The organism is Massilia niabensis, from assembly GCF_042655085.1.
Classification (GTDB): Bacteria; Pseudomonadota; Gammaproteobacteria; order Burkholderiales; family Burkholderiaceae_D; genus Telluria; species Telluria niabensis.
On the sequence record NZ_JBHSMU010000014.1, the window covers coordinates 112240 to 227582 of the forward strand.

The window sequence follows — 115343 nt, forward strand, 5'->3', positions numbered from 1 at the left end:
TCGATCTCGTCGCGTTCCTTCTTCGAGATGCCGCTCCTCAAAGCCGCCAGCACCAGCGCCTTGGCCGAACCGGCAAACGCCTTCTGCATCAGGTCTTTCAGCAGATTGGTCTGCAGCGAATCCTGGGCCTGGGCCGGCGCGTAGACGTGCGAGCGTTCGCTCTCGTCGCGCGTCAGGAGGCCCTTGGTATGCATGATCTGCATCAGGCGCAGCACGGTGGCGTAGGTCACGTCGGGACGCGTTTTCTGCATCGCCTCATGCACCTGGCGCGCGGTGGCCGAGCCGAGCGGCCACAGGGTCTGCAGGAGGTCGAGTTCGGCCGCTGTCGGCTTCGGGAGTTCGGGCTGGCTGGGCATGGCATTTCCTTCGGGTTGCAAGTTCGTTAAATCTAGAATACCTTGTCTAGAAAAGATTGTCTAGGTTATTTTCCTTGGGTGCGGGCTGGTATGAAAATGCATAGACAAAAATGTCTAGATGCGCCTATGCTTGCGCTTTCCAAGACACCAACAGGAGACTTCATGCTCAAACCGCTCGCCCTCGTGACCGCCCTCGTGGCCGCCGCCGCCCTGGCGCTGCCTGCCGCGGCCCAGTCCTCGCCCTTGCCGGGCTATCCCTTCGTCCACGTAGGGGCCGAGGCCTCGCGCTACACGACGCCGAACATCGGTGCGCTCGATTTCCTGATCGTGGCCCGTGATCCGGACCCGGCGCTGGCGCGCAGCACGATCGAAACACGCATCGCCGAAGTGCGTGCCTTGCTGCAGGAGCAGGGGATACCGCTGGAAGACCTGGAGACGCGCGACGTGCGGCGCGAACCGGGCAGGAACGAGGCGGCCGAGCCGACAGCGCAGGAACTGCGCGTGAGCGTGCACCTGATCATGCGCGACCTGTCGAAGTGGCGGGCCGTGGTGGCGCCTTTGCTGGACAAGCCGAACCTGGCCGATTTTGCCACCTCGTTCGATATCGTCGAGCGCGACCAGGTCGAAGCGGAGCTGATGGCCGACGCCCTGCGCGACGCCCGCCGCCGCGCCGACATCATCGCCAAGGGAGCGAAGCGCAAGCTCGGCGCCGTCACGGCGGTGACACCGGGCGGCGTCAAGAATGTCGGGGCCGCGATCGGGCTGGTGCGGGCGGACTACAGCTACACGCGCGTGAAGGCATCGAACGTCGATGCGCGCAACTTCCTCTCGGTCGACGCACTGAAGCTGGTGCAGCCGGTGGATGTGGTTTTCAGGCTGGAGTGAGTACTACTTCTTCTCGATCTTGGCGTGCACGTCGTTTACCATCATCAGCGCTGCCGAGCCATAGAACTTCTGGTATTCGGCCACCATCTCGCCGTTGATGATGACCGGGTCGGTGGCGACCCAGGCTTTCGCAGCTTCGAGATCGGGGGTGTTGAGGACGAAGATGCCGCGCCGGCCGTCTGTGCCGTCGAGCGGGCCTGCGAGGACCAGTTTCTTCTCGCCGGCAAGCTTGTTCATGTTGGCGAAGTGGCCCGCGAACATTTTCGTGCGCGCTTCGCCGGCCGCCATCTTGTTCGGACCGGTCTTCAGGATCACGAGCACGTACTGGCGCATGCCGCGTTCGTCGGCGCCGAGCGATGCGGCCAGGGCGGCGTCATACCGCGCCGGCGCTGCCGATGCGGCCGGTGTGGCCGGTGCGACCGGTGCGTCGGCGCGGGCCGGGGCATGCAGCGTCAGGGCCAGGGCGGCGCAGGTGGCAAGGACATGCTTGAGCATCGGTGTCTCCTCGAATCGGTTGTCAGCCGGGGAGGGTAGCATGGGCCTGTTCGACTGGCAATGCGCGGCGCAAGGCCTGCCGGTACCGGTACGGCGCAATGAAAAAACCGCGCCGAAGCGCGGTTTTCTGGGCTGAAGCGAAGGGGTCAGGCCGCTTCGCGCACCGGCTTCAGGGTCTTGGTGTCGGCTTCCACGTGGGTACCCGACAGGACCGCGTTCATGCGCTCCGTGTCCAGTTCCTTCTCCCACTTCGACACCACCACCGAGGCCACGCCGTTGCCGACGAAATTGGTCAGCGCGCGGCATTCGCTCATGAAGCGGTCGATACCGAGGATCAGCGCCATGCCGGCCACCGGAATGCTCGGCACCACGGCCAGGGTTGCGGCCAGGGTGATGAAACCGGCGCCGGTGATGCCCGAGGCGCCCTTCGAGGTCAGCATCGCCACTGCGAGGATGGTCAGCTGCTGGGTCATGGTCAGGTCGGTATTGGTTGCCTGGGCCACGAACAGGGCGGCCATCGTCATGTAGATGTTGGTGCCGTCCAGGTTGAACGAGTAGCCGGTCGGCACGACCAGGCCCACCACCGACTTCGAGCAGCCGAGGTTTTCCAGCTTGCGCATCAGGGCCGGCAGGGCGCTTTCCGACGAGCTGGTGCCGAGCACGATCAGGAGTTCTTCCTTGATGTAGGCGATGAACTTGAAGATCGAGAAGCCGGTCATTTTCGCGATGAAGCCGAGCACGACGAACACGAACAGGGCGCAGGTCAGGTAGAACGAACCCATCAGTTTCGCCAGCGGCACCAGGGATTCCAGGCCGTATTTGCCGATGGTGAAGGCCATCGCACCGAAGGCGCCGATCGGAGCGACCTTCATGATGATGTTCACGACGCCGAAGATCGCGTGCGAGAAGTCGTCGATAATTTTCGTCGTTGCGCGGCCGCGCTCGCCCAGCATCGACAGCGCCACCCCGAACAGGATCGCGATCAGGAGCACCTGCAGGATGTCGCCCTTGGCGAAGGCATCGACGAAGGTATTCGGGATGATGTTCATCAGGAAGTCGGTCGTCGACTGCGACTTCGCCTTGTCGGTGTACTGGGCGATCGCGCTGGCATCGAGGGTGGAGGCGTCGACGTTGAAGCCGGCACCCGGCTTGGCGATGTTGGCCACGGCCAGGCCGATCACGAGCGCGAAGGTCGACACGACCTCGAAGTACAGCAGCGCCTTGCCGCCGACGCGGCCAACCTTCTTCATGTCCTGCATGCCGGCGATACCGGCGACCACGGTGCAGAAAATGACCGGGGCGATGATCATCTTGATCAGCTTGATGAAGCCGTCACCGAGGGGCTTCATCGCGGTGCCAAGCTCGGGGTAGAACACGCCGAGCAGCACGCCCATCACGATGGCGAACAGCACCTGGACGTACAGGATTTTGTAGAAAGGCTTTTTCATGGCGACTCTTCACGAGAGGGGAAAGTGACGCCATGATCACAATTCGCCGGATTTGACGCTATTGTGGATATCCCCAACCCTGTGAATGACCGTCATTCCGCCGGCTGATTGCCGGGGGAAACAGTATGCGGCGTGAATGACCGTCATGGCGGTGGCGAATAGGGGAGCTTCTCCTGCCGAAATGGATGCACAGACCCGTAGGGTGTGCGGCTCCACCCGGACGCCGGCAAGCACGCAGCGTCAACGCCGCCCACGCGTTCAACGCACGGTTGAAACGTCGCGACACATCACCGGCCGGTTAACCGCGTGGACGGCGTCGAAGTCACGGGCATGCACACACCGCGGTGGAGCCGACCACCCTACCTGCGATACACCTTCCCGCCCTTCATCACGAAGCCCACGCGGCGCAGGGCCGTGATGTCGGCCGTCGGATCGCCCTCGACCGCGACCACGTCGGCCAGCAGCCCGGGCGCCAGGCGGCCCAGCTCCTTGTCCTTGCCGAGGATGCCGGCCGCCACGCTGGTGGCCGCACGCAGCGCTTCGCTTGGCGTCATGCCGAGGCGGACCATCCATTCCAGCTCGCGCGCATTGGTCCCGTGCGTGAACACGCCGACATCGCTGCCATTGCCGATGGTGACGCCGACCTTGCGTGCCAGCGCAAAAGCGCGCGCCGCTTCCCGCATGCCAGGGGTCGGGGCGCCGCCGCGCACGTGCTTCTGGAAGTATTCGCCGATCGCCTCGGGCGCGGTCAGGGTCGGGATGAAGGCGGTGCCGCGCTCCTTCATCAGGCGGAAGGTCGCCTCGCTGGCGCCATAACCGTGTTCGATGGTGTCGGCGCCGGCCAGCACCGCCATGCGGATCGCGTCGTCGCTGCTGGCGTGCGCTGCCACCTTGCGCCCCGTGACGTGGGCGGCGGCCACCATCGCCTTCATTTCCTCGAGCGTGAAGGTGGGGCGGCTGCTGCCGTCGATCCCGGTGCGGTAATCGGCATAGAACTTGATCCAGTCGGCGCCGCGCGCGGCCTGCTCGCGCACGGCTTTCGTCACTTCGTCGACGCCGGTTGCCGGCTGGGCACCGTAGGGAATCTCCATGTCCGGGCGATAGCTGCGCTCGGCCGGACCGTAGCTGAAACTGGCCACGATCGCGCGCGTGGCGATCAGGAGGCGCGAGCCGTCCACGATGCCGCCTTCGATGGCGCGCTTGATGCCGACGTCGGCATAGTGGGCGCCCTCGGTGCCGAGGTCGCGCAGGGTCGTGAAACCGGCCTGCAGGTTGTCGACCGCGTGCTTCCCGGCGAGGAGGGTGCGGTATTCGACCTGCTCCTTGATCACCTGGTTGTCCCAGGTGGTTTCGTTATACGGGTGCAGCAGCACATGCGAGTGCAGGTCGATCAGGCCTGGGATCAGGGTCTTGCCGGGGAGGGAAATACGCTCGGCGTCCGGCGGCGCAGTGATGCGATCGACAGGACCGACCTCCTTCACGCGTCCGTCCACCACCAGCACCGCCCAGCCGGTGTGCGGCTTGCCCTCGCCGGTCCAGACGCGGTCGGCAGTCAGCAGTGCGCTGCGCGGCCCCGCAGCATGGGCGGCCGCGGCGAGCAGGGTGAGGGTGAAGGTGAAGATGAAACGCGCAAGTTTCCTGGTCCAGCGGCGCATGGCAGTTTCCAAAAAGTTGTGATGATGCAATCATAGCGGACTACGCGATCGGCACGGGTTATGCTGGCCCAGTACCAAGAAAAACCGGCAAGGAAAACCGAAAGATGAGTCAGGAAAATTCGAAGGTGGCGGCGCTGTTGAAAGAGGCGGTCGCGCTGCACCAGGCCGGCAGGCTTGGCGAGGCGGGGGCAGCGTATCGCCAGGTGCTGGCGCTCGCGCCCGGCCAGTTCGATGCGCTGCACCTGCTCGGCGTGCTGGCGCGCCAGCAGGGCGACCCGGGTACGGCGGTCGACCTGATCGCGCAGGCGCTGCGCGTCAACCCGGCGCAGGCCACGGCGCACTGCAACCTCGGCGCGGCGCTGCAGGACCTCGGGCGCTCCAGGGAAGCGCTGGCCAGCTACGACAGGGCGCTGCAGCTCAATCCCGGCTACGCGATGGCCCACTACAACCGCGGCAACGCCCTGCGCAAACTGGGCCGGCCCGAGGAGGCGGTTACGAGCTACGAGCGCGCGCTGGCGCTGCGCCCGGCCTACCCGGAAGCCTGGTGCAACCGCGCGATCGCGCTGCTCGACCTGCGCGACGCGGGAGGGGCGCTGGCCAGCAGCGAGCAGGCCCTGGCAGGACGCCGCCCCTACCCGGAAGCGTCCTGCGTGCGCGCGAATGCGCTGTTCGCCTTGCGCGAGTTCGAGCTGGCACTGGAAGGCTATGGGGACGCGCTGGCGCATGAAGCCGGCATGCCGGAAGCCCACACCGGGCGCGGCCTGGCCCTGCTGAAACTGGATCGTCCGTTCGATGCGCTCGCCTGTTTCGACACGGCGCTGGCCCTGCGCCCCGGCGACGCGCGCGCCCACCAGCAGCGCGCCGATTGCCTGCTGGCGCTCGGCCGGCGCGAGGAGGCCATCGCCGCCTTCGAGACAGCACGCGAGCTCGCGCACCAGGCCGGAGAAGATGCCGGCCAGGTCGAATTCGTACTGGCTTCCCTGGGCGTCGGGGCGCCGCCGCCGCGCGCGCCCGCCAGCTACGTCACCGCCTTGTTCGACCAGTACGCGGGCCACTTCGATCGCCACCTGACCGGGGTGCTGGCCTACCGCACCCCCGGCCTGGTGGAGGCCGCGCTGGCGCGCCACGTCGCCGCCACCATGCTCGACACCGTGGACCTCGGCTGCGGCACCGGGCTGTGCGCGCCAACTCTGCGCCCGCGCTCGCGCAGCCTGGCGGGCGTCGACTTGTCAAGCAGGATGCTGGAGCAGGCCAGCGCGACCGGCCTGTACGACGAGCTGGCCTGCGCCGACATCGAGGCTTTTCTCACCGGGCGCCCGGAAGCCTTCGACCTGGTCGTGGCGGCCGACGTGCTGGTGTATTTCGGCGACCTGGCGCCCTTGTTCGCGCAGGTCCGCGCCGCGCTGCGGCCAGGCGGCTGGTTCTGCTTCTCGACCGAGGCGCTCGATTCGACCGGGGCGGGCGATTTCGTGCTGCTGCCGTCGAACCGCTATGCGCATTCGCTGGCCTACCTGCAGCGGCTCGCCCGTGACCACGGCTTTGCGCTCGCCGAGGCCGAACGGGCGGCGGTGCGCAGCGAACACGGCGCCGCCATTACAGGAAACCTGCTGGTGCTGCGCGCGGCCCTGACCTAAGTGCTGAAAACCTGGGTGCTGAAAAACGGCAGCACACGCTCGAGCAGGGCGTCGGGCGCTTCTTCCGCGATGTAGTGGCCGCAGGGCAGCGCCTCGCCCCGGACGTCGTCCGCGACCGCCTTCCACTCCTTGAGCGGATCGAAACAGCGATGCACCACGCCCAGCTCTCCCCACAGCGCCAGCAGCGGCATCGGCAGGCGCAAGCCCCGGTCGCGGTCCGCGCGGTCGTGCTCGAGGTCGATGCCGGCCGCGGCCCGATAGTCCTCGCACAGGCCGTGCGCGGCACCGGGCAGCGCCAGGCAGCGCCGGTATTCGGCCAGCGCGCGCGGGTCGAAGATGCCGAGTCCACCGCTACGCCGGCCCATCACATCGGCGATGTAGGCAGCGGGATCGGCTTCGAGCAGGCGCTCCGGCAGGGGCGCCGGCTGGATCAGGAAGAACCAGTGCCAGTAGGCGCGCGCAAAGGCTTCGCCCGTCTGCGTATACATCGCCAGCGTCGGTGCGATGTCGAGCAGCGCCATCCTGCGCACCGCCTGCGGATGGTCGGCCGCCAGGCGGTGTGCGACGCGGGCGCCGCGGTCGTGGGCGAGCACGCTGAAGCTGTCGAAACCGAAGGCGCGCATGACGGCCAGCACGTCGGCGGCCATGGTGCGCTTGCTGTAGTTGCCGTGGTTCGGGTCGCCGGGCGGCTTGGACGAGTCGCCGTAGCCGCGCAGGTCGCAGGCCACGACCGTGAAGTGCTGCGCCAGCCTCGGCGCCACCCGGTGCCAGATGGCGTGGGTCTGGGGATGGCCATGCAGGAGCAGCAGCGGCTCGCCACTGCCGGCGGCGATCGCATGGATGACAATGCCGGGCGCTACGGTGACGGCTTGCGTGCGAAAGCCGGGGAAAAGCGGTGTGGTCGTCATGGGTTCGATAAGATATTGAACGTTGATGTACATCCCACGGTCGGGAAATCATGTAAATTTCGTTTTTACCATGGGGCGGGCTGCGGAATCGGCACACACTTCGCGCGCGCACTTCCTCAGCAACAGTAACCGGAACAGGATACTCCTTTGCAGCAGATGCCTTCGCCACCTCACGATCTCCCGTCCGACCCGGAACAGCCTGTATGCCGGTGATGACTCCACTCACGCTGATCCGCTCCGCAGCTGCCTTGATGTGTTCCTGCCTGTTCCCCAGCGCCGCCTGGGCGGCCGAGGCCCCGAGGGCCCCTGCACCGTTGCGCGCCGCCGTCGATGCCGCGATCCGCCCGCTCATGGCCGAACACGACGTGCCCGGCATGGCCGTCGCGGTGACGGCCAACGGCCAGTCCTGGTTCTTCAACTATGGCCTGGCCTCGCGCGAGCAGGCTACCGCGGTAAGCGAAAACACGCTCTTCGAACTGGGCTCGATCAGCAAGACCTTCACCGCCACGCTGGCCGGCTACGCGCAGGAACAGGGGCAGCTGTCGCTGGCCGACCATCCCGGCAAATACCTGCCCCAGCTCAGGGGCAGTGCGCTCGACAAGGCCAGCCTGCTGCACCTGGCGACCTATTCGGCCGGCGGCCTGCCGCTCCAGCTACCCGAGGGCGTGTCCGACCTCGACGGGGCGATGCGGTACTTGCGCGACTGGAAACCCGACGCCGCGCCCGGCACGGTGCGCCGCTACTCCAACCCGAGCATCGGCCTGTTCGGCCATATCGCCGCGCGCTCCATGAAGAGCGATTTTGCCGGTGCCGCAGAGGAGGTCCTTTTCCCGCAGCTGGGCTTGCAGCACACCTGGGTCCACGTTCCCCAGGCTGCCGAGGCCGACTATGCCTGGGGTTACAACCGGGCGAACCAGCCGGTCCGGGTCAATCCGGGCGTCTTCGATGCCGAGGCCTACGGCGTCAAGTCGAGCGCCGCCGACATGATCCGCTACGTACAGGCCAACATCGACCCACGCCGCCTGGCAGGGCCGATGCGGCGCGCGGTCGAGGCGACCCATGCCGGTCATTTCGAGGTGGGGGCGATGACGCAGGGACTGGGATGGGAACAGTATCCTTACCCGGTGACGCTCGAACGCCTGCTCGCCGGTAATGCGCAGGGCATCATCATGGACGCCAACCCGGCCAGGCAGCTCGCTTCCCGGCAGGCGCCGACAGGGCCGCTGCTGTTCAACAAGACCGGCTCCACGGGCGGCTTCGGCGGCTATGTGCTGTTCGTGCCTTCAAAGAAGATCGGCATCGTCCTGCTGGCCAACCGCAATTACCCGATTCCGGCGCGCGTGAAGGCAGCGTACGCGATCCTGGCGCAGCTGGCCCCGGCGCGAAGCAGATGAATGTCGCGCGCTCGCCGCGGCGCCAGTTCAGCGCCGGTTCAGTATAGTGAAGCCATGCCAAGCCCCCAACCCTATCCAGGCACGCCGGACGGACGTTACTTCGTGGTGGCGGGCCGCCTCTGGCGCACGAGTAATCCGAACCTGGCGCCGGATGAGCGGCAGGAACTGGTCAACGGGCTCATGACGGCGCGCCGGCAGGTCGGTGCCGCCAAAAAGGCGGGCGACGCCGCGGCGGAACGCAGCGCCCGCGCGGCGGTCGATGCGGCCAAGCGCGCTCTGGGAGAGCGCGGGCCCGTGTGGTGGACGGACGGGGCGCCGGACCTTAACCGGCGGCTGGTCGCGAATACACCCTATGCCGGCTGGTATGCGGCACTCCTGGCGAGCGGTAAGACCTGACGCCACTGGCTGCGTGCCGCAGCTAGCCGCCATGCCGGAAGCAGTAGTAAAGTAAGCGCAGACCAAGGTGGAGGTGCGCCATGCGATCCCTGTCGTTCGCGCTGCTCGTCAGCGCCGTCCTTGTTGCAAACCCGGGTGCCTACGCGGCCCCCGGGCCGACCCGTCACGTCAACCTCGACATGCCCGGCGCCCTCGAGCGCGTACGGCAGGACAACCCGGCCCATTTTGCGGCCATCACCCAGATCCTGCGCGAAGCGCCAGTGCAGCGGCCGCAGGCGCTGGCCGGCTGGGTGCGCACCGCCTTCGATGCGAAGATGGCCTCGGCCATGCTGATCAAGACGAGCTATCCGCCGCAGGCCCGGCTCGAGTTCACGCTGGACGACACCGGATACCGCGCCATGGTCACCTTGCGCAACACCGAGCCTTCGATCAGCCCGGCCACACGGCAGCGATAGGCCTGCCCGGCGGCCGGCAAACGCCGTCGTCCAGCCGAACCCCCGATGCGCCTCACGGTCCAACCCCGAAAAGTGAAACCGCATGCGACGAACACCTCGTATGCGTGATGCTTTGTTGCGACTACTTTTTCAACACAGCACTGCCCGGCTCTCCATCCGCGGCAGATAGGGGGATCACCATGTCAACAACATGCGCTGAAACAATCCTGGTGACGACGCGGCGGGTGAGGGCGCGCTCGGTACTTGCCGCGTCCGTACTGCTGGGAACGGCCACGTCCTTTGCCGCCGCCGACACGATTCCGGTGCAAATCCTCGACCCGAACCTGCAGGTGAGTACCTGGATCGGCGCCGGGCTCAACCAGCCGATCGGGATCGCGTTCACCGGCAGCGACGACGCCTTCATCCTGGAAAAAGCGACCGGCCAGGTCAAACGGGTGGTCGATGGTGTGCTCCAGGCCGCGCCGGTGCTCGACCTGGCCGTCAATTCCGCCTCGGAGCGGGGCTTGCTCGGCATCGCACTGCATCCGCATTTCCCGGCCGTGCCTTTTGTCTACATTCGCTGGACCGAAAGCGCGACGGGGGCCGACACCACCGTCGTGAGCGAGGTGCCGCTGCTGGGCAACCGTCTCGACCGTTTTACCTGGGACGGCACCAGCTTGAGGCTGGACCCGAATTTTCGGACCGTGCGTTTGCGCGCCAGGCAGACCGATAATCTCCCCGTTCCCGGCCATGAGGACGAGGTCAACCCGGTCGAGCGGGGCAACCATAACGGCGGGCCGATCCGCTTCGGCCCCGACGGCAAGCTGTATGTCGTCACGGGCGACCTCGGGCGGCGCGGCCATATGCAGAACCTGGTCCTTGGCCCGTTCGAGTCCCGCCCCTTCCGCGACGACACCTACGGCGGGCCGCAGCCCGACAGCGAGCACCTGTCCGGCGTCATCCAGCGCTTCAATGACGACGGCAGCACGCCGGCCAGCAATCCGTTCTACTTCGTCGGCGCCATCATCGGCGGGGATACCGGCAGGACGCTCCAGACCGTTTTTTCCTATGGTCACCGCAACAGCTTCGGCATGGCCTTCGATCCCTACAGCCGCAACCTGTGGCTGACCGAAAATGGGGACGATGCCTTCAGCGAACTGAACCGGGTGGTGCCCGGCATGAACGGGGGGTGGATCCAGGCCATGGGGCCCTTGAGCCGCATCGCCGAGTTCAAGCAGATCGAGACGACGATGCTCGGCGGGTCCCTGCAGCAGGTGCGCTATCTGCCCACCCGCATCGCCGACACTCCCGGCAGTGCGCGCTCCCGCATGGTCATGCTGCCCGGCGCAAGCTATGTCGATCCGCAGTTCAGCTGGCGCTACGAGGTCGCGCCGGCCGGCGCGGGGTTCGTACGGGGGGATGTGCTGGGCAGCGGCTACGATGGCAGCCTGTGGATCGGTTCTGCCCGTGCCTTCTCGCAGGTGGGCGGGACCGGCGGCAGCCTGTACCGGCTGCGCCTGGCGCCCGACCGGCTCGCGGTCGACGTCGGTGCCGACGCGCGCCTGGCCGACAGGGTCGCCGACAACCTGGGCAAGTTCGACCTGACGGAAAGCGAAACCCTGCTCATCGGCAGCGGCTTCGGCATCACGCCCGCCATCGAGCAGGGGCCGGACGGCAACCTGTATGTCGTGTCGCTCAGCGACAATGCCGTCTACCGCATCAGTCGCGCCACCGCTCCCTAGCCCATGAACCCCGCCAGCTCGGCCGCGATCTGCCGGGCGAGCTGGTGGATGTGGTAACCGTCCACAAAACCGTGGTGCGCCTGCACCGAAAACGGCAGCAGCAGGCGGCCAGGCGGACCATCCCTGAACTTGCCCCAGGCCAGCGAGGGAATGTCGGGGGAGCCAAGCGTGGCGGCCGGATGCTGGATCGAGGTGAAGTCGAGCCAGGGGATGCAGGTGATGAAGACCTGGTCCTTCACCGCGCGTGGCGACAGGGCGGCGTAGCGGTTGTTCAGGGCGGTCATCGCCGATGCCTCTTCGCGCGCCGCAATGCCGCGCGCGACGAATTCGCGCAGGTCGTCGGACCAGGCGAAGAGCGCGAAATTCAAATCATTGTGCTGGTTGACGACCGTGAAGGAGGGCATCAAACGGTCGATCCGGATCACTTCGCCCTCGAACACGCGGTAGCGGAAGTTGTCGATCTTCAGGATCGCGCGCAGCACGGCGCACAGCAGCACGTGGAAGGGCGCCAGGCCCTGCTCCTTGCACCAGGGACGGTAATCGGGCAGGTCGAGCGGGAAGCAGAGGTTGACCGCGGGGCTGTCCATGCGGTCGAAGAGGTCGAAGCGGTCGCGCCGCCGTTCAAAGTAGTGCATGTGTGATGGTAATGAAGCAAAGGGCGGGATTGTCGCATACCCGCCCGGCCGTTTTATTGCGCAGCCCAGCCGCCATCCATGTTCCAGGCCACCCCGCGCACCTGCGAGCCTGCCGGCGAGCAGAAGAACACCGCCAGCGCCCCCAGTTCGTCCGGCGTCACGAATTCGCCCGACGGCTGCTTCTCGGCCAGCAGCGCGCGGCGCGCTTCGTCGTTCGACAGGTTCTCGCGTGCGGCGCGGTCGTCGACCTGTTTCTGCACCAGCGGGGTCAGGACCCAGCCCGGGCAGATGGCGTTGCAGGTGACCCCGGTCTGGGCGGTTTCCAGCGCCGTCACCTTGGTAAAACCGACCAGGCCGTGCTTGGCCGCGACATAGGCCGACTTCTGCGCCGAGCCTACCAGGCCGTGCACCGAGGCCAGGTTGATGATGCGGCCCCAATTCTTTTGCTTCATGCCAGGCAGCGCCAGGCGCGTGGTGTGGAAGGCCGAGGTGAGGTTGATCGCAATGATGGCGTCCCACTTCTCGACGGGAAATTCCTCGATGGCCGCGACATGCTGGATGCCGGCGTTGTTGACGAGGATATCGACGCCGCCGAACTTGTCGAAGGCAAAGCGCATCATCGCCTCGATCTGCTCGGGCCTGGACATGTCGGCGTTATGGTAGGCGGTCTGCACCCCGAATTCCTGGCCGATGTCGGTGTAGAGCTTCTCGATCTGCTGGGCGTCGCCGAAGCCGTTGAAGACGATGTTGGCGCCCTGTTCGGCCAGCGCGCGGGCGATGCCCAGGCCAATGCCCGAGGTCGAACCGGTGACGAGTGCTGTCTTACCGCTTAACATACTGGATTTCATTGTTTCCTCTGTAAGTAGGGGTGTTCGGGGGACTTCCTCGGAATTGGTAGAATTCTAATCGCTCGGCCAGTTAAAATGTGGGGCTGGCGTAGGCTGAGCGACAATATTGTCATGGACAGGGCCGGTGAGGAGCAGGGATGATGAGCGAAGCGAGATGGAAAAGCGTGCAGTGCAGCTCGCCCGCCGGCCTGCATCGCATCGCCTACAAGGAGTGGGGCGACCCGGGCAATGCCCGCGTGCTCGTCTGCGTGCATGGGGTGACCCGCGTCGCCGACGATTTCGACGCGCTGGCGCAAGCGCTGTCCGGCGAGTACCGCGTGGTCTGCCCGGACGTGGCCGGCCGCGGCCGCTCGGAGCGCCTGCGCGACCCGCGGCTGTACGCGCTGCCGCAGTACGCGGCCGATATGGTGACGCTGATCGCGCGCGTCACCGCCGGCGGCCCGGACAAGGTGGACTGGTTCGGCACCTCGATGGGTGGCCTGGTCGGCATGGTGCTGGCGTCCTTGCCCGGCACGCCGGTCACGAAGCTGGTACTGAACGATATCGGCCCCACATTGGACGGTGCGGCGATGGCGCGCATCGCCGACTACATCGGCCAGGACCTGCGCTTCCCGGACTACGAGACGGGAGCGCGGTTCATCCGCGAGGTGTCCAGTTCGTTCGGCCCGCACTCGGACGAGGAATGGAACAAGCTGGCCGGCGACGTGCTGCGCCAGGAGCCGGACGGCGCCTGGGTGCGCCATTACGACCTGGCGCTGGCCGAGCCGTTCAGGGCGACCAGCGAGGAGAGCGCGCAACATGACCAGGCCGCGCTGTGGCGCGCCTATGATGCGATCGCCTGCCCGACGCTGCTGGTGCGCGGCGAGCTGTCCGATTTGCTCTCGCCCGAGACGGCGCAAGAGATGACGCGGCGCGGGCCGCGTCCGCAACTGGTCGAGATACCGGGCGTCGGCCATGCGCCGACTTTCGTGCATGCCGACCAGATTGCGATCGCCCGCAAGTTTTTACTGAGCTGAACTGAGCTGAACTTAGCTGTCATTTGAACTGATTGGGCCATGCCCTGTTTTTGAAAGAGATTATGCAAATCCAACGTCACCATGTAGGCAAACGCCTGTCCGAAATCGCCGTCTACAACGGCACCATTTACCTGGCCGGCCAGATTGCCGAGGACACGACGCAGGACGTCGAAGGCCAGACGCGCGAAGTGCTGGCCCATGTCGATCGCCTGCTCAACGAAGCCGGCAGCGACAAGACCTGCATTTTGATGTGCCAGATCTACATTGCCGACATGGCGCATTTCGCCGGCATGAACACGGTCTACGATGAATGGGTCGCCCAGGGCCACACGCCGCCGCGCGCCACCGTCGAAGCGAAGCTTGCCAATCCTGCCTGCCTGGTGGAGATCGTCGTTACCGCGGCACTGCGTTAACGCACTGGCGCACCGATGGTTTCCACCGCCGCGCTCGGCGACGCCACCACCCAGCTGATCCAGGGTCTATCGCCCGAGGAATGCGCGCGCGTGCAGCACGCGCTCGATTATGCCGCCGTGGCCTATGGCGAGCGTACCAGCGCCTCCGGCCAGAACGCGTTCGAGTTCTCGCTTGGCGTTGCCGGCACGCTGTCCTATTTGCGCAGCGATGTCGAGACGCGCATTGCCGGCCTGCTGTTCGAGCTGGTGACGCTGGACCCGCCGGTTGTCGAAACGCTCGAGCAGCTGTTCGGGACCGACGTGGCCAGCCTGGTGCGCGGCGTGCAGCAGCTGATCCGCCTGCGCGACCTGACCGTCGGGCACCAGGTGGTCGGGCGCGGCAAGAACGCTGCCCAGGAAGCGGCGGCCCATGTCGAGACCCTGCGCAAGATGCTTCTCGCCATGGCCACCGACATGCGCGTGGTGCTGATGCGCCTTGCGTCCTGCGTGACCACGCTGCGCTGGTTCGCGGACCAGAAGCGCTTCGACGACCTGACGCGCGACTACGGCCGCGAAGTCATGGATTTGTATGCGCCGCTGGCGAACCGCCTCGGGATCTGGCAGCTGAAGTGGGAGCTGGAAGACCTGGCCTTCCGCTTCCTGCAGCCCGAGACCTACAAGCGTATCGCCAGGATGCTGGAAGAAAAACGCATGGCGCGCGAAGGCTTCGTCGCGCATGCGATCGGGCGCCTGCAGGGCGAGCTGGCGCAAGCCGGCATCAAGGCCGAGGTGACCGGGCGGCCGAAGCACATCTACAGCATCTGGAACAAGATGCGCGGCAAGGATCTCGACTTTTCGTCGCTGTACGACGTGCGGGCCTTCCGCGTGATCGTCGCCGACATCAAGACCTGCTACACGGTGCTGGGCCTGGTGCACAACATCTGGACCCCGATTCCGAGCGAGTTCGACGACTACATCTCGCGTCCGAAACCGAACGGCTACCAGTCGCTGCACACGGTCGTCACAGCCGAAGACGGGCGGCCGCTGGAAGTGCAGGTGCGCACCCAGGAGATGCACAACTTCGCCGAATACGGTATCGCCGCGCACTGGCGCTACAAGGAAGAAGGCGGCTCGAACTTCAAGAGCCAGAAGTACGATGAAAAGATCGCCTGGCTGCGCCAGCTGCTGGCCTGGAAGAGCGACGTGGCCGATGCCGTGGCCGGCGAAGAAGACCAGAAGGAGTGGGTCGAAAAGCTGAAGGCCGCCACGCTCGACGACCGCATCTTCGTGCTCACGCCGCAGGCGCGTGTGCTCGAGCTGCCGGTGGGCGCGACGCCGATCGACTTCGCCTACCACCTGCACAGCGAAGTGGGCCACCGCTGCCGCGGCGCCAAGATCGACGGCGTGATGGTGCCCCTGAACACGCCACTGAAAAACGGGCAGACCTGCGAGATCATCACCGCCAAGGGCCCGGCCGGCAGCGCCGGCCCGTCGCGCGACTGGCTCAGCCCCGGCTATACGCTCAGTAGCCGCACGCGGTCAAAAATCCGCGCGTGGTTCCATGCCCTGGAACTGGCCGAGACGCTGGCGCAGGGCAGGGTGCTGGTCGAAAAGTCCCTGCAGCGCGAGGGCAAGACGGCCGTCAACCTGGAAGCGCTGGCGCACAAGCTGGGCTTCGCGAAAGTCGACGACCTGTTCATCGCGGTCGGCAAGGAGAAGTTCAGCCTGCGCCACGTGGAAGCGGCGCTGCACGAAGCGGTGGAAGCGCCGCCGGCGGACGACGCGGCGGTCGTCAACAAGAGCCGGGCGTCCAGCGTCGAGAAGGGCGCGAAATCGGGCGTGCTGGTGGTCGGCACCGAGGGCCTGATGACGATGCTGGCCAAGTGCTGCAAGCCGGCCCCGCCGGACCCGATCGTCGGTTTCGTTACGCGCGGCAAGGGCGTCTCGATCCACCGCCTCTCGTGCAAGAACTTTGCCGAGATGCGCAGCAAGGCGCCCGAGCGCGTGATCCAGACCGCCTGGGGCAATGGCGTGATCGAGACCGTCTACCCGGTCGACATCTTCATCCTCGCCAGCGACCGCCAGGGCCTGCTGCGCGACATTTCCGACGCCTTCCTGCGCGAGAAGATCAACGTCACCGGGGTGAACACGCAAACGACGAAAGGGCAGGCGCGCATGGTCTTCACCGCCGAAATCGACTCGACGGCCCAGCTGCAGAAGGCGCTCAGCGGGATCGCCGAGGTGCCGGGGGTGCAGGAAGCCCGGCGGTCGTGATCGCGCCCGGCGCGGGCATAACATGATACGGAAACTCATGCATACTTCCCGAAACCGTATCATCTGACCATGCCCCAACGCCTCCGCCTCCTCATCCGCCCCAGCCTGTGGGGCCTCGCGTTCCTGCGCTACCTGCGCAGCTGGTGGTACATGTTCCATCTCGGTGCGATTGCGCTCGTCACCGCGCTGTCGCCGTCGACCTACAACCGCGTCAACCGCCTCACCACCGCGCGCTACATCCACGCCAGCACCTGGCAGGTGCTGCCCTGGTTCACGGTGCTGTCGGCCCTGATCAGCCTCGTCATCATCCGCATCGTGATGGTGACGGCGTCGAGTTACGGCCTGTCGCGCTACGCGCTGGAGATGGTGGTGCGGGTGCTGGTGCTCGAACTCATTCCGCTGTCGGCCGCGCTGTTCGCCGCGCTGCGCTCCGGCATGGCCTTCGACGCCACCGCGCTGGGCCTGGCGCGGCGCGGCCTGCCGACCGCGGAAGTGAACGCCGAAGCCCTGCGCCGCCTGCGCCGCGACCTGGTGCCGCAACTGTTCGCCAACGCCTTTTCGGTCCTCTCGCTGGCCATGGTGAGCAGCACCGTGGTGCTGCTGCTGGCCTACCTGAACGTGTATGGGGTGTCGCCGTTCGGGCTGCAGGACTATACGCGCACGGTCGGGCGCGTATTCGACCCGGTGGTCACGTTCGGCTTCGTGCTCAAGACCGTCCTGTTCGGCCTGGCGGTCGCGGTGATCCCGACCGCTGCTATCCTTGAGCTGCAACGCTATCCGCGCCGGCTGGCTTCGAGTGTGCAGCCCGGCGCGCTGCGCCTGCTGTTCGTGCTGCTGCTGATCGAAGGTTCCTCGCTCGCCTTGAAGTACATCTGACATACACCTGACCTATGACCGACACCACTTCTGCTAATTCGCCCGATGAGCCGGCCCATGTGGAAACCAAGGCGATGATCCTGCTGGCGGTCGTCGCCACCCTGATCATCGCTTTCGTCCTGTACGTGATGTACGCGCGCGGCGTGTTCGAGCCCACCCAGAAGCTGGTGCTGGTGACCGAGAATTCCGAGGGCGTCATTCCCGGCATGGACATGACCTTTGCCGGCTTTCCGATCGGGCGCGTGCGGCTGGTCGACCTGGCCAAGGACGGCAAGGTGCAGATCGTGGTGGACGTCTCGAGCAGCGACGCCAAGTGGCTGCGCGCGTCGAGCGTGTTCACGCTGGAGAGGAGCGTGGTCGGCGAGACGCGCCTGCGTGCCTTCACCGGCGTGCTGGACGACGCGCCGCTGCCCGATGGCGCCATGCGCCCCGTCCTGCGCGGCGACGTGACGGCCGAGATCCCCGGCCTGGTGGCGACCGCGCGCTCGCTGCTGAACAACCTGGAAAGCCTGACGGCCGAAGGCTCGGCGGTGCAGGGCAGCCTGGAAAACGTGCAGACGCTGACCGGCCGGCTGTCCGGCAACTTCTCCGGCAAGTACGGTCTGCTGAGCGGCGCGCTCGGCGACGACGAGGCGCGCAAGTTCATCGGCACGCTGCAGCGCCTCGACGCGCTGCTGGCCAAGACCGACCAGCGCCTGTACGGCAAGAAGGGCGTGGTCGACGACGCCCAGCTGGCGATCGTCGAGCTGCAGGGCGTGCTGCAGGACGCGCGCGGCACCCTCAAGCGCGTGGACGCGGTGCTGCTCGAGGCGCAGGCGGTGGGCGCCAACGCGCGCGTCGCCACCGAAGACCTGGGCGCGCTGCGCGGCGAGGTGGACGCCAGCCTGCGCAAGGTGAACCGGCTGGTCGACCAGCTCAACCGCAAATGGCCGTTCGCCGGCAAGAACGAGGAGATCAAGCTGCCATGAGGATTCCTGCTTTTTTGGGCGCTGCTTTGATAGCCGTATCGCTGCTGGCCGCCTGCGCCAGCAAGGCGCCCGTGCCCGCCTGGCAGCCGGACGCGAAAGATGCGCTCGACGGCTTTACGGACGATTACCTGCGCGGGAACACGGGCGCGGCGAATGCCCAGTTCGCAAAAGCGCGGCGCGAGACCACGAGCACCGGCCGTACGGACCTGGTCGCGCAGGTGGAGCTGGTGCGTTGCGCGACGCTGGCGGCGGGGCTGGAGTTCGACGAGTGCCCTGGATTCGCGGCGCTCGCAGGCGACGCGACGCCGCAGCAGCGGGCGTATGCGGCCTATATCGGCGGGCGCTGGGAAGGGCTGGATGCAGGCCTGCTGCCGGAGCAGCACCGGCCGGTAGTGTCCACCGGTTCGATGGCGGCGGTGGGCGATCCACTGGCACGGCTGGTGGCGGCGGGGGCGCTGTTCAAGGCCGGGCGCCTGCGGCCGCAGGAAATTGGCCTGGCAAGCGAAACCGCGTCCGGGCAGGGCTGGCGCCGCCCTCTGCTGACGTGGCTTGGCGTGGCCGCGCAGCGGGCGGAAGCGGCGGGCGACACGGCGGCGCTCGAGGGGCTGCGGCGCAGAATCGCACTGGCGTCCGGCACGCGCTAGGCAGGGGTGCGCGCGCGGCCGGTCTGCTAGACTGCCTGCATGGTGACGCGACCATCCAGCTTCTTGCGTGCACGTATGCTTCCCGCCGCCACGGTGGCGACACTGTTGGCCGGGCTGCTGGTCAGCCTGTTGCTGTTCAGTGTGCTGCATGAGTTCGAGCGAACCCGCAGCGCCTACGACTTCACGCGTCGCGTCGAAGCGCACGTGGCCGTGGTCACGCGCAGTTTCGAGGACGCCGCCGTCTCGATGCGCGCGACCAACCTGCTGTTCCGCTCATCTGCCGCGGTTGATGATGCGCAGTTCGCCCGGTTCACGGCGCCCTTGCTGGATTTCTATCCCTATATACGAGGTCTTGCCTATTTTCGTTTCGTGCGCGATGACCAGCGGGCGGCGTACGAGGCCGAGCGCAACCGTGCCTGGCCGGGCTTCCACATCCGCGAGCGCAGCGGCGCCGGTTTTGTCCCGGCCCCCCGGCGGCCCCTGTATCTCGTCCTCGACAAGGTAGCGCCGCGCGGCCGTAACACGCACCTGCGTGGCTATGACGCCTGGGCCCATCCGCCGCACCGCGCGGTCGTCCAGCGCATTATCGACACCGGCCAGCCGCTGGCGAGCGAGCTGATCCCGCTGATCGAGCCGCGCGGTCGGCTCGGCAATGTCCTTTTCCTGCCGGTTTATGGCACGGACAAGACACCCGATACGGTGACGGCGCGGCGCGCGGCAACCACCGGCGTCACCGAGGTCATCATCGACGTTGGGGCCTTGGTCCACGAAAAATTGCTCAGTGTGAGCTTGCTGGCGCGTAAGGACATCGGCCTCACGCTGTCCGGCCCGGCGCCCGACGGGCGGTCGCTGCTGGAGGTCGTGCGTTACGCCAGCGTGCCGCCGGACGAGCCGGCCTGGCTGGGAAGGCTGCTCGGCGCCGCCGAATTCCGGCGCACACAGCGTTTCACCGTCGCCGGCCAGCCCTGGGAGCTGGCGGCGCACATGCGCGAGCCCGCTTCCGCACACGTCGGCTCGGTTGCAATGCTGGTGATCGGCATTGCCTTCAGTGTTGCCGCCGCTGCTTATGTGCATGCGGGTGTGACCCGTGCGCGCCAGGTCGAGACGCTGGTCGGCGTGCGCACGGCCGACCTGTGGCGCGCGTCGGAAGCCTTGCGCCTGTACCACCGCGCCATCGAATCGAGCGCGAACGCCGTGATCCTGGTCGATGCGCGCACCGAGGGCTACCCGGTCATCTATGTCAATCCCGCCTTCGAGCGCATGCGGCGCAGAAAGGCCGAGGACGTGATCGGGCACCCCATGGCGCGCCTGACCGAGGACGCTCCCGACCAGCCCGGGCTGCACGAACTGCGCAACGCCATGCGCGAGCGTCGCGAAGGCCACTCGCTGCTCTTCCTGCGCCGCGGCGACGGTACCGGCTTTTACTGTGACGTGTACCTGGCGCCGATCATGGACGCGAACGGCAACACCGACCACTTCGTGATCGCCGAGTACGACGTCACGACCGCCAAGCAGTATGAAGCCGAGCTCGAACGGCGCGCGCGCCACGACACGCTCACCGGGCTGCCCAACCGCGTGCTGCTGGCCGACCGTATCGAGCGCGCGATGGCGGCAGCAGCCGGGTATCCGGGCTGCGTCTGGGTGGTGGCGCTCGACCTGGACCACTTCAAGGACGTCAACGATAGCCTGGGTCACGCCGCGGGGGACCGCCTGCTGCGCCAGGCAAGCGCGCGCATTGCGGCCGCGATCCGGCCCACCGACACGGTTGCCCGCACCGGGGACGACGAATTCGTGCTGCTGCTGGTCGAGCGCGGCGACGAATGCCAGGTGTTGGCGACGGTCGACGAGGTCCTGGCGGCGGTGGCCGCGCCTTATACCGAATGCGGGCAGCGCATCCACATCACCTGCAGCGCGGGCGTGGCGGGCTATCCAGCCGATGGCGAAGACGCCGATACGCTCGTCAAACACGCCGAGATCGCCATGGTGCGCGCCAAAGAGGGCGGGCGTAACCTGGCCCGCTTCTACCTGCCCGGGATGAACGAACGCGCCAGGGAGCGGCTGGCGCTGGTCGATGCGATGCGCGTCGCGCTGGCCTCGAACCAGTTCGAGCTGCACTACCAGCCGCAAATCGACCTGGCGGCCGGCCGCGCGATCGGGATGGAGGCGCTGATCCGCTGGCGCCATCCGCAACACGGCCTCATGCGGCCGGACCGCTTCATCACCCTCGCCGAGGAAACCGGGCTGATCGTGCCGATGGGCGCGTGGGCGCTGCGCAGCGCGTGCGCCCAGGCCGTGACTTGGCAAGCTGCGGGCTTCGGACCGCTGCGCGTCGCCGTTAACCTGTCGGCTCGTCAGTTCCAGGACCCGGCGTTGCCGGCCATGATCGGCGCGGTGCTGCGCGAAACGGGGCTGTCCCCCCGCTGCCTGGAGCTGGAAGTGACCGAAAGCCTGATGATGGACGATGTCGAGGTGGCGATCGTCATGATGAAGGAACTCAAGGCGATGGGCGTGCGCCTGTCGATCGACGATTTCGGCACCGGCTACTCGAGCCTGGCCTACCTGAAGTGCTTCCCGGTCGACGTCCTGAAGATCGACCAGTCCTTTGTGCGCGACATCGAGCACGATCCCGACAATGCGGCCATGGTGGCCGCGATTATCTCGCTGTCGCACGACCTGGGCATGCGCGTCATCGCCGAGGGCGTGGAAACGCCCGCGCAGCGCGATTTCCTGGCGCGCCGCGATTGCGACGAGGTGCAGGGCTACCTGTACAGCCGGCCGGTGCCCGCCGCCGAGTTCGAGTGCCTGCTTCAGGCCGCGCGGGTGGCGTCTCCATTGCCGCGCGCCTGATCCGGCGCGCGCGGCGGGCGCAGGGCCCACGGCAAGGCATTGTGGATGGTGGTGGCCGCAATCGCCGCCTGTCCCGCCGCCACCGCAATCTGGTTCAGTCCCAGCACCACGTCCCCGATCGCATACAGCCCCGGCACATTGGTACGCTGGTGGTCGTCGACAATCAGCTTGTCGCAGTCGCCGGTTTCGGCGCCCAGCTCGCAGGCCAGCTTCGAGCGCGCCGATTCGCCCAGCATCGGGTAGAATACATCGAATTCGCGGCTCTCGCCATCGGCCGTATTCAGGATCGGCTTCTTGTCCGGGCTCATCGTGACGCCGAGCAGCGGCGACTCGATGTAGCGCACGCCGGCCACCTCGATCTGGCGCCGCTCGTCGTCGCTCAGCATCGACTCCTTGCCGCGGTCGAACAGGGTCACGTCGGCGCTGAACGAGCGCATGAACAGGGCATGGCCGACGGGGTTGGTTTCGTTGGTGACGACGGCGATGCGCCGGTCCATCACGTCATAGCCGTCGCACACCGGGCACAGGCGCACCGCGCCGGCCTGCACGGCCTCGTACCAGTTTTCGATCGGCAGCCCGGCGTCGGCAACGCCCGTGGCCAGCAGCACGGTCAGCGCGCGGATCTGGCAGGTGTTGCCGTCCTCGCCGAGATAGTCGCCGACGAAGGTGCCGTCTTCCAGGCGCAGGCCCGTGATCTCGCCGGACAGCACGCTGCCGCCATACTTCTTCAGCTGGGCGCTGAGGTTGCCCAGCAGCTGGGAGCCCGGCACGCCTTCCGGGAAGCCGGGATAGTTGTGCGAGACCGGAATCAGGCCCAGCCGGCTGTTGCCCTTGTCGACCACGGCGATGTTGCGCGTGAAGCGGCGCAAGTAGATCGCCGCCGTCAGGCCGCCCGGACCGCCGCCGATGACCAGGGTGTCGAAGACGTGGGAACTGAGGTGATCCGTGATGTCGTTCGTATTTTCGTCCATGCTCCGATTGTGAGCCGTTGCCAGGAAATGTCCTATCGGCGTGCGTGCCCAGGCCGGGTAAGCGCAGGCTTACAAAGGCTCGCATCGAGCGGCTGGCCGTCCGGGCCTTCGGGCTGCAGGGTCACGTGGTCGATGCCGTGCCTGGCCAGCAGCATCTCCTTTACCGCGCGCAGCACCGTCGGCCACTCGGCCAGGCTGCGGATCTCGAGGTGGCCGATGAGGGCAGGGTGGCCGGGCGACATGTCCCACACGTGCAGGTCGTGCACCGACAGCACGCCGTCGACCTCGGCCACGTCGGCGCCGACCTGCAGGTAATCGATCCCGTGCGGCACGCCTTCCATCAGGAAGTGGTAGGACTCGCGCAGGATGCCCCAGGTCGAGCGCAGGATCAACAGGGCGACAAAAATCGACAGAATCGGGTCGATCCGGACCCAGTTAGTAAGATAAATGATGCCGCCGGCGGCGATCGCGGCAACCGACCCGAGCAGGTCGCCCAGCACGTTGACCAGCGCGGCGCGCGTATTGATGCTTTGGGTGCCGCGCGACAGTATCCAGGCTACGAGGATGTTGATGCCGGCCCCGATGGCCGCGACCACCAGCACCACACCGCCCTGCACCGGCTCGGGATGCAACAGGCGCTGCGCCGCTTCCCAGCCGATCCAGGCCACGAGCGCGAGCATGGCGAGGCAGTTCACGAAGGCGGCCAGCGCCTCGGCACGCACGAAGCCGAATGAGTGGCGCGCGGAGGGCGGGCGCTTGGCGATCAGTTGCGCCAGCAGGGCGAGACCCAGGGCGGCGGCATCGGTCACCATGTGACCGGCGTCGGAAATCAGGGCCAGCGAATTGGACATGAAGCCGGTGACGACCTCGATAACGGCAAACAGGAGCGTCAGCGCAAGCGCGGCGGCGAGCGCCTTCTGGCTGCGCGCTTCGATGAAGTGCCCGTGCTGGGCGTCGCCGTCGAGGTGGGCGTGCAGGTGCTCGGAGGTAGGGGCGGCGTGATCGGACATTGGTATTTTGGTAAGCGTGCAGAACCCGAAGTGTAATGGATTACTGGCGCGGCCGAGGAGGCTCGCCCACCTGCAACTTTACCAGCTCGTCACTTAATTCTGATCAACCCTTGCGCGCTTTCGACGCACCCCCTATAATGCACGTCATTGGGCGGTTAGTTCAGCTGGTTAGAATACTTGGTCGACATCCAAGGGGTCGCAGATTCGAATTCTGCACCGCCCACCAGAACATTAGAGTAAGAGCGAGAAAGGCACCTTCGGTTATGACACCGCGAACTACAACCTGGTTGTGGGGGAATCGCTAGACGCGGTATGGTGTTCTTTTGCTCAACACACTGAAATCAACGCGCCTGGTGCGCGTTTTTTTTCGTCTCAAGATTTTAGCTTTCAATTCAATCAATATTTCGGCGCGGCGCGCCAATTGGAGATCACTATGCTTAACGTGCGACTTCCCGATGGCTCCAGCCGTCAGTTCGACGGCCCCGTGACGGTCGCCCAGGTGGCGACAAGTATTGCCCCGAGCCTTGCCAAGGCGGCGCTCGCCGGCAAGGTGAACGGCAAGGTGGTCGATACCTCCTTCCTGATCGAATCCGACGCAGACCTCGCCATCGTCACCGACCGCGACCCCGAAGGCCTGGACGTGATCCGCCACTCGACCGCCCACCTGCTGGCGCACGCGGTGAAGGAGCTGTTTCCGGATGCCCAGGTCACGATCGGCCCGGTCATTGAAAACGGCTTCTACTACGACTTCTCGTACAAGCGCCCGTTCACGCCCGAAGACCTGGCGAAAATCGAAAAGAAGATGGCCGAGCTGGCCAAGAAGGATGAGCCGGTCACGCGCAAGGTGCTGCCGCGCGATGAGGCCGTTGCCTACTTCAAGTCGATCGGCGAAGAATACAAGGCCGAGATTATCGCCTCGATTCCGGCGCACGAGGACGTGTCGCTGTACTCGGAAGGCAGCTTCACCGACCTGTGCCGCGGCCCGCACGTGCCGTCGTCGGGCAAGCTGAAGGTCTTCAAGCTGATGAAGCTGGCCGGCGCCTACTGGCGCGGCGACTCGAAGAACGAGATGCTGCAGCGCGTGTATGGCACCGCCTGGGCCAAGAAGGAAGACCAGGAGCAATACCTGCACATGCTGGAAGAGGCGGAAAAGCGCGATCATCGGAAATTAGGCAAAGCATTGGACTTGTTCCACTTCCAGGAAGAAGCACCGGGCCTGATCTTCTGGCACCCGAAGGGCTGGACCATCTGGCAGCAGGTGGAGCAATACATGCGCCACAAGTACCAGGTCAACGGCTACGACGAAGTCAAGGCGCCGCAGATTCTCGATGTCACGCTGTGGCAGAAGACCGGTCACTGGGACAACTATCGCGAAAACATGTTCACGACCGAGTCGGAGAACCGCTCGTACGCGCTGAAACCAATGAACTGCCCGGGCCACGTGCAGATCTATAACTCGGGCATGAAGAGCTACCGCGATCTTCCGCTGCGTTATGGCGAGTTCGGCCAGTGCCACCGCAACGAGTCCTCGGGCGCGCTGCACGGCATCATGCGCGTGCGCGGCTTTACCCAGGACGACGGCCACGTGTTCTGTACGGAAGAGCAGATCGAGGCGGAAGTCACGGCCTTCCACGCCCAGGCGATGGAAGTGTATGACGACTTCGGTTTCACGAATATCGACGTCAAGCTGGCGCTGCGTCCGGACAGCCGCATCGGCACCGACGAAGTCTGGGACGAAGCGGAAGAAGCGCTGCGTTCGGCCCTGCGCGCCTGTGGTGTCGAGTGGACGGAATTGCCGGGCGAGGGCGCCTTCTACGGCCCGAAGATCGAATACCACCTGAAGGACAGCCTGGGCCGCCCATGGCAGGTCGGCACGATGCAGGTCGACTTCTCGATGCCGGGCCGCCTCGGCGCCGAATATGTCGCGGAAGACAACACCCGCAAGGTGCCGGTCATGCTGCACCGCGCGATCGTCGGCTCGATGGAACGCTTCATCGGCATCCTGATCGAGAACTATGCCGGTGCGCTGCCGCTGTGGTTGGCGCCGGTGCAGGTGGCTGTGCTCAACATTTCTGACGCGCAGGCAAGCTATGTGAAAGAGGTGCAAGATCGCCTGAAGAAGGCCGGACTGCGCGTTCACGCTGATTTGCGGAACGAGAAGATTACCTATAAAATACGCGAACATTCCGTCCAAAAGTTGCCATATATTCTAGTTGTTGGCGACAAGGAACGTGAAGCAAACACCGTGGCCGTGCGCGCACGGGGCAATGTCGACCTGGGCGTGATGTCCGTCGATGCCCTGATCGAGCGCCTGCTGGGCGAAGTAAGTTCCAAAGCCAAGTAAGCCGGCCGGTTATTCAGACATTAAAAGGAAACAACATAGCTACTGACAAGTCGTCGCATCGCATCAATGGCGAAATCAATCACCCGGAAATGCGTTTGTCGGGTGTGGACAACGAGCCGCTGGGCATTGTGAGCCTGGCCGAGGCCTTCCGTCTCGCCGAGGAAAAGAACGTCGACCTCGTGGAAATCGCACCGAACGCGGTTCCACCGGTCTGCCGCCTCATGGATTACGGCAAGTTCAAGTACTCCGAGCAGAAGAAGGCCCACGAGGCCAAGCTGAAGCAGAAGATCATCCAGGTCAAGGAAGTCAAGTTCCGTCCAGGTACGGATGAAGGCGACTACAGCATCAAGCTGCGTAACCTCATCAAGTTCCTGGAAGAGGGCGACAAGACGAAGATCACGCTGCGCTTCCGCGGCCGCGAAATGGCGCACCAGGATATCGGCTTCCGCATGCTGGAACGCCTGAAGGGAGACCTCGAGCCGTACGGCCAGGTCGAGCAGTTCCCGAAGATGGAAGGCCGCCAGATGATCATGATTATCGCGCCGAAGAAGAAGAAGTAATTCTTCGCTTTGGGTTGATGATGGAAGGGCCGGACCGGTGCTGCAGCGAGTGCTGCAGCACCGGTCCGGCTTTTTGTCGTTTAGGGTGGGCGGGTTTCCCGCCCACCCTACGAATTCGCGGCACCGCAACATCACTTTTCCTCCAGCACTTGTGTTAGAATCTGCGGTTCCTGTTTTTCGAAGCAGGTTGTAGCGTGTCGGCACGACGTGTAACGGTGCGCTGCAAAACAAGTGAAAGCAGGCATCTAAGCGCGACACAAGTTGCCACCTGCAATCCTGTTAGATATGAGGCTGTCCGTGAAAAGGACAGAAGACTATGCCAAAAATGAAAACCAAGAGCTCCGCGAAGAAACGTTTTCGCGTGCGTCCGGGCGGTACTGTGAAATCGGGTATGGCGTTCAAGCGTCACATCCTGACCAAGAAGACCACCAAGAACAAGCGTCAACTGCGCGGTACCCGTAACATCAATGCGTCGGACGTGACCAGCGTTCTCCGCATGATGCCATCTGCTTAATCTCACACTAAGGAGCTAATATGCCTAGAGTTAAACGTGGGGTTACCGCACGGGCCCGTCATAAAAAAGTTCTTGAGCTTGCAAAAGGCTACCGTGGCCGTCGCTCAAAAGTATATCGTGTTGCCAAGCAAGCAGTCATGCGCGCTGGCCAGTACGCATACCGCGACCGCCGCAACAAGAAGCGCGTCTTCCGCGCACTGTGGATCACCCGTATCAACGCAGCATCGCGTTCGCACGGCATGACCTACAGCGTGTTCATGAACGGCCTGAAAAAAGCCGCGATTGAACTGGACCGTAAAGTCCTGGCCGACATGGCTGTGCATGACAAGCCGGCCTTCGCCGCGATTGTCAGCGCCGTCCAGGCCAAGCTGGCTGCTTGATAGCAGTTCGCTAGCAATACCAGCGCCGCGGCAACGCGGCGCAAAAAGAGCGGGGCAGAGGTTCAAACCTGTGCCCCGTTTTTGTTCCAGGAATTGGTTTTTTTATCATGATTCCTTGTGGCTCCTGCCACCCAAACACAGGAAAAGAATAAAGCATGAACTCGCTCGAAGAACTCGTCGTCTCGGCACAGGCTGACTTTGGCGCCGCGCCTGATGCGGCCGCGCTGGAAAACGCAAAAGCGAAATACCTCGGCAAAACCGGCCAGGTTACCGAACTGATGAAGGGACTCGGCAAGCTCGACCCCGACGCGCGCAAGGCGCAGGGCGCCCTGATCAATGCCACCAAAGAAAAAATCGAAGGGGCATTGACCGGCCGCCGCGAAGCGCTGGCGAATGCCCAGATGGAAAGCCGCCTGAATGCGGAGTCGATCGACGTCACCCTGCCGGGCCGCGGCCGCTCGCCCGGCGGCATCCACCCGGTGATGCGCAGCTGGGAGCGCGTCGAACAGATCTTCCGCTCGATCGGTTTCGACGTGGCCGACGGCCCGGAAATCGAAAACGACTGGACCAATTTCACCGCCCTGAACAGCCCGGAGAACCACCCGGCGCGTTCCATGCAGGACACCTTCTACATCGAGGGTAACGACACCACGGGCAAGCCGCTGCTGCTGCGCACCCACACCAGCCCGATGCAGGTGCGTTATGCGCGCACCCACACGCCGCCGATCAAGGTGATCGCCCCGGGCCGTACCTACCGCGTCGACAGCGACGCCACCCACTCGCCGATGTTCCACCAGGTCGAAGGCCTGTGGATCGGCGAGGACATCAGCTTCGCCGACCTCAAGGGCGTGTACCTGAATTTCGTGAAGGCCTTCTTCGAGACCGACGACCTGCAGGTGCGCTTCCGCCCGTCCTACTTCCCGTTCACCGAACCGTCGGCCGAGATCGACATCGCCTTCGGTTCCGGTCCGCTGAAGGGCCGCTGGCTGGAAGTGTCGGGGGCCGGCCAGGTGCACCCGACGGTGGTGCGCAACTTCGGCCTCGACCCGGAAAAATTCATCGGCTTCGCGTTCGGCTCCGGCCTCGAGCGCCTGACGATGCTGCGTTATGGGATCAACGACCTGCGCCTGTTCTACGAAGGCGACTTGCGTTTCCTGAAGCAGTTCAACTAATAACAAACCCTGCAGCGACAAGGCAAAGATTATGCAATTCTCCGAAAACTGGCTCCGCTCCATGGTCAATCCGAACATGAGTTCGGATGAACTGTCCCACCTGCTGACGATGTCCGGCCTCGAAGTCGAGGAAGTGGAACCGGTCGCACCGCCGTTCTCGAACGTGGTCGTGGCCGAAGTGGTCGAAGTCGCCAAGCACCCGAACGCGGACCGCCTGAACGTGTGCCAGGTGAACGTCGGCACGGGAACGCTCCTGAACATCGTTTGCGGCGCGCCGAACGTGCGCGCGGGCATGAAGGCGATCTGCGCCCAGGCCGGCGCCGTGCTGCCGCCGGGCGCGGATGGCAAGCCCTTCGAGATCAAGGTCGGACAACTGCGCGGTGTCGAATCGCAGGGCATGATGTGCTCGGCGAAGGAACTGAAGATTTCGGAAGAGAGCAGCGGCCTGATGGAATTGCCGGCCGATGCACCGGTCGGCACCAGCATCCGCGACTACCTCGGCCTGGACGACCTGAAGTTCACCATCAAGCTGACCCCGAACAAGGCGGACTGCCTGTCGGTGCTGGGCGTGGCGCGTGAAGTGTCGGCCCTGACCGGCACGCCCCTGCACCTGCCGACCACGGTGCCGGTGCCGGTCACCACGGACGAGATCCTGTCTGCCAGGATTTCGGCGCCGGACCTGTGTGGCCGCTTCACCGGCCGCGTCATCCGCGGCCTGGACGCGAAAGCCGCGACGCCTGACTGGATGAAGCAGCGCCTGGAACGCTCGGGCCAGCGCTCGGTCTCGGCCCTGGTCGACATCTCGAACTACGTCATGCTCGAAGTCGGCCGTCCATCGCACGTGTTTGACCTGGACAAGATCCATGGCAGCATTGACGTGCGCTGGGGCCGGAAGGGCGAGTCGCTCAAGCTCCTCAACGGCAGCACCGTCGAGGTCGACGAGTGGGTTGGCGTGATCGCCGATGACAAGGAAATCGAATCGCTAGCCGGCATCATGGGCGGCGACTCCACCGCTGTCACCCTGGACACGACCGACATCTACCTGGAAGCGGCCTTCTGGTGGCCGAACGCAATCCAGGGCCGTGCCCGCAAGTACAATTTCTCGACCGATGCGGCGCACCGGTTCGAGCGCGGCGTCGATTACGCTACCACCGTCGAACACATCGAGCGCATCACGGCCTTGATCGTCCAGATCTGCGGTACCGAAGCGACGAAAGTCGGCCCGATCGACGACCAGGTCGCCAACCTGCCGGAGCGCAAGCCAGTCGTGCTGCGCACGGCGCGCGCGCAAAAGGTGATTGGCGTGCCGATCACCGACGCGATGGTGGCCGACATCTTCACCCGCCTGCACCTGCCGTTCACCCATGAAGCGGGCCAGTTCGCCGTCACCGCGCCGTCCTACCGCTTCGACATCGAGATCGAGGAAGACCTGATCGAGGAAGTGGCGCGCGTGTATGGCTTCGAGAACATTCCGGCCAACCCGCCGGTGGCGCCGAGCGCGATGCTGATCGAACCGGAAAACACGCGCTCGCTGTTCGCGATCCGCCACCTGCTGGCCGACCTCGGCTACCAGGAGGTCGTCAACATGAGCTTCGTGGAAACGACGTGGGAGCAGGATTTCGCCGGCAACAATGACCCGATCAAGCTGCAGAACCCGATCGCCAGCCAGATGAGCGTGATGCGCTCCTCGCTGATCGGCGGCCTGCTTGCCAACGTGCGCTACAACCTGAACCGCAAGGCGGGCAGGGTGCGCGTGTTCGAAGTCGGCGCCGTTTTCCATCGCGCCGACACGACCACGGACGGCCCGCTGTCGGTCGCCGGCTACGACCAGCCCAAGCGCGTCGGCGCGATGGCCTACGGCCCGGCCTTCGACGAGCAGTGGGATATGCCGTCGCGCGCGGTCGATTACTTCGACGTGAAAGCCGACCTGGAAGTGCTGTTCTCGCCGCGTGTGGTACGCTTCGTCAAGGCCGAGCACCCGGCGCTGCACCCGGGCCGCTGCGCCACCGTCGAACTCGATGGCCGCACTGTCGGCTTCATCGGGGAACTGCATCCACGCTGGCTGCAGAAGTACGACCTGCCGCAGGCACCGGTGCTGTTCGAAGTCGACGCCCTTGCGCTCTCGGCCCGCGTGGTCCCGAGCTATGCCGAGATTTCCAAGTTCCCGGGCGCTACACGCGACCTCGCGCTGGTGGTCAAGGCCGAGGTTCCGGCCCAGTCCGTCATCGATGCGTTCCAGGCTGCCGTGGCTGCTCACCCGCTGGGCAAGATCGTGCAAGCCATTGTTTTGTTTGATGAATACCGCGGCAAGGGCCTGGAGGCCGACGAAAAATCGCTTGCTTTCCGCTTTGGGTTGCAAGATACTCAATCGACCTTGCAGGACGATGCCGTGGAAGCCGTGATGGCTGCCGTAGCTGAGGCCGCAAGAGAAAAACACAGCGCAAAATTGCGCGGCTAAGTTTGTAATACGTCCAAAACGTGTCCATTGAATGAAGGCAGGGCTTCAAAATTAATAACAACGACGTTGATTCGGCCGTATTCCAGGAAGCCCTGGCGGCCGACCTGCATCGCGCGATGCAGGTAGCGCGGGTTCGGCAGGAAGCCGAGCGAGACCTGCCGACCCTCACCAAGGCCGAGCTGGCCGAGCTGCTGTTCGAGCAGGTCGGTCTGAACAAGCGCGAAGCCAAGGACATGGTCGAAACTTTCTTCGACGAGATCCGCAACGCGCTCGAGCGCGGCGAGGCCGTCAAGCTGTCGGGCTTCGGCAACTTCCAGTTGCGCGACAAGCCCCAGCGACCGGGCCGCAATCCGAAAACCGGGGAAGAGATCCCGATCACGGCGCGTCGCGTCGTGACTTTCCACGCGAGCCAGAAGCTGAAGGGCATGGTTGAAGAAACCAGCCCTCCGCCGTCGTCGCTGGCGCGCGCTGCCTGAGTGCAGATGAAAGTGAGTTATGAACGATCGCCCCAACAAGATTGAATTGACCGCGCTGCCGCCGATCCCGGCCAAGCGCTACTTCACGATCGGCGAAGTCAGCGAATTGTGCGGCGTCAAGCCGCACGTGCTGCGCTACTGGGAGCAGGAATTTACTCAGCTAAAACCGGTCAAACGCCGTGGTAACCGTCGCTATTACCAGCACCACGAAGTGCTGCTGATCCGCCGGATCCGCGAACTGCTCTACGAGCAGGGATTCACGATCAGCGGCGCCCGCAACCGGCTCGGCAATCATGCGAGCGACCTCGCCGGCGGCATCGAGCCCGTGCAGGTCGAGGAGGCGCCAACGGTCGACACCGGCCGGCTGCGTGAAGAACTGCTCGATATCCTCGCGCTGCTGAAGCGGGATGTCCGGCCCGCATAAGGGGCAGCGGGCTCAGCATTCGCGCACGACTGTTGTAGATGGGTGTCGAAGTGCTAAAATGTTACATGCGATTTAGGTAAATCAACGCATGACAGCCGGGCGAATAATCCCGGCTCTTTCCTGTGCCAGGAAAATTTAAGGGAAGATAATGATACGCGTTGCCATTTGTGACGATCACCAGATAGTTCGAGCAGGCTTCAAACAGATTTTCTCGTCGTCCGGCGACTTCGAAGTCGTGGCAGAAGGCGCCACCGGCCGCGAGGCGCTCGATATTGCCCGCCGCGAGATTTGCGACGTGCTGCTGCTCGACATCGCCATGCCCGACCAGAGCGGGATCGACATTCTGCGTACCATTCGCCAGGGTCAGCCGAACCTGCCGGTACTGATTCTGTCCGGCTATCCGGCGCAACAGTACGCACTGAACCTGTTCAAGATGGGCGCCAACGGCTACCTGAACAAGGAATGCGATGCCGACGAGCTCAAGACCGCCGTGCGCACCGTGTTCCAGGGCCGGCGCTACGTCAGCTCGACCGTCGGCGAATTGCTGGCGCAGAGTTTTGACCGCGATCCGAACACGGCGCTGCACACCGAGCTGTCGGACCGCGAGTTCCAGGTGTTCCTGCGCCTGGCAAAAGGCGCCACGGTGTCGGATATCGGTAACGCCCTGTCGCTGTCGATCAAGACCGTGTCCACCTACCGTACCCGCATCATGGAAAAGATGGGCCTGCAGTCGAACAGCGACCTGACCTATTACGCCATGAAAAACAACCTGCTCGACTAAGTTCCCGAACGCCACCCGGCGTTCGTCTTCCATGCATGCACCCCGAGCCCGCCGCCTGGGTGCGGCCCCTGGATCTGCTGTGCACTATCTGTGTCATCCCGGCTGCTCGATCGGCCGGCTCGCTGCATTTCCGTCCGGAATCGGACTATAATCAGCGGTCCGGCAAAGTTGCGTGAAAGGAACCCGACACATGTATTTCGCCAGCGATCCAGGCCCGGCCCGGACTTCGGGCCTACTGAGCGGGTCACCCCGCAGTTCAGCCCGCAGCCTACCCCTCTACAAGACTCTGCTCTGCCTCGTTTGCGTGCTGATCCTGCTCGTCAACGGCATGAGTGTGCTGCGCAACCTCGATGGGCTGAAGGCGGCCAACGGCCTGCAGGACCGGACCACCCGGGTGACCAATGAGTTGCAGCACCTGAACCTGCTCGTTACCGATGCCGAGAGCAATATGCGTGGCTATTTCCTTTCGGGGAATCCGACTTATCTTGGCGCGGTGCAGGGCGCCCCGGCCCAGATCGACCGCCAGCTGCGCACGCTCGGCACGCTGCTGGCCGACAATCCCTCACAGCAAAAGAACCTGGCGCAACTCCGCACGCTCGTCGAAGGCCAGCTCGACATGATGAACCAGGCGCTCGCCATCTACCGCGATGGCGGGCTGAAGGAAATCCTGACCATCACCGCCGCCCCGACCGACGGTGACAGCGACGAAATCCGCTTGCAGGTCGTGATCATGCTGAGCGAGCAGAACGAATTGCTGGCCACCCACAGCGCCACTTTCTATGAGCAATACCGCCATGCGGTGCTGCTGGGCCTGGGCATCAACGCCGCGGCCATTGCCGTGCTGCTCCTGTTTTACCGGTTGGTGCAGCGCAGCTTCGCGGCCCGCGCGGATGCCGAATACGCCTTGCAGGCCGCCAACGAACAGCTCGAGTCGACCGTGGCCAAGCGTACCGAGCAGCTATCGGTCCTGTCGCGCCACCTGATCCATGTTTCGGAAGAAGAAAAGGCGCGCCTGGCGCGCGAACTGCACGACGAAATGGGCGCCAACCTGACGGCGATCGGCATGGACCTGAACGGCGTGGCCGAACATCTCAAGGGGAGTCACCCGGAGCTGGCGGCCATGCTGGCACGGGCGCGGGCCACGCTCGTGGATACGGTGCAATTGAAGCGCCGCATCGTCGAAGACCTGCGTCCGAGCCTGCTCGACAATCTCGGCCTGTCCGCCGCGCTGCAGAGTTATTGCGCCGATTATGCGCGGGTGACGGGCCTGGATTGCGACGTGCTCGTCGAGGGCGACATCGACAGCGCCGGCCCCATGCATGACATTGCCCTGTTCCGCATCGTGCAGGAATCCCTGAACAATATTGCCAAGTACGCGCAGGCGCGCAACGTGATCGTCCACCTGGAGCGCGACGCCAACGCGCTGGCGCTGGAAGTGACCGACGACGGCATTGGCATCGCTCCGGACGCGTTCACGCGTGCGAAGTCCCATGGTTTGCTGGGCATGCGGGAAAGGGCCTTGCTGCTGGGAGGGAAACTCGAGGTGGGGCGTGGCGTGAATGAGGTCGGCACCTGTATCCGGGCGCGCATTCCGCTGACAAACGCGGTCGCCGGGACCGCAACGGCGCTCGCATTGCGGGGGGCAAATGACTCGTCGCCGGTCTTGCCGGCGACGGGGTGCAACGATCAGGATCTACAACAGCTGGCTTAGCGCGCGACGTCCATCAGCAGACGGTCGTATTCGGTCTTCGCGACCTTGTAGCATTCGCCTGCATACTCTTCCAGGCCGGCGCGGTCGAGCACCGTGATGTTGCCGCGGCGGTACTGGATCAGGCCTTCATCCTGCAGCTTGCCGGCGGCGGCGGTGATGCTTTCGCGACGCACACCCAGCATGATCGAAATCAGTTCCTGGGTCACTTTCAGTTCGTTGCCTGGCGAGCGGTCCAGGCGGTCGAGCAGCCAGCGGCACAGCTTCTGTTCGATCGAGCTGTGGCGGCCGCCGACGGCGTTCTGAGCCATCTGGGCGAACAGGGCATTGGTGTAGCGCATCAGCAGCTGGGGCAGGGCGCCGCCCTTCATGAAGGCGTCACGCAGATATTGGGTCTTGAGGCGGTAACCGTAGCCGGCGCTCTGGACAACCGCGCTGCACATGGCACGTTCACCCATGAACAGCGACACGCCGACCACGCCTTCGTGTCCGACAACGGCGATCTCGGTGGTGGCGCCGTCTTCCATCACATACAGCAGCGACACGATTGCGGTCGTTGGAAAATACACATATTCCAATTTGCTGCCATACTCGAACAATTCCTTGCCGAATGGCATTGGAACCAGTTCCAGGTGCTCGAACAGGGTTTCCAGGTCCTGGCGGGGAAGGGCGGCCAGCAGTTCGTTTTGCTGGGTACCGCTGACACTGACAACTGGACGGGACGCTGGCTTGATATCCTCTTTGCTTGCAGGAATCCGGGTTACCGACTGCGATTTTTGCGTAACACCACCAAGTTGAGCGTTGTTCATTTTATGTCCTTTTATCTTTACTTATTGCATCAAGGGCGACTTCTGGAGACTGTTGACACTGTCTCATCGCGATGTGTGTACAGTAAAGCTATAGTCTGTTGGCGAACATAAGATTAGGGGTTGCCCCCGTGTAGGCAGTATGCATGGTGTCTTGTCAGTCCAGTCCTACTGGGAAAGATGCCCCAAATCAGGCTTTTTATTTAGCCTGCGCAAGGTTTTGTCGCATAATGGCCCCTTTCGCTCTCGTCAATTTCCCATAATCGACCCGTCAGTCATTCCCGCGCGCATGCTTGTCCTACTTGTGGAAGATGATACCGTCCTTGCTGACGGCCTGATCCGTACCTTGCAGGGCCACGGCATGCAGGTCGAACTGGCCCGCGACGGGCTCCAGGCAGACTCGCTCCTGCAGCGCAATCCCTCGCTGGCGCCCTCATTCACCCCCGCGGTCGCGGTCCTCGACATCGGCCTGCCCGGCATCGACGGCTTTGAAGTCGTGCGCCGCCTGCGCGCCCGCGGCGACACCACCCCGGTGCTGCTGCTGACCGCGCGCGACGCCGTCGAAGACCGCGTGCGCGGCCTCGAAACCGGCGCCGACGATTACCTGGTCAAACCCTTTGCCACGGCCGAACTGGTCGCGCGCATCCGCGCGCTGGCACGCCGCCATGCGCCGAAGACGACGGTGCTCGCGCTGGGCAACCTGGTGTTCGACTCCGGTGCGCGCCGCGCCCGCATAGGAGAACGTGCCCTCGAACTGTCGGCGCGCGAGTGGGCCGTGCTCGAATACCTGCTGCAGCAAGCGGGCAGGGTGGTGTCGAAACAGCAAATTATCGACACCATCGCCCCGTGGGGCGAAGACCTGACCCTGAATGCCGTCGAAGTCTATGTATCGCGCCTGCGCCTGAAGCTCGACGGCGCCGGCCTGTCCCTGCGCACTATCCGCGGTTTCGGCTACCTGCTGGAAGCCGCAGCGGCGCCATGAGGAACCTGAGCAGCATCCGGGTGCGCCTGCTCAAGTGGCTGGTCGGCCCGATCCTGGTCGTCAACCTGGGCGCCGCGGGCCTGACTTACCTGCTGGCCTGGACTCCCGCCCAGCTCGCATTCGATGATGGCCTGCGCACGGCCGCGAGCAGCCTGGCCGCGCGCATGCGCGGCAGCGGCCCGGCCGCGCTCGGCGCCGGCGCGATCGAGGACACTACCGGTGAAGCCACCTGGACTGCCCTGCACGGGCCGGACGGCCGCCTGCTGGCGGGAACCGGCGCGCTGCCGGCGTTCGCCCGCGCCGGCATGCACGACGCCATCCTGCACGGCGAGCCGGTACGGGTCGCCGTGGCTGAGGTAGCCGGCGCGGACGATATGCGGTACGTGAGCGTGGCGCGCACGGTGCGGGCGCGCCAGCAGGTGCGCGCCGCCATCGTGCGTTCGCTGGTGCTGCTCGAGGTCGTGTTCAGCCTGGCGCTGGTCGGACTGGTCTGGTTTTCGGTCGGCAATGGACTGGCGCCGCTGGCCCGGCTGCGCGCGAGGCTCGACGCGCGCGGCAGTGGCGACCTGGCCCCGCTCGACGACGCCGGCATGCCCCGCGAACTGGCGCCGGTGGTCGACGCCTTCAATGCGCTGCTGGGACGGATCGCCGCCGGCGCCCGCGCCCAGGACGAATTCCGCGCCAACGTGGCGCACCAGCTGCGCACCCCGCTGGCCGGCCTGCGCCTGCAGCTCGAATGGCTGGCGGCGCGCCACGCCGGCGACTTGGAGACGCGGCGCTCGGTCGAACTGATGCTGGGCGCCAACGAGCGCATGATCCGCCAGACCAATCAATTGCTCTCGCTCGAACGCGCCGAGCCGAACCGTTTCGACCGCCTGCGCCTGGCGCCCCTCGACCTGGCCAGCCTGGTGGCCGACACCATCCAGTCCTTCGTCGAGCAGGCAGCGGCCAGGGACATCGACCTCGGTTTCGAGCTGGAGCCGGCGCCGCTCCAGGGCGACCGCTTCCTGCTGCGCGACCTGGTCGACAACCTGGTCGACAATGCGCTGCGCTACACGCCGCCCGGCGGGCGCGTGACGGTCAGTTGCGGTACGAATGGGGGAGGGACTGTGCTGCGCGTCGAGGATAACGGGCCGGGCGTGCCGGCCGCGATGCGCGAGGGGGTGTTCGAGCGCTTCGTGCGCCTGGATGAAAGCTCGGTCGGCAGCGGCCTGGGCCTGGCGATCGTGCGCGACATCGCCAACCTGCACGGCGCCGGGGTCAGGATCACCGACGCCACACAGGGCGGCGCCGTGTTCACGGTCGCGTTTCCATAGCCCGGCCTGTGCGGGCGGCGCTGCGCCGCCTTGCTCCTCAGTCCGCGCCCGACGTGTACGAGTAGGTACGCTTGCGTTTCGAGGTGATGGCGGGCCGGACGCGTTGCGGGGCAATCGCCACGCTGGCACCGGTGGCGCCGACGAAGCCCTTCTGCACGGCGCCGATGACGACCGTGGTCGCCTTGCCGCCGACCATCACGCCATTGGCAAGCACCGGGGATGGTGGCAGGCCGCCGCCAACGAATACCGATGAGCGCCGGCCGCCACAGGTGCCTGCGCTGTTGATGGCGCCGGCGGCGTTGAGCAGGTTGACCCAGTAGCCGCGCGCTTCGCCGAGCGTGGTCGAGCAGCTGCCGACCCGTGGCTCGAACGGGCGGTTGGTGCTGAAGGTCACCATGCCGCCGGCGATCAGCGCCGACGTGACCACTTGCTCGCCCTGGCCGTTCTGGCCCAGGTCCATGAACCAGCCTTTCAGCTCGTTTGTCGGCAGCACCGCCGCCGTGTCGCAGGCGTTGGCATTGGTATAGTCGGCCAGCGCGTCCAGGTCAGCCGAGGGCGCCGTTTCCGTGTCGGTGCTCAGCGGCAGCTTGTCCTTGAACACGTAGAAGCGGTTGACGACGTTTGCATACGGATAGTGGGCGTACAGTGGGTGCTCGCGGTCGCCGCTGCCGAGCGCCGCATAGACGTGGCCCTGGGCCGCGAACAAGGCCGGTGCGAACAGGAACTTGCGCCCGTCGCCGTCGGTGCCGGCGACCTTGCGGCTTTTCCATGCGCTGCTGGCAAGCGCGGTACGGGTGTCACTGGCGGCGATGAAGTCGATCCGGTACAGGTTGCCGCGGGTGTCGGCCGCATAGGCGTAGTCCGGCTTGGCGTCGTTGTCGATGTCGACCATGGAGATGTCGGCCGCGACCGAGCCTTCGGTCTCGAAGGAGCGGATGATGTGCCCCTCTGCCGCATCGAGGATATAGACTGCGCCGCCCTTGCGGCCCGTGCAGGTGGGGTTGGCGAGATTCGCATCTTCGCAGCGGTCGTAGCCGCCGCCGACCACCAGCACCGGACCGGCCGTGTAGCCCTTGATGAAGGCCACGCTCGGGGTTGACCAGGTCTGGCCGATGCCGCTCATGCCCGTATCGCAGCCGACGTCGTCGTGCAGGTTCGGGCAGCCTTTTTTCCAAATGAACTCGGGCGCGTTGAGCTTGTTCTTGCTGACGTCGAGCGCGTAAATCATGCGCCCGCCGCGGCGCATGGTCGGGAAGATCCAGACCTTCGAACTGTCGGCGTTCTGGTAGACGCCGGTCGAACCGTCGAAGAAATAGTCCTTGGCGGTCGGTGCCGGGCTGATGCCGTCAGGCAGGTTGGGGTAGGCCACCAGCGGCGAATTGCTTTTCAGGCGGGACAGGCGCGGAAAAAATTCCGGTGCCACGAAGGACCAGCGCTCGACACCGGTTTCCGCGTTCAGGGCACGCAGGGTGCCGTCGTTAGCGCCGTAGAACACGGTGACGCCATTCGTCGCTGCTTCGCCATCCTTGACGCCGTAGTTGATCGGCAGCGGGCGGGAATGGATGACATCGCCATGGATCGACGGACGGGTCTGGGTGTTGGCGCCACCGGGCTTTTCGTTATTCACGTCCTCGCCGCGGATGTAACGCACCAGGTTGCTGTCCAGGGAGGTGTTGGCGGCCGAAAAATCGACGAGGCCGGCAGACGTATGGGTCAGCATCTTGCGGTTGACGGCAAAGCTGGTCGTCCCGCCGGCTGGCACATTGCCCTGGCGCAGAATCTGGGCCGCCGCACCTTTTTCAACGAAGGGGCCGTCCGGGGCGTCCGAATAGGGATCGAAGCCGGCCACGGTGCACGTCCCTGCCGGGTCGGGTTTGATCCCGAGACCTTTCCAGTAAGTGCCGCTGTCGCGCGTCCAGTAGCTCCGGGCGCAGGGGGTGACGAAACCGGTGTTCGAGTTGATGGCGCCGGCGTCGTCGCCGTCGCCGTCGCCGTCACCCTCGCCGTCGCCGTCGCCGCCTGCGTCGCCCAAGTCGAGGCCGTTTTTTGTATTGATCAGCTGGTAACGCTTGAGGTTGCCGAACCAGCGCGGCTTGGCGTCCTCGTCCGGACGGAACATGCCGATGAAGACCTGGTTTTCATTCTGCGAGCGGTTCGTCGCGTTCACCGGAAGGCTGGTGGACGCAAAAGTCGCGTTGACCGCCGAGATTTCGATCAGGATATTCTTGAGTGCCGCGACGATCGCTTCCTCGTTGCGCGCCGCATAGTATTTGCCGCCGCCGGCCTTGGCCATGCTCAGCATCAGCGCGGTGTGCTCGGCGCTCTGCTGGGCGTTGTAGACGTCGATCGTGTAGGTCGAGACGGAAGGACGGATCGAGCTGCCCGGGACCGGCACGCCGCGCTCGAACAGCAGGCGCGCCCACTCGTCGGCATTGCGCGGGCTGGTATCGGTGCTGTAGGTGCCGGTCTCCGTGCTGGTGATGATGGTGTCGGTGCCGATGACCTCATATTGCCGGTCGGTGCCGGTGCAGACGCCCGCCGCACCGGCCGCGACCGGGCCGATCTTGCAGCCGTCGGTGTAGCCGCTGCATTCGGTAGCGTACTGGGTCAGGCCGGCCATCGCCTCGGCCGGGCTGGCGTAGCAGCCTTGCGTAAGACCCAGCGTCGTCGGCGTGCTTACTTTTCCAGTCGTAAAATTCGGCAGGCCGAGCTGGGTGACCGGTATCAGGGCGCCGCCGGCACTGCGGTTGTTGGTGAGGGCGGTCAGGAGGGCGCTGTTGGCCGGCGTGTCGGCCGCCGGGCCGCTCGAGCCCGGGTTGCCGATGAAGATGACGTAACTCTTGCCGCAGGTATTGTCGTTGGTGAGCGGTGAAGCGAATTTCGACCAGGCGGTGGTATAGCCGCCCGCATCGGCCTTGCTGGCGATGACCCCGGCTGGCGAATAGGCGTTTTCGCCGGCGAAGTAGTTGTACACGTCATACATCAGGTTGCCGTACGGCGTGTTCGCGTTGCGCTTCTCGTCCGGGCTGTTGATCCCCGCCGCGATCTCCGTCAGCTCAGCCGAAAAATTGGCCTTGTTGGTGGCGCCTGTTCCCGTGGCGCCCATTTCCCGCACGGCGTAGCGAATGAAGCCGCCATTGTCGCCGGCACTGCCGCCGGTGACGAATTCCATCATGCCCACGTTGACGCTGTCTTTGAGCTCGGCAACTACCCGCTTGATGGCGTTGACTTCCGACTGGCCCTGGGACGCGCCTGGCCATTTCTGGCTTTGCCGCGACCAGTTCGACGTGTTGTCGAGCACGATCAGGATGCGCGGATTGATCTTGGCGCCGGCCGAAGCGCCGGTGAAGATGTCGATGTCGTCGGCGCCGGCCTGGAGCGGGGCGCAGGCCAGGGAGCAGGCAAGCGCACCCGCGAGGGTTTTGTTGACGGTGCTGCGGATCATGGCGTTCTCTTTCACGTGGTAGGGCAGTTATTTGTCACGTCGTCGCGCGCAACGCGCACCGCAACGCCCTGGGTGACCTGGACTTTGGCCTCGGTCTCGATATCGGTGGCAACAGCGCTGATTTCCCAGATGCTGTCGGCGCAGGACGAGTTGCCGTCCACGGCGCCGTCGATGCCGAAGCTTTGTGCCGCACCCATACTGCAGCCGGCGTCTTCGGTATCGGCCAGATTGAGCGCCGTGTTTTTGATCACTGGCGCCTTGACGCAGGTCGGCCGCGGCGCCATCACCACCTTGACGTCGTCCTTGCCGTCGCCGTTGGTGTCGACGCAGCGCTGGTTGTCGGGGCCGCAAGGGTTGGCCAGGATAGCGGCCGGGTGCGTGAAGAAACGTGTATTGCTGATGGTTTCCTCGATCACCTCGCGCGCGGCGGCGGTGGCTTCGTCGCGCTGTTGCATATTCGAGACGACTTGCAGGTTCGATTTGCCGAGATTGAAGCTGGTCAGGGCGACCAGGGTCAGGAGCACCAGCATGATCAGTGCGGTGATCAGGGTGATGCCGCTTTCAAAGCGCTGGTATTTCACGGGAGTCTCCTTCCGGCCGGGTTGGGCAGTGCCACCAGCGACTGGAACACATGGCGCTTGAAGCCGTCGTTGGCGGCAGCGACGTCGTTGCTGTTGCCGTTGACGTTCCGACCGAGCGTATAAGTCTTGCGGTCGATGTGGCCTTGCGTGGCAGTCGTATTTCGTGCCAGCACGTGCAGCCTGACTGCGACCGCGCCGCGCCAATTGGCGACCGCGCAGGCCGCTGCCGTGCAGCTGCCTGCTACGGCCGGATCGGGGGTGCTGAGGTCGGCTACGCCGTTGCCGCCGCTTGGCGCCAGGTCGAGGCCGTATTCGAGCTGCAGGTTCTCGATGCCCTCGGCCATCGGAACGACGCTCCAGGTAGGCGCCGTGCCATCCGTGCCCAGCTCGGCCCGCTTGAGGGTCGGGACGCCGTCCGTGCCCACGTTGTGGTTGGCGACGTAATAGATGTGGGTGCGGTAGCGGCGCACGGCGGCAAGCGTCGTGCAATTGCGCCTGCGCCGTGTCAGTCCGGTCTCGCCCAGCGTGAGGGCATAGAAATCGGCAGTGCTGGCCGAGTCGAGCTCGCTGGAATTGTTGCACAGCGAAGCCTGGAAGAACGGGCCGGCGGCCGCTTCGCAGCCCGGCTGCCCGGCAACGCAAGTCGAGGTACGCCGCACCACCAGCACATCGGTGCCCTCGCGCAGGCCGGTGAGGCAGGACAGGCCGGCGCCCGTGGCAGTGGCACCGTCGATGCCCTGCACCGGAAGCGCGAGGCCTGCGGTCAGGTCGTCCAGGGTGCCGGCGCAGGCCGGCGGGAGTGCCGCCGGGTTGGCCAGCACGGTCGGGTCGAATTCGGCAAAATAGCCGGCATTACGCAGGTCGACGGCCAGCAGGTCGATCGCATAACGGCCGTTCTCGACCTGGCGGTGGGCCTTTTCGATTTCGGCCTGGGCGCCCGTGTTCTTCACGAACATGGCCGACAGCCCGGCCAGGAGGCCAAGGCCAAGGGTCACCGCGATCAGGAGTTCAACCAGGGAGAAGCCGTGCGCGGCGCGTGGGAAGGTGGTGGGTCGGATCATGGGGGGCCTCAGACGCAGGTAGGCAGGCCGACCGCGACCCGCGCCGAAATGACGCGGCGGTGGGTTTCGGTGCCATATGCGCCGATGGCGCAGGCTTGCCCCGCGGCCGGGGGGCGCGTCGCATGCATTCCCTGCCATGCCACGCTGACCTGGTAGATGGCCGGCGTGCACACGCCGGCCGCTTCGTTCTTGACCTGGACCCGGGTGACGCAGCCGCGCGCACCCTGCATGGCGCCGCCCAGCACGTTGCCGCGCTTTTCGGCCGCGCCTTTCAGGGCGGCGCTCCACTCGCACTTGTCGCGCGTCGCGCCGGCCGCGCCGTTGCCGCAGTCAAGGCCCAGGGTGTCGCTCGTGCCGAGCGGGGTGGTGGTGACGTAACTGTCGGCGTCGGCGAGGTTGCCGGACAGGCGGGATTGCATGTCCTGCAGCAGGACGGCGGCCTGGGCGCGCTGGTAAGACTCGATGGAGCCGACCTGGGCTTTCGTCTGGAAGGCGGCCAGCCCGAGCAGGCCGAATGCCAGCACGACCATGGTGACCAGGACTTCGACCAGGCTGACGCCGCGCTGGCGGCGCGATGGGGATGAGGGACAGGCGTTCATGGCGCGCAGGTGGTGTTGGTCTGGTTCGGGCGGCCCGACAGGTCGACGCGGATGCAGCGGGGCGTGTCGTTGCCGGCCAACGCAATGCCAAAGGCCGGCACTGCGCCGTTTTTCACGCGCCCGTTGGGCAGGTAGATGACGCTGGCAGGTCCCGTCACGGTTGCACCAGGCACTGCCGGGTGGTCGTCGAGCTTGCGGGCGGCGTTGCCGGGGTCGCGGATGCTCCAGCCGTGCTGCCAGGCCTGGGCGGTGACGGGCGCCAGGGTCACCTCGGCGTTGCGCTTGATCGCTTCGCTGCGGGTGCGCGACAGCGCGGCGTAGAGGTCGCTGCTGACGCTGCGCGAACGCATGTTGGCGATCATCGTCGTCAGGGACGGCGCGGCCACCGCGGCCAGCACGGCAACGACGGCCAGCGTTGTCAAGAGCTCGGTGAGGGTGAAGCCGCGCGCACGGCGGCTGGCGGTGCTTACCATTTGGCCGCCGGGGTGCGGGTGCCGGCGCTGTTGATTGTCAGGTCGCCATCACGCCTCTGCGGACCGGTGAGGATGGGCGCGGCGGTGATGGTGAAGCTGGACGGCGGTCCTTCCGCGACGGCGATGGCGATCGTGTATCTGGAGGAAACGGCTGCAGGCGGCGTCAGGCCGAGGTCGGCCACCGTGGTGGCGTAGCTGCGGGAGTCGGCCATGATCTGCGACTGCTTCTGGGCCGCTTCCATCAGATAGACCTGGGCGGCGGCGCGGTTGCTGCGCACCAGGTAGGCTGTGTAGGATGGATAGGCGACCGAGGCCAGGATGACGATGATCGCGACCGTGATCATCAGTTCGATCAGGGTGAAGCCGGCGGCGCCTGGACGGCGCATCGTCAGGGATCGTGGCATGGCATTTCCTCGGATGTATGAATGTTGCCCAGTATAAACACCTTAGCTGTCATTTCGCTGAAAGTTTCCTGACGGAATGCTGACAAGCCGACGCGACAGCGCAGCCGGCCGCCGAATCACTTCACACAAGCCTGGTGAGACCCGGTAAAATCGAGGGTTTTGCAAGGACCCACCGCTTTGGCCGAGACTATGGACACCGACACCGCAGTACCAATTCTTGAGTCGACCGACAGCGCCCCGGCAGGCAAGTCGTCGGCAGTGATCGCGAACGAGGTGGCGCGCCGCCGCACCTTTGGCATCATTTCCCACCCGGACGCCGGTAAAACCACGCTGACCGAGAAGCTGCTGCTGTTCTCGGGCGCGATCCAGCTCGCCGGTACCGTCAAGGGCCGCAAGAGCGGGCGCCATGCCACCTCCGACTGGATGGACATCGAGAAGCAGCGCGGCATTTCGGTCGCCTCCTCGGTGATGCAGTTCGAGTTCCGCGACCACGTCATCAACCTGCTCGACACGCCCGGCCACCAGGACTTCTCGGAAGACACCTACCGCGTGCTGACGGCGGTCGACTCGGCGCTGATGGTGATCGACGCGGCCAAGGGCGTGGAAACGCAGACGATCAAGCTGCTCGACGTCTGCCGCATGCGCAATACCCCGATCGTCACCTTCATGAACAAGCTCGACCGCGAAACGCGCGATCCGCTGGAGCTGCTCGACGAGCTCGAGTCGGTCCTGAAGATCGAGTGCGCGCCGGTGACCTGGCCAATCGGCATGGGCAAGAACTTCCGCGGTGTGTACCACCTGCTCAACGACGAGATCATGCTGTTCAAGGCCGGCGAGGAAAAGGCCGACGGCGCCTTCGAGATCCTGAAGGGCATCGACAACCCGAAGCTGGCCGAGATGTTCCCGCTCGAGATCGAGCAGCTGAAAATGGAAGTGGAACTGGTGCACGGCGCATCGCACCCGTTCGACATCGAGCGCTTCCTGGCGGGCGTGCAGACCCCGGTGTTCTTCGGTTCGGCGATCAACAACTTCGGCGTGCGCGAGATCCTCTCGGCGCTGGTCGACTGGGCGCCGGGCCCGCGCGAGCGCGACGCCACCGTGCGCGCCGTCGAGCCGGGCGAGCCGAAGTTCTCGGGCTTCGTCTTCAAGATCCAGGCCAACATGGACCCGGCGCACCGCGACCGCATCGCTTTCCTGCGCGTGTGCTCGGGACGCTTCGAGAAGGGCATGAAGGTCAAGCACCTGCGGCTCGGGCGCGAAGTCAAATTGTCATCAGTCGTCACCTTCATGGCCTCATCGCGTGAGCAGGTCGAGGAAGCCTATGCGGGCGACATCATCGGCCTGCCGAACCACGGCAACATGCAGATCGGCGACAGCTTCTCGGAAGGCGAGATGCTGACCTTTACCGGCATCCCGTACTTCGCGCCGGACCTGTTCCGCACGGTGCGCATCCGTAACCCGCTGAAGATGAAGCAGCTGCACAAGGGCTTGCAGCAGCTGGGCGAAGAGGGCGCGGTGCAGGTCTTCAAGCCGGTGCTGGGCGCGGATCTGATCCTGGGCGCGGTCGGCGTGCTGCAGTTCGAGGTGGTGGCAAGCCGCCTGCTGAACGAGTACGGCGTCGATGCCGTGTTTGAAGGCTCCAGCATCAGCAGCGCGCGCTGGGTGTCCTCGGACGACAAGAAGTCGCTGGCCGACTTCGAGACCCAGCTCGGCCACAACGTGGCCTATGACGCGGCCGGCAACCTGGCCTACCTGGCGACCTCCGGCGTGAACCTGCGCCTGACCCAGGAGCGCTGGCCGAAACTGACCTTCCACGCGACGCGCGAGCACGCGGCCAAGCTGGCGTAAGCGGCAGGGTAAAGGAAAAAACGGCCGGCGCAATGCCGGCCGTTTTGCATGGTGCTCACGATTGCGCTCCCGGTGGCGCGGTCCTGTCGAGTCTGTTTTCGTTCACATCCTTGAAGAGATGCTTCCTTGCAAAGAGTTTTTTGAAATACACTGCTTAGGCACATGTATTGCACATGGTTTGATATGTGAATGAAGACAACAACCCCGCAGCCGCCTGGCTCGGGCGTCAACATCAGCACCCATACGGAGAGACCTCATGGCAAGCAAAGACTCGCGCGCATCGACATCCATCAACATCTGCCTGGCCGCCCTGGTTGCGGCCGGCGTATTCGGCAGCGCCCAAGCCGCGGCACCCGACACCACCCGCGTCATCGTCGCCTTCAAGCCCGGCGCCGCGGCCAAGGTCAAAGCGGCGGTCGGCGCGGCCCGCGGCGCCGTCAAGCACGAGATCTTCGGCATGAACGCCATGGCGATCGAGGTGCCGAATGCCGCCCTGAAGGGTCTCGAGAACAACCCGAACGTCGAATACATCGAGGAGGACGTGGTGCGCCGTCCCTTCGCCTTGACCACCCCTTCGACCGGAACCCCTTACGCATCCGGTCAGTCGGTGCCGTATGGCATCAAAATGGTCCAGGCGGACCAGGTGTCGGACTCGCTGGCGGCCAACCGCAAGGTCTGCATCATCGACTCGGGCTACGACCGCGCCCACGAAGACCTGTCCGGCAACAACGTGACCGGTGAATATGACGCCGGAACCGGCTGGTGGTATACCGACGAAAACCACCACGGCACCCACGTGGCCGGCACGGTCGCCGCGATCAACAACAGCGGCACCGGCGTGGTCGGCGTGAATGCGAACCAGCAGCTCAAGCTGCACATCGTGAAGGTGTTCGGCAAGGATGGCTGGGCCTATTCGTCGTCCCTGGCCACCGCCGCCAACAAGTGCGGCGCTGCCGGCGCCAACGTCATTTCGATGTCGCTGGGCGGCGCCCGTGCGAGCAAGACCGAGCAAAAGGCATTCGACACCCAGTACGCAAACGGCGTGCTGAGCGTTGCAGCGGCGGGCAATGACGGCAACCGGATCGTTTCTTACCCGGCCGGCTATGCCAGCGTGATGTCCATCGGCGCGCTGGACGAAAACAGGCAGTGGGCCACCTTCTCGCAGTACAACAGCAAGGTCGAACTGTCGGCGCCGGGCGTCGGCGTGCTGTCGACCGTGCCGATGGGCGGCGGCATCGAGGCCGCCCTCAGCGTGGGCAGCGCGACCTATGCCCCAGGCGCGATGGAAGGTTCGCCGCTGAAGACGGCAACCGGACCGTTGGCCGATTTCGGCATCGGCGACAAGACCAACAGTGCGGTTGCCGGCAAGGTCTGCCTGATCCAGCGCGGCACGGTCGATTTCGCGGTCAAGGTGCAGAACTGCCAGAACAGCGGCGGCCTTGGTGCGATTGTGTACAACAACGTCGCGGGCGCCTTTGGCGGCACCCTGGGCACGACTGCAACGTCGATCCCGTCGGTCACCGCAACCGACGCCGACGGTGCCGCAATGCTGAAGCAGCTGGGCCAGAGCGCGACTGTCAGCGTCAAGGCCGCCAACTATGCCTACTACGACGGCACCTCGATGGCGACCCCGCACGTCGCGGCCGTCGCGGCGCTGGTGTGGAGCTTCGCCCCGACCTGTACCGGCGCGCAGATCCGCACCACCCTGAACAACAGCGCGCTGGACCTGGGCCCTGCCGGCCGCGATACCAAGTACGGCTTTGGCCTGGTGCAGGCAAAAGCCGCCCACGACCGTATCAAGTCGCTGGGCTGCGGCAAATAGGAGAGAGGGGAACCCGCCTCCGCCAAAAAGGACACTCCGGTGTCCTTTTTTACGTCTGGCGACCCGCTCACGACGGAATCTGCGCGATCACCTTGATTTCGAACTGGAAGCCGTACAGCCAGGTCACGCCCACGGCCGTGGCGGTCGGGTGGGGCGCCTCTCCCCAGTAGTCCTGCATGGTGGCCCAGACGCGCTCGAAGTGCGATTCGGGATCGACGATGAACACGGTGACATCGACGACATCCTTGAAGGTACAGCCCGCCGCACCGAGGATGGCGTTCAAGTTCTCGAAAGCGCGCTTGACCTGTGCGTCGAGCTCCGGTTCCGGCGAACCGTCCTCGCGGCTGCCCACCTGGCCGGAGACGAACAGCATGCCGTTGGCGCGTACGGCCGGCGAATAACGGTTTTTTTCATAGAGGGCCTGGCGCCCGGGCGGAAACACGACATCACGACTCATTGCAGACTCCTTGGGTTAGGCCCATGGCGGGCTTGAAGGGACACTTTAATGGTCTGACGGACGGAGATAAACTGGCGAGTTCGGGCAGGACTGTTTGTATAATCCAAACAATTGAATGGAGGAGATCGTGGACAGATTCGACGCCATGCGGGCGTTCGTGAGGGTGGTCGAGGCTGGCAGCTTTACGAAAGCGGCGCAGACTCTCCATATGAACCGCACCAGCCTGACCCAGCTGATCCAGCAGCTGGAAGCGCGCCTGCGCGTCAAGCTCTTGAACCGGACCACGCGCAAGGTGAACGTCACTGCCGACGGTGCCGTCTATTTCGAGCGCGTCGTTCGGGTGCTGGCCGAACTTGACGATATCGAGACCAGCTTGCCTGGCGCGGATGCGGCGCCGCGCGGCCAGTTGCGGGTGGATGTACCGAGTCCGTTTGCGACCTTGATCCTGGTACCGGCGCTGCCGCAATTCCATGCGCGATTTCCCGACATCGAGTTCGAGCTTGGCGCGAGCGACCGCAAGGTCGACCTGATCGGCGAGAACGTCGATTGCGTCGTGCGCGGCGGCGAGATGACGGACCAGTCACTGGTCGCCCGCCGCGTCGGCGAGCTGCGCCTGGGCGTCTATGCGGCCCCGGCCTATCTGGCGCGCGCCGGCGTGCCTGTGCACCCACGGGAGCTCGAGCAGTCCCAGCACCGCATCGTGCGCTTTCGATGGTCGAACAGCAGCAACGGTTTTCCATATGAGATGCGCAGCGGCGAGGAGCGCCTGAAGCTGCAGGGCCGTCATATTCTGGCGGTCGATGACGGCAACGCCTATCTCGCCGCAGGACTGGCCGGCCTGGGAGCGCTCTGGCTGCCCGACTACATGGCGCGCGCGCATGTCGCGCAGGGCACCCTCGTGCCGCTATTCCAGGAATGGTGCGTCGACCCCATGCCGCTCTACCTCGCTTACCCGCCGAACCGGCACGTCAGCAAAAAGCTGCGCGTGTTTATCGACTGGGTGGTCGAGCTGATGGCCGGGCATGGGGCTGGCGCGGAGGTGCGTAGTCCGGCGAGTCGCTCCTGAGTCCCGGATCCACACCAGGCTGCGCGGCCGGTGTGGGCCTGTTCGCCACAGTGGCCGGCGCCGATTCCGATCGTCCGGGAGGTGTTGATATTCCTCAATGGCAGAGCCCACCCGATGGCCTACATTGGTCAAATGCGTTAAGGAAATATCGCGCATTCGAGCGCAATCCTGACTCCTGAGGCCATCATGCAGAATCCCGAACCTTCCCCGGCGGCCAGCGCGCCTGCCGCCGCATTTCCGAGACCTTCATCATCCGGTACGGGAGGCTGAGATGCTGTCCCGCCTGAAGATTGGTCCTAAGTTATTGCTGGCGCCTGCCGTGGTGCTGGTGCTGCTGGTGCTGCTGTCCTGCGGCGCCTGGTATGCCATGGTGCGTCAGAACGCGTCGCTGGAAGACATCGTCGGCCAGCGCGCCGCCCACATGCGCGCCGCGAGCGAACTGGTCTTCACGGCGCAGCGCGGGCACGCCGAGATCTACCAGCTGCATACCTGGATCGGCGGCAGTTTCCCGAAGAGCCGCATCGAACCGCTGATCCGCGACATCCACGCCCAGCACGCGCTGACCGAGTCGGGCCTGAAGCGCCTGGCCGCGATGACGCCGGCCGCCAGCGCCGAACGCCGCTATGTCGAGCAGGCTGGCGCCGCGCACGCCATGTACGTGCGCGCCGTGCGCGACGTCATCGAAATCGCGCGCGACGACCAGTCGATCAGCGCGAATGCCATGAGCAAGGCGGAAACCGCGTTCGCCGTCGTGGCCCAGCGCCTGCATGCGCTCTCGCAGCTGGAAGAGGCGCTGTCGCGCGAGGCCTCGAACAGCGCCGCCGCCGACTTCCGCACCATGACCTGGCTGATGCCCTGCGTGATCGCGCTCGCGATCGCCGTATCGCTGCGCATCACCATGGCGGTACGCGCAGCGCTGCTGGCCGAAATCCGCGGCATTGGCGCCGCCGCCATCGACCTTGCCAGCGGCGACCTGACGGTCAAGGACCGCGTCTACGGCAACGACGAGATCGCCGACACCTCGCGCGCGCTCAACGCCAGCATCCGCAACCTGAACCTGACCCTGCGCACCATCCTGGAGTCGGCGCGCTCGATCGGCACGGCCTCGCGCGACCTCGCGCTCGGCAACCTGAACCTGACGACCCGCGCCAGCTTTCGCGCCAGTTCGCTCGAGCATACGGCCTCCTCGATGCAGGAACTGGCCGCCACCGTCCACCTGACCGCCGATAGCGCCCTGGCCGCGAACCGGCTGGCCGAGTCGGCGTCGAACGTGGCGCAGCAGGGCGAGAGCGTGGTGGACCGGCTGGTCACGACCATGGAATCGGTCAAGGGCAGCGCGCGCCGCGTGGGCGACATCGGCGCGCAGATCGACGCCATCGCCATCGAAACGGGCACGCTGGCGCTGAACGCGGCCCTGGAGGCGGCGCGCCTGGGGGAGAGTGGACGCAAGGGCGGGCGCGAGGGCGGACGGGAATTCGCCCTGGTTGCGGCCGAGGTGCGCTCGCTGGCGCTGCGCACGGGCGCGGCGGCGCGCGAGATCCGCGAACTGGTCGCGCAGTCGGTGTCGGAAATCGAAGGCGGCACCGCCTGGGCGGCGCAGGCCGGCAGCAGCATGGCGACGATCGCCGTGTCGGTGCAGCAGGTCGGGGACATCATCAACCAGATCAGTTCGGCGAACGCGGAGCAGGCCAGCGGCCTGTCGGAAGTGAACCAGGCGATCGTGCAGATGGACCAGGTGACGCAGCGTAACTCGTCGTTGGTGGAAGAGGCGGCCGCCTCGGCGCGCACCCTGCAGATGCAGGCGCTGACCCTGTCGCGCGCGGTGGCGGCGTTCAGGCTGGACGAGGCGGTGCAGGGCGATGCGGCCCAGGCTGCCGCGCCCGCACCCGCGAAGCCGTCCGTGCCGCGCGACGCCACGATCGGCGAAGTGCGCGATGCAAGCGGCACGCCGCCCGAAGGCATGCGCGAACGGCGGCGGGCGCAGCGCCCGCATTTGCACTTGGCGTCGCGCAGGGATTAGAAGGACAGCACAGCCAAGAGCCCTCGGAAACCGTAGCGAGCGGCAGCAGTTTCGGCCGAGGAGCGGAGCTGTACGGACGTACAGCGAGCACCGCAGGGCTAGGCGCCCCCGACGAAATGCAACGCGCAGTAGGTTTACGAGGAGCTCTTTACTCGTAATCGCTGATCGGCGCGCATCCACAGAACAGATTGCGGTCGCCATACACGTTGTCCGCGCGGCCAACCGGCGGCCAGTACTTCTTCTTGCGCAGCGACGCCACCGGGAAGGCAGCCACTTCACGGGTGTAGGTGTGCTGCCAGTCATCGGCAGTGACCACTTCGGCCGTGTGCGGCGCGCCCTTGAGCGGGTTGTCCATCTTGTCGTACTCGCCGCGCTCGACCTTCACGATCTCGGCGTGGATGGTGATCATTGCTTCGATGAAGCGGTCGATCTCGATCTTCGACTCCGACTCGGTCGGCTCGATCATCAGCGTGCCCGGCACCGGGAAGCTCATGGTCGGGGCATGGAAGCCGAAGTCCATCAGGCGCTTGGCGACGTCTTCATTGCTGATGCCGGTCTTGTCCTGCAGCGGGCGCAGGTCGATGATGCACTCGTGCGCCACCAGGCCGTCGTGGCCGGTGTAGAGCACCGGGTAGTGCGGCGCCAGGCGGCGGGCAATGTAGTTCGCGTTCAGGATCGCCGTTTCGGTGGCGTTCGTCAGGCCTTCGGCGCCCATCATCGCGATGTACATCCACGAGATCGGCAGGATCGAGGCCGAGCCGTAGGCCGCGGCGCTGACCGCGCCGATGCCGTTCTCGTCACGGACATAGCCGGTCGAGAGCTGGTTCGGCAGGAAGGGCGCCAGGTGCGCGCCGACGCCGATCGGGCCGACGCCAGGACCGCCGCCGCCGTGCGGGATGCAGAAGGTCTTGTGCAAATTCAGGTGGCTGACGTCGCCGCCGAAGGCGCCGGGCGCCGCCACGCCGACCAGCGCGTTCATGTTGGCGCCGTCGATGTAGACCTGGCCGCCGTGCGCGTGGATGATCTCGCAGAGTTCCTGGATGCCTTCCTCGAACACGCCGTGCGTCGACGGGTAGGTGACCATCACGCAGGCCAGGTTGGCGCTGTGCTGCTCGGCCTTCTTCTTCAGGTCCGCCAGGTCGACGTTGCCGTTCTCGTCACAGGCCGTGACGACCACCTGCATGCCGACCATGTTGGCCGATGCCGGGTTGGTGCCGTGGGCCGAGGACGGGATCAGGCAAATGTTGCGGTGGCCTTCGCCGCGCGACTGGTGGTATTTCTGGATCACCAGCAGGCCCGCGTACTCGCCCTGCGAGCCGGCGTTCGGCTGCAGCGAAATCGCGGCATAGCCGGTGACGGCGCACAGCATGGCTTCGAGCTGGCCGATCATTTCGCGGTAGCCGACGGTCTGGTCGTCCGGGGCGAACGGGTGGATGTTCGAGAACTCGGGCCAGGTGACCGGGATCATTTCCGAGGTCGCGTTCAGCTTCATCGTGCAGGAACCGAGCGGGATCATGGTGCGGTCGAGCGCCAGGTCCTTGTCCGCCAGCGAACGCAGGTAGCGCAGCATTTCGTGCTCGGCGTGGTAGCGGTTGAAGGTCGGGTGGGTCAGGAAGGCGCTGGTACGGGCCAGGGCTTGCGGGAACGCATCCACGGCGTCCTTGTCGAGCGTGTCCAGGTCGAGGGCGGAAGCATCGCCGCCGAAGATCGAGAACAGCAGGGCCAGGTCTTCGCGGGTCGTCGTTTCGTCCAGCGACAGGCCGACGTGCCCGTCGTCGACGCGGCGCAGGTTCACGCCCTGGGCGTTGGCGGCGGCGTGCAGCTCCGCGGCGCGGTCGGTGGCAACGGTCAGCGTGTCGAAGAAGGTCGTGTTGGCCAGCTTGAAGCCGATCTGCTGCAGGCCGGTCGCCAGGATGCCGCTCATGCGGTGCACGCGGCGCGCGATGCGGGTCAGGCCTTGCGGGCCGTGGTAGACCGCGTACATGCCGGCCATCACGGCCAGCAGCACCTGGGCGGTACAGATGTTCGAGGTCGCCTTTTCGCGGCGGATGTGCTGTTCGCGCGTCTGCAGCGCCAGGCGCAGCGCCTGGTTGCCCTGGGCGTCGACCGACACGCCGACCAGGCGGCCGGCCATCGAACGCTTGTATTCGTCGCGGGTAGCCAGGTAGCCGGCGTGCGGGCCGCCGAAACCGAGCGGCACGCCGAAGCGCTGGCTGTTGCCGACGACCACGTCCGCGCCCCATTCGCCCGGCGGCGTCAGCACCGTCAGGGCCAGCAGGTCGGCGGCGGCGATCACCATCGCGCCGGCGGCGTGCAGCTTTTCGCAGGCAACGCGGTAGTCGCGCACGTCGCCGTTCGCGCCCGGGTACTGGACCAGCACGCCGAAGCAGCTTTCGTCGAGGTTCTCGATGTCGGCAGCGGCAATCGTGCGCACTTCGACGCCGATCGGCTCGGCGCGGGTCTTGATCACTTCCAGGGTCTGCGGCAGCACGTCGTCAGCCACGTAGAACACCTTCGAGGCCGACTTGCCGACGCGCTGGATCAGCGTCATGGCTTCGGCGGCGGCGGTCGCTTCGTCGAGCATCGACGAGTTGGCGATACCCATGCCGGTCATGTCGGTGATCATCTGCTGGAAGTTCAGGATCGCTTCCAGGCGGCCCTGCGAGATCTCCGGCTGGTACGGGGTGTAGGCGGTGTACCAGGCCGGGTTCTCGAAGATGTTGCGCAAGATGACGCCCGGGGTGTGGGTGCCGTAATAGCCCTGGCCGATGACCGACTTCATCACCTTGTTCTGCGACGCGATGGCCTTCAGTTTCGCGAGCGCCGCCTGCTCGGGCAGCGGCTCGAAGAATTCGCCCAGGTCGAGCTTGTCCTTGCGGCGGATATTGGCGGGAACGACCGCGTCGATCAGGGCCGCGCGCGAGGCGTAGCCGAGGGTCGACAGCATCGCTGCTTCTTCCTGCTCGGAGGGGCCGATGTGGCGCGGGATGAAGGAATCGCGTGCTTCAAGTTGGGTGAGGCTGGTGCGGGTCATGGTGGTGGCCAAATAGAGGACCGTCGCGCGGGCAGGGCCGGCCGGTCGGTGGTGGAATACGGGACGAACGTGAAACAACTATATGGGGCCGGGTTCGCTGAACCCAAGCTGCAATGCGCATGCGCGCCCGCAGGCGCGCCATGCCGTCTACATCAGTTGCCGGTCGCCTTGGCGTAGGCGTCGGCGTCGAGCAGGCCGTTGATCGCACCGGCGTCGCTCGGCTTGAGCTTGAACAGCCAGGCACTGAAGGCGTCGGCGTTGATCGAGTCCGGCGCGTCGGCAACCGGCTGGTTCACTTCGGTGACGGTGCCTGCCACTGGCGAGTAGATGTCGCTGGCGGCTTTCACCGACTCGACCACGGCGGCGTCGGCGCCGGCCGTGAAGGTCTTGCCGACCTGCGGCAGTTCGACGAACACGATGTCGCCCAGTGCGTCCTGCGCATACTCGGTGATGCCGACGGTCAGCGTGCCGTCGGCCTCAAGGCGGACCCACTCGTGGGACTCGGTGTATTTCAGGTCGGTTGGGATGTTCATCTAAAAGCTCCAGGTTGGGTTGACGCAGTATTATAAATTCTATTCGTTCGGGTATCCATGCGGCGCGGCTCAGGCCGCCAGCACTTTACCGTTGCGCACGAAGGGCAGCTTGACGACGGTGGCCGCCAGCTTCTTGTCGCGGATCTCGACGTGGACGGTGTCGCCGGTCGCCACGTCCAGCGGCACGCGCGCCAGGGCGATCGCCTGCTGCATCGACGGGCTGAAGGTGCCGCTGGTGATTTCGCCGAAGTTGCCCGATGCGGCCACGACTTTCTGGTGGGCGCGCAGGATGCCGCCTTTTTCGCGCAGGATCAGGCCGACGAAGTTGGCGCCCTGGCCCTTGGCCTGCAGCGCGGCTTTGCCGATGAAGTCGCGCTCGGACACCAGGTCGATGGTCCAGGCCAGGCCGGCGTCGAGCGGGTTGACGGTGTCGTCCATGTCCATGCCGTACAGGTTCATGCCGGCTTCCAGGCGCAGCGTGTCGCGCGCCCCCAGGCCCGCCGGCTTGACGCCCGCTGCGATCAGCGCGTTCCACAACGCCTCGACCTGCGAAGCAGGGCAGCCCAGTTCGAAACCGTCTTCGCCGGTGTAGCCGGTGCGCGCCACCATGACTTCGCCGAACGAGGTACCGGGCACGATGACGACGTTGAACGGCTTCATCGCTTCGGACGCGGCCTGGGTCTGCGGCAGCACCTGCCAGACCTTGGCGCGGGCGTTCGGGCCCTGCACGGCGACCAGGGCGATCGGCTCATTGCCTCCAACCTTGCCATCGCGGCGCTGGGTGATGGTGACGCCGCTGCCGGTGGCGTCGTTCTGCTGCTGCATCCAGGCCACGTCCTTCTCGGCGGTGCCGGCGTTGACGACCAGGCGGAACCAGTCTTCGCGGAAGAAGTAGACGATCAGGTCGTCAATGACGCCGCCCTCAGGGTTGAGCATGCACGAGTACAGGGCCTTGCCCGGCACCTGCAGCTTGTCGACGTTGTTGGCCAGCAGGCCGCGCAGGAAAGTGCGCACGTTGGCGCCCTCGAGGTCGACGACGCACATGTGCGAGACGTCGAACATGCCGGCGTCGGTACGCACCGCATTGTGTTCTTCGATCTGCGAGCCGTAGTTGACCGGCATGTCCCACCCGCCGAAGTCGACCATCTTGGCGCCGAGGGCGCGGTGTGCGGAATTGAGCGGGGTCGCTTTGAGCGTCATGGAATCCTCAGGGCAGAATAATAGGGTGCCGCCACGCCGGCCGGGTGCCATGCGTGCGCTGCGCGCCCCTCTGTCCTTGGTACCTGAGAGATAGCGCCGCAACCATCTGCGCCTGCCCCTTCGGTGGGCCCGGGGTTGCCGGGCCGCTCTCCAGAGTTGGACCGGCGCGCGAGGTGCTTCGACCATGCGCGCGACGTCCCCTGACCGGTCCTTTTGCCTGAGAGTTTTTGGGTGATGCCCCTTCGGCGGCAGCGCTGTGCTGCTCTCTCCCGATCAAGACTGTGGAGGATAGGCCAGCGACCAGCCATTGTCAACTTGAGCGAGCCCATAAGCCGGGCCCGCCGGCCCCGCGCACCGTTGGTGTGCGTACGCGCAGGCTTTTTCCCCGATTTGTTACACTGGAGGTCACACTTTGCGGGGCAAAACAAGACCATGAGTGAAGATCAAGCAAAACAAAGCAAGGAAGCGTGGTTCACCCTGTCGGGCGACGTCAACAGCGACATGGTGCACCGGGTATTCGAGGCGGTCGGGCACATGACCGAAGACGGCATTGCGACGGCCCACGTGCTGGTGCAGTCGAACGGCGGCTATGTCAGCGACGGGCTGTGCCTGTACAACTTCATGTCGAAGTCGCCGATCGAGTTCGTCATGTACAACGGCGGGGCGGTAGCCTCGATCGCCGTCATCATGTACCTGGCGGGCACGCGCCGCTTTGCGAGCGAGACGGCGCGCTTCATGGTGCACAAGTCGCACGCGACGGCCTCGCCCGGCTCGCGCCCGGACGCGCTCAACATCATCGTCGAGGGCCTGCGCGCCGACGATGCGCGCACCGAGTCGATCTTACGCAAGCACATCGAGCTTACGCCCGAGCAATGGGCGATCCACCAGTACTCCGACCTGCACCTCAATTCGCGCGATGCCAAGGCCGCGCGCATGATCAACGAGATCGCCGACTTCGCGCCGCCCCGGGGCGCCATCCTGCGTAATATCTGAGCAGGCGTTCCGGCGAGGCCGTCACCTATCTTCATCCCTTACGGTGAAGCCGCTGACGGCTTTTTGTTTGCGGCTATGCATCCTGCATTTATTTAAGTCGTGCAAATATAATCAGCCCGTATGCCGCTCCATGCAAATATCCTTTGCAAACGATATTGTCCGGATAACCCATCAATAAAGCGGCCTGCATCAACGTCCGCGAATAAAGGCTGAGTCCGTCGGGTATTTGAATCGGCATGCGGGATAATAAAAAAGCCCGGCACGCAATACGGGCCGGGCTTCTTTCATTTACCGCCGCGCCAGCGTCCGGTATTTGAATTAACTAACCAAGCGAATTAACGCTTGTCGTTCTTGTGGCTTTGACGGCCGGCCTCGGCATGCTGCTCCGGCGTGCCGCCGCGCGTGCCCCCACCGGAACCCGAACGCGAACCGGAACCCGACTGTTTGCTGCCACCCGACTCGGAGCCCGAACGCGAACCCGAACCGGACTGCTTGTTGCCGTCGTTCTTGTGGCTCTGGCGACCGGCTTCCGCGTGTTGCTCAGGGGTACCGCCTTGCGTGCGTTTTTGATTCGAGGCCATGATCATTTCCTTTCAATGTAGAGAAACTAATAGCTACTCACCAAACTACTGAGTTTTTTCATCCGTAGTTTTCGGTGGTGCAATCATGCGAGCCGAACAGTTTCGCCGGTATCGGATCACCGCCTGAGCTCGTGTAGAGTGTGCGCCTACATATTGAAAATAATCGATGTTTTTAATTCGTCAATCTATTTTAGGGGCAAGACTTAAAATTCTTCCCAATCCATATCCGGATTGCTTGCCGCGCGCCGGATTGGCGCCGCCGCCCGGGCCGCCCTGGCAGTGGCAACGGGGGGAGCGTTCGGGGCGGAAGCAGCGGCGGAAGCGGGCGCGGCCTTGCGCGGCGGCGGGGCGGTTTTCTGCACGGCGGCCAGCTTAGGCGCGGCGCCGGTACGCGCCGGCGGCGGGACCAGCGTCGCGGCCGCCGAAGCCGCTGCCTTGACCGGCGCCTTGTCGCCGGCGAGCACGAAGCCGTCGGTGGTGCGCCTCAGGACAGCGGCCTGGTCGCGCACCGAGGCGGCGGCCGCCGCCGATTGCTCGACCAGCGCCGCGTTCTGCTGGGTCGCCTGGTCCATCGAGGCGATCGCCTTGTTCACCTGTTCGATGCCCGCGGTCTGCTCGGCGCTGGCGTCGGCGATCTCGCCGATGATGTCGGTCACGCGCTTGACGCTGGTGACCACTTCTTCCATCGTGCGCCCGGCCTTGTCGACGAGGGTGGTGCCGGCGTCGACCTTGGCGACGGAATCGTCGATCAGCGCCTTGATTTCCTTGGCAGCCGCCGCCGAGCGCTGCGCCAGGCTGCGCACTTCCGACGCGACGACGGCAAAGCCGCGTCCCTGTTCGCCCGCGCGCGCCGCTTCCACGGCGGCATTCAGGGCCAGGATATTCGTCTGGAAGGCGATGCCGTCGATGACGCCGATGATCTCGGCAATCCGTTTCGACGAATCGTTGATCGAGGCCATGGTGCCGACCACGTCGCCCACCACTTCGCCGCCCTTGACCGCCACGTTCGATGCCGACAATGCCAGTTCCCTGGCCTGGTGGGCGTGATCGGCGTTCTGGCGCACCGTCGCGGTCAGCTCTTCCATGGACGACGCGGTTTCCTCGAGCGAGGCCGCTTGCTGCTCGGTGCGGCTCGACAGGTCCAGGTTGCCGGCCGCGATCTCCTGCGCGCCGTTTTCGATCTGCCCGGCGCCCGCGCGCACCTCGCCAATGGTGGCCGCCAGCTTGCCGGCCATCGTGGCCAGGGCGCCGATCAGGGCGCCGCCACTACCGGGCTGCGCAGCCTCGGCACGGACCCGCAGGTCGCCCCCGGCCACCCGCTGCGCCAGTTGTAGCGCCTCGGCCATCGGCCGCGTGGCCTCGCGCGCCAGCCAGGCCGCCAGCGCGGCGGAAAGGCCGAGGCCGGCGCCGAGGAAAAGCAGGGCGTTGCCCCATATCGGCGCCGCCGCCTCTCCCAGGCGCGACAGCAGCCACAGCACGAACGCGGCGGACAGCACGGAAAGCAGGGCGAAGGCGCCAAGGATCTTGAGCCTGGTGTCGAGCTGTCGAATCTGTTTCATGGAAAGTTCCTCGGACGGGATGGTGAAAGGTGGACCTTGTAATGTTAGGGAAAGGAAACAGTCTGCGCTTGTGCCATCTCAATGGGGAACATGCCAGTAGGACATTTATGCTATACGGCAGGGAAAGCTGTGGCATGGACACCGCTGCGCAGCGACAAACTAGCGCCTGGATTGGGTAACTCTTGCTTTCTGGAAATAATGTGCCACAATGGGGGAGCCGGCGCACCTGCGCCAACGATTGACGCACACCATGGCCCACGCAGCGCCCCAGATTCCCGAACCCGATTCGATGCCCGTTTTGACGCCCGCGCCACCGCGCGCGGTGCTGGCGGCGCTCGTCCGCACGGCGAGCGCGGCGGCCAACGAGCAACTGAGCGCCATGGCCAACCGCCTGGTTACCGCCATGCTCGACATGACCAGCGCCGGGCCCGACCCGAAGGCCGCCTACCTGCGCACCAAGGCCGGCAACCTGTTAAAGAGCAATGCCTACGCCTTTATTCACCTTGCCGGCGAAGCGATCGAAGCGGGCCTGCGCGCCGAGGTGGCGGAACTGCTTCCGGCCAGCGCCGGCGCGCCCGCCCTGGACGCGCTGAGCCTGGTGCCGATGGACGTGATGGACAACAAGGTCGCATTCGGCGCGCTCTGCCGGCCTTTCGAGATCGCGCATTCGGAGGTGCTGGCCAGCCTGTGCGTTCGCCTCGGGCTGCTGCTCGGGCGCGACCTGCTGCGCCCCGCGCAAAATCCCTTCCGTCCCGAGGTGTTCGTGGCCGCCATCCACGACGCCTGGCGCGCGTTCGAACCGGAGCTGGAAGCGCACCCGCTGCTGTTGCCGCTGCTGCGGCCGGAACTGTTCCTCGATCTCGCCCCGCTGCTGGCCTCGCTCGACGCAGAACTGCGCACGCACAGCAAGGCCAAGGCCGGCCGCCTTCACATCAGCAAGAGCAGCGACCCGGCCGGCCGCGGCCGGCGCCCGGGCATGGATGCCGCGCTGGCGCAACAACTGCGCAACCTGTTGCAGGGGACCGATGGCGCGGACTCCGCCCTGGTGCCGGACTTGCCGAATATGCCGCAGGGTAAAGGCTGGCGGCCGAGCGCGGCCTCCGGTTTCTGCATGTCCGCAACAGGCGAGGCCGGCCCCGCCGGCCCGAATGCCCCGGCAGCATCCGGCGCGCACGCGCAGCATGGCGATGCCAGGGAGGTGATCGCGGCTGCCGGCTTCGGCGGCCCGGGCGGCGCGGCGGGCCGACCGGTGGCGGGAGCCTCGTTGCTCGACCTGCTGGCGGGCCTGACTTCGGGCTTGCCTGCCGCGTTCGCGCCGGCGTCCGCGTTCCCGTCCGCGGCTGCGCCTGCGCCCGGAGCGCTGCCGCACAACGTCTTCTACCTGCCGCGCCTGAAAGCCAGCCTGCCGCAGGGCAGCCTGTCGCGCGGCGAGGAACACACGCTCGACCTGCTGTCGCGCATTTTCGAAACCGTCCTGCTCGACGACAGCATTCCGCCGGAGACGCGCGAGCTGATCCGTTTCCTGCAGGTGCCGGTCCTGAAAGCGGCCTTGCTGGACCAGGACTTCTTCTTCGAAGAAGCGCATCCGGCGCGCAAGATGATCGACCTGGTCTCGCGCATGGGCTGGGAGCAGCGCAGCAGCGTCGATGACCCGGTGGTCCAGGCCATGCGCCGCGGCGTCGAACGCGTTGGGCGCCAGCCGCAGGCGCAACCGGAAGCCATGGCCGCGGTCTTTGCCGAATCGGTGGCCGACCTGGAGGCGGAACTCGCCCGCGAAGAGCGTGCGGCCGAGGAGGCGATCGCCGCACCGATCGCCCGCGCGACCCAGCTCGAGAAGCAGGCGCTGGCGAGCCGCAGCGCGCGCCAGGCGATTGCCGTGCGCCTGGCCGACGGCGAGCTGACCGCCGTCGTCTCGAGCTTCCTCGAACAGCGCTGGGTCGATGTGCTGACCTTTGCCTGGCTGATCGAGGACGAGCGCCCCGGTGCGGTCGACAATGCCACCCGGGCGATGGACGAGCTCGTCTGGACCGTGAAGCCGAAGGCCACCCAGGAGCAGCGCCGCGCATTGATCGCCAAACTCCCCGGCCTGCTCGCGACCCTGAACAAGTGGCTGGACGCCGTCAAATGGCAGGATGCGCAGCGCCTGGAGTTTTTTGCCGAGCTGGCGAAATGCCACCTGTCGATCGTCCGCGCGCCGCTCGACCTGTCGCCCCAGCGCCAGCTGGAACTGGCGGTGGAGGCGGCGCAGCAGGACGCGCTGCGCCGCATCGCCAACGAACAGGCCGTGGCCCACGACGATGACCAGGCTGCCGAGCCGCCGGGCCCGATCGACGAGCTCGAGCGCGGCATGCACCTGGCGTTCACCCAGCCCGACGGCAGCGTGCGCAAGGTCAAGCTGGCCTGGGTGAGCCCGCTGCGCACGCTCTTCATCTTCTCGGCCGGCGCGCGCCAGGAGTCGTTTTCGTTGCCGGCGGACAAGCTAGTGCACGCTTTCCAGGCCGGCAGCGTCAGCGTCGTCTCGCTCGAGGGCGTCGTCGGACGCGTGCTGACGCAAGCAATGCAGGAAGCCGTGAACGACGCCGGCTGAGCCCGACACTATTTCATCTCGTTAATCTTCGGTGCGGGGCGCGCAGCCTCGGCAATGAATGCCGAGCGTCGGCTATCCCAGACTTGGCCGAAATGCAAGCAACAGATGGTATGATGGCGCCCTTAACGACTCCCTGGCAACCGAAGCAACGTGCGACTTTCCTCCATTAAATTGTCGGGATTTAAGTCTTTCGTCGATCCCACCAATTTCCAGGTGCCTGGGCAGCTGGTCGGCGTGGTCGGTCCGAACGGCTGCGGCAAGTCGAACATCATCGACGCCGTGCGCTGGGTGCTGGGCGAATCGAAAGCGTCGGAGTTGCGCGGCGAGTCGATGCAGGACGTCATTTTCAACGGCTCGACGCACCGCAAGCCCTCGGGGCGCGCCTCGGTCGAACTCGTGTTCGACAACAGCGACGGCAAGGCCTCCGGCCAGTGGGGCCAGTACGGCGAGATTGCGGTCAAGCGCACGCTCACGCGCGACGGCACCTCGACCTATTACATCAACAGCCAGCCCGTGCGCCGGCGCGACATCCAGGACATTTTCCTCGGCACGGGCCTGGGGCCGCGCGCCTATGCCATCATCGGCCAGGGCATGATCGCGCGCATCATCGAGTCGCGCCCGGAAGAGCTGCGCGTGTTCCTGGAAGAAGCAGCCGGCGTCTCGAAATACAAGGAACGGCGCCGCGAAACGGAAAACCGCCTGTCCGACACCCGCGAAAACCTGCTGCGCGTGGAGGACATCCTGCGCGAGCTGAATGCAAACCTGGAAAAGCTCGAAGCCCAGGCGGCGGTGGCGAACCGCTTCCACCAGCTGCAGGCCGACCAGGAAGAAAAGCAGAAGCTGCTCTGGCTGCTGCGCAAGAACGAAGCCTCCGCCGAACAGACCCGCTGCTTCCGCGAGATGGAAGAAGCCCAGAACAGCCTGGAAGAACAGACAGCGAAGCTGCGGAGCGTCGAGCTGGAACTGGAACACCTGCGCCAGCACCATTTTGCCGTCGGCGACCGCCTGCATACGGCGCAGGGCGCGCTGTACCAGACCAATTCCGAGATCGGCAGCCTGGAGGCGCAGATCAAGTTCGTGATCGAGTCGCGCACCCGCCTGCAAAACCAGCTCGGCACCCTGGCCGCCCAGCGGGATGGGTGGCTGGCCCAGGCCGGCGAGTACGAAGAGCAGATCGAGGAAGCGACCTGGCGGGTCGAGGAACTGGCCGCACGCGCGGAAGGCGCGCAGATCGCGGTGGAAAGCCAGAACGAACGCCTGCCGGAGCTCGACGCCGCCTGGCGCGAAGCCCAGCGCAAGAGCGAGGAGGCGCGCGCCCGCATCGGCGAAGTGCGCCAGCGCATCGAACTGGCTGCCGCCCACGGGCGCAATGCCGGGAATATCCTGAACGGCCTGGCGACCCGGCGCGAGCGCTTGCAGGCGGAGAAAAAGATGCTGGCGCCGCCCGACAGCGCCCACCTGGCCAACCTGCGCATGCAGTTGGAAGAAAAGCAGCAGGCGCTGGAAGAGCAGACCCTGCTGCAGGAAGAAGCGGCCGCCGGCCAGGACGCCGCGGAGACGGAACGCCGCGCCGCGCAGGCCCAGGCCCAGGCGGAAGCCGCCACGAATGCCCAGCTCGAAGCGCGTTTGTCGGCCTTGAAGCAGATGCAGGACCGGGTGCAAACCCAGGGCAAGGTCGCGCCCTGGCTGCGCAAGCACGAACTCGAAACGCTGCCGCGCCTGTGGCAGAAAGTGCATGTCGAGGAAGGCTGGGAGACGGCGCTGGAAGCGGTGCTGCGCGAGCGCGCCGGCGCGCTCGAGTTGTCGAACATCGACTGGGCCAAGGCTTTCGTGGGCGACGCGCCGCCGGCGCGCCTGGCCTTGTATGCGCCGGCCCCGGCCGCCCCGGGCGCGGTCGAAGCACCCGGCCTGAAATCCTTCGCCGGCCTCCTGAAACTGAACGACCCCGGGATTCGCGGCGTGCTCAATGACTGGCTGCACCTGGTGTTTGCCGCCGAGACGGCGACCGAGGCTTTCGCCGAGCGCGCGCGCCTGCCGCAGGGCGGCTCCTTCGTCACCCGCCAGGGCCATGTCGTCACGAGTTCCAGCGTGCGCTTCTACGCGGCCGATGCCGAGCAGGACGGCATGCTGCAGCGCCAGCACGACATCGAGAACACGAGCACGCAGCTGCGCGCCCAGGCCCTGCTGCTGGACGCGGCGCGCAGTCGTGCGACGCGTGCGGACTCCCTTGTCACCGAACTGACGCGGCGCCTGCAGGATGCGCGCGCCCGCATCGCCACGCTGCAGCGCGAGACCCACGCCCTGCAGATCGAGGTCGTGCGCCAGAACGAGGTCGAGTCGCGCTTCAACCAGCGCAGCAGCCAGATCGACGTCGATCTCGCCGAGATTGCCGCCCAGGAAGAAGAACAGCGGCAGGTTCAAGAGGAAGCGGAACAGCAGTTCGAGCAGCTCGACATGGAGCTGGCCGAACTGCAGGGCGGCTTCGAAGACGGCCAGACCCTGTTCCTGCAGCGCGAAAGCGCCCTCGCCGAGGCGCGCGACAAGCTGCGCGAACTCGAGCGCGGGGCGCAGGAAGCGCTGTTCGCCGAGAAGACCGGCCGCGCCAGAATCGAAGAGCTGCGGCGCAGCATCGCCACCGCCACCAGCCAGGCGGCGCAGGTGGCCGAAAGCCTGGCCGGCGGCCAGGCCGAGCTGTCGGCCCTCGAAAGCGGCAGCGCCCACGAGGGCCTGCAGGAACTGCTCGACCGCCGCACCAGCCAGGAAAAGGCGCTGTCCGAGGCGCGCCATGAACTCGACCAGGTGGCGCAGGCCTTGCGCCATGCCGAGGAAGGGCGCACCGGCACCGAGCGCAGCCTGCAGCCGCAGCGTGACCGCATTACCGAGATGCAGCTCAAGGAGCAGGCCGCGCGCCTGAACCAGGAACAGTTTGCGGAAGCCCTGGCGGCCACCGGCGCCGACGAGGCACAGCTCGCGCAAAAGCTCGACCCCGACCTCAAGCCCCAGTACCTGCAGGGCGAGGTCACGCGCCTGACGAATGCGATTGCCTCGCTGGGCGCGGTCAACCTGGCGGCGGTCGAGGAACTGGCCACGGCCACCGAACGCAAGCGCTTCCTCGATTCCCAGAACGCCGACCTGAACGAGGCGATCGCCACGCTGGAAGACGCGATCCGCCGCATCGACAAGGAAACGCGCGACCTGCTGCAGGACACCTTCGACCGGGTCAACACGCAGTTCTCGGAGCTGTTCCCGATCCTGTTCGGCGGCGGCAATGCGAAACTGGTGATGACGGGCGACGAAATCCTCGACTCCGGCGTCCAGGTCATGGCCCAGCCGCCCGGCAAGAAGAACGCGACGATCCATTTGCTGTCGGGCGGCGAGAAGGCGCTGACGGCGACCGCCCTCGTGTTTTCAATGTTCCGCCTGAACCCGGCGCCGTTCTGCCTGCTGGACGAGGTCGACGCGCCCCTGGACGACGCCAATACCGAGCGCTTCTGCCGCATGGTCAAGCGCATGTCCGAACATACCCAATTCCTTTTCATCTCGCACAATAAAATTGCGATGGAAATGGCCAATCAACTGATCGGTGTGACGATGCAGGAGCAGGGCGTATCGCGCATCGTGGCGGTGGACATGGAGTCCGCCGCACATTTCGCTACTGAGGCACAAGCAGCATGACAGACTTCCAAATGAGCCTGATCGCGGCAGGCGGCGTATTCGTCGTCGGCGTCATCACCTATAACAAGTGGCAGGAGCACAAGGCGCGCAAGAGCGTCGAACGCGCCTTCGCCTCCGATCATGACGATGTGCTGATGCGCGCCGACGGCACGCCGCTCGAACGCAGCGAGCCGGTGCTCGACATCGGCGGCATGCCGGGCGCCGAAAGCATCGATCCGACCTTCGGCGCGCAAGCGGCGGCGCCGGTCGGCGGCGGCGCCCCGGGTGCCGGCGCGGCCCCGGGTACCGGCGGCGCGCATGGCGTCGAAGCGCTGGCGCCGGCCGGACCGCTGGCCGCGGCGCCCGGCGTGACCGCCGGGCCACCGCCGGCCGAGGCGGCCGAGAACCTGGTCGACCCGCTGATCGACTGCCTGATTCCGCTGGCGCTCGAGGGCGCCGCGCGCGGCGACAAGATCCTGCCCTCGCTGTCCAAGCTGCGCCGCGTCGGCAACAAACCGATCCACTACATCGGCCTGGCCGTGAGCGGCGACTGGGAGCCGATCGTGCACGGCGGCGTCTACACCAAGCTGCAGGCCGGCGTGCAGATGGCCACCCGCACCACGGCCCTGAACGAACTCGAATACTCGGAACTGGTGACGCGCCTGCGCGCCGTCGCCGACGAAATCGGCGCCGAGCCGGAAGTGCCGGACATGATCGAAGTGATGAGCGAAGCGCGCACGCTGCACAAATTCGTCGCCGGCCACGATGCCCAGCTGGGCGTGAACCTGAAATCGAACGGCGCCCCATGGGCGATCTCGACCCTGATCGGCGCGCTCGAAAACGCCGGCTTCGACGTCGGCCCGAGCGGGCGCTTCGCCATGCCCGATGGGCATGGGGGCGTGCTGTTCACGCTGTCGACCAACGTCACGCTTGGCGCCGATACCACCGACCGCCTGACGCTGCTGCTCGACGTGCCGGTCGTGGCGCCCGAGCGCGACGGCTTCGCCGCCATGGTCCGCTGCGCCAAGGAACTCGCCCTGCGCCTGGATGCGACCGTCGTCGACGACTTCGAGCAGCCGCTGCTCGACTCGACGCTGGAAGAGATCGACGGCCAGGTCAAGGAGTTCTACACGGAGATGGAGGCTGCCGACATCCCGGCCGGATCGACCCGCGCGCTGCGCCTGTTCAGCTGAGGTCTCGATGAGCGACGCATCCAGCCAACCCGCGAGCCTGCCCGATAACGACCTGGCGCGCATGGCGGCGCTGGTCGAGGAACTGAACCGCCACATCTACAACTACCACGTGCTCGACGCGCCGACGATTCCCGACGCCGAGTACGACCGCATGTTCCGCGAGCTGCAGGAACTGGAAAGCATGCACCCGACACGCGTATCCCCGGATACGCCGACCTCGCGCGTGGGCGCCGCGCCCATCCCCGAGTTCAAGCAGGTGACCCACGCGGTGCCGATGCTCTCGCTGAACAACGGTTTCCAGATTGAAGATGTCGACAATTTCGACCGCCGCGTGCGCGAGGGACTGGACTTGCACCAGAATGCGCGCGAAGTGGCCTATGCGGCCGAGCTGAAGTTCGACGGCCTGGCGATGAGCCTGCGCTATGAGAATGGCGTGTTCGTGCAGGCCGCCACCCGCGGCGACGGCTATACCGGCGAAGACGTGACGGCCAACATCCGCACCGTGCGCGTGATCCCGCTGCGCCTGCACGGGCCAGACATACCAGACGTGCTGGAAGTGCGCGGCGAAGTGCTGATGTTCAAGGACGATTTCGCCAAACTCAACGCCCGCCAGCGCGAGGCCGGCCAGAAGGAGTTCGCGAATCCGAGGAATGCGGCCGCCGGCAGCCTGCGCCAGCTCGACGCGCGCATCACGGCCCAGCGTAAACTCCGTTTCTTCGCGTATGGCATCGGCCTGCTCGAGGGGGCCGAGATGCCGGAGTCGCATTCGGGCGTGCTCGACTGGTTCGACCGCCTCGGCCTGCCGGTGTCGAAAGAGCGCGCTGTCGTGACCGGGCGCGATGGCCTGCTCGGCTATTACAAGGACATCGGCGCGCGGCGCGATTCGCTGCCCTACGAAATCGACGGCGTGGTCTACAAGGTGGACCGGCTGGCGGACCAGCGGCAGCTGGGCTTCGTGTCGCGCGCGCCGCGCTTCGCGCTGGCGCACAAGTTCCCGGCCGAGGAAGCGCTGACCGTCGTGCAGGCCATCGACGTCCAGGTCGGCCGCACGGGGGCGATCACCCCGGTGGCGCGCCTGGTTCCCGTCTCCGTTGGCGGCGTTACCGTCACCAACGCGACGCTGCACAACGAAGACGAGGTGCGGCGCAAGGACGTGCGCGTGGGCGACACCGTGATCGTGCGCCGCGCCGGCGACGTGATCCCCGAAGTGATGGCGGTGGTGCTGGAACGCCGCCCCGTGCCGCAGCCGCCCGTATATGAGCTGCCGAAGACCTGTCCCGTGTGCGGCTCGCACGTCGTGCGCGAAGAGGGCGAGGCGATCGCGCGCTGCTCGGGCGGCCTGTCCTGCGCGGCCCAGCGCAAGGAAGCGATCCGCCACTTCGCGGGCCGCCGCATGATGGACATCGAAGGCCTGGGCGACCGCTACATCGACAGCCTGGTCGAGTGCAACCTGATCCACGGCGTGGCCGACCTGTACAAGCTGACGCAGGCCGACCTGCTCGACATGAAACGCCTGGCCGATGAACGCGAGGGTGTCACGCCCGAGACCGTCAGGCAGGGCAAGGTCCCGACCAAGTGGGCCGACAACCTGCTCGGCGCGATCGCCGCCAGCAAGCAGCCGCCGCTCGAGCGCCTGCTGTTTGCGCTCGGCATCCGCCACGTCGGCGAGTCTACCGCCAAGACCCTGGCCGACTGGCTGGGCAGCCTGGCGCTGGTGCGTCGCGCCCCGGCGGCGCTGCTGCGCGTGCTGCCCGACATCGGTGGCACCGTGGCGGAATCGATCGCTGAATTCTTCGCGGAAGAAAAAAACCAGCGCGCGATCGATGCGCTGCTGGCGACGGGCGTGGCCCCGCGCGGCGAGCACGTACCGAAAGCCCAGCTGCGCGAAAAGCTGGACGAGGTGGCGCTGCTGGCCGCGCTCGATATCCCGAAGCTGACCGAGCCGCGTGCCCGCCAGTTGCTGGCCGGGCGCACGCTCGACGATCTGGCGCACCTGCGGGTGTTCAGTGTCTTCGGGCTGCCGGACACCATCGTCGGCGCCCTCGAAGGCTGGATGGCCCAGCCCGGAAACCGCGACATCCTCGCGAACCTGTCGGCCCTGCGCCGTGAACTGCTCGAGGCCTTGCCCGAGGAAGCAGCCGCCCCTGAAGGCGGCCTGGCCGGCAAGACCTTTGTGCTGACCGGCACGCTGCCGACCATGTCGCGCGACGCAGCCGGCGCACTAATCGAGGCTGCCGGCGGCAAGGTGTCGGGCTCGGTGTCGAAGAAAACCTCGTACGTGGTGGCGGGCGCGGAAGCCGGCAGCAAGCTGGAGAAGGCGGGGGCGCTGGGCGTCACCGTGCTCGACGAAACAGGCCTGCTGGCGCTGCTCGCCGAATTGAATGAAAAACAAGAATGAGCATGAGAGGTCAACGATGAACCCAATCCGCAAGGCAGTCTTCCCCGTGGCCGGCCTCGGCAGCCGCTTCCTGCCGGCCACCAAGGCGCAACCGAAGGAAATGCTGCCGATCGTCGACAAGCCGCTGATCCAGTACGCGGTCGAGGAGGCGGTGGCCGCCGGCATCACCGAAATGATCTTCATCACCGGCCGCAACAAGCGCGCCATCGAAGACCATTTCGACAAGGCCTACGAGCTCGAGGCCGAGCTGGAAGCGCACAACAAGCAGGCGCTGCTCGACCTGGTGCGCAAGGTGATCCCGAAGAACGTCACCTGCATCTATATCCGCCAGTCGGCGCCGCTGGGTCTCGGCCACGCCGTGCTGTGCGCCCGCCCGGTGGTGGGCGACGAGCCCTTCGCCGTGCTGCTCGCCGACGACTTCATGGATACCGAGGGCGGCACCCGCCCGGTCCTGGCGCAGATGACGGAAGTCTTCGGCTACGAACAGTGCAGCGTGCTGGCGGTGCAGGACGTGCCGCGCGCGCAGACGCGCCAGTACGGCATCGTCTCGGCAAGCCCGTACCGGGCCGGCCTGGAACTGGTGTCGGGCATCGTCGAAAAGCCCCAGCCGGACGAAGCCCCGTCGACCCTGGCCGTGGTCGGTCGTTACATCCTGAGCGGCGCGATCTTCAAGCACCTGGAAAACCTGGGTGCGGGCAGCGGCGGCGAAATCCAGCTCACCGACGGCATTGCCGCCCTGATGCGCGCCGAGCGCGTGCTCGCCTACCGCTATGACGGACAGCGTTATGATTGCGGCTCGAAGCTCGGTTACCTGCAGGCGACCGCCGCGATGGGACTGAAGCACCCGGAGACGGCCGAGGGCTTCCGCGCCTTCCTGGGACAGATGGCAAATGAGCTGGCGCAGCCAGCACACGAGGAGAAGGGCAATGGCGGTTCGTGAAATCCTGAAAATGGGCGACCCGCGCCTCTTGCGCGTGGCCGAGCCCGTGGTTGAATTCGGCACGCCCGAGCTCGATGCACTGGTGGCCGACATGTTCGACACCATGCATGCCGCCAACGGTGCGGGCCTGGCCGCGCCGCAGATCGGCATCAACCTGCAGCTCGTCATCTTCGGCTTCCAGCACAACACGCGCTATCCCGAAGCGCCGCAGGTGCCGGAAACCGTGCTGCTCAATCCCGTGCTCACGCCCTTGTCGGACGAGATGGAAGAGGGCTTCGAAGGCTGCCTGTCGGTCCCCGGTTTGCGCGGCAGCGTGCCGCGTTTTACCCGGCTGCGCTACGAGGGCGTCGACCAGCATGGCAAACCGATCCGGCGCGAGGTGGACGGCTTCCATGCGCGCGTGGTGCAGCACGAGGTCGACCACCTGCTCGGCATCCTGTACCCGATGCGAATCACCGATTTTTCGCGGTTTGGTTTTACCGAAGTGATGTTCCCCGGCCTCGATCCGGCAGCGGACGATTGATCGCTGCAATGGAAGCGGAAAGTATTCGAATGACTGAAGTAAAGGATATGTCCCAGCCTTCGCAACTGCGCGTCAGCGTCAGCGGCGACCTGCTGCTCGTGGAGCAGCACGGCGAAATGGATGAAGCGACGCTGCGCCTGTGCCAGCAGCAGGTGCTCGAACTGGCCCGCCAGACCGGCCTGTGCGGCGTGCTGTACGACGCCCGCGGGATGATCGCGCCGCCTGCCAGGCTGACCCTGACGCAGCAGGAACTCGACGACCAGCCCGGCACCATGAAACTGCGCCGCGCGATCGTCGTGCCCGACACAAAAATCGCCTACCTGGCCCGCATCGCCTTCGGCGAAGGCGACTACCGGGTGTTCTACGATGACGTCGACGCGGCCCGCGCGTGGCTGCGGGACGCGTCCTAGGCAGGCCGCTCAGCCTTCCTTCGGATACGGGCTCGGCCCGCCCTCCGCAATGAACCTGTCGATGCGGCTGGCCAGCACCGGCAGCGGCACTGAGCCGAGTTGCAGCACCGTGTCGTGGAAGTGGCGGATGTCGAATTTCGCTCCCAGCGCTTTTTCGGCCTTTGCGCGCGCCTCCATGATCGCCATCTGCCCCAGGTAGTAGGACAGCGCCTGGCCCGGCCACGAGATGTAGCGGTCGACTTCGGTCTCGACTTCGTGGCTCGAGAGCGCCGTGTTCTCCCTCAGGTAGGCCTGCGCCTGCTCGCGCGTCCAGCCCTTGGCGTGCACGCCGGTGTCGACCACCAGGCGCGAGGCGCGCCAGGCCTGGTAGCTCAGCATGCCGAAGACTTCATAGGGCGTCTCGTAGATGTCCATCTCCACGCCCAGGCGCTCGGTGTAGAGCGCCCAGCCTTCGCCGAAAGCGGAAATGTAGGCCCTGCGGAACGGCGGCACGCCTTTTTGCTCGAGCGCGACCGGCATCTGGAAGGCGTGGCCCGGGGCCGATTCGTGCAGGGTCAGGGCCGGCAGGCTGTAGAGCGCGCGCGCGGGCAGGTTATAGGTGTTGACGAGGTAGACGCCGGGGCCGCCGCGTCCGGCCGTGTAGTAGGGCGCCTGGTCGTCCGGCACCGGGCGGATCGCGAAGCGCTGGCGCGGCAAATATCCAAAGTACTGGCTCGCCTTGGCGTCGAATTTCTTCGCCGTCCAGGCCGCGCGCATCAGGAGTTCTTCCGGGGTCTTGGCGTAGAAGCGCGGATCGGTGCGGAGAAAATTGAGGAAGGCGGGCAGGTCGCCCTTGAAACCGGTCTGGGCAATCGTGACCGCCATCTCGGCGCGAATCTTCGCCATCTCGGCCAGGCCGATGCGATGGATCTCGTCCGCGCTCATGCTGATGGTCGTGTATTCGAGAATCTTCGACTGGTAATACGCCTGGCCGTCCGGGAGGCTGGCGGCGGCCAGCGTGTCGCGCGCGCGGGGCATGTACTCTTCGCGCATGAGCTTCAGGACGCGGGCATAGGCCGGCTGCACCCCCTCGCGGATGGCGGCCAGGGCCTGCGCGCGCAGCGCCTCCTGCTCCGCCGCCGGGATCGAGGCCGGCATGGTCTTGAAGGGCGTGTAGAAGACGGTGTCCTCGGGCTTCGCGCCCGCCACCGAGGCCAGGGCGGCGTCGCGGCCCTTGAGGGTCACTTTCGGCGGCGTGAAGCCGCGCGCCAGTCCGGCGCGCATGTTGGCTGCCTGCTCGTCGAAATGGCGGGGCAGGCTGGCCAGTTGTTTCAGGTAGTTGCGGTAATCCTCGACCGCGGCGAACGGCTGGCGCGCGCCATAGGTGACGTCGGTCCAGAAGGCGCTGTCGGCATTGACCGGGGCTTCGAACTCGCGAAAGCGCAGTTCTTCTACAAAAGCGGCGATCTGGGCGCGGTAGACCTGGTAATTGATGCGCTCGGGCGCCGAGAGGGCGGCCGGTTTAACATCGTCGAGGCGGCGCAGCACGTCCTGCCAGTAGGCCAGGCGCAGCGCCTGGGTGGCGGCGTCGACGCGCGGCAGTTCGGGGCGCACCCGGCGCGGCGACTTGTCGTCGTTCGCCAGGCGCTGTTCCACGCGCCAGCGCCACTCGGCCTGGTGGATGGCGGCAAAGCGCCGGTCCGCCGCCGTGGCCGCTGCGGGTGCGGTGCGAGCGGCCTTCGCTGCAGGGGTCGTTGGGGCGGCGGCCCCGGCGGCGGTGGCGCCGCTAGCGGCGATGAGTCCTGCCACGCACAGTGCGGCCCCGAGCTTCGTCTGCATCATTGTTCGATCCTCATGTTAACAATTGCCTTGCATTATGTCGTAGCGGCACCGCCGCAGCCAGCACGTTTTACTGGCGGAGCTGGCAAGCCGGAGTGGCCCGCACTGTATATTTTGTTTTTTAAATTGTTCACATTGCCTTTATAATCAGGAATCAGGCAGCCAGCAGGCGGCCGGATACATAACAAACAGCTGAACAGCGAGCATGGACCACACAGAAGGCCAGCGGCCACGGTCGACAATTGATGCCGACGCGACGAGCAGGCCCAGCCATCCCGGAAATTCCGGGGGCGAGGTCCCGGGCGTCGCGGCACTGGTGCAGCCTTGGCTGCACCTGAGCGTGCAGCTCACGCCGTTGATCGGGGAGAGCGGCTTCTGCGCGCTCGTCGGGCGCGCGGTGCGTCTGACGAACATGCGCTCGGAGCGGCTGACCTCGGGCGACGGCGCACGTCCCGTGCCCGACCTGTTCGCGTCCCTGACCAGAATCCTGAACGAGATAGGGCCCGAGCATGCGCCGGCCGCGAACGCCGCCATGCTCGACACTTTCACCACGCTGCTGGGTACCTTGATCGGCGAAGCGCTAACAAAACAGCTGTTACAGGTCGCTCTGGAAGGCGCGGATGGGCAGAAGCAAGGGCAGAAGCATGGACAGGAGCAGAAGTAAATGACCGACAAAGTATCCTTGGGTCTCTTGAACACTGGAGTGCCGGGACTGGACACTCTCCTTGGCGGGGGACTGCCCGAGTTCTCGTTCAACCTGATCGCCGGTCCTCCTGGCAGCGGCAAGACCACGCTCGCGCACCAGATCATGTTCGCCCTCGCTTCGCCCGAGCGGCGCGCGCTGTTCTTCACGGTACTGGGCGAGCCGCCCCTGAAAATGCTGCGCTACCAGCAGCAATACGCCTTCTTCAACCTGGACAAGGTGGGCCCGTCGATCCGCTACGTGAACCTGAGCGAAAGCCTGCGCACGGGCGACTTCAGCGGCGTGCTGGAGCGCATCATGCTCGAGGTCGAGGCCTTCGGGCCCTCGCTCGTGTTCGTCGACTCGTTCCGTTCCGTGGTGCAGACGGCCAAGTCCGGCAACGAGGGTGTGGCCGACCTCCAGTACTTCATCCAGGAGCTGGGCACGCGCATGACGAGCTGGCACGCCACCACCTTCCTGATCGGTGAATACGCCAGTTCCGACCCGGAGGCCAACCCGATCATGACGGTCGCCGACGGCATGCTGTCGCTGGCCCAGGTGCACGAGCACAGCACCGTGGTACGCAAGATGCGTGTCATGAAGATGCGCGGCCGCGCGCACCTGGCCGGTTCCCACAATTTCCGGATCACCGACGGCGGCCTGCGCGTGTATCCGCGCATCCTGCCGGCGCTGGCCGATGACCGGCTGCCGGGTGTGGAGGTCGACCGCGAACCGCGCCGCATCGCCACCGGCGTGCCCGGGCTCGATGCCCTGATGAACGGCGGCCTGCCACAAGGCCATACGATGCTCGTCGTCGGCCCGACGGGCTCGGGCAAGACCATCATGGCCACGCGCTTCCTGCAAGAAGGCGCGCGCGCGGGCGAGAAGGGCGTCGCCCTCTACTTCGAAAAGGGCACGCCGCGCCTGCGCAATGCCGAGCTGGCCGAACTGGTGCAGAGCGGCAATGTCACGGTGGTCGAGAGCCGCTTGCTCGATCTGACGGTCGACGAGCTCATGGATGAGCTGCTCCAGACCCTCGAACGCACCGGCGCGAAGCGCCTGGTGATCGATTCGCTGTCCGAGTTCGGGCTGTACATGGCGCCCGAATTCCACGCCGACTTGCGCCTGGCCGTCTTCCGCCTCCTGTCGATGGTAGCCAAGAAAGGCGTCAGCGCCGTGGTGACGATCGGCCAGGACGACGTGTTTACCGAATTGCGCCTCAGCCAGGCCAACATCGCCTACCTGACCGACGCGATCGTGGCCCTGCGCTACGCCGAGGTCGACGGCAGGCTGCACAAGTTCATGTCGGTGGTGAAGGTGCGCGGCAGCGCGCACAGTACGGACCTGCGCGAATACCGCATCACCAGCGAAGGGCTTGAAGTGGACGAGCTCCCCACCGAAGTGGCCGGCGTCCTGAATGGCGGGTCGGGACAGGGCTTCGTGCCCAAATGAGGAGGCCAGGGGATGTTTCAGGAGGAAGAATCCAGCTCGATGCAGCGTTCCCTGCAGCTTTCCGATGACCAGGCCGTGACCGAGCCCGATGCTTATACCGGCGCACTGCTGCGCCACATCGGCGGCCTCGAGGAAGAGGTCGCGCGCCTGCGCGCGTCCCTGCGCGACAAGGAAGAGCTCGAGCGCAGCGTCGCCCGCCTGCGCGACGCCAACGAGCACCTGGTGCTGGCCGCCATCAACGAACAGAGCCTGCGCGACGAGGCCGAGGCGGCCAACCGGCGCCAGAACGAATTCCTGGCCATGCTCGCGCACGAGCTGCGCAATCCGCTGGTGCCGATCAGCATGTCGTCGATGCTGCTCGAGCGCTCCGTCAACGCCTCGCCCCAGGTCCTGAACTTCTCGAAAGTCATCCGGCGCCAGGTCGACCACATGGCCAGCCTGCTCGACGACCTGCTTGATGCGGCCCGCATCAGCAGCGGCAAGATCACGATCCACCGCGAACCGCTGGCCCTGGCCGAGGTCATCGACCAGGCCGTCGAAACCGTCCTGCCGCGCGTGCGCGAACGCGGCCAGCAGCTCGAGGTCCACCTGCCGCCCGAAGCGGTGGGGACGCGGGGCGACCGGGTGCGCCTAGCCCAGGTATTTACCAACCTGCTCGGCAACGCCTCGAAATACACCGGCGACGGCGGCACCATTACCCTGCACGTCACGCAAGCCGGCGACGAGGTCGTCGCCACCGTGGCCGACAACGGCACCGGCATCGCGCCCGAGGTACTGCCGCACATCTTCGACCTGTTTACACAGGGGCCGCGCTCGCTCGCCCGCTCGGAAGGCGGCCTGGGCGTGGGCCTGAACGTCGTGCGCAACCTGGTGTCGATGCATGGCGGGACGATCCGGGCCGAGAGCCCCGGCGTCGGCCATGGCAGCCGCTTCATCCTGCGCCTGCCCGGCTGCGCCATGCCGCAAGCCCCGCTGCCTCCCGTCGAGACGAGCGCCGCCAGCGCCCCTTGCCGGGTCCTCATCATCGAGGATAATCCCGACGCCGCCGAAACCCTGAAGGCCTTCCTCGACATGGAAGGCCACGACGTGAGCATGGCCCAAGATGGCGCCGCGGGCCTCCAGGCGCTGTTGTCCGGGAAGTTCGACGTCGTCGTCTGCGACATCGGCCTGCCCGGCATGGACGGGCTGGAAGTGGTGAGCCGCCTGCGCGCAGCCCAGGATGGCGCCGGGCCGGTAGCCATCGGCCTGTCGGGTTACGGCCAGGCCGAGGACCGCTCCCGGGCCCGGGCCGCCGGCTTCGACCACTACCTCGTCAAGCCGGTCAATCCGGACACGCTGCTGGCGCTGGTGGCGCCACGGCGCTAGCCGCGCTTTCCCTCGTTTTCGAACCACTGTTCGCGCGTGACGGCATATACCGCGTGCGGACGGCCGTACCACTCTTCGACGCCGCGGTAGCGCATGCCGAGACGGCGCATCAGCTTGGCCGAATCGGCGTTTTCCGGCAGGCAGACCGCGCACAGCTGCGGTGCGCCGAGCGTCTCGAAGGCCCAGCCGGCCATTGCACGCGCTGCCTCCGAAGCCAATCCCTGCCCCCAGCGCTCGGGCACCAGGCGCCAGCCGATCTCATGCGGGTTGGCCGGATCGCGCCCCAGGTACTGGATGCAGCCGGCGCCGACCAGCTTTCCAGTCTCGCGCTCGATGAAGGCCCACCACGAAAAGCCGTAGCTCGCCCAGCGCTCCCTGACGAGCGCGATGCCGGCGCGCGTCTGCTCCGGCGTCTCCGGCTGCCCGCTGATGAAGCGCATTACCTCGGGCAGGCGGTTCATCGCCTGCAGGCCGTCGAAGTGGCGGTCCTCGAAGGGTTCCAGGCGCAGGCGTTCGGTGGTGAGGATGGTCATGTCGTTTCCCATGAAAAAAAGGCCGCTTGATCAACGAAGCGGCCCTCATGCGGTTGGTGTGGATTACTGGTGCGCGTGGTGCGTGGCCGTCAGCTTGCGCATCATCGGCAGCACCGCCAGCGCGATCAGGGTGCACAGCACGGCGGCGATGCCCAGCTTGTTGAACAGGCTGGTGTAGATCGGCAGTGTCTGCAGCGGATCGGTCATGCCTTGCGGGACGCTGGCGAGGTTTGCCACCACGCCGCCGAGGTATTGCGAAATACCGCTGGCGACAAAATAGGCGCCCATCATGAAGCCGCCCATGCGCGCCGGCACATAGCGCGCCACCATGGCCAGGCCGAGGCCGGAAACCAGCAGTTCGCCCAGCGAATACAGGCCGTAGCCGATGATCATGATCCACGACGAGGTCATGCCGTCGACGGCGAAATAGCCCGCGAAGCCGTAGGTGAAGAAGCCGGCGGCGACCACGGCGAAACCCAGCGCGAACTTGCCGGCGATGGACAGGTCCGAGCCGGTACGGCCCGCGCGCGTGTACATGAATGCGAGGACCGGGGAGAGCACCATGATCCAGATCGCGTTCAGTGCCTGGAACTGGGCCGGGGACCAGGTCCACAGGTGGCTGCCGAGCACGGTGAATTCGAGGTCGACGTTACGCAGCGCGAACAGCGACAGCGAGGTCGACATCTGCTGGTAGAAGATGAAGAAGAACACGGTCTGCAGCGTCAGCACCAGTGCCGCGATCAGGCCGGCGCGTTCGCTCGGCTCGCTTTTCCTGATCAGGTGCGCAAAAATGCCCAGCACCACGACACCGGCCAGGTAGACAAAGATGCGCGCCAGGCTCTGATACTGCAGGATCACGGCCGATACGCCGACCGCGACCACGCCGCCGGCCAGCACCATGGCCAGCTTGCCCATGTGAAGCGGCTTGTCGTCGGGAACGGAGCCGACATGGCGGATGGTGGCACGCATCAGGAAGAGGGTCAGCAGGCCGATCATCAGGCCGACGCTGCAGAAGGCATAGGCCGCGTGCCAGCCGAGCTCGTTACCATGGGTGGTGTTGACGTAGTCCTTGATCCAGGGTGTCGCCAGCATCGAGACGGTCGAGCCGACGTTCACGGCCATGTAGTACATGGTGAAGGCGCTGTCGATTTTCGAGTCGTCGCCTTCGTAGATCTTGCGCACCAGGTTGGCGGTGTTCGGTTTGAACAGGCCGTTGCCGACCACGATCACGCCCAGCGCCGAGAACAGGTGCCAGGTGTTGGTCGATGGGATCGCCATCAGCGCGTAGCCGAGGGACAGGATGATCGCGCCCAGCACCATGCAGCGGCGGGTGCCGAGTACCTGGTCGCCGATCCAGCCGCCGATGGCCGGCGCGACATAGATCAGGGCCGCCGCGGCGCCCCAGACCAGGTTGGCGCGGCCGTCATCGAAGCCCATGCGCTGCACCATGAAGTACACGATCAGCGCCTGCATGCCGTAATAGCCGAAGCGTTCCCACAACTCGATCATCCAGACTGTCACGAACGAGCGGGTTTGGCTGTACGGCAGGATTTCCGTTTTCATTTGTCTCCCTTGTTGAATGGTACCCATCGCTGGCTCATGACCGGCGGCAAGCCGTTGCATGCTACGCGAGGGCAAAGGAAGATGCAATCCTGAAAGGGAGACGGACAATCGGGGAAGGGCCGGACGGCTGCCAAAGGGCGCATTGGAACAATATGGCGGCGCAGGGGCGCATGGCCCCCGCCTCCTCAGAACATCCGGCTCCAGGTGAGGGCCAGGGTGCGCCCGCGCCCGGCATAGGTATTGCCGGCGTCCAGGGCGGCCGCCGATTGCGAGTAGTAGCCGACGTACTGCTTGTCGAACAGGTTTTCGATGCCCGCGCCGAAGCGGCCGTAGGGGGTGTCGAAGCTCGACGACAGGTCGACCAGGGTGTAGCCCACGAAGTGTTCCTCGAGGTTGCTGGTGCCTACGCGGCGCCCGATGTTGATGTCGCGGTCGAACAAGTGGGTGGCCTGCAGGCGCAGCTGGGCGCCGGCCAGCAGGCGCCAGTTGGTGCCCAGCACGGCCTTGTTCGGACCCTGCGAACGCGCGCCGAGCGCGAGGTCGAGCGGCGCGCCCTGGCTGGCGGCGGTCTTGCCGTCGGTGCGGGCATAGCTGCCGAAGACCGACCAGTCGCGGGTCGGACGCCAGTCGCCGCTCACTTCCCAGCCCTTGACCACGGTTGGCACGCGCTCGACGATGCCGATCACGCCGTTGCCGGCCGGGACGATGCGGATGACGCTGCCCAGTTTCGAACGCGAATCGTAGCGCGACAGCCCGACCTGTCCGCGCTCGCCGCGCCAGTTGATGCCGACCTCGTTGTTGCGGGTGACGATGGGCTGCAGGTTGACCAGGCTCGAGACCGACTGGTTGGGCGAGTTCACGCCGCGCAGCAGCAGGCCGGCGTCGGGCAGGCCGAAGCCTTCGGAGCTGCCCGCGAAGACCGACCACTGTGGCGCGAAGCGCCAGACTGCGCCCAGGTTCTTGACCGACTTGGTGGACTTCGCGGAACCGCCTTCGACTTGCGTGTTGCGGTAGAAGGCGAGCGTCGTGTAGGTGTCGACTTCGAGCTTGGCGCGCTCGCGGCGTACGCCGCCGCGCACGGTGAAGTTGCCGAACTCGTATTCGAGCTGGGCAAACGGCGCCGTCGACTGGAACTTCAGTTCCGGCACCCAGGTGCGGTCGGTGACGGCCAGGCGCTGCAGCGTATGGTCGCGCAGCATGTCGAGGCCCAGCGTCAGTTCCAGGCCCGGGACGACGGTGTCGGGACGCACCCAGGTAATGCGCGACCCGACCTTGTCAGCGACGATGTGCGACTGGTCGTACAGGGCATTGACAGGCGCGATCCTGGCGTCCTGGAAGGTGACGGCATTGGTCGCGCCATACAGCGCTTCGAAGTCGTGCTTGAACAGTTGGGCCGTGAAGGCGCCGCCGGCAAGGTTGGCGTGGCGATAGTCCAGGCTGACACTGCGCACCTCGTTCTTGGTCGGCTCGCCCTCGGGGGTGCCTGGCACGGAGCTGGTCGGCACGCCCGCGGCCAGGTCGCCGCGCTGGTTCCTGTAGTCGCCCTCGCCGCCGAGGTCGAAACGGTTGACGGTGAGCTGGATGCGCTGGTCGCCAAAGCTTTTGCCCAGCTTTAGGAAGAGGTCGTGGCCGCGAGTGTCCAGGGTGTCGCCCTGGACCGTGTCGATGCCCAGGCGGCGGCCGCGGCCGTCGTAGCTCATGCCGCGCCGCTGAACGCTGGCGTAGCCGAGCATGTCGAAGGCGTCGGTCTTGTGGGTGACGGTGACGCCGGTCTTCCAGTCGAGGTTGTCCGAGCGGAACTGGGTCGAGGCGCGCGCGTTGAGGCCGACCGTGGTGCCGTTAACCCGCGGCGACTTGGTGATGTAATTGATGATGCCGCCAGTCGCGCCCATGCCTTGCACGGCCGAGGCGCCGCTGATGACTTCGATGCGCTCGATGATGGCGCTGTCGGCAAAGTATCCCTCGCGCATGCCGGCACGCAGCGGGTTCGATTGCGGGATGCCGTCGAGCAGGATCAGCGGCTGGCGGCCGCGCAGCGATTCGCCGGTCGAGCTCATCTTCTGGCGGCTCGGCGAGTAGCCGGGCACGAAGGTGGCGAGCGCCTGCGAGGGGTCGTCGGCGATCTGGTACTGGGCCGCCAGGTCCTGCTGGCCGATCACGGTCACCGCGCCCGGGATCTTGTCGACCGCCTTGGCGCCGCGGGTAGCGGTCACGACCACCGAAGCCACCTGTCCTTCGGTGTCGGCTGCGTTCGCCTGCTGCGCCGTGGCGGGCATGCCGGCGATGAACGAGCAGGCGGTGGCGACGGCGAGGGACAGCGGCTTGATTCGGGTCATTTTTTTTCCTGTGGCTCTGGATGGGACAGTTTGCTGCGACGCAAGGTACAATTGCGAATGATAACGATTCACATTTGCAAATACAAGCTGTTTGCGAATTATTCTCATCTGGACTGCCTGACATGAAGTCATTACTGCGCACCGTGCACCTGTGGACCGGCCTGGTCTTCGGCACCATCCTGGTCCTGCAGGGTTTGAGCGGCTCGCTGCTCTCCTGGGTACACGAGCTCGACGCCATGCTCAACCCGGGCCTGCTGCATGTGAAGCCGCCGCCCGCCATGCGCGAGGGCGACCCGCTGCGCGTGCAACCCGCCAGGGTGCAGGCCGTGCACGACCTGCTGGCGGCCGACGCGCGCTACGGCAAGCCCACCATGCTGATGCTCCCCGAGCGGGCGGGCGACGTGTTTGTCGCCTGGTACCGGCCGGGCAAGGATCAGAGCGCGTGGAAGCAGCCGGTGACGCGCCAGGTGATGCTCGACCCGGCCACGCTGGCCGTGCTTGGCGAGCGCAACTGGGGCGAGGCGGGGCTCTCCCGGCCGCTGCTGGTGCCGACCCTGTTCCACCTGCACCGCTACCTGCTGGCCGGCGAGGCGGGCAAGGTGGTGATCGCGGTGCAGGGCATGGCGCTGGCCCTGATGACGCTCACCGGGATCGTCATCTGGTGGCCGCGCATGACGCGCTCGGCGATCGCCAGCGCGCTGTCGGTGCGCTTCGGCGGCTCATGGCCGCGCCTGAGTTTCCAGCTGCACCGCTCGGCCGGTTTCTTCTGCGCGCCGGTGCTGCTGTTCATGGGCTTGTCGGGCGTGCACTTCAACATGCCGACCTGGGTGGCGCCGCTGGTGGGGGCGGTGGCAACGGTCACGCCGAACGAAAAACCGAGTAACAAGCCGATGAGCCGGAGCAGTGCCGCTCTGGCGCCGCTGTCGGTGGCCGAGGCGATGGCGGCCGCGCAGGCGCGCTATCCCGAGGCCCGGGTCGGCCGCATCAACTTCCCGGCCAGCCCCACGCAGCCCTGGGAAGTGCGGGTGCGCCAGCCGGGCGAGCTGCGCCAGGGACCGGGCGCCACCCGCGTCAGTATCGACGCCCGCGACGGCGCCATCCTGCGCGTGGCCGACCCGCTGCGCGCACCGGGGGGCGACCGCTTCCTGGCCGCGCTGTTCCCGCTGCACAGCGGCGAGGCGTTTGGTGCGGCGGGCAAGGTCTTCATCAGCTTCGTGGGCCTGCTGCCGCTGGCATTCTTCGTGACCGGGATCGTGGTCTGGCTGAAGTTCAGGCGCAAGCCGAAGAAGGGCGCGGCGCCATCGAAAAGGGCAGCGAAGCGCGAAGCGTCGGTGGCCTGATCGAGGGGCGGAGGGTCAGGCAGCCAGCTCGGCCCCCTGCGTCAACCAGCCCGCGCACGCTTGCGCCGGCAGCGGCCTGCTGATGTAATAGCCCTGGATCTCGTCGCAGCCATAGGCCTGCAGCGCGCGCAGGTGGGCGGCCGTCTCGACACCTTCGGCCACCACCCTCAGGTGCAGGCTGTGCGCCAGGCTGATCACGGCCTTGGTGATCGCCGCGTCGTCGCTGTCGGCCGGCAGGTCGCGCACGAAGGTGCGGTCGATTTTCAGGGCGTCGAGCGGGAAGCGCTTGAGGTAGGCCAGGCTCGAATAGCCGGTGCCGAAGTCGTCGACCGACAGGCGCATGCCCTGGGCTTTCAGGCATTGCAGGATCGTCACCGCGCTTTCCGGGTCGGCCATCAGCATCGATTCGGTCAGCTCGAATTCCAGCAGGCGCGGATCGACGCCGGCCGCGGCCACGATCGCGCGCACGGTCTCGGCAAAGCCGGCCTGGCCAAGCTGGCGCGCCGACAGGTTGATCGCCACCGGCGGCACTTCCTGCAACACGGCCGACCAGGTGCGCAACTGGCGGCACGCCTCGCCGATCACCCATTCGCCGACCGCCAGGATCATGCCGGTCTCTTCGAGGATCGACATGAATTCGACCGGCGCCACCAGACCGCGCTGCGGATGGCGCCAGCGCAGCAGTGCCTCGAAGCCCGTAACTGCGCCGTTCAGCGAACCCGCGCCGTGGCCGCTACCGAGGCGCACCTTCGGCTGGTAGTGCAGTTCGAACTCGCCGCGCTCGAGCGCCAGGTGCAGCTGGTGCTCGGTCTGCAGGCGCAGCGCCGCGTCGGCGTTCATTTCCGGGACATAGAACTGGTAGTTGTTGCGGCCGCTGTTCTTCGCGCTGTACATGGCCGTGTCGGCGCTTTTCAGCAGGGTGTCGGCGTCGGCGCCATCGTCGGGCCAGGCTGCGATGCCGACGCTGGCCGAGACGAACAGTTGCTGGCCCTGCAGCGTGAACGGCTGGGCCAGTGCGTCGACGATGCGGCGCGCCACGGGTTCGGCTTCGGTCGCCGCAACCAATGCGGGAAGCACCACCGCGAATTCGTCGCCGCCCAGGCGCGCCACCACGTCGTGCGCGCCCACGCAGTCCTGCAGGCGGCGCCCGGCCTGGACCAGCAGGGCGTCGCCGGCGCTGTGGCCCAGCATGTCGTTGACGCTCTTGAAGCGGTCGAGGTCGATGAACATCACGCCGGCGCGTCCGTCGCGCTGTGCCGCGCCGGCGATCGCGTCCTCCAGGCAGGCGGCCAGCCGGCGGCGGTTCGGCAGTCCGGTCAGAGTGTCGAACTGCGCCAGCCAGGTGAGGCGGTTCTTCGCATCTTCGCGCTCGACGGCGCTGGCCAGGATATTCGCCAGGCTGTTGAGGAAGGCCTCCTCGTCTTCCTGAAAGGTGCGCTGCGCGGGCGCGTACACGCCGAGCGCCCCGTAGAGGCGGTCGCTGCAGACGACGAAGGCTTCGATGCCGCTGCCGGCGTGGTCCGGACCGAGCACCCGCACGCTCCAGGCGCCCAGGCGGTCGCTCGATGCCGGGCCTGCCAAGTGGGGGAAGGGGGCTTTCAGGACGCCGGGCGGGAAGCCGCTCGCCGCGCGCGCCGCCGCGCTGCCGTCTTCCAGGTCGAAGCCGAACAGGACGGCGTGGCGCACTTCGAGTCCGTCGCAGGCCAGCAGCGTGGCCATGTCGAACAGCTCCTGCAGGGGGCCGGCCTCGAGCGCCTTGCGCCCCAGGCGCGCGAGCAGGCCCTGGCGCATGGCGCTGCGCACGATGGCGTCCTCGAATTGCTTGCGCTCGCTGATGTCGAAATCGATGCAGATGTATTTTTCGACGCCGCCCGCGTGGTCGACGATCGGGACGATGGTGCGCCAGCAGTGGTGCTCGCCGCCTGGCGCCGGCACGGCCACCTCGCCGCGCCACACCAGGTTCGACGCCGTCCAGCCGCCGCCGAGGCGGGACAGCGCGGAGCCGACCAGCTGCTCGCGCGCGACGCCCGACTGGCGCACGAACTGCTCGTTCACGGCCGTCACGCGGCCGTCGCGGTCGACCTCGCAGACGATCGCGGCCTGATCGAGCGCACTCTTGTGCTGGACCAGGGAATGCATCAGCGTGTCGATGCGCTGGCCGTACTGGTCGCGCATGCTGGCGGCGCTGCGGTTGACCGCCTGGATCGCCTCGCGGATTTCGAGGGGTGTATCACTACCGACGGCTTCGCTGCTGAAGATGTCGGCGCCGCCGTCCGCCGCGTCGTCGTCCGCCTCGTAGAAGCGCAGGCGGCCGAGATTGTGCAGCCAGCGCGCGAGCAGCCAGCGCGACAACACCAGTGCCAGCGCCACCGCAACTGCGGTCAGGCTGACCGTCTGCAGCACCAAGGCCCACAGTTGCGCGGCCAGCTTGCGTTCGTCGAAGGCCAGGCGCAGCACGCCGTAATCCTTGCCGCCGGCCGACACGACGCGGTTGATGTCGACCAGTTCGCCGCCGATGCGCCGCGCGAGCCATCCGGGCGCCGGCGTGGCGCCGGGCTCGAACGGGGCCTCGATCGTGATCACGCCGCCGCCGAGGTCGATGAAAGTGGCGCGCTTGAAGGGCGAGCGGACCATCATCCTTGCCAGGGTGCGGTCGACGGTGTCGTAGTCGCCGATCAGCGCGCCGTCCTCGACCGCCTGCGCCGCCACTTCAATGAGCGTGATCGCGTTGTCCTGGGTCTCGTCGATATGCTGGAGGAACTGCAGGCGGTAGAACATGCCCAGGCCGACGCAGGCAAAACTGATGATGACCAGCCCGAACAGGGCGATTACGCGGCCGGCGAGCGAGCGCGGGACCAGGCGCATCCGGTCGATGGTGTCCAGCATCCGGGCGCGCTTAGCGCGGGTTGGCGGGAGCGGCATGGTGGAAGCGGCGGTAGGCGTCGTAGTCCGCGCCAGTGGCGCCGACGAATGACAGGGATTCGGAAAGCGCTTCGCCTCCGTGCACCAGTGCCAGTGCGGCGGCCAGGATCCTGCGGCCTTCCGGCTCGCGGCCCATGCTCACGAAAGCATCGGCGACCGCCTGCACGTGCGCGCGCGGCACGCGAGGGGAGGCCATCAGGGCCAGGTCGTTGAACGGGGCTGAGGTCCACAGGACGCGGAACGCCTTGTTCTCGCGCGCGCCGTAGCGCTGCGCCAGTTCCGAATGGGCGCCCGCCGCGCGTGCCCGTCCGCTGAACAGCTGGGCGAAGGCGGCGTCCATGTTGCCGGTGAAGACGACATTGACCTTGAGCCGGCGGCGCAGCAGTTCGGCATGGGGAATCTTGTAGGCCAGCAGGGCTTCCGGGCCGGAGAAGACCACGGTGCTGCCCGCCAGGTCGGCCAGGCTGCGCACCGGCGAGTCAACGGGAACGACGATCTGGGCGTGCACGGGCGGGCGGTCCGGGCGCGCGAACACCGTCCAGCCGAGTCTCTCGCGCTCGGGGCTGAACAGGTGGTTGGTGAAGGCGAAGTCGACTTCGCGGGTCAGGACAAAGCTGGTCGTATCGGCGGAAGTGCGCCCGAGTTTCAGCTCCAGCCGCACCCCGCTCTTCTCCGACACGTAGCGCACGATCGGGTTCCAGAAGCCAGCCGAGAGTTGCAGGTTGTACTGGTTGACGGGCGAGAACTGGTAGACCGGGGAGGCGGCGGATGCGGGAGCGGCCAGGAGCAGGGCGGAGAACAGCGTGAGGAACAGGACGAAGCCGGCCCGGATGGTCATGCGCATAGGTTGGGTGCGGAGCACGCTGTATAAGTGCAGGGAATGCAACTATAACATATCCTTGTAGGAATATGCCTACAAGCAACCTTGCATCGGGAGAGACGCAGGGTGGATGGGAGATTTCAGTCCAGGGGCTGAAATCCCGTCCATCCAACGGTTCTCTTGTTTAAAACTGCTCGTCCGCCGCCAGATACCGCCACTGCCCGACCGGCAAATCGCCCAGCTTCACGCGCCCGATGCGCACGCGCTTCAGGCCGATCACCTTCAGGCCCACCATGTCGCACATGCGCCGGATCTGGCGCTTCTTGCCTTCCCGCAGGGTAAAGCTGAGCTGGTCCTCGTTCTGCCAGCGCACCTTGGCCGGCAGCAGGGGCTTGCCGTCCATCCACAGGCCGTGGTTCAGCTTTTTCAGGTCGCTGTCGGGCAGCTTGCCGGGCTTGGTGTACTCCACCCGCACCAGGTATTCCTTGTCGACGGAGGTGGTCTCGCCGATCAGCTGCTTGGCGACGCGGCCATCCTGCGTGAGCACCAGCAGGCCCACCGAGTCGATGTCGAGGCGGCCGGCCGGGACCAGCGAACGCAGCTGGGTCGGGTGGAACTGCTCGGGCGCCGGATCATCGGGCCAGCGGTTTTCCGGCTTGATCAGGGCCACCGCCGGCGTGTAGCCGTCCTCGGCCTGGCCCGAGACATAGCCCATCGGCTTGTTGATGAGGATGGTGACGCGTTTCGACTGCTCGGCCGCGGCCTGGCGCTCGACCGTGATGCGCTGGGTCGGTAGCACCTTGCTGCCGAGTTCGGAGACGACCTTGCCGTCGACGCGCACCCAGCCGCGGGCGATCCATTCATCGGCTTCGCGGCGCGAGCACAGGCCGAGTTCGGACATTCGTTTAGAGAGGCGGAGCGGTTCGGTCATAGGTCGGGGCTGCAATGAAGCAAAAAAAGATAAGTGAATAAGTGAATAAGCGAGAAGTGAGGCGGACGGTTCAGATCGCCAGCGCGTCGAGCAGCTCGGTTTCCAGTTGCACCAGCACGCGCGGATTGTTCAGGCTGGCGCCGTCGACGAGGAACACGTCCTCGACGCGCTCGCCCAGGGTCATGATCTTCGCGGTATGGACGTTGATGCGGTAGCGCGCGAGCACGCTGGCAATCGCATACAAGAGGCCCGTGCGGTCGTTCGCCCCGATCGACAGCAGGTAGTACTGGCCGCGCTCGTCCGGCCGCAGCTCCACGGTCGGCGCGACCGGGAAGTGGCGCGACAGGCGCGACAGGCGGGCGCGCGTGGCGGGCGGCAGCGGCGCCTGCGCTTGCAGCAGGCCCGTCAGCTCGTGTTCGATCAGGCTGATGATGTCGCGGTAGTTCCTCGCGAAGTTTTCCTCGGTGACGAGGAAGCTGTCGAGCGCATAGCCGTCGCGCGTGGTGTGGATCTTGGCGTCCAGGATGCTGAAGTTCTTGCGGTCGAAATAGCTGCAGATGCGGGCGAACAGGTCCGGCTGGTCCTTCACGTACACCGCCACCTGCAGGCCTTCGCCGATCGGCGCCAGGCGCGCCTTGACCACCGGCTTGTCGCTCTTGAGTTTGTCGTGCAGGAAGCGCGTCTGCCAGGCGATGTCGGAAGCGTCATGGCGCAGGAAGTAGACCACGTCGAGCTGGCTCCACAGGGCCTCGTGGGCGCTCTGGTCCAGGCCGAACAGGCGCAGGGTGGCCAGGGCTTCCTGCTGGCGCATGCGCAGTTCGCGGTCGGCCGAATGCGGCTCGCCGCCGAGCACGCGCAGCGTGATGCGGTACAGGTCTTCCAGCAGCTTCGCCTTCCAGGCGTTCCACACTTTCGGGCTGGTGCCGCGGATATCCGCCACCGTCAGCAGGTACAGGGCGGTGAGGTGGCGCTCGTCCTTCACCAGGGCGGCAAAGGACTGGACCACGTCCGGGTCGGACAGGTCCTGCTTCTGCGCGACCTGCGACATCGTCAGGTGCTGCTCGACCAGGAAGACCACCAGTTCGGTATCGGCCTCGGAGAGCCCGTGGTCGCGGCAGAATTCAAAGGCATCCTCGCGCCCGAGCTGCGAATGGTCGCCGCCACGGCCCTTGGCGATGTCGTGGAACAGGGCGGCCACGTACAGCAGCCAGCGGTCGCGGAAGTTGGCGATCAGCTGGCTGCAGAACGGGTATTCGTGCGCGTGCTCGCTCATCGTGAAGCGGCGCAGGTTACGCACCACCATCATGATGTGCTGGTCCACCGTATATACGTGGAACAGGTCGTGCTGCATCTGGCCGACGATGCGGCGGAAGTTCGGCAGGTAGCGTCCCAGCACGCCCATGTCGTTCATGCGCCGCAGCGCGTGCACCAGGCCCTGCGGCGCTTTCAGGATGCGCAGGAAATGGGCGCGGTTGACCGGATGGAGTCGGTAGGCCTCGTCGATCAGGCAGCGCGCATGCCACAATGCGCGCGTGGTACGCGCGGTCATGCCCTTGATGTCCGGGCGCTCGGTCATGGCCACGAAAATCTCGAGCAGCGCCGAAGGATTCTTTTCGAAGGTGTCGTCGTGCGCAATGTCGATGAAGCCGTTGACATCGTTGAAGCACGCATTGATCGGCACCGCCACCGCGGGTTGCGGGAACAGGCGCGCTTCGATGTTCTGCAGCAGGATGGTATTGAGCTGGGTGACGACCTTGGCCGCCCAGTAGTAGCGCTGCATCAGGTACTCCGACGCGCGGCGCGCACCTTCGCCCGGCGCGTCGCCAGTCAGCCCGAACGATTCGGCGATCGCCGTCTGCACGTCGAACAGCAGGCGGTCTTCGCGGCGGCCGGTGTGCAGGTGCAGGCGCACGCGGATGTCCTTGAAGGCGCGCTCCTTTTCCATCAGCTGCCGGGCTTCCTCGTGCGTGATCAGTTCGCGCGTGGCGAACTGGCCCCAGGAATTGGCCAGGCCCGCGGCTTTTGCGACCCACAGGATGACCTGCAGGTCGCGCAGCGCGCCCGGGCTTTCCTTGCAGTTCGGCTCCAGCGAAAAGGCCGTGTACTCGAACTTCGCGTGGCGCAGGCGCATCTCGGCGGTCTTGGCCTGGAAAAAGGCGCGCGGGTCCAGGGCGTCCTGGTAGCGCTCTTGCAGTTGGGCGAAGAGCGGCGCGTCGCCGGTGACGAGGCGCGCCTCGAGAAGGCTGGTCTGCACCGTAATGTCGGCAGCGGACTCGACCATGCATTCGTCGACCGTGCGGATGCTGTGCCCGATCTCCAGGCCCAGGTCCCACAGCAGCTGCACCAGGCCTTCCAGCCTGGCCTGGGTGATGGCGTCCGGCGGGGCGCCGAGCAGGATCAGGAGGTCGACGTCGGAATGGGGAAACAGTTCGCCGCGCCCGTAGCCGCCGACGCCCACCAGCGCCGTAGTGGCGGGCAGGCGCGCGGCAAGCCAGGCCTCGCCCAGGATATCGTCGACCAGCTGGCGCAGGCCGCGCAGCAGCTTTTCGGGCTTGCCGTCCTCGCGGAACGCGTGGAACAAGACTTGGCGTTCGGCTTTCAGGCGGGCTTTCAGCTCGGGACGGGCCTGGTCGAGGAGGGCGGGGGACACGGTGGCTCCTTATGCCGGGACGGCGTCTTTCTTGGCAGCCAGCACGAAGGCGGGCGGCGGCGGGGTGCCGGCGGAGGTGGTCAGCACTTCGTAGCCGGTTTCAGTGACCAGGATCATGTGCTCCCACTGGGCCGACAGGCTGCGGTCTTTCGTCTTGATGGTCCAGCCGTCCGGCATTTCCTTGATGTCGCGGCGGCCGGCGTTGATCATCGGCTCGATCGTGAAGATCATGCCCGGCTCGAGTTTTTCCAGCGTGCCCGGTTTGCCATAGTGCAGCACTTGCGGCTCTTCGTGGAATACCCGGCCGATGCCGTGGCCGCAGAACTCGCGCACCACGCTGTAGCCGTTCTTTTCGGCGTGCTGCTGGATGGCGTGGCCAATATCACCCAAATAAGCGCCGGGTTTGACTTTCGAGATGCCGAGCCACATGCACTCATAGGTCACTTCGGCCAGGCGCTTGGCCAGGATCGATGGTTCGCCAATGAAGAACATGCGGCTGTTGTCGCCGTGAAAACCATCCTCCGTGATGATGGTGACGTCGATGTTCATCACGTCGCCGTTCTTCAGCACCTTGTCGCCCGGAATGCCGTGGCAGATCACGTCATTGAGCGAGGTGCAGACGGCCTTCGGGAAGGGCGGGTAGCCCGGCGGCGCATAGTTCAGCGGCGCCGGCGTGGTGCCCTGCACGTTTGTCATGTATTCGTGGCACAGGCGGTCGAGTTCGCCCGTGGTGACGCCGGCCTTGACGAAGGGCGTGATGTAGTCGAGCACTTCGGCGCCGAGGCGCCCGGCGAGGCGCATGCCTTCGATTTCTTCCGCGGTTTTGATGGAGATGGACATGAGAGTTCGGTTCAGTAAGGTTATGCGCGCCGGGTCGGGGTGGTGCCCTTTGCAATGTTCCTCACATTATAAGGGATTGGCCGTGCCGTTGCCGAGGACGGGGAGGGCGCCGCTATCCCATTTGCCCCGCGCGCGCTGTCGAATATCGAACGCGAAGCTTGAAAAGCCGACCGAATCCCGCTAGAATCTCGGGTTGCTCGGGCTGAGGTCCGGCAATGTTGTCAAAAGTAGTCTATTTTATTTATTCAAATCGCGAAATCGGCCTACAAGGGTGCCCTCGAGGTGACTGGCCGATATTCAAGACTTAACCCTGGAGAATTACATGTCCGTTACTATGCGCGAAATGCTGGAAGCCGGTATTCACTTCGGCCACCAGACCCGTTTCTGGAACCCAAAGATGGCACCGTTCATCTTCGGTCATCGCAACAAAATCCACATCATCAACCTGGAAAAAACCATGGCGATGTACCAGGATGCGATGAAAACCATCAAGCAGATCTCGGCCAACCGCGGCACCATCCTGATGGTCGGCACCAAGCGCCAGGCGCGCGACATCATCGCCGCTGAAGCCCAGCGCGCTGGTGTTCCTTACGTCGACCAGCGCTGGCTCGGCGGCATGCTGACCAATTTCAAGACCATCAAGACCTCGATCAAGCGCCTGAAGGACATGGAAGCCCAGATCGAAGACGGTTCGGTCGAGAAGCTGTCGAAAAAAGAAGGCCTGATGTTCGAGCGCGAAATGATCAAGCTGCAGAAGTCGATCGGCGGCATCAAGGATCTGGGCGGCGTGCCTGACGCGATCTTCGTCGTCGACGTCGGTTACCACAAGGGCACCATCACCGAAGCCGGCAAGCTGGGCATCCCTGTCATCGGCATCGTCGATACCAACCACTCGCCAGAAGGCGTGACCCACGTGATCCCGGGCAACGACGACTCGTCGAAGGCGATCACCCTGTATGCACGCGGCGTCGCCGATGCGATCCTGGAAGGCCGTGCCAACGCCACCAACGAAGTTGCCGAGATGGTCAAGGCAGCCGGCGGCGACGAGTTCGTCGAAGTGTCCGAGCAGGCTTAAGTTGCAAGAATGGCGGACTTCGGTCCGCCGCGACAACAGAAGGGGTGCCGAGCCGTGGCTGAGCACCCCTTTTTTTAAGCGCAAGAATTCCAGTCAGACATTGTGTGAATGTCATTCGGGGAAGGGATTCGAGCACAAAAGATCGTGCTCACGCCCCCGGCATTCGCACCCTACATGAATCAAATTGAGGAGAAAAACATGGCAGCAATTACTGCAGCGATGGTGGGTGAACTGCGCGCGAAGACCGATGCGCCAATGATGGAATGCAAGAAGGCCCTGACCGAAGCCGAAGGCGACATGGGTCGTGCCGAAGAGATCCTGCGCGTCAAGCTGGGCGGCAAGGCATCGAAGGCATCGTCGCGCGTGACCGCCGAAGGCGTGGTGGCAAGCTACATCGCCGGCAACGTCGGCGCGCTGGTCGAAATCAACAGCGAAACCGACTTCGTTGCCAAGAACGACGACTTCCTGGCCATGGCCAACCTGGCAGCCAAGCTGGTCGCCGAGCAGAACCCGGCCGACGTGGAAGCCCTGTCGCAACTCGACGCTGGCGGCCAGACTTTCGACGCGCTGCGTTCGGCACTGATCGGCAAAATCGGTGAGAATATGACCGTGCGCCGCTTCCAGCGTTTCGAGACGGTCGGCAAGCTGGCTTCGTACCTGCACGGTACCCGTATCGGCGTCATGGTCGAGTACGAAGGCGCGGACGAGCAGGTCGGCAAGGACGTCGCGATGCACATCGCCGCGATGAAGCCGGTCGCCCTGTCGTCGGAGCAAGTGCCTGCTGAACTGATCGAGAAAGAGCGTTCGGTCGCCCAGCTGAAGGCCCAGGAAGATGCCGACGCGGCTGCCGCCGCAGGCAAGCCGGCCCAGTCGCCGGAAATCCTGGCCAAGCGCCTCGAAGGTTCGGTCCAGAAGTACCTGAAAGAAGTGTCGCTGCTGAACCAGGCATTCGTGAAGAACGACAAGCAGTCGATCGAGCAGATGCTGAAAGCAAGCAACACCACGGTGAAGGCGTTCACGATGTACGTCGTGGGCGAGGGCATCGAGAAGAAGGTCGACGACTTCGCAGCAGAAGTCGCAGCACAGATGGCTGCGAACAAGCAGTAATGTGAAAAGCGGGCCGCAAGGCCCGTTTTTTTAACCCGGCCACTTCATGGGGCCGGGTGCGGGGTGGACTCCCGGGTCCGCCCTGCGGGGAAAAATGCCGCCGGCCATTCGGCCCGTGCGCGCCTGTTTCGCCACCATCTGTACATTGGCAGATGAGGCCCGGCTCGATTGGCCCGGCCAGACCCGAATTCGAAACAATACTTAGGAGAGCGCTTCATCATGACAAAACCAGCCTACCAACGAGTCCTCCTTAAACTGTCTGGCGAAGCGCTGATGGGCGACGATCAGTTCGGCATCAATCGCGCCACCATCGACCGCATGGTCGCAGACGTCGCCGAGGTGGCGAAGGCGGGTGTCGAGGTGGCAGTCGTGATTGGCGGCGGCAACATCTTCCGCGGCGTCGCGCCGGGGGCGCAGGGCATGGACCGCGCAACCGCCGACTACATGGGCATGCTGGCCACCGTCATGAACGCGCTGGCCCTGGCCGACGCCATGCGCCACGTCGGCATCACCGCCCGCGTGATGTCGGCGATCGGCATCGACCAGGTGGTCGAGCCCTACGTGCGCCCGAAAGCGCTGCAGTACCTGGAAGAAGGCAAGGTCGTCGTCTTCGCCGCCGGCACCGGCAACCCCTTCTTCACCACCGACACCGCAGCCGCCCTGCGCGGCGCCGAGGTGGGCGCGCAGATCGTCCTGAAGGCCACCAAGGTCGATGGCGTATATACTGCCGATCCGCAGAAGGATCCAAACGCGACCCGCTACGAGTCGATCACGTTCGACGAGGCGATCTCGAAGCAGCTGCAGGTGATGGACGCGACCGCGTTCGCCCTGTGCCGCGACCAGAAGCTGCCGATCAAGGTGTTCTCCATCGTCAAGCCGGGCGCCCTGATGCGGGTGATCATGGGCGAAGACGAAGGCACCCTGGTCCACGTTTGATATCCGTACCAAAACCGTACACCAATACCCAATAACAGGAGAGCAGCATGTCCTTAGCTGACGTGAAGAAGAATGCGCAAGAGCGCATGAACAAGTCGATCGAAACCCTGCGCGCCGACCTGGCCAAGGTCCGTACCGGCCGCGCCCACACGGGCATCCTCGACCACATCACGGTCGACTACTACGGCTCGCCGACGCCGCTGACCGGCGTGGCCAACGTGACCCTGATCGACGCCCGTACCATCGGTGTCCAGCCGTATGAAAAGAAGATGCTGAGCACCATCGAAAAGGCGATCCGCGACTCCGACCTCGGCCTGAACCCGTCGACCTTCGGCGAACTGGTCCGCGTGCCGACCCCGGCGCTGACCGAAGAGCGCCGCAAGGAAATGGTGAAACTGGTCAAGTCGGAAGCCGAAGACGCGAAGATTGCCGTGCGTAACATCCGCCGCGACGCCAACGAGCAGCTGAAAAAGATGGTGAAAGACAAGACCGCCTCGGAAGACGACGAGCGCCGCTCCTCGGACGACATCCAGAAGCTGACCGACAAATTCGTCGCCGACATCGACAAGATGGTTGCGGAAAAAGAAAAAGAAGTCCTGACCGTGTAAGATGCTGGCGCGCTCGGCAATAAGCCGAGTGCGCCAGGCAAGATCGTGTAGTAATGGAGTATTAAAATAATGCATTAAGCCACTACCGGTCGGCGAGGCGCCGCCCGGTAGTTCGCTTTTTTTGTCCCGTATTCGCCGTCATGGCAATGGATTTATGATCTTCAAGAGTTCGACAACTGCTGTTCCGGATGTGCCGGCCGTCCCGCGCCATATCGCCGTCATCATGGACGGTAATGGCCGTTGGGCAACCAAGCGGCTGCTGCCGCGCGTGGCGGGCCACGTCAAGGGCGTCGAAGCCGTACGCGGCCTGGTCGAGGCCTGCGTGCTGCGCGGGGTGGAATACCTGACGCTGTTCGCGTTTTCCTCGGAAAACTGGCGCCGCCCGGAAGAGGAAGTGTCGCTGCTGATGCGCCTGTTCGTGACCGCGCTCGAGCGCGAAGTCTCGAAGATGCACGCGAATAATATCCGGCTGAAGGTCGTCGGCGACCTGTCGCGCTTCGATCCCAAGCTGCGCGACATGATCGCCAACGCCGAGCGCCGCACGGCCGGCAACTCGCGCCTGACCGTCACCGTCTGCGCCAACTATGGCGGCCGCTGGGACATCATGCAGGCCACCGGCAAGATGGTGGCCGCCAATCCGGGCGTGACCGAATTCACGGAAGACATGCTCGCGCCGCACCTGGCGATGGCCTATGCGCCCGAGCCGGACCTGTTCATCCGCACCGGCGGGGAAGAGCGCATCTCGAACTTCCTGCTGTGGCAACTGGCCTATTCCGAGCTGTACTTCACCGACACCTATTGGCCCGACTTTTCGGTCGAGTCGCTGGACGCGGCGATCGCGTCTTACCAGAGCCGCGAGCGCCGTTTCGGCCGCACCGGCGAACAAGTAGCCAACAAAAACTGATGCTGAAAACCCGGGTCCTCACCGCGCTCGTGCTGCTGGCAGTGCTCCTGCCGGTCCTGTACTCCAATAACTACACGGCCTTTGCGGTGGTGGCCACTGCCTTCTTCGGGGTGGCAATCTGGGAAACCTTCCGCCTGTTTAACCCGAAGTCCGGCAAGGCGGTGCTCGTGGCCGGGCTCTGGACGGCCCTGTTCGTATGGATTTTCTTCATCGCCGGCAGCGTCTCCACTTCCATCTTCTGGCTCTCCCCGAGCTTCTGGTTCTATTTCAGCGTCGCCCTCTGGCTGGTGCGCTTCGTGCCCTCGCTGAAGATGGGTTTGCCGCCGCTCGACAGCACGCGAAATACGCTGTTCAGCCTGACCTATGCGATTACCCTGGTGGGCTGCTTTGCCGCCATCGTCACGCTGTATGCGTATTCGCCGCTCTACCTGCTGTCGGTGCTGGCCATCGTCTGGTGCGCCGATATCTTCGCCTACTTCTCGGGCAAGGCCTTCGGCAAGCGCAAGCTCGCCCCTTCCATCTCTCCGGGCAAGTCCTGGGAAGGCGTGTATGGGGGCTGCGTTGCCGTGATCGTGATTGCCACCCTCGTCATCCTGTTCGGCGGCGAGGCGCTGGCCAATACCTTCCCCGTGCGCGTGCAGGCCAGCCTCGGCTGGGCCGTCACGTACCTGACCCTGATCCTGATTGTCGCCGCCAGTGTCGTCGGCGACCTGTTCGAATCCCAGCTCAAGCGCCGCGCCGGCATGAAAGACAGCAGCAACCTGCTGCCGGGTCATGGCGGGGTGCTCGACCGGATCGACGCCCTGGTGCCGGTATTGCCGCTGGCGGCACTGGTCGGCGCCTGGCTGTAGGCTGTAAGGAGTTTCACATGCAACGCATCACCATCCTGGGCGCCACCGGCTCCATCGGCGTCTCGACCCTCGACGTGCTCGCGCGTCATCCCGGGCAATACCAGGTCTACGCGCTGAGCGCGCACAGCCGCGTGGAGGAATTGGCTGAGCAGTGCCGCCGGTTCCGTCCGCAACGCGCCGTGGTCGGCAGCCCGCAAGCCGCCGCTGAACTGTCGCGCCTGCTCGCCGGCCTGCCGGTCGAGGTCAGCCATGGCGAAGCGGCGCTGTGCGAGATCGCGTCCAGCCCGGATACCGACACCGTCATGGCCGCCATCGTCGGCGCCGCCGGACTGGCGCCTGCGCTGGCGGCAGCGCGGGCGGGCAAGAAAATCCTGCTGGCCAACAAGGAAGCGCTCGTCATGTCGGGCCAGCTGTTCATGGACGCCGTGCGCGAGCACAAGGCCACGCTGCTGCCGATCGACAGCGAGCACAACGCCATCTTCCAGTCGCTCCCCGGCACCTATGCGCGCGACCCGGCGGCGGCCGGCGTCGCGAAAATCCTGCTGACCGCGTCGGGCGGGCCTTTCCTCACGCGCGCGGTCGAGACGCTGGAAGAGGTCACGCCCGAGGAAGCCTGCAAGCACCCGAACTGGTCGATGGGCCGCAAGATTTCGGTCGACTCGGCGACCATGATGAACAAGGGCCTGGAGGTGATCGAGGCGCACTGGCTGTTCGGCGCACCGGCCGACCTCATCGAGGTCGTCATCCACCCGCAAAGCGTGATCCACTCGATGGTCTCGTACACCGACGGCTCCGTGCTGGCCCAGCTCGGGAACCCCGACATGCGCACCCCGATCGCGCACGCGCTGGCCTATCCGGAGCGGATCGCTTCCGGCGTGGCCCAGCTCGACCTCACCAGCATGGGCGCACTGCAGTTCCACAAGCCTGACTACGTGCGCTTCCCCTGCCTCAAACTCGCTTTTGATGCGTTATGCGCGGGCGGCACCGCGCCGGCCCTGCTGAACGCCGCCAACGAGATTGCGGTCGAAGCCTTTCTCGAGCGGCGCATCGGTTTCCGCGACATCGACCGCGTGGTGCGGCGCGTGATGGACGAAAACGCGCACGGCGCCGCCCACGACATTGCAGCCGTGATGGACCAGGACACGCAGGCGCGCCGCGCCGCGCAGCAGGTCGTCGCCGGCATAACGCGTAGTTAAGGCTACCGAGACACGACCATGAACTTCCTCTACACCGCGGTGGCCTTCCTGCTTGCATTGGGGCCGCTCATCATCTTCCACGAGCTCGGCCACTACTGGGTGGCGCGCGCCTGCGGCGTCAAGGTGCTGCGTTTTTCGCTCGGCATGGGCAAGGTCGTCTGGTCGCGCCGTTTCGGGCCGGACCAGACCGAGTGGGCCGTCTCGGCGCTGCCGCTGGGCGGCTACGTGCAGATGCTCGACAGCCGCGACCCGGAAACGGCGCCGAAAGACCCGAAGGACGCGCAGCGCGACTTCATGCGCCAGAACGTCTGGAAGCGCATCGCCATCGTCGCCGCCGGCCCGACCGCCAACTTCCTGCTCGCCATCGTGCTGTTCGCGGCACTGTTCGTGCACGGCACCGAAGAGCCTGCGACCAAGCTGCGGCCGATGGCGCAAAACACGCCGGCCCATGCGGCCGGCCTGCGCGGCGGCGACAGCATCGTTGCCGTCAACGGCGAGCCGGTCGCCTCCTGGGGCGACCTGCGCTGGGAGGTGCTTGGCCTGGCCATCGACAAGGGGGAAGCGCGCTTCGACGTGCGCGCCGCCAACGGCAGCAGCTACGCCGCCACCATCCCGCAAAGCGTCATCGCCAGGACCGATCCGGAAGGCGACGTCATGGCCACCCTTGGACTGGATGTCTGGATCGGCATGCCGGTCGTCGGCAAGACGGTCGATGGCGGCGCCGGCGCGCGTGCCGGCCTGCGTCCCGGCGACGTGGTGCTGGGCGCCGACGGCAAGCCGTTCGTACATGCGGCCGAATTCGTGCAGGCCGTGCGCGCCGCGCCGGGCCGCACCATGCAACTGCAGGTGCGCCGCGGCAGCGAGACGACGGGGGGAGAGACGATCATTTTGCCGCTCACGCCCGAGCGCGACCCAAAAGGGCAGGGCATCGCCGCCGTCCAGCTGGCGCCGGCGCTCGAGCGCGTGACGGTGCAATCAGGCCCGCTCGAGGCGGTGCAGAAGGGCGCCCGCCGCACCTGGGAAATGACGACCCTCACCTTCAAGATGATCGGCAAGATCGTCACCGGGCAGGCGTCGCTGAAGAATATCACCGGACCGATCGCGATTGCCGACTATGCGGGGCAGACCGCGCGCCTGGGCCTGGCGACCTTTTTGAGCTTCATCGCGGTCGTCAGCGTGAGCCTTGGTGTAATGAATCTGTTACCAATTCCAGTGCTGGATGGTGGCCATTTGCTGTATTATTCGCTGGAAGTTTTGACCGGGCGCCCCCTGCCCGAGCGGATCACCGCATTCGCACAGCGTGCGGGGGTGGCCCTGCTGTTCATGCTGATGGCGCTCGCCATCTTCAATGACCTGTCGCAGCGGCTCTAGAGGAGTTGAGAGACGCGCGCCACCGGCACACAAGTATATGTACGTTGTCCAATGACTGACCCATTGATTTAGCCAATGAAATCACAACAAGATCGTTTTGCCCTGCCGTTCGTTCGTCGCAGCCTGATCGGCGCGGCTGTGCTGGCCCTGTGTGCCGGCCCTGCGCTTGCCGTCGAACCGTTCGTCGTGAAAGACATCCGGATCGAAGGCATCCAGCGCACTGAAGCCGGCACCGTGTTCACCTACCTGCCGGTGCGCGTGGGCGAGACCTTCAACGACGAGAAGAGCGTCGCTGCGATCAAGGCGCTGTATGCGACCGGCTTCTTCAAGGACATCCGCCTGGAAGAAGACAAGGGCGTGCTGGTGGTGCTGGTCGAAGAGCGCCCGGCGATTGCCTCGGTCGATTTCACCGGTACAAAAGAATTCGAGAAGGACATGCTGATCAAGGCCCTGCGCGACATCGGCGTGGGCGAGACCAAGATCTACGACAAGGCCTCGGTCGACCGCGCCGAACAGGAACTGAAACGCCAGTACCTGTCGCACGGCCTGTATGGCGTGAAGATCACCACCACCATCACCCCGATCGAGCGTAACCGCGTCAACGTGATGTTCAACGTCGACGAAGGCGATGTCGCGCGCATCAAGGGTATCAACATCGTCGGCAACAAGGTCTTCTCGGACAAGGAATTGCGCGACGTGCTGCAGCTCTCGACCTCCGGCTGGCTGACCTGGTACTCGAAAGCCGACCAGTATTCCAAGACCAAGCTGACCGGCGACCTGGAAGCGATCAAGTCGTTCTACCTCGACCGCGGCTACCTGGAAGCGAACGTCGAATCGACCCAGGTCTCGATCACGCCGGACAAGCGCGAGATCTACCTGACGATCAACATCGCCGAAGGCGAGAAGTACACGGTGTCCTCGGTTGCCCTGGAAGGCGAGACCTTCGGGCGCGAGGAAGAACTGCGCCAGCTGATCCTGCTCCAGCCGGGCAAGCCGTATTCGGGCGCGCTGCAGGAAGCGACCAACAAGCGCATCGCCGCCCGCCTGGGCACGTTCGGCTACGCATTTGCCAGTGTCAACGCCAACCCGGAAATCAACCGCGAGAAGCGCGAAGTCGCCTTCACCTTCATCGTCGATCCGGGCAAGCGCGCCTATGTGCGCCACATTAACATCGCCGGCAATACCGTCACCCGCGACGAAGTGATCCGCCGCGAATTCCGCCAGTTCGAAGGCGCCTGGTACGACGCCGACCGCGTCAAGCTCTCGCGCGACCGTGTCGACCGCCTCGGCTACTTCAAGGAAGTCAAGGTCGACACGCCGGAGTCGCCGGGCACAGGCGACCAGGTCGACGTCAACCTGACGGTCGAGGAAAAGCCGACCGGTAACTTCATGATCGGCGGCTCGTTCTCGCAGGCCGAGAAGTTCACCTTCACGGCCTCGGTCCAGCAAGCCAACTTTGCCGGCAGCGGCCAGACGGTCGGCATCGACCTGAACACCTCGAAGTACAGCCGCACGATCGCGTTCTCGAACACCAACCCGTACTTCACCGACGACGGCATTTCGCGCTCCTTCCAGCTGTACCACCGCACGACCCGTCCGCCGCTGGAGAACATCGGTTCCTACACGGTGCGCCAGAACGGCGGCAACATGACCTTCGGCGTGCCGTTCTCGGAAACCGATACCGTCTACTTCGGCGCCGGCATCGAGCGCACTTCGCTGACGACCGACGAGACCAGCCCGACCCTGTACCAGTCCTTCGTGGCGCAGAACGGCGGCCCGGCCAACGGTATCGGTACCGCCACGAGCCTGGCGATCCCACTGACTGCGGCCTGGGGCCGCGACAGCCGCGACAGCGCGCTGACCCCGAGTGTCGGCCGCTACCAGCGCGCCAACATCGAGATCGACGCGTTCGGCGACGCCAAGTACTACCGCCTGGTCTACGAACAGCAGTGGTACCGCCCGATCACGAGCTGGATGACGCTGGCCCTGCGCGGCGAACTCGACTACGGCAAGGGCATCGGCGGCGACGCCTACCCGGTCTTCAAGAACTTCTATGCCGGCGGCATCGGTTCGGTGCGCGGCTACGAAAGCTCGACCCTGGGCGTGGTCGATCCGCGTTACGGCGACGCCATCGGCGGCTCGAAGCGCGTGATCGGCAGTGTCGAATTGCAGTTCCCGTTCCCGGGCAGCAAGGACCGCAGCCTGCGCTGGTTCACCTTCGCCGACGGCGGCCAGGTATTCCAGGAGAAGTCGAAGATCTACCTCGGCGAGCTGCGCTACTCGGCCGGTATCGGCCTGTCGTGGATTTCCCCGGTCGGACCGCTGCGCCTGAGTTATGCTAAGCCCTTGAACGCGAAACCGGGCGACCAGCTCGAGCGCTTCCAGTTCCAGATGGGCACGGGCTTCTGACCGGCCGCCCGTCGGTGCCACCTTTGCGTTACACCTTTTCATCGCGGAGAATTATGTTGAAAAACCTGATAGCCTCGTTGCCGCGCAGTGTGCCTTCTGCGATCTTGCTGGCGGCGCTGTGCGCCAGCGCGCTACCGGTCATGGCGCAGACGACGGGCCGCATCGGCTTCGTGTTCACCGAGCGCCTGATGACCGAGTCGAAGATGGCCAAGGCCGCCGACGCCAAGATCCAGGCCGAGTTTTCGAAGCGACAGAAGACGACCGAAGAGATGGTGGCCAAGTTCAAGCAGATGAGCGAGAAGTTCGACGCCGATGCGCCGCGCCTGGCCGACGTCGAGCGCACCCGCCGCGCGCGCGAACTGTTCGACATGGAAAAAGACGTGCAGCGCATGAACCGCGAGTTCACGGAAGACCTGATGCAGCGCAAGGGTGAAGAACGCGCCGCCATCGCCCAGAAGGCCTTCAAGATCATCGAACAGATCGCCGAGCAGGAAAAGCTGGACGCCGTGCTGCAGGAAGCGGCGTGGTCGAGTCCCCGGATCGACATCACCGACAAGATCCTGAAACTGATGGACAAGTAATATTTTGGAACAACGCGAATCACACCCCCAGGGCGTGCGCCTGGGCGACCTGGTCGAGCGTTTCGGCGGCCAGCTGCTCGGTAACCCCGACCTCGTCGTCGCCTCGATCGCCCCGCTCGACAACGCCGGCCCGACCCAGATCAGCTTCCTCTCCAACAGCAAGCTGCGCGCGCTGGCCGCGCAAAGCGAGGCCGCCGCGCTGATCCTGTCGCCGCTGGACGATCCGTCCGTCGCCGCCACCTATGCCGGCGCGCGCATCGTCACCACCAACCCCTACGCCTATTTCGCCCGCGCCGCGCAGTACTTCGTGTCGCTGGAGGAAAGCGCGCCGGCGCCGGGCATCCACCCGAGCGCGGTGGTGGACCCGTCCGCGAAGATCGACGCCAGCGCCCACGTGGGCCCACATGTCACGATCGAAGCGGGTGCAGTGGTGAATGCCGGCGCCGTGATCGACCACGGCTGCTTCATCGGCAAGGAAGCCATTGTCGGCGAGGGCACGCGCTTTTTCGCCAACGTCACCTTCCACCGCCAGTGCGTCATCGGCGCGCGCGGCATCGTGCATTCGGGCGCGGTGATCGGCGGCGACGGCTTCGGCTTCGCCAGCGAGGCGGGCGTCTACATCAAGATCCCGCAGACCGGGCGCGTGGTCATCGGCGACGACGTCGACATCGGCTCGAACACCTCGATCGACCGCGGGGCCCTGGCCGACACGGTCATCGAAGACGGCGTCAAGCTCGACAACCAGATCCAGATCGGCCACAACTGCCACATCGGCAAGCATACGGCGATGGCCGGCTGCGTGGGCGTGGCCGGCAGCGCGAAGATCGGCAGCCGCTGCACCTTCGGCGGTGCGGCGATGGTGCTCGGGCACCTCGAGATCGCCGACAACGTGCACATCTCGTCGGGCAGCATGGTCTCGCGCTCGGTGCTCGAACCCGGCCAGTACACGGGCTTTTATCCGCTGGCGAAGAATGCCGAATGGGAGAAGTCGGCCGCGATCGTGCGCAACCTGAACACCATGCGCGACAAGATCCGCGCATTGGAAAAAACAATCAAAACGATTACAGAACAAAAATGACCGAATCTATTGCCACCCCCACCGCAAAGCGTACCCTCGGCATCAACGAGATCAAGGAATACCTGCCGCACCGCTATCCGCTGCTGCTGGTCGACCGCGTGCTCGATGTCGAAATCGGCAAGCGCATCACCGCCATCAAGAACGTGACCGTCAACGAAGAATTCTTCAACGGCCACTTTCCGCACCAGCCGGTGATGCCGGGCGTCCTGATGATCGAAGCGATGGCGCAGACCGCCGCGATCCTGTCGTTCATGACGATGGACGTGAAGCCCGACGAAAACTCGGTGGTGTATTTCGTCGGCATCGACAACGCACGCTTCAAGCGTCCGGTGGGCCCTGGCGACCAGCTGGTGATGGATGTCGAGATCCTGCGCGTCTCGCGCGGCATCTGGAAGTACAAGGCCACGGCCAGCGTCGACGGCAAGGTCGCGGTCGAGGGTGAACTGATGTGCACGATTCGTGCAAACGAGACCGCACCGGCGGCAGCGGGGCAGTAAATGAACAAGATTCACCAGAGTGCGATCGTCGACCCGAGGGCCGAGCTCGACAGCTCGGTCGAGGTCGGCCCGTACTCGATTATCGGGCCGAACGTGCGCATCGGCGCCGGCACCGTGGTCGGTCCGCATGTGGTCATCGAAGGCCACACGACCATCGGCGAGAACAACCGCTTCTTCCAGTTCTGTTCGATCGGGGCCGCGCCCCAGGACAAGAAGTGGAAGGGCGAGCCGACCCGCCTCGAGATCGGCAACGACAACACGGTAAGGGAATTCGTGACTTTCAACCTGGGCACGGCCCAGGATGAGGGCGTCACGAGGCTCGGCAACGACAACTGGATCTCGGCCTACGTGCACCTGGCCCATGACTGCCAGGTGGGCAGCCACACGATCTTCTCGAACAATGCGCAGCTCGCGGGCCATGTCCACGTGGGCGACCACGCGATCCTGTCCGGTTACGCCGGCGTGCACCAGTTCTGCAAGATCGGCGCGCATGCCTTCATCGGCATGTACACCAGCCTGACCCAGGACGTGCCGCCCTTCGTGCTCGTTTCGGGCAACCCGGCCGGCGCGCGCGGCGTGAACATCGAGGGCCTCAAGCGCCGCGGCTTCACCCGTGCCCAGATCGACGGCGTGCGCGCCGCCTACAAGCACATCTACCGCTCGAACCTGACGCTGGAAGAAGCGAAAGCGGCGCTCGCGCAGGAAGAAGCCAACATGCCGGAAGCGGCAGGCGAGATCCGCGCGATGCGCGATTTCCTGGGCGCCGCCACCCGTGGCATCGTCCGCTAAGCTGTCCCTCGTCACGCCGCCTGGCGTTTCGCTAGCCATGGTCGCCGGCGAGGTGTCCGGCGACATGCTCGCGGCGCGCCTGATCGCGGGACTGCGTCCGCATCTGCCCAACGCGCGCTTCCACGGCATCGGTGGCCCGCGCATGATCGAGCAGGGTTTTGTATCGGATGTGCCGCTCGAGACCCTGACCGTGCGCGGCCTGTTCGAGATCATCCCGCGCTACCGCGAAATCAAGGGCATCCAGAACCGCCTGCGCGATCGCCTTCTTGAAGAGAGGCCGGCCGCCTTCATCGGCGCCGACTATCCCGGCTTTAACCTCGGGCTGGAAGAGCAGCTGCGTGCACAGGGGATTCCGACGGTGCACTTCGTCGGCCCCCAGATCTGGGCCTGGCGCGGCGGCCGCATCAAGAAGATCCAGCGCGCGGTGTCGCACATGCTGGTGATCTTTCCGTTCGAAGAGCAAATCTACCGCGACGCCGGCGTGCCGGTGACCTATATCGGCCACCCGCTGGCGGAAACGATTCCGCTGGTACCGGATACCGTGGCCGCGCGCACCGCGCTCGGGCTGGCGCCCGATGCCCGTGTGGTGACGATCATGCCGGGCAGCCGCATGGGCGAACTGAAATACCTGGCCGAGCCTTTCGTGCGCGCCGCCGGCCTGCTTGCCAAACGCGACCCCGGCCTCAGCTTCGTGGTGCCGATGGCGGGCGACAGGCAGCGTGCCTATTTCAACCAGATCGTGGCGCAGGCAGGCCTGCAGGGTGTTCCCTTGACACTGGTGGACGGCAGCTCGCACACGGCGATTGCCGCGGCCGACGCGGTGCTGGTGGCCTCGGGCACGGCAACCCTGGAAGTGGCGCTGTTCAAGAAGCCGATGGTCATCGCCTACAAGGTGATGCGCGCATCCTGGGAAATCATGCGCCACATGGGCTACCAGCCCTGGATCGGGCTGCCGAATATCCTGGCGCGCGAATTCCTGGTGCCGGAACTGTTGCAGAATGCCGCCACCCCCGAGGCAATGGCGGATGCCGTGTGGGCGCAGTTGAACGACACGGCGCGACGCGATAAGCTGGCAGGGCGATTTACGGAGATGCACCATAGCCTGCTGCGCAACAGTGCCTCGGTGAGCGCCGAGGCGGTGCTGCGGGTGATTGGCAAATAAGCGGCACATGAGCGGCGCCGGGCATCAAGCCAGCAGCTGAACGAAATACAAGTCAAGTAACAAGCAATGAGCAAAAAGCGCGTCAATTTCTATCCCGGCCTGCCGCCCCGGCTGCGTCCGTTCACCGACCTCGACATCGTCTGCGGCGTGGACGAGGCCGGCCGCGGCCCGCTGGCTGGCCCGGTCTTCGCGGCCGCCGTCATCCTCGACCCGAAGCGCCCGATCGAGGGCCTGCGCGACTCGAAAAAGCTGACCGAGGCGCGCCGCGACGAGCTGGCGCCGCAGATCCGCGAGTACGCGCTGGCCTGGGCGATTGCAGAAGCGTCCTGCGACGAAATCGACACCCTAAATATCCTGCATGCGACGATGCTCGCGATGCGGCGCGCCGTCGAAGCCCTGCAGACCCTGCCGACGATTGCCCTGATCGACGGCAACCGCTGCCCGCCGATGAGCATCCGCGCCCACGCCGTGATCGAGGGCGACGACAAGTGCCACGCCATTTCGGCGGCCTCGATCCTGGCGAAAACCGCGCGCGACGCCGAGCTGGTGCGCCTGCACGCACAGTACCCGCAGTACTGCTTCGACCAGCACAAGGGCTATTCGACGGCGCTGCACCTCGAGCGCCTGCGCCAGCACGGCCCGTCGCCGGTCCACCGCCGCTCGTTCGCGCCGGTGCGCAACCTGCTGCAGGTCGACTTGTTCGCCCCAAGCGTCGAAGACGCCTTCGATTGTGCGGACGAGGTCCAGCCTGCATGAAGACCGTCACCTCGCGCGACAACCCGTTTTATAAAGAACTCAAGGCGCTCGCCGCCAGTTCGCAGGCGCGCCGCAAGGCCGGCCGCACGCTGCTCGACGGCGTGCACCTGTGCCAGTCCTGGCTCGACCTGCGCGGCGCACCGGCCCACTGCATCGTCTCCGAAGAGGCGCTGCACAACCCGGAGGTGGCCGACATCGTCGAGCGTTGCGAAGCCCTGCGCGCCCACGTGACGGTGCTGCCGGATGCGCTGTTCGGCGCCCTCAGCCAGGTCGAGCATGGCGTGAATCTGCTGTTCCTGGTCGAGACCCCGGCACCAGGCCAGCCTGCGGCCATGACGGTCTCCGCCGTCCTGCTCGACGGGGTGCAGGACCCGGGCAACGTCGGCTCGATCCTGCGTAGCGCGGGCGCGGCCGGCATCACCCAGGTGTTCTGCAGTCCCGGCACCGCCTTCTGCTGGTCGCCCAAGGTGCTGCGGGCGGCGATGGGCGCGCATTTCGTCCTCGAGATCTTCGAGAACGTCGACCTGGGCGCATTGATTGAGCAGTCGAACATCCCCGTGCTGGCCATGAGCGGCTACGCGCAGCAAAAACTGTACGAGGTCGATCTGCGCGGCCCCGTGGCCTGGCTGCTCGGCCACGAAGGGCAGGGCGTGGGGCCCGAGCTGATGGCCATGGCCACGCACCAGGTAGTGATCCCCCATGGCGGCCAGGTCGAGTCGCTGAACGTGGCCGCCGCGGCCGCCATCTGCTTCTTCGAACAGCTGCGCCAGCAGGGAAGCTAGACGGCACTGCCGCCGCCGGGTTAATCTTGTCCCGGGTTAACAGTTTTTGGAGTCGAGATGGACATCGCGCATTTGCACTTCCTGGTCGCCGAAGCCGACAACGCCCAGCGCGCGTCGCTGGTCGAGATGCTGGGCCGCCTCGGCGCCAGCCGCGTGACGGACGTGCCGGACGGGCACATGGCCCTGCGCACCTTCCAGGCCGGCTTCACGCCGCGCGTGCATGTGGCGATCATCGACCTGGCGCTGCCGGGGATGGACGGCCTCGAGCTGATCCGCAACCTGGCCACGCTCGACTCCGGCATCAGCCTGGTCGTTACCGGCGCCCAGCCGGCGAATTTGCTGTTTTCGGTGGAGACGCTGGCCCAGGTCTACGGCATCGACCTGCTCGGCTCCGTCAGCAAGCCGGTCACCGCCGCCAAGCTGAAGCCGCTCATCGACAATTACGTGCCGCAGGCAACGCACGACCTGGTCGACGAGACGCCGCGTTTCTCGTTCGCCGAAATCGGCTCGGGTTTGCAGAAGCGCCAGTTCGAGCCCTTCTTCCAGCCGAAGATCGAGCTGGCAACCGGGCAGGTGAAGGGCCTGGAGACCTTTGCGCGCTGGCGCCATCCCGAGCACGGCCTGCTGGGCCCCTCGGCCTTCATCGAGGCCCTGGAACAGAACAACCGCATCGATTTCCTCGACTGGAGCATGATCGAGCTGTCCGTCGAGCATTGCCGCTGGTTCCACGACCAGGGCACGCCGATCTCGATCTCGATCAACCTGGCGCCCGAGACGCTCGCCCATCCGGCTTTCCTGCGCCAGATCACGACCTGCCTCAGCCGCCACACGGTGCTGCCCGACTACATCACCTTCGAGATGCCCGAGTCTTCGGTCCTGAATACCGACCCCAACTTCATCGAGCGCCTGGTACGCCTGCGCATGATGGGCTTTGGCCTGGCGATCGACGACTACGGCACCGGCCGCTCGAACCTGCAGCTGCTGGCGCGCATCCCGTTCACGGAACTGAAGATCGACCGCAGTTTTGTCGATGGCGCATCCAAGCGCCGGCCGCTCGGCACCGTGCTGCGCTCGTGCATGAGCCTGGCGCACAGCCTGGACCGCATGTCGGTCGCCGTCGGCGTCGAGACGCGCCAGGACTGGGATTTCCTGCAGGGGCTCGGCTGTACCTATGCGCAGGGCTATCACATCGCCAATCCGATGGAAGCGAAAGCGTTCCCGGGGTGGCTCGAAGACTGGCAGCACTTCTTCTAAGGTCGCGCCCGACAAAACGCACATGGCGGCGTTGCACCGTCTCGCCGTACTCACGTACTGTCTTCGACGGTGCGCCTTGCCCTGTACGTTTTGTCAGACGCTCCGGTGGGCATGATAGGATGACCACATGGACCGACGAAGCGACTACAAAACCGCGCTGCTGATCGACGCAGCCACCCACACCCCCGCATCTGGCAAGCGCGCCTCGCCGGCGCGCGAACTCGCCGGCATGGGCGTGCCCTTCGAAGTCGCCAAACGCGTGCTGACGAAGCCGGCCGAACGGCGCCACCCGCTCCCGACGGCGGCGGAACTGGCAGCCGCCTCGCGCGGCGCGGACTTCCTGGAGTAAGCCATGACGATCGAGTTGCGCTGCCGGTGCGGCAAGCTGCAGGGCGAGGTGGATGCCGCGGGCGTGGCCGCGCGCGCGGTCTGCTATTGCAAGGACTGCCAGGCCTTTGCCCGCTTCCTGGAGCGCGAAGGCGGCAAAGCCGACGTGCTCGACGCTGCGGGCGGCACCGAGGTAGCGGCCACGCTGCCGGGCGCGGTACGCTTCACGAGCGGGCTCGAGCACCTGGGCTGCATGTCGCTCAGCCCGCGCGGGCTGTACCGCTGGTATGCGACCTGCTGCCGCACGCCGATCGGCAACACCCCGCGCGACCGGAAAACCCCGTATGTCGGCCTGGTGCGCGCCTGCCTCGACGCGCCGCCCGAAACCCTGGACCGCCAGCTCGGGCGTTCCCGCATCGTCGTCGAGACCGGCTCGGCGCTTGCACCTGTCAAGCCGACGCCGGTGCGCACCGCCTGGGCGGTAGTCAAGATCGGCACGAGCATCCTGCGCGCCCGCATTGGGGGCGGCTACCGCAACAATCCCTTCTTCCTGTCCGATGGCAGCGCACCGCTGCGCCAGCCAAGGGTGCTCACCCTGGACGAGCGTGCCGCGCTGACGCGCTGAGCCTGCCAGGAACGTCTTCGGAGACCACCAAGCCCGGCCATGTGCAGGGCTTTTGCGTTAGCGTTGCCATTAAATTGCTATGTAGTAGCAATTCCATCTTCTATTGCGAGCCTATATGGTGCTATCCTCCGGAGTGTAGATGTTCCAATAACAGGAAAAACTTATTTCTGGAGAGTAGAGCATGGCGTCGCTGGGTCCCCGTTATCTGGTAGTCCTCGTCGCCGGGCTGTGCGCCACGGCATTTGCACAGGAGCCTGTTCCTGCCGACCCGATCGCCAGGGTGGAAGTCAAGGGGACGGCAGCGAGCTACGATCCGCGCCGCGACGACACGGCGACCAGGATCGTCATTGGCCGCGAGGAAATCGCGCGCTACGGCGACGCCAGCGTGCTCGACGTATTCAAGCGCATCCCCGGCGTCACGGTAACCACCGGTTCGGGACGCAGCTTGCAAGTGCAGATACGCGGGCTCGGCGCGGGCTACACCCAGGTGCTGGTGAACGGCGAGCGCATGTCGCCGGGTTTTGCGATCGACACCCTGTCGCCCGAGCAGGTCGAACGCATCGAAGTGCTGCGCTCCGCCACGGCGGAGATGTCGACCCAATCGGTCGCGGGCACCATCAACATCGTGCTGCGCAAGGCCGCGCGCAAGCGCGAACGCGAAGTCAAACTCGGTTACCTCCATTCGAGCGACTTCCACGGGCCGACGCTGAACCTGCAGCTGGGGGAGAGCGGCGAGCGGTCGTCGTACTCGGTGTCTGCCACCGGCAGCCACGAGAACTTCGAACGCGAGGCCCTGGGTTTCGAAGAGAACACCGCGCCCGGCGGCATGGTCGACCTGCGGCGCGCGACGGTCGTGCCCGAGCGCGGGTACACCAGCAAGATCAACCTCGGTCCGCGCTTTAACTGGAAGCTGGAAAACGGCGACACGTTGTCATGGGAAAATCTCGTGAACGCCGTCCGGTTCCGCAACCGCGCGCATCCGCAGGTGACGACCTTCGTCGGGAATCCGCCACCGGTGCCCGACCTGCACACCAGGGCCGAGGGCGAGAACACGCTGCTGAAATCGGACCTGCGCTGGACCCACACCTTGGCCTCCGGCGCGAAACTGGAAACGAAGCTCGGCCTTGAGAACACGGCTCGGCGTGATTTTCACCCGCGCTCGGGCGTCGACAGCAGGGGACGCCCGGCCACCGACGGCAGCGTGTTCGCCGAGGTGCGCTGGAAGGGTGTCAGCAGCACCGGCAAATACACGCGCGCTTTTGAAGGCGGCCATGTGCTGGCGCTGGGCTGGGATGCCGGCGGCAACGAGAGCGACGAGCTGCGCGCCGAGCGCGACACGGTCCGCCCGCTGCCTCCCGGGCAACTGCCTGACGAGACCTTCACGGCAAAGGTGGCACGCTTCGCCGTCTACGCCCAGGATGAGTGGGAAGTGACGCCGCAATGGTCGGTGTACCTCGGCGCGCGCTGGGAAGGCATCCGCACGCGGGTCGCCGGGAACACGGTCGAGGACACGCGTGTGCGCTCGAGCGTCCTGAGCCCGGTCTTCCAGACCCTGTACAAGCTCCCGGGCGGCAAGGGCGACCAGTTGCGCCTGGCCGTCAGCCGCACCTACAAGGCGCCGGGACTCGAAAGCCTGGTGCCGCGCCGCCAGGCTTGGGAGAACAACAGCGCCACCGAGGCCGACTACCAGGGCAATCCCGCGCTCGAGCCGGAGCTGGCCTGGGGCATCGACGCCGGCTGGGAGCACTACTGGGCGGAAGGGGCGATGGTCTCGGCGAGCACCTCGCTGCGTCGCATCGACAACTACACCAGCAACCGCGTGTACTTCGATGGCCTGCGCTGGATCTTCACGCCGTCCAACGAGGACCGTGCCACCCTGCGCAGCCTCGAGCTGGAAGCGAAATTCCCGCTCAAGGCCCTCATGAAAGCTGCGCCCGAGATCGACCTGCGCGCCAATGTCAGCCGCAACTGGTCGCGCGTTGCGTCCGTGCCCGGGCCGGACAACCGCATGGAGCAGCAAACGCCACTCTCCGCGAACCTCGGGGTTGACTACAAGGCGGGTGCGCTGACGGCCGGCGGCAACCTGGTGCATCGCAGTGGCGGTTTTGTCCGCGTCGCCGCCAACCGGGGCTATTACTCGCCTGCGCACACCGACCTGGAAACCTACGCGGTATGGAAATTCAATCCGAAAGTCCAGCTGCGGGTTGCCGCGTCCAACCTGCTCAACGAGGACAATGCCTTCGAGATCAGCTACACCGACCCGCTACGCGGAACGGAGAAACGCGGCTGGACCTACCCGGAAGGCGTCAAGCTGCGCACAACGCTGGAGATGAAGTTCTGAACGTTGCCTGAGCAGCAGGATTAAAGTTCGATCACGAGCTCGGGGCGAAAGCCGTCCTGTTCGCCCTTGCTCAGGTAGCCCAGCGGATTGGCCACGACCCGGCACGACCAGGGCCGCCCGTCCTGCACGCCCGTGACCGTGTAGTCGTTGCAGCAGTGCAGGTGGCCGTGCATCCAGACCTCGGCCAGGGGGAACAGCTCGTCGAGCGCATTGCAAAAGCCCGCGGTACCGGGCGTGATCCCGTAGCGCGGATCGGCGCTGCGCAGGCTGGGGGCGAAATGGGTGACCGCGACCGTGGGGCCGTCGAAGGGCAGGGCCAGCGCGCCGCGCAGCCATTGCTGGCAGTCGAGCGACATGGCGCGCCAGCCGTCGGCGAGCACCGGCTCGCCGTCACGCAGGGTCGTGTTCTTGCCGAGGTAATAGTTGGCCGCGCGGATCGCCTTCTGGTGCAGCTGCTGCTGTTTGTCCGGGGCGTGGCCGGCGGCGAGGGCATCGAAATCGGCCCACAGGGTCGTGCCGACGAAGCGCACGCCGTCGACGGCCAGGCTCTCGCGATCGAGCCAGGTGATGCCAAGGCGCTCGCAGGTGGCGCGCAGGCGGGCGTGCGCGGCGTCGAATTCGAGTCCGTCGTACTCGTGGTTCCCCGGCACGTAGAGCACCCGCGCATCGGTCACGCCCAGGGCGGGAGCGAAGCGCTCGAGACCGAAGTCCGTGCCGCCCAGGCGCGAGCCTTCCTGGTAGGAGCCGATGTCGCCGGCCAGCACGATCACGTCGATGCCGGGCGCGATCCGTGGCTGGAAGGCCGGATAACGTTCGAGGTGGAGGTCGGAGAACAGCTGGATGCGCATGGTCCCGGCAGTATAGCTGCTGGCGGCACGGAGCGGCAGGCTGGCCCGTGCGGCGCGCAGATGTCGCGCAATTGTCCCCGGTTGTCCCGCGATTGTCCCGGGAACGCGCGGGCATCGTCGACCGTGCGTGCGCATGCGCACAGAGGCAGGCGATGCCGGGGTCTAGGGTGGGCGCTCTATTTCAGGGAGGGGTGCCATGAGCGAGGAATCACGGAAACTACGGATCGAGAAGCCCGGCATGCCGGCCGGCGGCTGGGGTTCGGTGGGCGAGGTGGCGCACATCCTGCTCGACCAGCGGACGGTCGTGAAGGACAGCGCTCTGCTCCTCAAGCAGAACAAAACCGACGGCTTTGCCTGCGTCAGCTGCGCCTGGGCGAAGCCCGCCAACCCGCACCCCTTGGAATTCTGCGAAAGCGGCGCCAAGGCGACCGCCTGGGAAACGACGAGCAAGGCGATCGGCGCCGACTTCTTCGAGCGCCACACCGTGACGGAGCTCGAGTCCTGGAGCGACCATGCGCTGGAAGACCAGGGGCGGCTGACGGTACCGCTACGCTGGGATGCGGCCAGCGACACGTACCGCCCGCTGTCCTGGGAGACCGCGTTCGCCGAGATCGGCGCCGCGCTGCGCGCGGCCGAGCGCGAGCAGGTCGTGTTCTACAGTTCGGGCCGGGCTTCGCTCGAAACCTCCTACATGTATGGGCTGCTGGCCCGCATGTACGGCAACAACAACCTGCCCGACAGTTCGAACATGTGCCACGAGAGCACCTCGGTGGCGCTGCAAAAGACCATCGGCGACGGCGTCGGCACGGTGGTGCTGGATGACTTCGCCCAGACCGACTGCATCTTCTTCTTCGGCCAGAACGTGGGCGTGAACAGCCCGCGCATGCTGCACCAGCTGCAGGAGGCGCGCCGGCGCGGGGTGCCGATCATCACCTTCAATCCCCTGCGCGAGCGCGGCCTGGTGAGCTTCACCAATCCCCAGTCCCCGCTCGAGATGCTGACGAAACAGGAAACGCCGATCAGCACCCAGTACCTCCAGCTCATGCCGGGCGGCGATACGGCCGCCATCATGGGCCTGTGCAAGGCGATCTTCGACCTCGACGATGCCGCATTGGCCGGCGGCGCCGCGCGCGTGCTCGACACCGCCTTCATCGCCGCCCACACCGACGGCTTCGAGGCATTCGAGGCCGCCGTGCGCGCCTGCCCCTGGACCGACATCGAGCGCGAGTCCGGGCTGGCCCGGGCGGCGCTGGAACGGGCGGCAGGCGTGTACGCGCGCGCCGAGGCGGTCCTGGGCGTCTACGGCATGGGCCTGACCCAGCACCGCAACGGCGTGCAGAACGTGGCCATGGTCGTCAACCTGCTGCTCCTGCGCGGGAACATCGGCAAGCCCGGCGCCGGTGTCTGCCCGGTGCGCGGTCACTCGAACGTGCAGGGCCAGCGCACGGTCGGCATCACCGAGAAGCCGGAACTGGCGCCGCTCGACAAGCTCAAGGAGCAATACGCTTTCGAGCCGCCGAGGGCGACCGGCATGAATACCGTCGAGGCGTGCGAAGCGATCCTGGCGCGCAAGGTGCCCGCCTTTGTCGCGCTGGGCGGGAATTTCCTGCGCGCGGTGCCCGAGACGGTGCTGATGGAGGCGGCCTGGCGCGAACTGCCGCTCACGGTGCAGGTGTCGACCAAACTGAACCGCAACCACGTCATCCACGGCAAGGCCTCCTACATCCTGCCTTGCCTGGGCCGGATCGAGATCGACCGCCAGCGCGGCGGGGAACAGGCGGTGACGGTCGAGGACAGCACGGCCTGCATCCACGGTTCGCGCGGCATGGCCGAACCGGCGTCGCCGGCGCTGCTGTCGGAGCCGGCGATCGTGGCCGGCATCGCCAGGGCGACGCTGGATGCGAATCCCCGGGTCGACTGGGATGCCTGGGTCGCCGATTACGGCCGGATCCGCGACGCCATCGCCGAAACCTATCCCGACATCTTCCACGACTTCAATGCGCGCATGTGGACGCCCGGCGGCTTCCGCAAGCCGGTGGGCGCGGCCCGCCGCGAATGGAAGACCGAGAGCGGCAAGGCCGGCTTCACGGTGCCGGAAGGCCTGCCGGGCAACCCCGACCTGGAGCACGATGCGGGCGATGCCGACGATTCAGCCACCCTGCGCCTGTTCACGGTGCGCAGCGACGGCCAGTTCAACACCACGGTCTACAGCCATGACGACCGCTTCCGCGGGGTGTACGGCAGCCGCATGGTGCTGTTCATGAGCCGGGCGGACATGGCGCGGCGGGCCCTGGCGCAGGGTGACCTGGTCAACCTGCGCTGCCCCTCGAACGACGGCGTCGAGCGCCGCGTCGAGGGCCTGGCGGTGGTGCCCTACGATATTCCGGAAGGGGCGGTGGCCGGCTACTTCCCCGAATGTAATCCGCTGATCCCGCTCTGGCACCACGCCAGGGAGAGCAAGGTGCCGGCGGCCAAGGCGATCGACGTGCTGGTCGAGCGCAGCGGGAGCGCGCCATGAACGCGGCGGAGGCTTTTCTCGGCGCCGCGCCCGAGGCCACGCAGCGCCTGGCTGCCAGTCGCTGGGAAGCGGGCAGAATGTGCGAAGGCAGCGAGCTGGTGGCCGAGGAAGTGCCGGTGGCGCTGGCCTACAACGGCATCACCCATGCCGTGATGCTGGCTTCGCCGCTCGATTTGGAAGACTTCGCGCTCGGTTTTACCTTGAGCGAGCGCATCGTGCGCCAGCGGCGCGACGTCTACGACATCGAGGTCGAAGAGACCGCGCGCGGTATCGTCGTCTCGCTGCGGATTGCCGCCGGCGCCATGGCGCGCATGAAGGGCGCGCGGGCTGCCCGTACCGGCAAGACGGGCTGCGGCCTGTGCGGCGTCGAGAGCCTGGAATATTTCGAGCGCGAAGCCTGCCTGCCGGAGGCGCCCCCGGCCCCCGCGGCGCGGTTCGACCCGGCCGCGCTGCACCGGGCGATGGCGGCCATGGCGGCGCGCCAGCAGCTGCACCATGCGACCGGCGCCGTGCATGCGGCGGCCTGGGCCGATCCCGAAGGCCGCCTGGACTGCGTGCGCGAAGACGTCGGCCGCCACAATGCGCTCGACAAGCTGGTCGGCTCGCTGGCACGCGCCGGCGCCGAGCCTCCGCCCGGGTTTGCGGTCGTGACCAGCCGGGCCAGCTTCGAGATGGTGCAAAAGGCAGCGCGCGCCGGCTTCGGCATGCTGGCGGCGATCTCGGCGCCGACGGCACTGGCGGTGCGCATGGCCGAGGAAGCCGGGCTGACCCTGGCCGGCTTCGTGCGCGGCGGCAGGCATGTGGTCTACAGCCATCCGGAGCGCATGCTGGCTTGAGCTGCCGCTACTCTTCGTCCCCAAGTCTGTCGAAGCAATCGAGCGCCGCCTCGGTCAAGCCGTCGGTGACGACGGGGGCGTCGGGCTGGAATACGGCGCCGTCGACCAGC

General features: G+C 65.8%; 96 protein-coding genes, 1 tRNA gene and 2 riboswitches (2 of these 99 only partly in view). Of the genes, 64 read left to right on the forward strand and 33 right to left on the reverse strand.

Features of this window, described 5'->3' with window-relative positions; all coding sequences use genetic code 11:
* Positions 1–356: the 5' portion of a BlaI/MecI/CopY family transcriptional regulator gene (locus tag ACFPN5_RS13680; RefSeq protein WP_379784129.1), read on the reverse strand. Its footprint begins 28 nt before the window's first position; the window shows 356 of its 384 coding nt (coding positions 1–356); it begins with the start codon at positions 354–356; its stop codon lies off the left edge, out of view.
* A gap of 162 nt (positions 357–518) precedes the next feature.
* On the opposite strand from ACFPN5_RS13680, the gene ACFPN5_RS13685 reads away from it, so the two are divergent.
* Entirely contained in the window at positions 519–1241 is a 723-nt protein-coding gene (locus ACFPN5_RS13685; protein ID WP_379784131.1) for an SIMPL domain-containing protein, read from the forward strand.
* Between the two features lie 3 nt (positions 1242–1244).
* Here ACFPN5_RS13685 and ACFPN5_RS13690 read toward each other — a convergent pair whose 3' ends face one another.
* The 3 genes from ACFPN5_RS13690 to ACFPN5_RS13700 form a co-directional block, all read right to left on the reverse strand.
* The gene (locus tag ACFPN5_RS13690; RefSeq protein ID WP_379784132.1) at positions 1245–1736 is read right to left on the reverse strand and encodes a YciI family protein; all 492 of its coding nucleotides are present in this window, start codon (positions 1734–1736) and stop codon (positions 1245–1247) included.
* Positions 1737–1882: 146 nt separating this feature from the next.
* Complete coding sequence (locus tag ACFPN5_RS13695) at positions 1883–3184, reverse strand: dicarboxylate/amino acid:cation symporter (protein ID WP_379784134.1); 1302 nt, start codon at positions 3182–3184, stop codon at positions 1883–1885.
* A gap of 359 nt (positions 3185–3543) precedes the next feature.
* On the reverse strand, positions 3544–4839 hold the full coding sequence (locus ACFPN5_RS13700) for a metal-dependent hydrolase family protein (RefSeq protein ID WP_379784136.1): 1296 nt from the start codon (positions 4837–4839) through the stop codon (positions 3544–3546).
* 104 nt (positions 4840–4943) lie between these two features.
* On the opposite strand from ACFPN5_RS13700, the gene ACFPN5_RS13705 reads away from it, so the two are divergent.
* A complete protein-coding gene (locus ACFPN5_RS13705) occupies positions 4944–6473 on the forward strand; it encodes a tetratricopeptide repeat protein (protein ID WP_379784138.1) in 1530 nt (509 codons plus the stop codon).
* Here ACFPN5_RS13705 and ACFPN5_RS13710 read toward each other — a convergent pair.
* On the reverse strand, positions 6470–7381 hold the full coding sequence (locus ACFPN5_RS13710) for an alpha/beta fold hydrolase (protein ID WP_379784140.1): 912 nt from the start codon (positions 7379–7381) through the stop codon (positions 6470–6472). The two genes, ACFPN5_RS13705 and ACFPN5_RS13710, sit on opposite strands and share 4 nt — an antisense overlap.
* Before the next feature lie 212 nt (positions 7382–7593).
* Here ACFPN5_RS13710 and ampC point away from each other — a divergent pair, with 212 nt between their 5' ends.
* The 4 genes from ampC to ACFPN5_RS13730 all read left to right on the forward strand — a co-directional run bounded on the left by ampC (position 7594) and on the right by ACFPN5_RS13730 (position 11347).
* Positions 7594–8775 (forward strand): class C beta-lactamase, encoded by a 1182-nt coding sequence (ampC, locus tag ACFPN5_RS13715; RefSeq protein WP_379784142.1) that lies wholly within the window; start codon positions 7594–7596, stop codon positions 8773–8775.
* 54 nt (positions 8776–8829) lie between these two features.
* A complete protein-coding gene (locus tag ACFPN5_RS13720; protein ID WP_379784144.1) occupies positions 8830–9171 on the forward strand; it encodes a hypothetical protein in 342 nt (113 codons plus the stop codon).
* A gap of 80 nt (positions 9172–9251) precedes the next feature.
* A complete protein-coding gene (locus ACFPN5_RS13725) occupies positions 9252–9626 on the forward strand; it encodes a hypothetical protein (RefSeq protein WP_379784146.1) in 375 nt (124 codons plus the stop codon).
* A 179-nt stretch (positions 9627–9805) separates the two neighbouring features.
* Positions 9806–11347 (forward strand): PQQ-dependent sugar dehydrogenase, encoded by a 1542-nt coding sequence (locus tag ACFPN5_RS13730; RefSeq protein ID WP_379784148.1) that lies wholly within the window; start codon positions 9806–9808, stop codon positions 11345–11347.
* Here the strand turns inward: ACFPN5_RS13730 and ACFPN5_RS13735 are convergent.
* Both ACFPN5_RS13735 and ACFPN5_RS13740 read right to left on the reverse strand, forming a co-directional pair.
* Complete coding sequence (locus tag ACFPN5_RS13735; protein WP_379784150.1) at positions 11344–11982, reverse strand: CatA-like O-acetyltransferase; 639 nt, start codon at positions 11980–11982, stop codon at positions 11344–11346. The genes ACFPN5_RS13730 and ACFPN5_RS13735 overlap by 4 nt on opposite strands.
* A 53-nt stretch (positions 11983–12035) precedes the next feature.
* Positions 12036–12818 (reverse strand): 3-hydroxybutyrate dehydrogenase, encoded by a 783-nt coding sequence (locus ACFPN5_RS13740; RefSeq protein WP_379784152.1) that lies wholly within the window; start codon positions 12816–12818, stop codon positions 12036–12038.
* A gap of 152 nt (positions 12819–12970) precedes the next feature.
* Between ACFPN5_RS13740 and ACFPN5_RS13745 the strand changes: the two genes are divergently transcribed.
* The 7 genes from ACFPN5_RS13745 to ACFPN5_RS13775 all read left to right on the forward strand — a co-directional run bounded on the left by ACFPN5_RS13745 (position 12971) and on the right by ACFPN5_RS13775 (position 21847).
* On the forward strand, positions 12971–13846 hold the full coding sequence (locus tag ACFPN5_RS13745) for an alpha/beta fold hydrolase (RefSeq protein WP_379784443.1): 876 nt from the start codon (positions 12971–12973) through the stop codon (positions 13844–13846).
* A 62-nt stretch (positions 13847–13908) separates the two neighbouring features.
* On the forward strand, positions 13909–14259 hold the full coding sequence (locus ACFPN5_RS13750; protein ID WP_379784154.1) for a RidA family protein: 351 nt from the start codon (positions 13909–13911) through the stop codon (positions 14257–14259).
* 15 nt (positions 14260–14274) lie between these two features.
* Entirely contained in the window at positions 14275–16512 is a 2238-nt protein-coding gene (locus ACFPN5_RS13755; RefSeq protein WP_379784156.1) for a RelA/SpoT family protein, read from the forward strand.
* Between the two features lie 69 nt (positions 16513–16581).
* A complete protein-coding gene (locus tag ACFPN5_RS13760) occupies positions 16582–17388 on the forward strand; it encodes an MlaE family ABC transporter permease (protein ID WP_379784158.1) in 807 nt (268 codons plus the stop codon).
* Between the two features lie 14 nt (positions 17389–17402).
* On the forward strand, positions 17403–18356 hold the full coding sequence (locus ACFPN5_RS13765; protein ID WP_379784160.1) for an MlaD family protein: 954 nt from the start codon (positions 17403–17405) through the stop codon (positions 18354–18356).
* Positions 18353–19000, forward strand: a complete 648-nt coding sequence (locus tag ACFPN5_RS13770; RefSeq protein WP_379784162.1) for a hypothetical protein — start codon at positions 18353–18355, stop codon at positions 18998–19000. The genes ACFPN5_RS13765 and ACFPN5_RS13770 overlap by 4 nt, the downstream gene beginning before the upstream one ends.
* A gap of 75 nt (positions 19001–19075) precedes the next feature.
* On the forward strand, positions 19076–21847 hold the full coding sequence (locus ACFPN5_RS13775; protein WP_379784164.1) for a bifunctional diguanylate cyclase/phosphodiesterase: 2772 nt from the start codon (positions 19076–19078) through the stop codon (positions 21845–21847).
* Here ACFPN5_RS13775 and ACFPN5_RS13780 read toward each other — a convergent pair.
* Together ACFPN5_RS13780 and ACFPN5_RS13785 are read right to left on the reverse strand one after the other, a co-directional pair.
* On the reverse strand, positions 21808–22818 hold the full coding sequence (locus ACFPN5_RS13780; RefSeq protein ID WP_379784167.1) for an NAD(P)/FAD-dependent oxidoreductase: 1011 nt from the start codon (positions 22816–22818) through the stop codon (positions 21808–21810). The two genes, ACFPN5_RS13775 and ACFPN5_RS13780, sit on opposite strands and share 40 nt — an antisense overlap.
* A 32-nt stretch (positions 22819–22850) precedes the next feature.
* Positions 22851–23828 carry a cation diffusion facilitator family transporter gene (locus tag ACFPN5_RS13785; protein WP_379784169.1) on the reverse strand — a complete coding sequence of 326 codons (978 nt, stop codon included), beginning with the start codon at positions 23826–23828 and terminating at the stop codon, positions 22851–22853.
* Between the two features lie 149 nt (positions 23829–23977).
* On the opposite strand from ACFPN5_RS13785, the gene ACFPN5_RS13790 reads away from it, so the two are divergent.
* The 11 genes from ACFPN5_RS13790 to ACFPN5_RS13840 all read left to right on the forward strand — a co-directional run bounded on the left by ACFPN5_RS13790 (position 23978) and on the right by ACFPN5_RS13840 (position 34648).
* A tRNA-Val gene (locus ACFPN5_RS13790) sits at positions 23978–24054 on the forward strand.
* Between the two features lie 207 nt (positions 24055–24261).
* Entirely contained in the window at positions 24262–26172 is a 1911-nt protein-coding gene (gene thrS, locus ACFPN5_RS13795) for a threonine--tRNA ligase (protein ID WP_379784172.1), read from the forward strand.
* A gap of 11 nt (positions 26173–26183) precedes the next feature.
* On the forward strand, positions 26184–26732 hold the full coding sequence (gene infC, locus ACFPN5_RS13800; protein ID WP_379784445.1) for a translation initiation factor IF-3: 549 nt from the start codon (positions 26184–26186) through the stop codon (positions 26730–26732).
* A 316-nt stretch (positions 26733–27048) separates the two neighbouring features.
* Positions 27049–27246, forward strand: coding sequence for a 50S ribosomal protein L35 (rpmI, locus tag ACFPN5_RS13805; protein WP_057262756.1), 198 nt, complete (start codon positions 27049–27051; stop codon positions 27244–27246).
* A gap of 20 nt (positions 27247–27266) precedes the next feature.
* Positions 27267–27626 (forward strand): 50S ribosomal protein L20, encoded by a 360-nt coding sequence (gene rplT / locus ACFPN5_RS13810; RefSeq protein ID WP_379784174.1) that lies wholly within the window; start codon positions 27267–27269, stop codon positions 27624–27626.
* Positions 27627–27781: 155 nt separating this feature from the next.
* Positions 27782–28798, forward strand: a complete 1017-nt coding sequence (gene pheS / locus ACFPN5_RS13815; RefSeq protein ID WP_379784177.1) for a phenylalanine--tRNA ligase subunit alpha — start codon at positions 27782–27784, stop codon at positions 28796–28798.
* 31 nt (positions 28799–28829) lie between these two features.
* Positions 28830–31256: a phenylalanine--tRNA ligase subunit beta gene (gene pheT, locus ACFPN5_RS13820; protein WP_379784180.1), complete on the forward strand. Its 2427-nt coding sequence runs from the start codon at positions 28830–28832 to the stop codon at positions 31254–31256.
* A gap of 116 nt (positions 31257–31372) precedes the next feature.
* A complete protein-coding gene (locus ACFPN5_RS13825; RefSeq protein WP_379784183.1) occupies positions 31373–31732 on the forward strand; it encodes an integration host factor subunit alpha in 360 nt (119 codons plus the stop codon).
* Positions 31733–31751: 19 nt separating this feature from the next.
* Positions 31752–32156 carry a MerR family transcriptional regulator gene (locus ACFPN5_RS13830; protein WP_379784185.1) on the forward strand — a complete coding sequence of 135 codons (405 nt, stop codon included), beginning with the start codon at positions 31752–31754 and terminating at the stop codon, positions 32154–32156.
* Between the two features lie 148 nt (positions 32157–32304).
* Positions 32305–32937 (forward strand): response regulator, encoded by a 633-nt coding sequence (locus ACFPN5_RS13835; protein ID WP_056334485.1) that lies wholly within the window; start codon positions 32305–32307, stop codon positions 32935–32937.
* Positions 32938–33241: 304 nt separating this feature from the next.
* Positions 33242–34648 (forward strand): CHASE3 domain-containing protein, encoded by a 1407-nt coding sequence (locus tag ACFPN5_RS13840; protein ID WP_379784187.1) that lies wholly within the window; start codon positions 33242–33244, stop codon positions 34646–34648.
* Here the strand turns inward: ACFPN5_RS13840 and ACFPN5_RS13845 are convergent.
* The gene (locus ACFPN5_RS13845; protein ID WP_379784189.1) at positions 34645–35454 is read right to left on the reverse strand and encodes a Crp/Fnr family transcriptional regulator; all 810 of its coding nucleotides are present in this window, start codon (positions 35452–35454) and stop codon (positions 34645–34647) included. The two genes, ACFPN5_RS13840 and ACFPN5_RS13845, sit on opposite strands and share 4 nt — an antisense overlap.
* A 286-nt stretch (positions 35455–35740) precedes the next feature.
* On the opposite strand from ACFPN5_RS13845, the gene ACFPN5_RS13850 reads away from it, so the two are divergent.
* Together ACFPN5_RS13850 and ACFPN5_RS13855 are read left to right on the forward strand one after the other, a co-directional pair.
* Positions 35741–36433, forward strand: coding sequence for a response regulator transcription factor (locus tag ACFPN5_RS13850; protein ID WP_379784191.1), 693 nt, complete (start codon positions 35741–35743; stop codon positions 36431–36433).
* The gene (locus ACFPN5_RS13855; protein ID WP_379784193.1) at positions 36430–37749 is read left to right on the forward strand and encodes a sensor histidine kinase; all 1320 of its coding nucleotides are present in this window, start codon (positions 36430–36432) and stop codon (positions 37747–37749) included. Before ACFPN5_RS13850 ends, ACFPN5_RS13855 begins: the two co-directional genes overlap by 4 nt.
* Positions 37750–37786: 37 nt before the next feature.
* Here the strand turns inward: ACFPN5_RS13855 and ACFPN5_RS13860 are convergent, their stop codons facing one another.
* Genes ACFPN5_RS13860 through ACFPN5_RS13885 form a run of 6 tightly spaced genes read right to left on the reverse strand, consistent with a single transcriptional unit; the run spans position 37787 to position 44312 of the window.
* Positions 37787–41194 carry a pilus assembly protein gene (locus ACFPN5_RS13860; protein WP_379784195.1) on the reverse strand — a complete coding sequence of 1136 codons (3408 nt, stop codon included), beginning with the start codon at positions 41192–41194 and terminating at the stop codon, positions 37787–37789.
* Between the two features lie 11 nt (positions 41195–41205).
* Positions 41206–41775: a hypothetical protein gene (locus ACFPN5_RS13865; RefSeq protein ID WP_379784197.1), complete on the reverse strand. Its 570-nt coding sequence runs from the start codon at positions 41773–41775 to the stop codon at positions 41206–41208.
* On the reverse strand, positions 41772–42836 hold the full coding sequence (locus tag ACFPN5_RS13870) for a PilW family protein (RefSeq protein ID WP_379784199.1): 1065 nt from the start codon (positions 42834–42836) through the stop codon (positions 41772–41774). The genes ACFPN5_RS13865 and ACFPN5_RS13870 overlap by 4 nt, the downstream gene beginning before the upstream one ends.
* Positions 42837–42844: 8 nt before the next feature.
* Positions 42845–43435, reverse strand: a complete 591-nt coding sequence (locus tag ACFPN5_RS13875; RefSeq protein ID WP_379784201.1) for a type IV pilus modification PilV family protein — start codon at positions 43433–43435, stop codon at positions 42845–42847.
* The gene (locus ACFPN5_RS13880; RefSeq protein WP_379784203.1) at positions 43432–43908 is read right to left on the reverse strand and encodes a GspH/FimT family pseudopilin; all 477 of its coding nucleotides are present in this window, start codon (positions 43906–43908) and stop codon (positions 43432–43434) included. The genes ACFPN5_RS13875 and ACFPN5_RS13880 overlap by 4 nt, the downstream gene beginning before the upstream one ends.
* The gene (locus tag ACFPN5_RS13885; RefSeq protein ID WP_379784205.1) at positions 43902–44312 is read right to left on the reverse strand and encodes a type IV pilin protein; all 411 of its coding nucleotides are present in this window, start codon (positions 44310–44312) and stop codon (positions 43902–43904) included. The genes ACFPN5_RS13880 and ACFPN5_RS13885 overlap by 7 nt, the downstream gene beginning before the upstream one ends.
* A 189-nt stretch (positions 44313–44501) precedes the next feature.
* Between ACFPN5_RS13885 and ACFPN5_RS13890 the strand changes: the two genes are divergently transcribed.
* Together ACFPN5_RS13890 and ACFPN5_RS13895 are read left to right on the forward strand one after the other, a co-directional pair.
* The gene (locus tag ACFPN5_RS13890) at positions 44502–46160 is read left to right on the forward strand and encodes a peptide chain release factor 3 (protein WP_379784207.1); all 1659 of its coding nucleotides are present in this window, start codon (positions 44502–44504) and stop codon (positions 46158–46160) included.
* Positions 46161–46416: 256 nt separating this feature from the next.
* Positions 46417–47982, forward strand: coding sequence for a S8 family serine peptidase (locus ACFPN5_RS13895; protein WP_379784209.1), 1566 nt, complete (start codon positions 46417–46419; stop codon positions 47980–47982).
* Positions 47983–48049: 67 nt separating this feature from the next.
* Here the strand turns inward: ACFPN5_RS13895 and ACFPN5_RS13900 are convergent, their stop codons facing one another.
* On the reverse strand, positions 48050–48439 hold the full coding sequence (locus tag ACFPN5_RS13900) for a RidA family protein (RefSeq protein WP_379784211.1): 390 nt from the start codon (positions 48437–48439) through the stop codon (positions 48050–48052).
* 127 nt (positions 48440–48566) lie between these two features.
* On the opposite strand from ACFPN5_RS13900, the gene ACFPN5_RS13905 reads away from it, so the two are divergent.
* Together ACFPN5_RS13905 and ACFPN5_RS13910 are read left to right on the forward strand one after the other, a co-directional pair.
* The gene (locus ACFPN5_RS13905) at positions 48567–49505 is read left to right on the forward strand and encodes a LysR family transcriptional regulator (protein ID WP_379784213.1); all 939 of its coding nucleotides are present in this window, start codon (positions 48567–48569) and stop codon (positions 49503–49505) included.
* A gap of 271 nt (positions 49506–49776) precedes the next feature.
* The gene (locus tag ACFPN5_RS13910; RefSeq protein WP_379784215.1) at positions 49777–51525 is read left to right on the forward strand and encodes a methyl-accepting chemotaxis protein; all 1749 of its coding nucleotides are present in this window, start codon (positions 49777–49779) and stop codon (positions 51523–51525) included.
* 148 nt (positions 51526–51673) lie between these two features.
* Here ACFPN5_RS13910 and gcvP read toward each other — a convergent pair whose 3' ends face one another.
* From gcvP to gcvT, 3 genes are all read right to left on the reverse strand, one after another.
* Entirely contained in the window at positions 51674–54559 is a 2886-nt protein-coding gene (gene gcvP, locus ACFPN5_RS13915; protein ID WP_379784217.1) for an aminomethyl-transferring glycine dehydrogenase, read from the reverse strand.
* A 152-nt stretch (positions 54560–54711) separates the two neighbouring features.
* Positions 54712–55092, reverse strand: a complete 381-nt coding sequence (gene gcvH / locus ACFPN5_RS13920) for a glycine cleavage system protein GcvH (protein ID WP_379784219.1) — start codon at positions 55090–55092, stop codon at positions 54712–54714.
* 69 nt (positions 55093–55161) lie between these two features.
* Complete coding sequence (gcvT, locus tag ACFPN5_RS13925; RefSeq protein WP_379784221.1) at positions 55162–56292, reverse strand: glycine cleavage system aminomethyltransferase GcvT; 1131 nt, start codon at positions 56290–56292, stop codon at positions 55162–55164.
* Between the two features lie 60 nt (positions 56293–56352).
* Positions 56353–56456: riboswitch (glycine riboswitch) on the reverse strand.
* Between the two features lie 31 nt (positions 56457–56487).
* Positions 56488–56574, reverse strand: a riboswitch (glycine riboswitch).
* A gap of 150 nt (positions 56575–56724) precedes the next feature.
* Between gcvT and ACFPN5_RS13930 the strand changes: the two genes are divergently transcribed.
* Positions 56725–57285, forward strand: coding sequence for an ATP-dependent Clp protease proteolytic subunit (locus tag ACFPN5_RS13930; protein ID WP_379784223.1), 561 nt, complete (start codon positions 56725–56727; stop codon positions 57283–57285).
* A 335-nt stretch (positions 57286–57620) separates the two neighbouring features.
* On the opposite strand, the gene ACFPN5_RS13935 is transcribed toward ACFPN5_RS13930, so the two are convergent.
* Complete coding sequence (locus ACFPN5_RS13935; RefSeq protein WP_379784225.1) at positions 57621–57866, reverse strand: hypothetical protein; 246 nt, start codon at positions 57864–57866, stop codon at positions 57621–57623.
* A gap of 203 nt (positions 57867–58069) precedes the next feature.
* Complete coding sequence (locus ACFPN5_RS13940; protein WP_379784227.1) at positions 58070–59425, reverse strand: methyl-accepting chemotaxis protein; 1356 nt, start codon at positions 59423–59425, stop codon at positions 58070–58072.
* A gap of 250 nt (positions 59426–59675) precedes the next feature.
* Here ACFPN5_RS13940 and ACFPN5_RS13945 point away from each other — a divergent pair, with 250 nt between their 5' ends.
* From ACFPN5_RS13945 to ACFPN5_RS13975, 7 genes are all read left to right on the forward strand, one after another.
* Positions 59676–62012, forward strand: a complete 2337-nt coding sequence (locus tag ACFPN5_RS13945) for a DUF1631 family protein (RefSeq protein ID WP_379784229.1) — start codon at positions 59676–59678, stop codon at positions 62010–62012.
* A gap of 150 nt (positions 62013–62162) precedes the next feature.
* Complete coding sequence (smc, locus tag ACFPN5_RS13950) at positions 62163–65687, forward strand: chromosome segregation protein SMC (RefSeq protein WP_379784231.1); 3525 nt, start codon at positions 62163–62165, stop codon at positions 65685–65687.
* Positions 65684–66859, forward strand: a complete 1176-nt coding sequence (locus tag ACFPN5_RS13955) for a cell division protein ZipA C-terminal FtsZ-binding domain-containing protein (RefSeq protein WP_379784233.1) — start codon at positions 65684–65686, stop codon at positions 66857–66859. The genes smc and ACFPN5_RS13955 overlap by 4 nt, the downstream gene beginning before the upstream one ends.
* Positions 66860–66866: 7 nt before the next feature.
* A complete protein-coding gene (gene ligA, locus ACFPN5_RS13960) occupies positions 66867–69257 on the forward strand; it encodes an NAD-dependent DNA ligase LigA (protein ID WP_379784235.1) in 2391 nt (796 codons plus the stop codon).
* Positions 69258–69273: 16 nt separating this feature from the next.
* Complete coding sequence (gene galU / locus ACFPN5_RS13965; RefSeq protein ID WP_379784237.1) at positions 69274–70197, forward strand: UTP--glucose-1-phosphate uridylyltransferase GalU; 924 nt, start codon at positions 69274–69276, stop codon at positions 70195–70197.
* Complete coding sequence (gene def, locus ACFPN5_RS13970; protein ID WP_379784239.1) at positions 70184–70720, forward strand: peptide deformylase; 537 nt, start codon at positions 70184–70186, stop codon at positions 70718–70720. Before galU ends, def begins: the two co-directional genes overlap by 14 nt.
* 29 nt (positions 70721–70749) lie before the next feature.
* Positions 70750–71130 (forward strand): SpoIIAA family protein, encoded by a 381-nt coding sequence (locus ACFPN5_RS13975; RefSeq protein WP_379784241.1) that lies wholly within the window; start codon positions 70750–70752, stop codon positions 71128–71130.
* A gap of 9 nt (positions 71131–71139) precedes the next feature.
* On the opposite strand, the gene ACFPN5_RS13980 is transcribed toward ACFPN5_RS13975, so the two are convergent.
* On the reverse strand, positions 71140–72951 hold the full coding sequence (locus ACFPN5_RS13980) for a DUF885 domain-containing protein (RefSeq protein WP_379784243.1): 1812 nt from the start codon (positions 72949–72951) through the stop codon (positions 71140–71142).
* Positions 72952–73153: 202 nt separating this feature from the next.
* On the opposite strand from ACFPN5_RS13980, the gene ACFPN5_RS13985 reads away from it, so the two are divergent.
* Genes ACFPN5_RS13985 through ACFPN5_RS13995 form a run of 3 tightly spaced genes read left to right on the forward strand, consistent with a single transcriptional unit; the run spans position 73154 to position 76447 of the window.
* Complete coding sequence (locus ACFPN5_RS13985; protein ID WP_379784245.1) at positions 73154–73612, forward strand: hypothetical protein; 459 nt, start codon at positions 73154–73156, stop codon at positions 73610–73612.
* A complete protein-coding gene (locus ACFPN5_RS13990; RefSeq protein ID WP_379784247.1) occupies positions 73613–75082 on the forward strand; it encodes an RAD55 family ATPase in 1470 nt (489 codons plus the stop codon).
* A 12-nt stretch (positions 75083–75094) separates the two neighbouring features.
* Positions 75095–76447 (forward strand): hybrid sensor histidine kinase/response regulator, encoded by a 1353-nt coding sequence (locus ACFPN5_RS13995; RefSeq protein WP_379784249.1) that lies wholly within the window; start codon positions 75095–75097, stop codon positions 76445–76447.
* Here the strand turns inward: ACFPN5_RS13995 and ACFPN5_RS14000 are convergent.
* From ACFPN5_RS14000 to ACFPN5_RS14010, 3 genes are all read right to left on the reverse strand, one after another.
* Positions 76444–76980, reverse strand: a complete 537-nt coding sequence (locus ACFPN5_RS14000; protein WP_379784251.1) for a GNAT family N-acetyltransferase — start codon at positions 76978–76980, stop codon at positions 76444–76446. The genes ACFPN5_RS13995 and ACFPN5_RS14000 overlap by 4 nt on opposite strands.
* Positions 76981–77043: 63 nt before the next feature.
* A complete protein-coding gene (locus tag ACFPN5_RS14005) occupies positions 77044–78543 on the reverse strand; it encodes a peptide MFS transporter (RefSeq protein ID WP_379784253.1) in 1500 nt (499 codons plus the stop codon).
* Positions 78544–78728: 185 nt separating this feature from the next.
* Positions 78729–80879: a TonB-dependent receptor gene (locus ACFPN5_RS14010; RefSeq protein WP_379784256.1), complete on the reverse strand. Its 2151-nt coding sequence runs from the start codon at positions 80877–80879 to the stop codon at positions 78729–78731.
* A gap of 122 nt (positions 80880–81001) precedes the next feature.
* Between ACFPN5_RS14010 and ACFPN5_RS14015 the strand changes: the two genes are divergently transcribed.
* Entirely contained in the window at positions 81002–82219 is a 1218-nt protein-coding gene (locus ACFPN5_RS14015; protein WP_379784258.1) for a PepSY-associated TM helix domain-containing protein, read from the forward strand.
* A gap of 15 nt (positions 82220–82234) precedes the next feature.
* Here the strand turns inward: ACFPN5_RS14015 and ACFPN5_RS14020 are convergent, their stop codons facing one another.
* From ACFPN5_RS14020 to map, 5 genes are all read right to left on the reverse strand, one after another.
* Positions 82235–85105, reverse strand: coding sequence for a putative bifunctional diguanylate cyclase/phosphodiesterase (locus ACFPN5_RS14020; protein WP_379784260.1), 2871 nt, complete (start codon positions 85103–85105; stop codon positions 82235–82237).
* A 10-nt stretch (positions 85106–85115) separates the two neighbouring features.
* Entirely contained in the window at positions 85116–85985 is an 870-nt protein-coding gene (locus ACFPN5_RS14025; protein WP_379784262.1) for a phosphate/phosphite/phosphonate ABC transporter substrate-binding protein, read from the reverse strand.
* A gap of 160 nt (positions 85986–86145) precedes the next feature.
* Positions 86146–86892 (reverse strand): pseudouridine synthase, encoded by a 747-nt coding sequence (locus tag ACFPN5_RS14030; RefSeq protein ID WP_379784264.1) that lies wholly within the window; start codon positions 86890–86892, stop codon positions 86146–86148.
* 70 nt (positions 86893–86962) lie between these two features.
* The gene (locus tag ACFPN5_RS14035; protein ID WP_379784266.1) at positions 86963–89542 is read right to left on the reverse strand and encodes a [protein-PII] uridylyltransferase; all 2580 of its coding nucleotides are present in this window, start codon (positions 89540–89542) and stop codon (positions 86963–86965) included.
* 9 nt (positions 89543–89551) lie between these two features.
* Positions 89552–90382 (reverse strand): type I methionyl aminopeptidase, encoded by an 831-nt coding sequence (map, locus tag ACFPN5_RS14040; RefSeq protein WP_379784268.1) that lies wholly within the window; start codon positions 90380–90382, stop codon positions 89552–89554.
* 322 nt (positions 90383–90704) lie between these two features.
* Here map and rpsB point away from each other — a divergent pair, with 322 nt between their 5' ends.
* The 20 genes from rpsB (at position 90705) to ACFPN5_RS14140 (ending at position 111031) form a co-directional block, all read left to right on the forward strand.
* Entirely contained in the window at positions 90705–91457 is a 753-nt protein-coding gene (rpsB, locus tag ACFPN5_RS14045) for a 30S ribosomal protein S2 (RefSeq protein ID WP_379784270.1), read from the forward strand.
* Between the two features lie 198 nt (positions 91458–91655).
* Positions 91656–92564, forward strand: coding sequence for a translation elongation factor Ts (gene tsf, locus ACFPN5_RS14050; protein ID WP_379784272.1), 909 nt, complete (start codon positions 91656–91658; stop codon positions 92562–92564).
* Positions 92565–92783: 219 nt separating this feature from the next.
* Positions 92784–93500, forward strand: a complete 717-nt coding sequence (gene pyrH / locus ACFPN5_RS14055) for a UMP kinase (protein ID WP_379784274.1) — start codon at positions 92784–92786, stop codon at positions 93498–93500.
* 47 nt (positions 93501–93547) lie between these two features.
* The gene (frr, locus tag ACFPN5_RS14060) at positions 93548–94108 is read left to right on the forward strand and encodes a ribosome recycling factor (RefSeq protein ID WP_379784276.1); all 561 of its coding nucleotides are present in this window, start codon (positions 93548–93550) and stop codon (positions 94106–94108) included.
* A 154-nt stretch (positions 94109–94262) separates the two neighbouring features.
* Positions 94263–95012 carry a polyprenyl diphosphate synthase gene (uppS, locus tag ACFPN5_RS14065; RefSeq protein WP_379784278.1) on the forward strand — a complete coding sequence of 250 codons (750 nt, stop codon included), beginning with the start codon at positions 94263–94265 and terminating at the stop codon, positions 95010–95012.
* Entirely contained in the window at positions 95012–95863 is an 852-nt protein-coding gene (locus ACFPN5_RS14070; protein WP_379784280.1) for a phosphatidate cytidylyltransferase, read from the forward strand. The genes uppS and ACFPN5_RS14070 overlap by 1 nt, the downstream gene beginning before the upstream one ends.
* Positions 95864–95880: 17 nt before the next feature.
* Entirely contained in the window at positions 95881–97059 is a 1179-nt protein-coding gene (gene ispC, locus ACFPN5_RS14075) for a 1-deoxy-D-xylulose-5-phosphate reductoisomerase (RefSeq protein WP_379784282.1), read from the forward strand.
* A gap of 18 nt (positions 97060–97077) precedes the next feature.
* Positions 97078–98430, forward strand: coding sequence for an RIP metalloprotease RseP (gene rseP / locus ACFPN5_RS14080; RefSeq protein ID WP_379784284.1), 1353 nt, complete (start codon positions 97078–97080; stop codon positions 98428–98430).
* A gap of 75 nt (positions 98431–98505) precedes the next feature.
* Positions 98506–100839: an outer membrane protein assembly factor BamA gene (gene bamA, locus ACFPN5_RS14085; protein ID WP_379784287.1), complete on the forward strand. Its 2334-nt coding sequence runs from the start codon at positions 98506–98508 to the stop codon at positions 100837–100839.
* Positions 100840–100928: 89 nt separating this feature from the next.
* Complete coding sequence (locus ACFPN5_RS14090) at positions 100929–101420, forward strand: OmpH/Skp family outer membrane protein (RefSeq protein WP_379784289.1); 492 nt, start codon at positions 100929–100931, stop codon at positions 101418–101420.
* A gap of 4 nt (positions 101421–101424) precedes the next feature.
* On the forward strand, positions 101425–102498 hold the full coding sequence (gene lpxD, locus ACFPN5_RS14095; RefSeq protein WP_379784291.1) for a UDP-3-O-(3-hydroxymyristoyl)glucosamine N-acyltransferase: 1074 nt from the start codon (positions 101425–101427) through the stop codon (positions 102496–102498).
* Positions 102495–102995: a 3-hydroxyacyl-ACP dehydratase FabZ gene (gene fabZ / locus ACFPN5_RS14100; RefSeq protein ID WP_379784293.1), complete on the forward strand. Its 501-nt coding sequence runs from the start codon at positions 102495–102497 to the stop codon at positions 102993–102995. The genes lpxD and fabZ overlap by 4 nt, the downstream gene beginning before the upstream one ends.
* Complete coding sequence (lpxA, locus tag ACFPN5_RS14105) at positions 102996–103784, forward strand: acyl-ACP--UDP-N-acetylglucosamine O-acyltransferase (RefSeq protein ID WP_379784295.1); 789 nt, start codon at positions 102996–102998, stop codon at positions 103782–103784. It begins immediately after the preceding gene.
* Positions 103768–104946, forward strand: coding sequence for a lipid-A-disaccharide synthase (gene lpxB, locus ACFPN5_RS14110; RefSeq protein WP_379784297.1), 1179 nt, complete (start codon positions 103768–103770; stop codon positions 104944–104946). The genes lpxA and lpxB overlap by 17 nt, the downstream gene beginning before the upstream one ends.
* 66 nt (positions 104947–105012) lie before the next feature.
* Complete coding sequence (gene rnhB, locus ACFPN5_RS14115; RefSeq protein ID WP_379784299.1) at positions 105013–105702, forward strand: ribonuclease HII; 690 nt, start codon at positions 105013–105015, stop codon at positions 105700–105702.
* Positions 105699–106484 carry a TrmH family RNA methyltransferase gene (locus tag ACFPN5_RS14120; RefSeq protein ID WP_379784301.1) on the forward strand — a complete coding sequence of 262 codons (786 nt, stop codon included), beginning with the start codon at positions 105699–105701 and terminating at the stop codon, positions 106482–106484. The genes rnhB and ACFPN5_RS14120 overlap by 4 nt, the downstream gene beginning before the upstream one ends.
* A gap of 57 nt (positions 106485–106541) precedes the next feature.
* Positions 106542–107738: an EAL domain-containing response regulator gene (locus tag ACFPN5_RS14125; RefSeq protein ID WP_379784304.1), complete on the forward strand. Its 1197-nt coding sequence runs from the start codon at positions 106542–106544 to the stop codon at positions 107736–107738.
* A 127-nt stretch (positions 107739–107865) separates the two neighbouring features.
* A complete protein-coding gene (locus tag ACFPN5_RS14130) occupies positions 107866–108087 on the forward strand; it encodes a hypothetical protein (RefSeq protein ID WP_379784306.1) in 222 nt (73 codons plus the stop codon).
* Positions 108088–108090: 3 nt separating this feature from the next.
* Positions 108091–108690 (forward strand): DUF6151 family protein, encoded by a 600-nt coding sequence (locus ACFPN5_RS14135; RefSeq protein WP_379784308.1) that lies wholly within the window; start codon positions 108091–108093, stop codon positions 108688–108690.
* A 181-nt stretch (positions 108691–108871) separates the two neighbouring features.
* A complete protein-coding gene (locus ACFPN5_RS14140; RefSeq protein ID WP_379784310.1) occupies positions 108872–111031 on the forward strand; it encodes a TonB-dependent receptor plug domain-containing protein in 2160 nt (719 codons plus the stop codon).
* 20 nt (positions 111032–111051) lie between these two features.
* Here ACFPN5_RS14140 and ACFPN5_RS14145 read toward each other — a convergent pair whose 3' ends face one another.
* Positions 111052–111879 (reverse strand): metallophosphoesterase, encoded by an 828-nt coding sequence (locus ACFPN5_RS14145; RefSeq protein ID WP_379784312.1) that lies wholly within the window; start codon positions 111877–111879, stop codon positions 111052–111054.
* 196 nt (positions 111880–112075) lie between these two features.
* Between ACFPN5_RS14145 and ACFPN5_RS14150 the strand changes: the two genes are divergently transcribed.
* Both ACFPN5_RS14150 and fdhD read left to right on the forward strand, forming a co-directional pair.
* Entirely contained in the window at positions 112076–114397 is a 2322-nt protein-coding gene (locus ACFPN5_RS14150; RefSeq protein ID WP_379784314.1) for an FdhF/YdeP family oxidoreductase, read from the forward strand.
* A complete protein-coding gene (gene fdhD, locus ACFPN5_RS14155; protein WP_379784316.1) occupies positions 114394–115233 on the forward strand; it encodes a formate dehydrogenase accessory sulfurtransferase FdhD in 840 nt (279 codons plus the stop codon). Before ACFPN5_RS14150 ends, fdhD begins: the two co-directional genes overlap by 4 nt.
* 7 nt (positions 115234–115240) lie before the next feature.
* Here fdhD and ACFPN5_RS14160 read toward each other — a convergent pair whose 3' ends face one another.
* Positions 115241–115343, reverse strand: partial view of an HDOD domain-containing protein gene (locus ACFPN5_RS14160; protein WP_379784318.1) — the 3' portion only. Its footprint extends 920 nt past the window's final position; the window shows 103 of its 1023 coding nt (coding positions 921–1023); its start codon lies off the right edge, out of view; the stop codon is at positions 115241–115243.

Bases quoted from the DNA above. Each gene is read 5' to 3' on its own strand.
- ACFPN5_RS13685 (WP_379784131.1), top strand. From the start codon at position 519: ATGCTCAAACCGCTCGCCCTCGTGACCGCCCTCGTGGCCGCCGCCGCC.
- ACFPN5_RS13690 (WP_379784132.1), bottom strand. From the start codon at position 1,736: ATGCTCAAGCATGTCCTTGCCACCTGCGCCGCCCTGGCCCTGACGCTG.
- ACFPN5_RS13695 (WP_379784134.1), bottom strand. From the start codon at position 3,184: ATGAAAAAGCCTTTCTACAAAATCCTGTACGTCCAGGTGCTGTTCGCC.
- ACFPN5_RS13700 (WP_379784136.1), bottom strand. From the start codon at position 4,839: ATGCGCCGCTGGACCAGGAAACTTGCGCGTTTCATCTTCACCTTCACC.
- ACFPN5_RS13705 (WP_379784138.1), top strand. From the start codon at position 4,944: ATGAGTCAGGAAAATTCGAAGGTGGCGGCGCTGTTGAAAGAGGCGGTC.
- ACFPN5_RS13710 (WP_379784140.1), bottom strand. From the start codon at position 7,381: ATGACGACCACACCGCTTTTCCCCGGCTTTCGCACGCAAGCCGTCACC.
- ampC (WP_379784142.1), top strand. From the start codon at position 7,594: ATGACTCCACTCACGCTGATCCGCTCCGCAGCTGCCTTGATGTGTTCC.
- ACFPN5_RS13720 (WP_379784144.1), top strand. From the start codon at position 8,830: ATGCCAAGCCCCCAACCCTATCCAGGCACGCCGGACGGACGTTACTTC.
- ACFPN5_RS13725 (WP_379784146.1), top strand. From the start codon at position 9,252: ATGCGATCCCTGTCGTTCGCGCTGCTCGTCAGCGCCGTCCTTGTTGCA.
- ACFPN5_RS13730 (WP_379784148.1), top strand. From the start codon at position 9,806: ATGTCAACAACATGCGCTGAAACAATCCTGGTGACGACGCGGCGGGTG.
- ACFPN5_RS13735 (WP_379784150.1), bottom strand. From the start codon at position 11,982: ATGCACTACTTTGAACGGCGGCGCGACCGCTTCGACCTCTTCGACCGC.
- ACFPN5_RS13740 (WP_379784152.1), bottom strand. From the start codon at position 12,818: ATGTTAAGCGGTAAGACAGCACTCGTCACCGGTTCGACCTCGGGCATT.
- ACFPN5_RS13745 (WP_379784443.1), top strand. From the start codon at position 12,971: ATGAGCGAAGCGAGATGGAAAAGCGTGCAGTGCAGCTCGCCCGCCGGC.
- ACFPN5_RS13750 (WP_379784154.1), top strand. From the start codon at position 13,909: ATGCAAATCCAACGTCACCATGTAGGCAAACGCCTGTCCGAAATCGCC.
- ACFPN5_RS13755 (WP_379784156.1), top strand. From the start codon at position 14,275: ATGGTTTCCACCGCCGCGCTCGGCGACGCCACCACCCAGCTGATCCAG.
- ACFPN5_RS13760 (WP_379784158.1), top strand. From the start codon at position 16,582: ATGCCCCAACGCCTCCGCCTCCTCATCCGCCCCAGCCTGTGGGGCCTC.
- ACFPN5_RS13765 (WP_379784160.1), top strand. From the start codon at position 17,403: ATGACCGACACCACTTCTGCTAATTCGCCCGATGAGCCGGCCCATGTG.
- ACFPN5_RS13770 (WP_379784162.1), top strand. From the start codon at position 18,353: ATGAGGATTCCTGCTTTTTTGGGCGCTGCTTTGATAGCCGTATCGCTG.
- ACFPN5_RS13775 (WP_379784164.1), top strand. From the start codon at position 19,076: ATGCTTCCCGCCGCCACGGTGGCGACACTGTTGGCCGGGCTGCTGGTC.
- ACFPN5_RS13780 (WP_379784167.1), bottom strand. From the start codon at position 22,818: ATGGACGAAAATACGAACGACATCACGGATCACCTCAGTTCCCACGTC.
- ACFPN5_RS13785 (WP_379784169.1), bottom strand. From the start codon at position 23,828: ATGTCCGATCACGCCGCCCCTACCTCCGAGCACCTGCACGCCCACCTC.
- thrS (WP_379784172.1), top strand. From the start codon at position 24,262: ATGCTTAACGTGCGACTTCCCGATGGCTCCAGCCGTCAGTTCGACGGC.
- rpmI (WP_057262756.1), top strand. From the start codon at position 27,049: ATGCCAAAAATGAAAACCAAGAGCTCCGCGAAGAAACGTTTTCGCGTG.
- rplT (WP_379784174.1), top strand. From the start codon at position 27,267: ATGCCTAGAGTTAAACGTGGGGTTACCGCACGGGCCCGTCATAAAAAA.
- pheS (WP_379784177.1), top strand. From the start codon at position 27,782: ATGAACTCGCTCGAAGAACTCGTCGTCTCGGCACAGGCTGACTTTGGC.
- pheT (WP_379784180.1), top strand. From the start codon at position 28,830: ATGCAATTCTCCGAAAACTGGCTCCGCTCCATGGTCAATCCGAACATG.
- ACFPN5_RS13825 (WP_379784183.1), top strand. From the start codon at position 31,373: ATGCAGGTAGCGCGGGTTCGGCAGGAAGCCGAGCGAGACCTGCCGACC.
- ACFPN5_RS13830 (WP_379784185.1), top strand. From the start codon at position 31,752: ATGAACGATCGCCCCAACAAGATTGAATTGACCGCGCTGCCGCCGATC.
- ACFPN5_RS13835 (WP_056334485.1), top strand. From the start codon at position 32,305: ATGATACGCGTTGCCATTTGTGACGATCACCAGATAGTTCGAGCAGGC.
- ACFPN5_RS13845 (WP_379784189.1), bottom strand. From the start codon at position 35,454: ATGAACAACGCTCAACTTGGTGGTGTTACGCAAAAATCGCAGTCGGTA.
- ACFPN5_RS13850 (WP_379784191.1), top strand. From the start codon at position 35,741: ATGCTTGTCCTACTTGTGGAAGATGATACCGTCCTTGCTGACGGCCTG.
- ACFPN5_RS13855 (WP_379784193.1), top strand. From the start codon at position 36,430: ATGAGGAACCTGAGCAGCATCCGGGTGCGCCTGCTCAAGTGGCTGGTC.
- ACFPN5_RS13860 (WP_379784195.1), bottom strand. From the start codon at position 41,194: ATGATCCGCAGCACCGTCAACAAAACCCTCGCGGGTGCGCTTGCCTGC.
- ACFPN5_RS13870 (WP_379784199.1), bottom strand. From the start codon at position 42,836: ATGATCCGACCCACCACCTTCCCACGCGCCGCGCACGGCTTCTCCCTG.
- ACFPN5_RS13875 (WP_379784201.1), bottom strand. From the start codon at position 43,435: ATGAACGCCTGTCCCTCATCCCCATCGCGCCGCCAGCGCGGCGTCAGC.
- ACFPN5_RS13880 (WP_379784203.1), bottom strand. From the start codon at position 43,908: ATGGTAAGCACCGCCAGCCGCCGTGCGCGCGGCTTCACCCTCACCGAG.
- ACFPN5_RS13885 (WP_379784205.1), bottom strand. From the start codon at position 44,312: ATGCCACGATCCCTGACGATGCGCCGTCCAGGCGCCGCCGGCTTCACC.
- ACFPN5_RS13890 (WP_379784207.1), top strand. From the start codon at position 44,502: ATGGACACCGACACCGCAGTACCAATTCTTGAGTCGACCGACAGCGCC.
- ACFPN5_RS13895 (WP_379784209.1), top strand. From the start codon at position 46,417: ATGGCAAGCAAAGACTCGCGCGCATCGACATCCATCAACATCTGCCTG.
- ACFPN5_RS13900 (WP_379784211.1), bottom strand. From the start codon at position 48,439: ATGAGTCGTGATGTCGTGTTTCCGCCCGGGCGCCAGGCCCTCTATGAA.
- ACFPN5_RS13910 (WP_379784215.1), top strand. From the start codon at position 49,777: ATGCTGTCCCGCCTGAAGATTGGTCCTAAGTTATTGCTGGCGCCTGCC.
- gcvP (WP_379784217.1), bottom strand. From the start codon at position 54,559: ATGACCCGCACCAGCCTCACCCAACTTGAAGCACGCGATTCCTTCATC.
- gcvH (WP_379784219.1), bottom strand. From the start codon at position 55,092: ATGAACATCCCAACCGACCTGAAATACACCGAGTCCCACGAGTGGGTC.
- gcvT (WP_379784221.1), bottom strand. From the start codon at position 56,292: ATGACGCTCAAAGCGACCCCGCTCAATTCCGCACACCGCGCCCTCGGC.
- ACFPN5_RS13930 (WP_379784223.1), top strand. From the start codon at position 56,725: ATGAGTGAAGATCAAGCAAAACAAAGCAAGGAAGCGTGGTTCACCCTG.
- ACFPN5_RS13935 (WP_379784225.1), bottom strand. From the start codon at position 57,866: ATGGCCTCGAATCAAAAACGCACGCAAGGCGGTACCCCTGAGCAACAC.
- ACFPN5_RS13940 (WP_379784227.1), bottom strand. From the start codon at position 59,425: ATGAAACAGATTCGACAGCTCGACACCAGGCTCAAGATCCTTGGCGCC.
- ACFPN5_RS13945 (WP_379784229.1), top strand. From the start codon at position 59,676: ATGGCCCACGCAGCGCCCCAGATTCCCGAACCCGATTCGATGCCCGTT.
- ACFPN5_RS13955 (WP_379784233.1), top strand. From the start codon at position 65,684: ATGACAGACTTCCAAATGAGCCTGATCGCGGCAGGCGGCGTATTCGTC.
- ligA (WP_379784235.1), top strand. From the start codon at position 66,867: ATGAGCGACGCATCCAGCCAACCCGCGAGCCTGCCCGATAACGACCTG.
- galU (WP_379784237.1), top strand. From the start codon at position 69,274: ATGAACCCAATCCGCAAGGCAGTCTTCCCCGTGGCCGGCCTCGGCAGC.
- def (WP_379784239.1), top strand. From the start codon at position 70,184: ATGGCGGTTCGTGAAATCCTGAAAATGGGCGACCCGCGCCTCTTGCGC.
- ACFPN5_RS13975 (WP_379784241.1), top strand. From the start codon at position 70,750: ATGACTGAAGTAAAGGATATGTCCCAGCCTTCGCAACTGCGCGTCAGC.
- ACFPN5_RS13980 (WP_379784243.1), bottom strand. From the start codon at position 72,951: ATGATGCAGACGAAGCTCGGGGCCGCACTGTGCGTGGCAGGACTCATC.
- ACFPN5_RS13985 (WP_379784245.1), top strand. From the start codon at position 73,154: ATGGACCACACAGAAGGCCAGCGGCCACGGTCGACAATTGATGCCGAC.
- ACFPN5_RS13990 (WP_379784247.1), top strand. From the start codon at position 73,613: ATGACCGACAAAGTATCCTTGGGTCTCTTGAACACTGGAGTGCCGGGA.
- ACFPN5_RS13995 (WP_379784249.1), top strand. From the start codon at position 75,095: ATGTTTCAGGAGGAAGAATCCAGCTCGATGCAGCGTTCCCTGCAGCTT.
- ACFPN5_RS14000 (WP_379784251.1), bottom strand. From the start codon at position 76,980: ATGACCATCCTCACCACCGAACGCCTGCGCCTGGAACCCTTCGAGGAC.
- ACFPN5_RS14005 (WP_379784253.1), bottom strand. From the start codon at position 78,543: ATGAAAACGGAAATCCTGCCGTACAGCCAAACCCGCTCGTTCGTGACA.
- ACFPN5_RS14010 (WP_379784256.1), bottom strand. From the start codon at position 80,879: ATGACCCGAATCAAGCCGCTGTCCCTCGCCGTCGCCACCGCCTGCTCG.
- ACFPN5_RS14015 (WP_379784258.1), top strand. From the start codon at position 81,002: ATGAAGTCATTACTGCGCACCGTGCACCTGTGGACCGGCCTGGTCTTC.
- ACFPN5_RS14020 (WP_379784260.1), bottom strand. From the start codon at position 85,105: ATGCTGGACACCATCGACCGGATGCGCCTGGTCCCGCGCTCGCTCGCC.
- ACFPN5_RS14025 (WP_379784262.1), bottom strand. From the start codon at position 85,985: ATGCGCATGACCATCCGGGCCGGCTTCGTCCTGTTCCTCACGCTGTTC.
- ACFPN5_RS14030 (WP_379784264.1), bottom strand. From the start codon at position 86,892: ATGACCGAACCGCTCCGCCTCTCTAAACGAATGTCCGAACTCGGCCTG.
- map (WP_379784268.1), bottom strand. From the start codon at position 90,382: ATGTCCATCTCCATCAAAACCGCGGAAGAAATCGAAGGCATGCGCCTC.
- rpsB (WP_379784270.1), top strand. From the start codon at position 90,705: ATGTCCGTTACTATGCGCGAAATGCTGGAAGCCGGTATTCACTTCGGC.
- tsf (WP_379784272.1), top strand. From the start codon at position 91,656: ATGGCAGCAATTACTGCAGCGATGGTGGGTGAACTGCGCGCGAAGACC.
- pyrH (WP_379784274.1), top strand. From the start codon at position 92,784: ATGACAAAACCAGCCTACCAACGAGTCCTCCTTAAACTGTCTGGCGAA.
- frr (WP_379784276.1), top strand. From the start codon at position 93,548: ATGTCCTTAGCTGACGTGAAGAAGAATGCGCAAGAGCGCATGAACAAG.
- uppS (WP_379784278.1), top strand. From the start codon at position 94,263: ATGATCTTCAAGAGTTCGACAACTGCTGTTCCGGATGTGCCGGCCGTC.
- ACFPN5_RS14070 (WP_379784280.1), top strand. From the start codon at position 95,012: ATGCTGAAAACCCGGGTCCTCACCGCGCTCGTGCTGCTGGCAGTGCTC.
- ispC (WP_379784282.1), top strand. From the start codon at position 95,881: ATGCAACGCATCACCATCCTGGGCGCCACCGGCTCCATCGGCGTCTCG.
- rseP (WP_379784284.1), top strand. From the start codon at position 97,078: ATGAACTTCCTCTACACCGCGGTGGCCTTCCTGCTTGCATTGGGGCCG.
- bamA (WP_379784287.1), top strand. From the start codon at position 98,506: ATGAAATCACAACAAGATCGTTTTGCCCTGCCGTTCGTTCGTCGCAGC.
- fabZ (WP_379784293.1), top strand. From the start codon at position 102,495: ATGACCGAATCTATTGCCACCCCCACCGCAAAGCGTACCCTCGGCATC.
- lpxA (WP_379784295.1), top strand. From the start codon at position 102,996: ATGAACAAGATTCACCAGAGTGCGATCGTCGACCCGAGGGCCGAGCTC.
- rnhB (WP_379784299.1), top strand. From the start codon at position 105,013: ATGAGCAAAAAGCGCGTCAATTTCTATCCCGGCCTGCCGCCCCGGCTG.
- ACFPN5_RS14120 (WP_379784301.1), top strand. From the start codon at position 105,699: ATGAAGACCGTCACCTCGCGCGACAACCCGTTTTATAAAGAACTCAAG.
- ACFPN5_RS14125 (WP_379784304.1), top strand. From the start codon at position 106,542: ATGGACATCGCGCATTTGCACTTCCTGGTCGCCGAAGCCGACAACGCC.
- ACFPN5_RS14130 (WP_379784306.1), top strand. From the start codon at position 107,866: ATGGACCGACGAAGCGACTACAAAACCGCGCTGCTGATCGACGCAGCC.
- ACFPN5_RS14135 (WP_379784308.1), top strand. From the start codon at position 108,091: ATGACGATCGAGTTGCGCTGCCGGTGCGGCAAGCTGCAGGGCGAGGTG.
- ACFPN5_RS14140 (WP_379784310.1), top strand. From the start codon at position 108,872: ATGGCGTCGCTGGGTCCCCGTTATCTGGTAGTCCTCGTCGCCGGGCTG.
- ACFPN5_RS14145 (WP_379784312.1), bottom strand. From the start codon at position 111,879: ATGCGCATCCAGCTGTTCTCCGACCTCCACCTCGAACGTTATCCGGCC.
- ACFPN5_RS14150 (WP_379784314.1), top strand. From the start codon at position 112,076: ATGAGCGAGGAATCACGGAAACTACGGATCGAGAAGCCCGGCATGCCG.
- fdhD (WP_379784316.1), top strand. From the start codon at position 114,394: ATGAACGCGGCGGAGGCTTTTCTCGGCGCCGCGCCCGAGGCCACGCAG.